Annotated in this window: 103 protein-coding genes, 2 pseudogenes and 1 other annotated feature (2 of these 106 only partly in view); of the genes and pseudogenes, 57 read left to right on the top strand and 48 right to left on the bottom strand. The window is 54.5% G+C overall.

The features are described 5' to 3' along the window. Window positions 1-1,143: the 5' portion of an NADP-dependent oxaloacetate-decarboxylating malate dehydrogenase gene (gene maeB, locus FOC35_RS14715; protein ID WP_016537579.1), read on the bottom strand. 1,137 nt of this gene lie to the left of the window's left edge; the window shows 1,143 of its 2,280 coding nt (coding positions 1-1,143); its start codon is at window positions 1,141-1,143; its stop codon lies off the left edge, out of view. 258 nt (window positions 1,144-1,401) lie between these two features. Between maeB and tal the strand changes: the two genes are divergently transcribed. Further along, on the top strand, window positions 1,402-2,352 hold the full coding sequence (gene tal, locus FOC35_RS14710) for a transaldolase (protein ID WP_016537580.1): 951 nt from the start codon (window positions 1,402-1,404) through the stop codon (window positions 2,350-2,352). Window positions 2,353-2,370: 18 nt separating this feature from the next. Next, complete coding sequence (gene tkt, locus FOC35_RS14705) at window positions 2,371-4,371, top strand: transketolase (protein WP_172569306.1); 2,001 nt, start codon at window positions 2,371-2,373, stop codon at window positions 4,369-4,371. A gap of 40 nt (window positions 4,372-4,411) precedes the next feature. Here the strand turns inward: tkt and FOC35_RS14700 are convergent, their stop codons facing one another. From FOC35_RS14700 to napF, 7 genes are all read right to left on the bottom strand, one after another. Further along, window positions 4,412-5,455 (bottom strand): DUF1176 domain-containing protein, encoded by a 1,044-nt coding sequence (locus FOC35_RS14700; RefSeq protein ID WP_172569305.1) that lies wholly within the window; start codon window positions 5,453-5,455, stop codon window positions 4,412-4,414. 144 nt (window positions 5,456-5,599) lie between these two features. After that, a complete protein-coding gene (gene nudK / locus FOC35_RS14695) occupies window positions 5,600-6,175 on the bottom strand; it encodes a GDP-mannose pyrophosphatase NudK (RefSeq protein ID WP_016537583.1) in 576 nt (191 codons plus the stop codon). An 836-nt stretch (window positions 6,176-7,011) separates the two neighbouring features. Next, window positions 7,012-7,614 (bottom strand): cytochrome c-type protein NapC, encoded by a 603-nt coding sequence (gene napC, locus FOC35_RS14690; RefSeq protein WP_172569304.1) that lies wholly within the window; start codon window positions 7,612-7,614, stop codon window positions 7,012-7,014. 3 nt (window positions 7,615-7,617) lie between these two features. Beyond that, entirely contained in the window at window positions 7,618-8,067 is a 450-nt protein-coding gene (gene napB / locus FOC35_RS14685; protein ID WP_172569303.1) for a nitrate reductase cytochrome c-type subunit, read from the bottom strand. A 32-nt stretch (window positions 8,068-8,099) separates the two neighbouring features. Next, window positions 8,100-10,586, bottom strand: coding sequence for a nitrate reductase catalytic subunit NapA (gene napA, locus FOC35_RS14680; RefSeq protein WP_172569302.1), 2,487 nt, complete (start codon window positions 10,584-10,586; stop codon window positions 8,100-8,102). Then, entirely contained in the window at window positions 10,583-10,846 is a 264-nt protein-coding gene (gene napD, locus FOC35_RS14675) for a chaperone NapD (protein WP_172569301.1), read from the bottom strand. Before napD ends, napA begins: the two co-directional genes overlap by 4 nt. Then, the gene (gene napF / locus FOC35_RS14670; RefSeq protein WP_172569300.1) at window positions 10,836-11,327 is read right to left on the bottom strand and encodes a ferredoxin-type protein NapF; all 492 of its coding nucleotides are present in this window, start codon (window positions 11,325-11,327) and stop codon (window positions 10,836-10,838) included. Before napF ends, napD begins: the two co-directional genes overlap by 11 nt. 286 nt (window positions 11,328-11,613) lie before the next feature. Between napF and narQ the strand changes: the two genes are divergently transcribed. The 3 genes from narQ to acrD all read left to right on the top strand — a co-directional run bounded on the left by narQ (window position 11,614) and on the right by acrD (window position 17,242). Further along, entirely contained in the window at window positions 11,614-13,305 is a 1,692-nt protein-coding gene (narQ, locus tag FOC35_RS14665; protein ID WP_172569299.1) for a nitrate/nitrite two-component system sensor histidine kinase NarQ, read from the top strand. Window positions 13,306-13,334: 29 nt separating this feature from the next. Continuing rightward, window positions 13,335-13,976, top strand: a complete 642-nt coding sequence (narP, locus tag FOC35_RS14660; RefSeq protein WP_172569298.1) for a nitrate/nitrite response regulator protein NarP — start codon at window positions 13,335-13,337, stop codon at window positions 13,974-13,976. A gap of 152 nt (window positions 13,977-14,128) precedes the next feature. Then, window positions 14,129-17,242 (top strand): multidrug efflux RND transporter permease AcrD, encoded by a 3,114-nt coding sequence (gene acrD / locus FOC35_RS14655; RefSeq protein ID WP_172569297.1) that lies wholly within the window; start codon window positions 14,129-14,131, stop codon window positions 17,240-17,242. A gap of 97 nt (window positions 17,243-17,339) precedes the next feature. On the opposite strand, the gene ypfM is transcribed toward acrD, so the two are convergent. Next, window positions 17,340-17,399, bottom strand: coding sequence for a protein YpfM (gene ypfM / locus FOC35_RS14650; protein ID WP_115586383.1), 60 nt, complete (start codon window positions 17,397-17,399; stop codon window positions 17,340-17,342). Window positions 17,400-17,596: 197 nt separating this feature from the next. On the opposite strand from ypfM, the gene FOC35_RS14645 reads away from it, so the two are divergent. Genes FOC35_RS14645 through FOC35_RS14635 form a run of 3 tightly spaced genes read left to right on the top strand, consistent with a single transcriptional unit; the run spans window position 17,597 to window position 19,305 of the window. Further along, window positions 17,597-17,953 (top strand): ArsC family reductase, encoded by a 357-nt coding sequence (locus tag FOC35_RS14645; protein WP_172569296.1) that lies wholly within the window; start codon window positions 17,597-17,599, stop codon window positions 17,951-17,953. A gap of 4 nt (window positions 17,954-17,957) precedes the next feature. Next, window positions 17,958-19,085, top strand: a complete 1,128-nt coding sequence (dapE, locus tag FOC35_RS14640; RefSeq protein ID WP_016537594.1) for a succinyl-diaminopimelate desuccinylase — start codon at window positions 17,958-17,960, stop codon at window positions 19,083-19,085. A 28-nt stretch (window positions 19,086-19,113) separates the two neighbouring features. After that, on the top strand, window positions 19,114-19,305 hold the full coding sequence (locus FOC35_RS14635; RefSeq protein WP_016537595.1) for a YpfN family protein: 192 nt from the start codon (window positions 19,114-19,116) through the stop codon (window positions 19,303-19,305). A 49-nt stretch (window positions 19,306-19,354) separates the two neighbouring features. Here the strand turns inward: FOC35_RS14635 and ypfH are convergent, their stop codons facing one another. From ypfH to dapA, 6 genes are all read right to left on the bottom strand, one after another. Continuing rightward, on the bottom strand, window positions 19,355-20,053 hold the full coding sequence (ypfH, locus tag FOC35_RS14630; protein WP_172569295.1) for an esterase: 699 nt from the start codon (window positions 20,051-20,053) through the stop codon (window positions 19,355-19,357). A gap of 73 nt (window positions 20,054-20,126) precedes the next feature. Continuing rightward, window positions 20,127-22,145, bottom strand: coding sequence for a tRNA(Met) cytidine acetyltransferase TmcA (locus FOC35_RS14625; RefSeq protein WP_172569294.1), 2,019 nt, complete (start codon window positions 22,143-22,145; stop codon window positions 20,127-20,129). A gap of 15 nt (window positions 22,146-22,160) precedes the next feature. Then, a complete protein-coding gene (locus tag FOC35_RS14620; RefSeq protein ID WP_172569293.1) occupies window positions 22,161-23,039 on the bottom strand; it encodes a neutral zinc metallopeptidase in 879 nt (292 codons plus the stop codon). Between the two features lie 133 nt (window positions 23,040-23,172). Next, entirely contained in the window at window positions 23,173-23,886 is a 714-nt protein-coding gene (gene purC / locus FOC35_RS14615) for a phosphoribosylaminoimidazolesuccinocarboxamide synthase (protein ID WP_172569292.1), read from the bottom strand. Between the two features lie 218 nt (window positions 23,887-24,104). Then, window positions 24,105-25,139, bottom strand: coding sequence for an outer membrane protein assembly factor BamC (gene bamC, locus FOC35_RS14610; RefSeq protein WP_016537599.1), 1,035 nt, complete (start codon window positions 25,137-25,139; stop codon window positions 24,105-24,107). 16 nt (window positions 25,140-25,155) lie between these two features. Further along, window positions 25,156-26,034 carry a 4-hydroxy-tetrahydrodipicolinate synthase gene (dapA, locus tag FOC35_RS14605; protein ID WP_016537600.1) on the bottom strand — a complete coding sequence of 293 codons (879 nt, stop codon included), beginning with the start codon at window positions 26,032-26,034 and terminating at the stop codon, window positions 25,156-25,158. A 146-nt stretch (window positions 26,035-26,180) separates the two neighbouring features. Here dapA and FOC35_RS14600 point away from each other — a divergent pair, with 146 nt between their 5' ends. Continuing rightward, window positions 26,181-26,735 (top strand): glycine cleavage system transcriptional repressor, encoded by a 555-nt coding sequence (locus tag FOC35_RS14600; RefSeq protein ID WP_039898557.1) that lies wholly within the window; start codon window positions 26,181-26,183, stop codon window positions 26,733-26,735. A gap of 15 nt (window positions 26,736-26,750) precedes the next feature. Then, on the top strand, window positions 26,751-27,221 hold the full coding sequence (bcp, locus tag FOC35_RS14595; RefSeq protein WP_016537602.1) for a thioredoxin-dependent thiol peroxidase: 471 nt from the start codon (window positions 26,751-26,753) through the stop codon (window positions 27,219-27,221). A 50-nt stretch (window positions 27,222-27,271) separates the two neighbouring features. Here bcp and FOC35_RS14590 read toward each other — a convergent pair whose 3' ends face one another. Beyond that, window positions 27,272-28,348 carry an AI-2E family transporter gene (locus FOC35_RS14590; protein WP_172569291.1) on the bottom strand — a complete coding sequence of 359 codons (1,077 nt, stop codon included), beginning with the start codon at window positions 28,346-28,348 and terminating at the stop codon, window positions 27,272-27,274. Between the two features lie 205 nt (window positions 28,349-28,553). Here FOC35_RS14590 and bepA point away from each other — a divergent pair, with 205 nt between their 5' ends. Beyond that, window positions 28,554-30,017 carry a beta-barrel assembly-enhancing protease gene (gene bepA, locus FOC35_RS14585; protein ID WP_172569290.1) on the top strand — a complete coding sequence of 488 codons (1,464 nt, stop codon included), beginning with the start codon at window positions 28,554-28,556 and terminating at the stop codon, window positions 30,015-30,017. Window positions 30,018-30,029: 12 nt separating this feature from the next. Beyond that, window positions 30,030-30,386 (top strand): arsenate reductase (glutaredoxin), encoded by a 357-nt coding sequence (gene arsC / locus FOC35_RS14580; protein WP_172569289.1) that lies wholly within the window; start codon window positions 30,030-30,032, stop codon window positions 30,384-30,386. Between the two features lie 33 nt (window positions 30,387-30,419). On the opposite strand, the gene opgB is transcribed toward arsC, so the two are convergent. Continuing rightward, window positions 30,420-32,708, bottom strand: a complete 2,289-nt coding sequence (gene opgB / locus FOC35_RS14575; RefSeq protein WP_172569288.1) for a phosphatidylglycerol--membrane-oligosaccharide glycerophosphotransferase — start codon at window positions 32,706-32,708, stop codon at window positions 30,420-30,422. A gap of 549 nt (window positions 32,709-33,257) precedes the next feature. On the opposite strand from opgB, the gene FOC35_RS14570 reads away from it, so the two are divergent. The 3 genes from FOC35_RS14570 to ahpF all read left to right on the top strand — a co-directional run bounded on the left by FOC35_RS14570 (window position 33,258) and on the right by ahpF (window position 39,484). Further along, a complete protein-coding gene (locus FOC35_RS14570) occupies window positions 33,258-37,082 on the top strand; it encodes a dermonecrotic toxin domain-containing protein (protein ID WP_172569287.1) in 3,825 nt (1,274 codons plus the stop codon). Window positions 37,083-37,271: 189 nt separating this feature from the next. Beyond that, entirely contained in the window at window positions 37,272-37,835 is a 564-nt protein-coding gene (ahpC, locus tag FOC35_RS14565) for an alkyl hydroperoxide reductase subunit C (protein WP_008460202.1), read from the top strand. An 80-nt stretch (window positions 37,836-37,915) separates the two neighbouring features. After that, window positions 37,916-39,484: an alkyl hydroperoxide reductase subunit F gene (gene ahpF, locus FOC35_RS14560; protein WP_172569286.1), complete on the top strand. Its 1,569-nt coding sequence runs from the start codon at window positions 37,916-37,918 to the stop codon at window positions 39,482-39,484. An 82-nt stretch (window positions 39,485-39,566) separates the two neighbouring features. Here ahpF and cysS read toward each other — a convergent pair whose 3' ends face one another. Then, window positions 39,567-40,952, bottom strand: a complete 1,386-nt coding sequence (cysS, locus tag FOC35_RS14555; RefSeq protein ID WP_172569285.1) for a cysteine--tRNA ligase — start codon at window positions 40,950-40,952, stop codon at window positions 39,567-39,569. A gap of 174 nt (window positions 40,953-41,126) precedes the next feature. On the opposite strand from cysS, the gene ppiB reads away from it, so the two are divergent. The 5 genes from ppiB to mnmH all read left to right on the top strand — a co-directional run bounded on the left by ppiB (window position 41,127) and on the right by mnmH (window position 45,283). Further along, window positions 41,127-41,621: a peptidylprolyl isomerase B gene (ppiB, locus tag FOC35_RS14550; protein WP_172569284.1), complete on the top strand. Its 495-nt coding sequence runs from the start codon at window positions 41,127-41,129 to the stop codon at window positions 41,619-41,621. Next, window positions 41,621-42,343, top strand: coding sequence for a UDP-2,3-diacylglucosamine diphosphatase (gene lpxH / locus FOC35_RS14545; protein WP_172569283.1), 723 nt, complete (start codon window positions 41,621-41,623; stop codon window positions 42,341-42,343). The genes ppiB and lpxH overlap by 1 nt, the downstream gene beginning before the upstream one ends. A 138-nt stretch (window positions 42,344-42,481) precedes the next feature. Beyond that, the gene (gene purE, locus FOC35_RS14540) at window positions 42,482-42,991 is read left to right on the top strand and encodes a 5-(carboxyamino)imidazole ribonucleotide mutase (RefSeq protein ID WP_172569282.1); all 510 of its coding nucleotides are present in this window, start codon (window positions 42,482-42,484) and stop codon (window positions 42,989-42,991) included. Then, window positions 42,988-44,058, top strand: coding sequence for a 5-(carboxyamino)imidazole ribonucleotide synthase (gene purK, locus FOC35_RS14535; RefSeq protein ID WP_172569281.1), 1,071 nt, complete (start codon window positions 42,988-42,990; stop codon window positions 44,056-44,058). Before purE ends, purK begins: the two co-directional genes overlap by 4 nt. A gap of 127 nt (window positions 44,059-44,185) precedes the next feature. Continuing rightward, the gene (mnmH, locus tag FOC35_RS14530) at window positions 44,186-45,283 is read left to right on the top strand and encodes a tRNA 2-selenouridine(34) synthase MnmH (RefSeq protein ID WP_172569280.1); all 1,098 of its coding nucleotides are present in this window, start codon (window positions 44,186-44,188) and stop codon (window positions 45,281-45,283) included. Here the strand turns inward: mnmH and FOC35_RS14525 are convergent. Then, entirely contained in the window at window positions 45,273-46,478 is a 1,206-nt protein-coding gene (locus tag FOC35_RS14525) for an MFS transporter (RefSeq protein WP_172569279.1), read from the bottom strand. The genes mnmH and FOC35_RS14525 overlap by 11 nt on opposite strands. Before the next feature lie 372 nt (window positions 46,479-46,850). Between FOC35_RS14525 and FOC35_RS14520 the strand changes: the two genes are divergently transcribed. Together FOC35_RS14520 and FOC35_RS14515 are read left to right on the top strand one after the other, a co-directional pair. After that, window positions 46,851-47,330 carry a hypothetical protein gene (locus FOC35_RS14520; protein WP_172569278.1) on the top strand — a complete coding sequence of 160 codons (480 nt, stop codon included), beginning with the start codon at window positions 46,851-46,853 and terminating at the stop codon, window positions 47,328-47,330. Between the two features lie 149 nt (window positions 47,331-47,479). Continuing rightward, entirely contained in the window at window positions 47,480-47,998 is a 519-nt protein-coding gene (locus FOC35_RS14515) for a CbrC family protein (protein ID WP_172569277.1), read from the top strand. A gap of 147 nt (window positions 47,999-48,145) precedes the next feature. Here FOC35_RS14515 and FOC35_RS14510 read toward each other — a convergent pair whose 3' ends face one another. After that, the gene (locus tag FOC35_RS14510; RefSeq protein ID WP_172569276.1) at window positions 48,146-48,679 is read right to left on the bottom strand and encodes a hypothetical protein; all 534 of its coding nucleotides are present in this window, start codon (window positions 48,677-48,679) and stop codon (window positions 48,146-48,148) included. A 676-nt stretch (window positions 48,680-49,355) separates the two neighbouring features. Between FOC35_RS14510 and FOC35_RS14505 the strand changes: the two genes are divergently transcribed. From FOC35_RS14505 to FOC35_RS14475, 7 genes and pseudogenes are all read left to right on the top strand, one after another. Further along, the gene (locus tag FOC35_RS14505) at window positions 49,356-49,769 is read left to right on the top strand and encodes a hypothetical protein (protein WP_254065289.1); all 414 of its coding nucleotides are present in this window, start codon (window positions 49,356-49,358) and stop codon (window positions 49,767-49,769) included. Beyond that, a complete protein-coding gene (locus FOC35_RS14500) occupies window positions 49,769-51,331 on the top strand; it encodes an S-type pyocin domain-containing protein (RefSeq protein WP_216845764.1) in 1,563 nt (520 codons plus the stop codon). The genes FOC35_RS14505 and FOC35_RS14500 overlap by 1 nt, the downstream gene beginning before the upstream one ends. Window positions 51,332-51,335: 4 nt before the next feature. Beyond that, window positions 51,336-51,782 (top strand): hypothetical protein, encoded by a 447-nt coding sequence (locus FOC35_RS14495; RefSeq protein ID WP_172569274.1) that lies wholly within the window; start codon window positions 51,336-51,338, stop codon window positions 51,780-51,782. A 75-nt stretch (window positions 51,783-51,857) separates the two neighbouring features. Then, window positions 51,858-52,301: an S-type Pyocin family protein gene (locus FOC35_RS14490; RefSeq protein ID WP_172569273.1), complete on the top strand. Its 444-nt coding sequence runs from the start codon at window positions 51,858-51,860 to the stop codon at window positions 52,299-52,301. Continuing rightward, window positions 52,298-52,764, top strand: a pseudogene (locus FOC35_RS14485) (DUF6392 family protein). The gene FOC35_RS14490 and the pseudogene FOC35_RS14485 overlap by 4 nt, the downstream one beginning before the upstream one ends. 191 nt (window positions 52,765-52,955) lie before the next feature. Next, a complete protein-coding gene (locus FOC35_RS14480; protein WP_172569272.1) occupies window positions 52,956-53,111 on the top strand; it encodes a hypothetical protein in 156 nt (51 codons plus the stop codon). 214 nt (window positions 53,112-53,325) lie between these two features. Continuing rightward, window positions 53,326-53,793: a DUF6392 family protein gene (locus FOC35_RS14475; protein ID WP_172569271.1), complete on the top strand. Its 468-nt coding sequence runs from the start codon at window positions 53,326-53,328 to the stop codon at window positions 53,791-53,793. Window positions 53,794-53,928: 135 nt separating this feature from the next. Here FOC35_RS14475 and FOC35_RS14470 read toward each other — a convergent pair whose 3' ends face one another. From FOC35_RS14470 to ybbA, 6 genes are all read right to left on the bottom strand, one after another. Then, window positions 53,929-54,588, bottom strand: a complete 660-nt coding sequence (locus FOC35_RS14470) for a methionine ABC transporter permease (RefSeq protein ID WP_172569270.1) — start codon at window positions 54,586-54,588, stop codon at window positions 53,929-53,931. Then, window positions 54,581-55,597 carry a virulence-associated ABC transporter ATP-binding protein SfbB gene (sfbB, locus tag FOC35_RS14465; RefSeq protein ID WP_172569269.1) on the bottom strand — a complete coding sequence of 339 codons (1,017 nt, stop codon included), beginning with the start codon at window positions 55,595-55,597 and terminating at the stop codon, window positions 54,581-54,583. The genes FOC35_RS14470 and sfbB overlap by 8 nt, the downstream gene beginning before the upstream one ends. 55 nt (window positions 55,598-55,652) lie before the next feature. Next, a complete protein-coding gene (locus tag FOC35_RS14460; protein WP_172569268.1) occupies window positions 55,653-56,489 on the bottom strand; it encodes a MetQ/NlpA family ABC transporter substrate-binding protein in 837 nt (278 codons plus the stop codon). A 236-nt stretch (window positions 56,490-56,725) separates the two neighbouring features. Then, a complete protein-coding gene (locus FOC35_RS14455) occupies window positions 56,726-57,877 on the bottom strand; it encodes a porin (protein WP_016537626.1) in 1,152 nt (383 codons plus the stop codon). Window positions 57,878-58,098: 221 nt separating this feature from the next. Beyond that, window positions 58,099-60,513 carry a putative ABC transporter permease subunit YbbP gene (gene ybbP / locus FOC35_RS14450; RefSeq protein WP_172569267.1) on the bottom strand — a complete coding sequence of 805 codons (2,415 nt, stop codon included), beginning with the start codon at window positions 60,511-60,513 and terminating at the stop codon, window positions 58,099-58,101. Then, complete coding sequence (gene ybbA, locus FOC35_RS14445; protein ID WP_172569266.1) at window positions 60,510-61,196, bottom strand: putative ABC transporter ATP-binding protein YbbA; 687 nt, start codon at window positions 61,194-61,196, stop codon at window positions 60,510-60,512. The genes ybbP and ybbA overlap by 4 nt, the downstream gene beginning before the upstream one ends. On the opposite strand from ybbA, the gene tesA reads away from it, so the two are divergent. From tesA to FOC35_RS14430, 3 genes are all read left to right on the top strand, one after another. Further along, on the top strand, window positions 61,164-61,787 hold the full coding sequence (tesA, locus tag FOC35_RS14440; RefSeq protein WP_039899385.1) for a multifunctional acyl-CoA thioesterase I/protease I/lysophospholipase L1: 624 nt from the start codon (window positions 61,164-61,166) through the stop codon (window positions 61,785-61,787). The two genes, ybbA and tesA, sit on opposite strands and share 33 nt — an antisense overlap. A 77-nt stretch (window positions 61,788-61,864) precedes the next feature. Continuing rightward, window positions 61,865-62,635, top strand: coding sequence for an SDR family oxidoreductase (locus FOC35_RS14435; RefSeq protein ID WP_016537629.1), 771 nt, complete (start codon window positions 61,865-61,867; stop codon window positions 62,633-62,635). 58 nt (window positions 62,636-62,693) lie between these two features. Continuing rightward, on the top strand, window positions 62,694-63,548 hold the full coding sequence (locus FOC35_RS14430; RefSeq protein ID WP_172569265.1) for a co-chaperone YbbN: 855 nt from the start codon (window positions 62,694-62,696) through the stop codon (window positions 63,546-63,548). A 48-nt stretch (window positions 63,549-63,596) separates the two neighbouring features. Here the strand turns inward: FOC35_RS14430 and cfa are convergent, their stop codons facing one another. Next, complete coding sequence (cfa, locus tag FOC35_RS14425) at window positions 63,597-64,748, bottom strand: cyclopropane fatty acyl phospholipid synthase (protein ID WP_016537631.1); 1,152 nt, start codon at window positions 64,746-64,748, stop codon at window positions 63,597-63,599. A 255-nt stretch (window positions 64,749-65,003) separates the two neighbouring features. Here cfa and FOC35_RS14420 point away from each other — a divergent pair, with 255 nt between their 5' ends. Then, window positions 65,004-65,918: an SPFH domain-containing protein gene (locus tag FOC35_RS14420; protein ID WP_016537632.1), complete on the top strand. Its 915-nt coding sequence runs from the start codon at window positions 65,004-65,006 to the stop codon at window positions 65,916-65,918. After that, window positions 65,915-66,361, top strand: a complete 447-nt coding sequence (locus FOC35_RS14415; RefSeq protein WP_172569264.1) for an NfeD family protein — start codon at window positions 65,915-65,917, stop codon at window positions 66,359-66,361. The genes FOC35_RS14420 and FOC35_RS14415 overlap by 4 nt, the downstream gene beginning before the upstream one ends. On the opposite strand, the gene cueR is transcribed toward FOC35_RS14415, so the two are convergent. Both cueR and FOC35_RS14405 read right to left on the bottom strand, forming a co-directional pair. Continuing rightward, on the bottom strand, window positions 66,358-66,768 hold the full coding sequence (cueR, locus tag FOC35_RS14410) for a Cu(I)-responsive transcriptional regulator (RefSeq protein WP_016537634.1): 411 nt from the start codon (window positions 66,766-66,768) through the stop codon (window positions 66,358-66,360). The genes FOC35_RS14415 and cueR overlap by 4 nt on opposite strands. Window positions 66,769-66,883: 115 nt before the next feature. After that, entirely contained in the window at window positions 66,884-67,387 is a 504-nt protein-coding gene (locus FOC35_RS14405) for a DUF4760 domain-containing protein (RefSeq protein WP_172569263.1), read from the bottom strand. A gap of 496 nt (window positions 67,388-67,883) precedes the next feature. Here FOC35_RS14405 and copA point away from each other — a divergent pair, with 496 nt between their 5' ends. The 3 genes from copA (at window position 67,884) to ybaK (ending at window position 71,976) form a co-directional block, all read left to right on the top strand. Further along, entirely contained in the window at window positions 67,884-70,388 is a 2,505-nt protein-coding gene (gene copA / locus FOC35_RS14400; RefSeq protein ID WP_172569262.1) for a copper-exporting P-type ATPase CopA, read from the top strand. 98 nt (window positions 70,389-70,486) lie between these two features. Next, window positions 70,487-71,287 carry a TraB/GumN family protein gene (locus FOC35_RS14395; protein ID WP_172569261.1) on the top strand — a complete coding sequence of 267 codons (801 nt, stop codon included), beginning with the start codon at window positions 70,487-70,489 and terminating at the stop codon, window positions 71,285-71,287. Window positions 71,288-71,496: 209 nt separating this feature from the next. Beyond that, window positions 71,497-71,976 carry a Cys-tRNA(Pro)/Cys-tRNA(Cys) deacylase YbaK gene (gene ybaK / locus FOC35_RS14390; protein WP_016537637.1) on the top strand — a complete coding sequence of 160 codons (480 nt, stop codon included), beginning with the start codon at window positions 71,497-71,499 and terminating at the stop codon, window positions 71,974-71,976. A gap of 3 nt (window positions 71,977-71,979) precedes the next feature. On the opposite strand, the gene ushA is transcribed toward ybaK, so the two are convergent. After that, a complete protein-coding gene (gene ushA, locus FOC35_RS14385) occupies window positions 71,980-73,632 on the bottom strand; it encodes a bifunctional UDP-sugar hydrolase/5'-nucleotidase UshA (RefSeq protein ID WP_172569260.1) in 1,653 nt (550 codons plus the stop codon). A gap of 189 nt (window positions 73,633-73,821) precedes the next feature. On the opposite strand from ushA, the gene FOC35_RS14380 reads away from it, so the two are divergent. Both FOC35_RS14380 and ybaL read left to right on the top strand, forming a co-directional pair. Then, window positions 73,822-75,039, top strand: a complete 1,218-nt coding sequence (locus FOC35_RS14380; protein ID WP_172569259.1) for an MFS transporter — start codon at window positions 73,822-73,824, stop codon at window positions 75,037-75,039. A 218-nt stretch (window positions 75,040-75,257) separates the two neighbouring features. After that, a complete protein-coding gene (ybaL, locus tag FOC35_RS14375) occupies window positions 75,258-76,934 on the top strand; it encodes a YbaL family putative K(+) efflux transporter (RefSeq protein WP_016537641.1) in 1,677 nt (558 codons plus the stop codon). A 76-nt stretch (window positions 76,935-77,010) separates the two neighbouring features. Here ybaL and FOC35_RS14370 read toward each other — a convergent pair whose 3' ends face one another. Beyond that, complete coding sequence (locus tag FOC35_RS14370; protein WP_172569258.1) at window positions 77,011-78,315, bottom strand: inosine/guanosine kinase; 1,305 nt, start codon at window positions 78,313-78,315, stop codon at window positions 77,011-77,013. Between the two features lie 152 nt (window positions 78,316-78,467). On the opposite strand from FOC35_RS14370, the pseudogene aes reads away from it, so the two are divergent. Further along, window positions 78,468-79,427: pseudogene (aes, locus tag FOC35_RS14365) on the top strand (acetyl esterase). On the opposite strand, the gene hemH reads toward aes, so the two are convergent. Then, the gene (gene hemH / locus FOC35_RS14360) at window positions 79,424-80,386 is read right to left on the bottom strand and encodes a ferrochelatase (protein WP_172569256.1); all 963 of its coding nucleotides are present in this window, start codon (window positions 80,384-80,386) and stop codon (window positions 79,424-79,426) included. The pseudogene aes and the gene hemH sit on opposite strands and share 4 nt — an antisense overlap. A 134-nt stretch (window positions 80,387-80,520) precedes the next feature. After that, window positions 80,521-81,165: an adenylate kinase gene (adk, locus tag FOC35_RS14355; protein WP_039898575.1), complete on the bottom strand. Its 645-nt coding sequence runs from the start codon at window positions 81,163-81,165 to the stop codon at window positions 80,521-80,523. A gap of 372 nt (window positions 81,166-81,537) precedes the next feature. Here adk and FOC35_RS14350 point away from each other — a divergent pair, with 372 nt between their 5' ends. Then, window positions 81,538-81,888, top strand: coding sequence for a hypothetical protein (locus FOC35_RS14350; RefSeq protein WP_172569255.1), 351 nt, complete (start codon window positions 81,538-81,540; stop codon window positions 81,886-81,888). A gap of 156 nt (window positions 81,889-82,044) precedes the next feature. Here FOC35_RS14350 and htpG read toward each other — a convergent pair whose 3' ends face one another. From htpG to FOC35_RS14335, 3 genes are all read right to left on the bottom strand, one after another. Beyond that, window positions 82,045-83,919, bottom strand: coding sequence for a molecular chaperone HtpG (htpG, locus tag FOC35_RS14345; protein ID WP_039899387.1), 1,875 nt, complete (start codon window positions 83,917-83,919; stop codon window positions 82,045-82,047). A 110-nt stretch (window positions 83,920-84,029) separates the two neighbouring features. Then, entirely contained in the window at window positions 84,030-84,635 is a 606-nt protein-coding gene (gene recR, locus FOC35_RS14340) for a recombination mediator RecR (protein ID WP_039898577.1), read from the bottom strand. A gap of 103 nt (window positions 84,636-84,738) precedes the next feature. Then, on the bottom strand, window positions 84,739-85,608 hold the full coding sequence (locus tag FOC35_RS14335; RefSeq protein WP_172569254.1) for a pirin family protein: 870 nt from the start codon (window positions 85,606-85,608) through the stop codon (window positions 84,739-84,741). A gap of 109 nt (window positions 85,609-85,717) precedes the next feature. Between FOC35_RS14335 and FOC35_RS14330 the strand changes: the two genes are divergently transcribed. After that, window positions 85,718-86,623 carry a LysR family transcriptional regulator gene (locus FOC35_RS14330; protein WP_016537651.1) on the top strand — a complete coding sequence of 302 codons (906 nt, stop codon included), beginning with the start codon at window positions 85,718-85,720 and terminating at the stop codon, window positions 86,621-86,623. 46 nt (window positions 86,624-86,669) lie between these two features. Here FOC35_RS14330 and FOC35_RS14325 read toward each other — a convergent pair whose 3' ends face one another. From FOC35_RS14325 to FOC35_RS14310, 4 genes are all read right to left on the bottom strand, one after another. Beyond that, window positions 86,670-86,999: a YbaB/EbfC family nucleoid-associated protein gene (locus FOC35_RS14325; RefSeq protein ID WP_016537652.1), complete on the bottom strand. Its 330-nt coding sequence runs from the start codon at window positions 86,997-86,999 to the stop codon at window positions 86,670-86,672. 86 nt (window positions 87,000-87,085) lie between these two features. Further along, window positions 87,086-89,011, bottom strand: a complete 1,926-nt coding sequence (gene dnaX, locus FOC35_RS14320; RefSeq protein ID WP_172569253.1) for a DNA polymerase III subunit gamma/tau — start codon at window positions 89,009-89,011, stop codon at window positions 87,086-87,088. Next, window positions 87,686-87,750 (bottom strand) — a sequence feature (DnaX frameshifting element). (Overlaps the previous gene by 65 nt.) 95 nt (window positions 89,012-89,106) lie before the next feature. After that, on the bottom strand, window positions 89,107-89,658 hold the full coding sequence (apt, locus tag FOC35_RS14315) for an adenine phosphoribosyltransferase (RefSeq protein ID WP_016537655.1): 552 nt from the start codon (window positions 89,656-89,658) through the stop codon (window positions 89,107-89,109). A 161-nt stretch (window positions 89,659-89,819) separates the two neighbouring features. Then, a complete protein-coding gene (locus FOC35_RS14310) occupies window positions 89,820-90,188 on the bottom strand; it encodes a DUF454 family protein (protein WP_016537656.1) in 369 nt (122 codons plus the stop codon). Window positions 90,189-90,223: 35 nt separating this feature from the next. On the opposite strand from FOC35_RS14310, the gene priC reads away from it, so the two are divergent. Both priC and rsmS read left to right on the top strand, forming a co-directional pair. Then, window positions 90,224-90,760, top strand: coding sequence for a primosomal replication protein PriC (gene priC, locus FOC35_RS14305; RefSeq protein WP_172569252.1), 537 nt, complete (start codon window positions 90,224-90,226; stop codon window positions 90,758-90,760). A 24-nt stretch (window positions 90,761-90,784) separates the two neighbouring features. Then, window positions 90,785-90,943 carry a pleiotropic regulatory protein RsmS gene (gene rsmS / locus FOC35_RS14300; RefSeq protein ID WP_172569251.1) on the top strand — a complete coding sequence of 53 codons (159 nt, stop codon included), beginning with the start codon at window positions 90,785-90,787 and terminating at the stop codon, window positions 90,941-90,943. 9 nt (window positions 90,944-90,952) lie between these two features. Here the strand turns inward: rsmS and mscK are convergent, their stop codons facing one another. Beyond that, a complete protein-coding gene (mscK, locus tag FOC35_RS14295) occupies window positions 90,953-94,321 on the bottom strand; it encodes a mechanosensitive channel MscK (RefSeq protein WP_172569250.1) in 3,369 nt (1,122 codons plus the stop codon). 150 nt (window positions 94,322-94,471) lie between these two features. Further along, window positions 94,472-95,110 carry a multidrug efflux transporter transcriptional repressor AcrR gene (gene acrR, locus FOC35_RS14290; RefSeq protein WP_172569249.1) on the bottom strand — a complete coding sequence of 213 codons (639 nt, stop codon included), beginning with the start codon at window positions 95,108-95,110 and terminating at the stop codon, window positions 94,472-94,474. A 143-nt stretch (window positions 95,111-95,253) separates the two neighbouring features. Here acrR and acrA point away from each other — a divergent pair, with 143 nt between their 5' ends. From acrA to FOC35_RS14260, 6 genes are all read left to right on the top strand, one after another. Continuing rightward, complete coding sequence (gene acrA, locus FOC35_RS14285) at window positions 95,254-96,453, top strand: multidrug efflux RND transporter periplasmic adaptor subunit AcrA (RefSeq protein ID WP_016537661.1); 1,200 nt, start codon at window positions 95,254-95,256, stop codon at window positions 96,451-96,453. 22 nt (window positions 96,454-96,475) lie between these two features. After that, on the top strand, window positions 96,476-99,625 hold the full coding sequence (acrB, locus tag FOC35_RS14280) for a multidrug efflux RND transporter permease subunit AcrB (RefSeq protein WP_016537662.1): 3,150 nt from the start codon (window positions 96,476-96,478) through the stop codon (window positions 99,623-99,625). 561 nt (window positions 99,626-100,186) lie between these two features. Beyond that, the gene (tomB, locus tag FOC35_RS14275; RefSeq protein WP_016537663.1) at window positions 100,187-100,561 is read left to right on the top strand and encodes an Hha toxicity modulator TomB; all 375 of its coding nucleotides are present in this window, start codon (window positions 100,187-100,189) and stop codon (window positions 100,559-100,561) included. Between the two features lie 28 nt (window positions 100,562-100,589). Continuing rightward, window positions 100,590-100,805: an HHA domain-containing protein gene (locus FOC35_RS14270; RefSeq protein WP_008460299.1), complete on the top strand. Its 216-nt coding sequence runs from the start codon at window positions 100,590-100,592 to the stop codon at window positions 100,803-100,805. A gap of 252 nt (window positions 100,806-101,057) precedes the next feature. Beyond that, entirely contained in the window at window positions 101,058-101,609 is a 552-nt protein-coding gene (maa, locus tag FOC35_RS14265; RefSeq protein WP_039898584.1) for a maltose O-acetyltransferase, read from the top strand. 120 nt (window positions 101,610-101,729) lie between these two features. Next, window positions 101,730-102,206 carry a YlaC family protein gene (locus tag FOC35_RS14260; RefSeq protein ID WP_016537666.1) on the top strand — a complete coding sequence of 159 codons (477 nt, stop codon included), beginning with the start codon at window positions 101,730-101,732 and terminating at the stop codon, window positions 102,204-102,206. A 3-nt stretch (window positions 102,207-102,209) separates the two neighbouring features. Here the strand turns inward: FOC35_RS14260 and ykgO are convergent, their stop codons facing one another. The 3 genes from ykgO to FOC35_RS14245 form a co-directional block, all read right to left on the bottom strand. Continuing rightward, entirely contained in the window at window positions 102,210-102,350 is a 141-nt protein-coding gene (ykgO, locus tag FOC35_RS14255; RefSeq protein ID WP_016537667.1) for a type B 50S ribosomal protein L36, read from the bottom strand. A 3-nt stretch (window positions 102,351-102,353) separates the two neighbouring features. Then, window positions 102,354-102,614: a type B 50S ribosomal protein L31 gene (locus FOC35_RS14250; RefSeq protein WP_008460319.1), complete on the bottom strand. Its 261-nt coding sequence runs from the start codon at window positions 102,612-102,614 to the stop codon at window positions 102,354-102,356. Between the two features lie 123 nt (window positions 102,615-102,737). Continuing rightward, window positions 102,738-104,642 (bottom strand): methyl-accepting chemotaxis protein, encoded by a 1,905-nt coding sequence (locus FOC35_RS14245; protein ID WP_172569248.1) that lies wholly within the window; start codon window positions 104,640-104,642, stop codon window positions 102,738-102,740. A gap of 378 nt (window positions 104,643-105,020) precedes the next feature. On the opposite strand from FOC35_RS14245, the gene FOC35_RS14240 reads away from it, so the two are divergent. From FOC35_RS14240 to FOC35_RS14215, 6 genes are all read left to right on the top strand, one after another. After that, complete coding sequence (locus FOC35_RS14240) at window positions 105,021-106,058, top strand: isopenicillin N synthase family oxygenase (protein ID WP_172569247.1); 1,038 nt, start codon at window positions 105,021-105,023, stop codon at window positions 106,056-106,058. A 30-nt stretch (window positions 106,059-106,088) separates the two neighbouring features. Next, a complete protein-coding gene (locus FOC35_RS14235) occupies window positions 106,089-106,895 on the top strand; it encodes a MetQ/NlpA family ABC transporter substrate-binding protein (RefSeq protein ID WP_172570374.1) in 807 nt (268 codons plus the stop codon). Next, entirely contained in the window at window positions 106,892-107,683 is a 792-nt protein-coding gene (locus FOC35_RS14230) for a methionine ABC transporter ATP-binding protein (RefSeq protein ID WP_172569246.1), read from the top strand. Before FOC35_RS14235 ends, FOC35_RS14230 begins: the two co-directional genes overlap by 4 nt. Then, window positions 107,680-108,339, top strand: a complete 660-nt coding sequence (locus FOC35_RS14225; RefSeq protein WP_172570373.1) for a methionine ABC transporter permease — start codon at window positions 107,680-107,682, stop codon at window positions 108,337-108,339. Before FOC35_RS14230 ends, FOC35_RS14225 begins: the two co-directional genes overlap by 4 nt. A gap of 200 nt (window positions 108,340-108,539) precedes the next feature. Then, window positions 108,540-109,790 carry an MFS transporter gene (locus tag FOC35_RS14220; RefSeq protein ID WP_016537675.1) on the top strand — a complete coding sequence of 417 codons (1,251 nt, stop codon included), beginning with the start codon at window positions 108,540-108,542 and terminating at the stop codon, window positions 109,788-109,790. Window positions 109,791-109,794: 4 nt separating this feature from the next. Then, the gene (locus FOC35_RS14215) at window positions 109,795-111,237 is read left to right on the top strand and encodes a glycoside hydrolase family 32 protein (protein WP_172569245.1); all 1,443 of its coding nucleotides are present in this window, start codon (window positions 109,795-109,797) and stop codon (window positions 111,235-111,237) included. On the opposite strand, the gene FOC35_RS14210 is transcribed toward FOC35_RS14215, so the two are convergent. Then, complete coding sequence (locus tag FOC35_RS14210) at window positions 111,232-112,227, bottom strand: LacI family DNA-binding transcriptional regulator (protein ID WP_172569244.1); 996 nt, start codon at window positions 112,225-112,227, stop codon at window positions 111,232-111,234. The genes FOC35_RS14215 and FOC35_RS14210 overlap by 6 nt on opposite strands. A 43-nt stretch (window positions 112,228-112,270) precedes the next feature. Then, entirely contained in the window at window positions 112,271-113,671 is a 1,401-nt protein-coding gene (locus FOC35_RS14205; RefSeq protein WP_172569243.1) for a PTS transporter subunit EIIC, read from the bottom strand. A 291-nt stretch (window positions 113,672-113,962) separates the two neighbouring features. Here FOC35_RS14205 and FOC35_RS14200 point away from each other — a divergent pair, with 291 nt between their 5' ends. Then, on the top strand, window positions 113,963-115,162 hold the full coding sequence (locus FOC35_RS14200; RefSeq protein ID WP_172569242.1) for an enolase C-terminal domain-like protein: 1,200 nt from the start codon (window positions 113,963-113,965) through the stop codon (window positions 115,160-115,162). Here the strand turns inward: FOC35_RS14200 and FOC35_RS14195 are convergent. Then, window positions 115,150-115,343: the 3' portion of a GntR family transcriptional regulator gene (locus FOC35_RS14195; RefSeq protein WP_172569241.1), read on the bottom strand. It continues 529 nt past the right edge of the window; the window shows 194 of its 723 coding nt (coding positions 530-723); the start codon falls outside the window, past its right edge; its stop codon occupies window positions 115,150-115,152. The genes FOC35_RS14200 and FOC35_RS14195 overlap by 13 nt on opposite strands.

Here is a 115,343-nt window from a genome sequence, read left to right as displayed (position 1 = left end):
TGGAATGATATATTCCGGCCCAAACGTCAGCTCCTGGTCGCCATATGCAGAGGCCACCACGTCGCTTTGCTCGGCGTGGGCCAGTTCGGCAATAGCGTGAACCGCCGCCAGCTTCATCTCTTCGTTAATTGCCGTTGCGCCAACGTCCAGCGCGCCACGGAAGATGAACGGGAAGCACAGCACGTTGTTAACCTGGTTTGGATAGTCCGAACGGCCGGTACAGATAATAGCTTCCGGGCGCACTTCTTTCGCCAGCGGCGGCAGAATTTCCGGTTCCGGGTTAGCCAGCGCCAGAATCAGCGGCGCTTTACCCATCTTTTTCACCATATCCTGAGTCAGCACTTTCGGGCCGGAGCAGCCGAGGAAAATATCCGCCCCGTCAATCACGTCGTCGAGAGTGCGTTTACCCGTGTCTTCCACGGCGTAGGCGGCTTTGGTTTCCGCCATGTTCTCTTCACGACCTTTATAGATAACGCCCTTCGAGTCGCAGACCACGATGTTGTGCTTCTGCATCCCAAGCGCCACCAGCAGGTTCATACAGGCGATAGCCGAAGCGCCTGCCCCGGAAACCACCAGCCGCACGTCGGAGATATTTTTCTCTACAACGCGCAGGCCGTTGAGCACCGCGGCGGTACAGATAATGGCGGTACCGTGCTGGTCATCGTGGAACACCGGAATATTCATACGCTCGCGCAGCTTCTGCTCAATGTAGAAGCACTCTGGCGCTTTAATATCTTCTAAGTTAATGCCGCCGAAAGTTGGCTCCAGCGCCGCCACAACGTCGATAAGCTTGTCCGGATCCATCTCATCAATTTCGATATCGAACACGTCGATCCCGGCGAATTTTTTAAACAGCACGCCCTTGCCTTCCATAACGGGTTTACCGGCTAAAGCGCCGATGTTGCCCAGCCCCAGTACCGCAGTGCCGTTAGACACCACGCCCACCAGGTTGCCGCGCGCTGTGTATTTGTAGGCGGCGAGCGGATCTTTTTCTATTTCAAGGCAGGGGGCAGCCACGCCCGGCGAGTAGGCCAGCGCCAGATCGCGTTGAGTAGCAAGCGGTTTTGTAGGAGAAACCTGGATTTTCCCTGGAACAGGAAATTCATGGAAATCGAGGGCACTTTGCTTCAGTTGTTCATCCATTGCATCGTTCCTTTAGCGGTCTTCTTTATTGTTACATCAGCCACGTAGTATCACGCGGGCACGTTTCGCAAACTTTGAACGTAGCCATACTATTAACATTAGGCGTGATTATTGTTAGCTAACTATAGAACCAATGTTAGCGGTCACAGCCTCAATGTCCGCCCGTCTGCTATGCTTTCTGGTCAGGCAAAGCGTAATTTTTCACGGCGAGCGACACGGAGCGCTCCAGTAAGGCATTGTTTTTTCAAGGAGAGAGTAATGAACCAGCTCGACAGTATTAAACAGTACACCACCGTGGTCGCCGACAGCGGTGACATCGAATCCATTCGCCACTACCAGCCCCAGGACGCCACAACCAACCCCTCATTGCTCTTAAAGGCCGCAGGGCTCGAGCAATATCAGTCGCTTATTGACGATGCTCTGGCCTATGGCAAACGACGCGGCGGCGGTAGAGAGCAAATAGTGGCCGAAGCCAGCGACAAACTGGCGGTGAACTTTGGTGCGGAAATTCTGAAAAGTATTCCGGGGCGCGTGTCTACAGAAGTTGACGCCCGCCTGTCGTTCGACAAGCACAAAAGCATTGAGAAAGCGCGCCGTCTGGTAGAGCTGTACGCGGAGCAAGGGATCGATAAGTCGCGCATTTTGATCAAGCTCGCCTCCACCTGGGAGAGTATTCGCGCCGCTGAAGAACTACAAAAAGAGGGCATTAATTGCAACCTTACGCTGCTGTTCTCCTTCGCTCAGGCCCGCGCCTGCGCCGAAGCCGGCGTTTTCCTTATCTCCCCGTTCGTAGGCCGTATTTATGACTGGTATCAGGCCCGTAAGCCGATGGACCCGTATGTGGTAGAAGAAGATCCGGGCGTGAAATCGGTACGCAACATCTACGATTATTTTAAACAGCACAATTACGAAACCATCGTAATGGGCGCCAGTTTCCGCCGCACCGAACAGATCCTCGCCCTGGCCGGATGCGACAGGCTAACCATCGCGCCTAATCTTCTCCAGCAGTTGCAGGACAGCGAGGAAGAAGTGGTGCGCAAGCTTATTCCTCATTCTCAGGGGTTCCGTCGCCCTGCCCCGCTAAGCGAAGCAGAATTCCGCTGGGAACATAATCAGGATGCCATGGCGGTTGAGAAACTGGCCGAAGGGATCCGCCTGTTCGCCGTAGACCAACGAAAACTGGAAGACCTGATCGCCGCCAAACTTTAACAAGACCTGGAGTGAAACATGTCATCACGTAAAGAGCTTGCCAACGCCATTCGCGCCCTCAGTATGGACGCGGTTCAGAAAGCCAACTCCGGCCACCCGGGCGCGCCGATGGGCATGGCCGATATCGCCGAAGTGTTGTGGAACGATTTTCTCCACCACAACCCGTCTAACCCGCACTGGGCCAACCGCGACCGCTTTGTGCTGTCGAACGGCCATGCGTCGATGCTGCTTTACAGCCTGCTGCACCTGAGCGGTTATGACCTGCCGCTGGATGAGTTGAAAAACTTCCGCCAGCTTCACTCCAAAACGCCGGGCCACCCGGAAGTGGGCTATACGCCCGGCGTTGAGACCACCACCGGCCCGCTCGGTCAGGGGCTGGCGAACGCCGTGGGTATGGCAATAGCCGAACGCACGCTGGCCGCGCAGTTTAACCAACCCGGCCATGACATCGTTGACCACTACACCTACGTGTTTATGGGCGACGGCTGCCTGATGGAAGGGATTTCCCACGAAGTCTCTTCCCTCGCCGGAACGCTGGGGCTTGGCAAGCTGATTGGCTTTTATGACCACAACGGCATCTCCATCGACGGGGAAACGGACGGCTGGTTCACTGACGACACGGCCAAACGCTTCGAGGCCTACCACTGGCACGTCATCCATGAGATAGACGGCCATGACCCGGAAGCGTTGAAAAAGGCGATTAAAGAAGCTCAGAGCGTTAAAGACAAACCGTCCCTGATAATCTGCCGCACGGTGATTGGCTTTGGCTCACCGAACAAAGCCGGTAAAGAAGAAGCCCACGGCGCACCGCTGGGCGAAGAAGAAGTGGCCCTGGCGCGTAAGCAGCTCGGCTGGAAATATCCTCCTTTCGAAATCCCAAAAGAGATTTATCAAGCCTGGGATGCCAAAGAAGCAGGAGAGAAAGCGGAAGCCAGCTGGAAGGAAAAATTTGCCGCCTACGCCAAAGCCCATCCAACCCTCAGCGCCGAATTTAAGCGCCGCACCGAAGGCAAGTTGCCGGAAAACTGGCAGAAAACCGCTCAACATTATATCGAGCAGCTCCAGGCTAACCCGGACAAAATAGCCACCCGTAAAGCCTCACAGAATTCGCTTAACGCTTTTGGCCCGGTGCTGCCCGAGCTGCTTGGCGGTTCCGCCGACCTGGCCCCGAGCAACCTGACAATCTGGAAAGGGTCTAAGTCTATTAAGGAAGACAGCGCGGGCAACTACATTCATTACGGCGTGCGCGAGTTCGGCATGACCGCCATCGCCAACGGGATAGCCCTGCACGGCGGCTTTGTGCCTTATACGGCAACCTTCCTGATGTTTGTTGAATATGCCCGCAATGCGGCGCGTATGGCAGCGCTGATGAAAGCCCGGCAAATCATGGTTTATACCCATGACTCTATCGGCCTCGGCGAAGACGGCCCGACTCACCAGGCGGTTGAGCAGCTTGCCAGCCTGAGGCTGACGCCAAACTTCAGCACCTGGCGCCCCTGCGATCAGGTAGAAGCGGCTGTGGCGTGGAAAGCGGCGATTGAACGCCAGACCGGCCCAACGGCGTTGATCCTGTCGCGCCAGAACCTTGCGCAGATGGAGCGTAGCCCAGAACAGCTGAAGGCGGTGAGCCGGGGCGGCTACATCCTGAAAGACAGCGACGGCAAGCCGGATATCATCCTGATTGCTACCGGCTCGGAAATGGAGATTACGGTTGAGGCTGCGAAAACGCTGGGTGACGAAGGCCACAAGGTGCGAGTCGTTTCGATTCCGTCCACGGACGTATTCGACGCTCAGGACGAGGCCTATCAGGAGTCCGTACTCCCTTCAGACGTCAGCGCTCGCGTGGCGGTAGAAGCCGGTATTGCCGACTACTGGTACAAGTACGTTGGGCTTAAAGGCGCGATTGTCGGGATGACAACGTTTGGTGAGTCCGCACCCGCCGGGAAGCTGTTCCCGTTCTTTGGTTTTACGGCTGAAAACGTGGTTGCGAAGGCCAGGAAAGTCCTTGGGAAGAAATAGCCGCTGACGCTACGCCTCTCCTTTACGGGAGAGGTTTAGCCTATTTAGTTACCCAGAGCGTTGGCCAGGCTCCCGCTTTATGCCACTCATCGCAGGCGGACTCGGCGGCATACCGCACAAGGCGGAAGCGCTGCCCGTCATAACGCCAGCGCGTTGCAACCCCGCAATCCCCAATCCCTCGCCCCTTAGCCAGCGTAGTTAGCTCCCGATTATGCTCATCGAATCCGGAGTTCATCAGTTCGAGATCCGTAGAGCCGCTATCGGGCATAAACGGCAGCTTCAGGCGAACAGGCCGCGCAACAAACGGCTTTTGCCTTGACACCACCCACGCTAAATCCACGACGTTATAGGCCCCGGCCTCACAGCTGGTGAGCATCAGCGCTTTATCATCAGCAAGCGGGAAAACCCTGACTTCACGCCGCATCGGGTCGAGCGAGCACTGGCTGTTATTCATGCGCCAGGAGCCGAAATCCAGCAGGTCGTTAAGTTCATCATGGGAGAATGGCGCTGGCAGGGTCTCGGGGAGAGTCACTTCTTTTAATGCGGGAGCGGGAGGCACGCTAAGCGGCGGCCCGTCGCCTTTTTTGATCCACGCAGTTTCGCTGCCAACACGTTTTTGCTGGCTGTCGATAAACAGCAGCGCTGCTTTCAAACCACTTAGCGAAATAACCCCAGCGCCGTCGGCGAGCGTAATTTTATCGCCGTTTGCGATAGCGTTTAGCAGGGCATTAATCGCCTCCGCGTTACTGGTCATAAGGTGGTGAGGCGTGATTTTCCACTCATTTTGCTGAAGAACCAGAGGCGCACCGTCCAGCCTGAGCCGCGGCTCAACGGGCGGCACTTTGACATCGGCGCTTTCGAGGTTGCCAAAGTCGATGCGCAAATTCACATCATTGCGCGCCCCCGCGCCGCGGGACAATGCCATTACCAGCCCCTGATGCAGCCCGGTATTACGGGCGCTACAGAAGTTCTGGTTATTGCAGGTCACCTGCCAGTCGGAAAACTGCTTTTGCGCCGGAGCGGCTATTGCAGCGTTCGCCACAAGCAAAGTGAGCAAAAGCAGGAATGAGATCCGATAAGACATTAAAGGCTGACCCTAAGAAACGAAGCGTGAAAAACGTACGATAATGCCACGTATCTTCGGCTCCAGAGGCAGCCTGCTCAATCGGATTTGTCGGATAGATTTATGCCGGGATTAAAAATGTTAATTAGATGATTTTACAGAACTTTAACCCATCACATTGCGTAACTGTAACTGTTGCAACAATATCACCGTCTTACCGTCGCGAATTTCGCCCTTGCGCATCATCTCCAGCGCCTGGCTGAACGGCATCTCCAGCACCTCGATATCTTCATCCTCCACACCGCCGCCCGCGTTCTCCCGCTGGGCGTCACTGTATTCGGCCAGATAGAAGTAAACGATTTCCGTTACGCCACCCGGAGACATATACAGCTCAAAGACTTTTTCGACCTCACCGACCTGGAACCCGGTCTCTTCCATTGCTTCTTTGCGGGCGCACACTTCCGGCTCATCGGCATCCAGCAGCCCGGCGCAGGCTTCAATCAGCCGCCCGTCGGTATTGCCATTAACCCAGGTTGCAACGCGAAACTGACGCGTAAGCACCACGGTTTTCTTTTCCCGGTTATACAGCAGGATAGTGGCCCCGTTGCCGCGATCGTAGACTTCACGCTTATGGCGCACGCTTTCAGCGCCGTTACGAGACAGGTCATAGGTAATATTGCGCAGGATGAAGTAGTTATCTGACAGGACTTTATCTTTGATGACTTCAATTCGTAACGACATAGGGTCTCCACAATGCGGTAAGGGAGCGGATAATCATATGCCGTTATGTGAGCGTTGTCGCGTTACGTTAAGGATGTTTTATTCCCGGCTCTCATCGTCCCCTGCTTTGCCCCATTTCAGGTGGGGTGGAGCTGCCGGGAGCAGAGAAAGAGAGCGATCGTCGGGAACGGAACATAGCCGAGCTCACAGAAGTTATCTCTTCTGCTTACAGCCGTTTATGCAGACCCGGAGGTAATTCCGTTCAAGCAATATTCCGCTGCTTATGTAGCTCCCGGACTCGTGAACGTCTCGGGGGAGTCACCGTCACTCCCCTGAGAACCCGGACTCCCGGCGAGATAAATCGCCGCAAGCGGTAAACCTCCGTTTTATCTCCCAGCCCTGAGTCGGCTGCGATGCGTTCCCGACGCTCACAGCCTTCGGCCGCTCCCGGCGTCCGGACCCTGGTCAGTCGGAGAGAAAAAGGAGGCGATTTAAGCCGGAACAACGGCCACGCTTCAATTCCGCAGCCATTCTGATACTCCACGTCGCGTTAAATCCAAAAGCCACGCTCTTGTCCCCGGCTCTCAACGCCCCCGGCTTTGACCCAACTCAGGCGGGGTGGAGCTGCCGGGCGCCGGGGGCTGTCAGGGGGAATGGCGTAATTTCCCCTGTCACGTTCACCGTACGCGGAACGTGCAGGGAAAACAGATTTACGGGTGAACGGAACATAGCCGGGCTTGTAGAGGTTATCTCTTCGGGTTACAGCCGTTTATGCTAATCCGGAGGAGATTCCGTTCACGCAATATCCCGCTGTCTATGCAGGTCCCGAACTCGTGAACGCCCCACAGGCGTCGCCGTCAGAACCCGGTATCCACCTCTCGCATATCCGGCAGCTTGTGGGCAATCCCTTTGTGGCAGTCAATGCAGGTTTTACCGTCCTTGACCGCCTGGTCATGCATTTTGGCCGCTACCGTTTTCTGAGCGGTGAAGTCCATATAATCGAAGTTGTGGCAGTTGCGGCACTCCTGCGAATTATTGTTCTTCATACGCCGCCACTCATTTTGCGCCATCGCCAGACGATGGTCGTCAAACTTCTGCGGCGTGTCTATCAGGCCAAAAGCTTTAGCGTACAGCTCTTTGCTGGCCTGAATTTTACGCACCATTTTCGGCACCCACTCGTGGGGAACGTGGCAGTCCGGGCAGGTCGCACGCACGCCGCTGCGGTTGTTGTAATGCACGGTTCCCATGTACTCCTCGTACACGTTATTGCGCATTTCGTGGCAGCTGATGCAAAACTCCTCGCGGTTAGACATTTCCATACCGGTGTTAAAACCGCCCCAGAATATAATGCCTGCGCCAAAGCCAATAAGCAGCAGTGTCCCCAGCGCGAGGCGGCTCGGCCTACGCCACCAGTGCCAGAGACGTTTTAGTAGCCCAGGTTTACGGGTTGAGTTATCCATCGCTTATTCCCCAAACCCTTTAGACGGCGTGAAAGTATTTTCGACGATTGGCGCGGCATCGGTCTGCGGAACGTGACATTGTAGGCAGAAGTAGCGCCGGGGAGCTACGTTAGAAAGCACTTTCCCCTCAGCGTCCATAAAGTGGGTCGGGCTGATGCGCGGCGCGCCGGTGGTGCGGTAATGCTCAACGCCGTGACACTGCATGCAGCGGTTGTAGTTACTGTTAACCTGGTAGCCGTCCACGCTGTGCGGGATAAGCGGCGGCTGATTGACGTAGTTCAGCGCCATCTTTCCCTGCTGCTTCGGCATATGGACCGAACCCTTTTCCGTCGCCGACACTTCCGGGGATGAACTTAAATCCGCCCCGTTAGCCGCCCAGGTCACGCCGCTCACGGCCAGCAGCAGCCCGGCAATCCACGGCATCACGCCGTTTTTCAGCAATTGTTTTTTCATGAATTTACTCCCGGATTTGCTCAAATTATTCATCAGACCTTCGCCAGCTTGACGGCACACTTCTTGAAGTCCGCCTCTTTGGATAGCGGGTCGGTGGCATCCAGCGTCAGGTTATTTACCAGCTGCGCGGCGTCGAAGAACGGCATATAAACCAGCCCTCGCGGCGGCTTATTGCGGCCACGGGTTTCGACGATGGAAATGACTTCCCCGCGGCGAGAGATAAGCTTCACTTTGTCGCCACGGCGCAGCCCGCGCGCCTGAGCGTCCAGCGGATGAATAAACACGACCGCCTCCGGGAAGGCACGGTGCAGCTCGGGAACACGGCGCGTCATGGTGCCCGTGTGCCAATGCTCAAGCACGCGGCCGGTAGAGAGCCACAGGTCATATTCTTCATCCGGCTCCTCGGCTGCCGGTTCGAACGGCAGAGCAAAAATCACCGCCTTTCCGTCCGGCTTACCGTAAAACCGGAACGCTTCACCCGCTTTGACGTAAGGGTCGTGCTGCTCGCTGTAGCGCCACTGCGTCTCTTTCCCGTCAACCACCGGCCAGCGCAGACCGCGAGCTTTGTGGTAATCATCGAACGGGGCGAGATCGTGCCCGTGCCCGCGCCCGAAGGCCGCATACTCTTCGAACAGCCCTTTTTGCAGGTAGAACCCGAGTTCGTGGGATTCGTCATTAAGCTGCCCTTCCGCCAGCTCGCTCAGCGGGAATTTGCTGACGTTTGAGTTGGCAAACAGCACGTCGAACAACGTTTTGCCGCGATACTCCGGCTTAGCGTTGACAAGTTCAGCGGGCCAGACCTCTTCAACCTTGAAGCGTTTAGCGAACGCCACCAGTTGCCAGAGGTCAGATTTCGCTTCACCCGGAGCGCTCACCTGCTGCCGCCAGAACTGGGTACGGCGTTCGGCGTTACCGTAGGCCCCCTCTTTTTCAACCCACATGGCCGTTGGCAGGATAAGATCTGCCGAAAGCGCGCTGATGGTCGGATACGGGTCAGAAACGATGATGAAATTGCGCGGGTCACGCCAGCCGGGCATACGCTCTTCGGTGATATTCGGCCCGGCCTGCATATTGTTGTTACACATCACCCAGTAAACATTCAGCTTGCCGTCTTTCAGCGCCCTGTCCTGCGCCACCGCGTGCAAACCGACTTTGGCAGGCAGCGTACCCGCCGGGAGTTGCCACATCTTTTCGGCGATATCGCGGTGCTTATCATTCGTGACGACCATATCGGCAGGCAGGCGGTGCGAGAAGGTTCCCACTTCGCGAGCCGTACCGCAGGCGGAAGGCTGGCCGGTAAGCGAGAACGGCCCGCAGCCGGGCTTAGAAATTTTGCCCGTCAGCAAGTGCAGGTTATAAACCAGGTTATTGGCCCATACGCCACGGGTATGCTGGTTAAAGCCCATCGTCCAGTAAGAGACCACTTTTTTGTTCGGATCGGCATATAGCTGCGCCAGCGCTTCCAGCTGATCTTGCGGCACGCCGCTCATTTCTGAGGTCTTCTCAAGCGTGTACTCGGCCACGAACGCTTTGTACTCTTCAAAGCTCATCGGCTCTGAGGCATCTGACCCCGGGTTTTTAGCGGCTTTTTCCAGCGGATGAGTGGGGCGCAGCCCGTAACCAATATCCGTCGCGCCCCGCCGCAGGTTGACATGCTGCTTAAAGAAGCTCTCATTAATCGCATTATTTTCAATGATGTAGTTGGCGATGTAGTTGAGAATAGCCAGGTCACTTTGCGGCGTGAAAACCATTCCGTTATCCGCCAGCTCGAAGCTGCGGTGCTGATAGGTGGAAAGCACCGAAACGTTAACGTTTTCATCGGACAGGCGGCGATTGGTGATGCGCGTCCACAAAATCGGGTGCATCTCCGCCATGTTGGAGCCCCAAAGCACAAAAGCATCCGCCTGCTCGATATCGTCGTAGCAGCCCATCGGCTCGTCCATGCCGAAGGTACGCATAAAGCCGACAACCGCCGACGCCATGCAGTGGCGGGCATTCGGGTCGATGTTATTGGTACGGAACCCCGCTTTAAACAGCTTTGATGCGGCGTAGCCTTCCCATACCGTCCACTGCCCGGAGCCGAACATGCCGACGGACTCCGGTCCCTTCTCCCTGAGGCTGATTTTGAACTTCTCTTCCATCACGTCGAAGGCCTGCTCCCAGCTGACCGGCTGGAATTCACCTTCTTTGTGGTACTGCCCGTCCTTCATGCGAAGCAGAGGCTGAGTAAGCCTGTCTTTGCCGTACATGATTTTTGGCAGGAAGTAGCCTTTAATGCACAGCAGCCCGCGGTTAACCGCTGCTTCAGGGTCGCCCTGGCTTGCCACAACGCGGCCATTTTGCGTCCCAACCAACACGCTACAGCCGGTGCCGCAGAAGCGACACGGCGCTTTATCCCATTTAATGGCATCTGACTTGCCCACTACCGCGCGCGCAACGCCCGGCACGCTGAGGCCCGCCGCCGCGGCGGCAGCGGCTACGGCGTTCGCTTTCATAAAGCTACGACGACTGAGTTTCATGGTGCTTCCTCACCTTGTTCATTCTGCTGGTGATAAACCAGCGACACCGCCAGCACGCCGGAGATATTGCGGGCCAGCTCTATTTGTTCGAGCAGCGTTTTGCCGTCAGCTGCCTCCATCACGACCGCCAGCTTGCCGGTCCCGGCGTCATCGCCGGCCACTTCGCTTCCCGCAAGCTGATTAAGGGCGCTGCGCACAGCAGCAATATGTTCAGGTTTGGCCTGAACCACCAGGCCGCAAACGTGCCAGTCAGTGTGCATCTTGTGGCCTCAGGGTTATGGCTGACGCCGGGCAGCCCGCAACGCAGGCACCGCAGCCATTACAGACAGAAAGAGAAAGCTTTGGGCGAGAAACGCCCTGCATTGAAGGTAAAAAACGGATGGCCTGAGGCTCGCAGGCGTCTTCGCAGCTACGGCATTCCACCTGGTGCCAGGCAAGGCAAGTGTCGGCCAGCCGCAAAGAGAGTGACCAGGGCTGCGTCTCACGAGCAGCAAAAAGCTTCTGCGGGCAGGCTTCAGCGCAGGCGTAGCAAAAAGTACACTCGCCGCGCGTAAAGTCGATTTCGGGGTAGCCGCTCTTCCCGCGCCTCAGCACGCGTTCGCCGCAGGAGGTAATACAGAGATCGCAGCGGGTGCAGTCCAGCAAAAAATGAGATTCATCCCCGCTCCAGGGCGGGCGAATAGCAGGAGTGGCGTTGCGCCAGCCGCCGGTCAATAAGCCGCGGCGGGTCAGTTTAGCCATTGGGCAGATCCTTGCTCAAAGTTCCCGACAGGCACGCTACCGGGCAGTCAATTTTTTGTTTTTATCCCCGGAATATTTACGGGCTTTTACCGAACCCTAAGGTATGTGACGAGGGATTACAAAAGCATCCCCCTAAAGGGGTAAATGACGTTGTCGGATCAAAGAGCAGGCGTTAAATAAGGCCGCATTTTTCGCGCTGCGGTGAAAAAGTCGTATCCAGGCGTTTGCGAGCCGGTCAGATTCTGGTACGTTTCGCCCACCATACGCTTTCAGGGGTTATTGCGTCGTGATTGTAAAACGCCCGGTCTCGAGTAGCCTCGCGCGCGCCTTCTTTTCGATTGTTTTGCTGTCGCTGCTCTCAACGGGCATTGCGATGCTGACGCTGGCAAGCAGCCTGAAAGATGCCGAGGCGGTGAATATCGCAGGCTCCCTGAGAATGCAGAGCTACCGTCTGGGCTATGATTTACAGGGCGATCGGGCATCTCTCCCGGACCATCTGCAGCTCTACCAGCGGTCGCTCAACTCCCCCACGCTGCGGCAGCTCAATCGGTTTTGGGTGCCAGAAGAGGTGAAATCTCGCTATCTCTCTTTACAGCAGGACTGGCAGCAAATGCAGCAGCAAATACGCAGCGGCGATCTTGACTGGTATCGCCACAATATTGCGGCCTATGTCGGGCAAATAGACCTGTTTGTGCTGGCGCTCCAGCATTATGCCGAGCGAAAAATGATGCAGGTGGTTGCGGCCTCGGTGGTCGGTTTTATGGCGATTTTTACCCTGGTGTTCTTCACTCTGCGGCGTATTCGCCAGCAGGTTGTTGCCCCGTTAAACACCATGGTTGAGGCAAGCCGGGCGATTGAGCGCGGAGAATTTACCCTGCCGGATCTCAACCCTTCGCTGCCCAACGAGCTGGGACAACTGGCAAAAGCCTTTATCCGCATGACGGATGAATTGCAAAAGCTTTACCGTTCTCTGGAGCATCAGGTAGAGCAGAAAACCCTGCGCCTGCAGGAAGCCAACCGCATGCTCGAAGTGCTGTATAGCTGCTCGCAGGCGCTAAACGTCAGCACCATCGACAAACGCTGTTTTATGCAAATCCTGAAGATTATCCACCAGCATGAGTCCGTTAATGCCCTTGAAATGCGGGTGGGGGAAAACTGGTGTCTGGCAGAAGGCACGCCTCAGCCGGAAGGCGAATGGCAGTCCCTGCCGCTTGTTCAGCAGGACAGCGCCTACGGCTCGCTGCGCTGGCAGCCTGCGGGCGAAGCGCCTTCTCAGCAGTTGATGGCGAGCGTCGCCACTATGCTCGGGCGCGGGGTGTACTTTAGCCAGGCGCAAAAACATTACCAGCAGCTACTGCTTATGGAAGAACGGGCCACCATTGCCAGGGAGCTGCACGACTCGCTGGCACAGGTACTCTCCTACCTGCGTATTCAGTTAACGTTGCTAAAGCGTGCCGTACCTGATGAAAACCAGGCCGCTCAGCGGATTGTGGGCGACTTCTCTCAGGCGCTAAACGACGCTTACCGCCAGCTACGTGAATTATTAACAACTTTTCGCCTGACGCTTCAGCAGGCGGACTTACCGGCCGCTTTACAGGAAATGCTCGGGCCGCTGCGCGAGCAGACGCAGGCGGAAATCAGCCTGCAATGCAGTATGCCAAGCCAGGCGCTGGACGCCTCTCAGCAAATTCACCTGCTGCAAATCATCCGCGAGGCGGTGCTCAACGCCATTAAGCATTCGGCGGCCGGGCGTATCGAAGTTGTTTGCCGCTCGCAGGAGAACGGCGAACATTATGCATCGGTATTCGATAACGGCAGCGGGATTGCCAGCTTTGATGAGCCAGAGGGCCATTACGGACTGAATATTATGCATGAACGGGCCGGTCGCCTCGGCGGCGAGCTTACTATTTCCCGCCCTTTGGGGGGCGGAACGCGGGTCGAAGTGGTGTTTACCTCTCCGCTCCCGGCAAAACTATAATGATAAATAGCCTGATTCAGGAGTCAGCAATGTCCGAGAAAGCAGTTTGCCAGGTGTTAATCGTCGACGATCATCCGCTGATGAGGCGTGGAGTCCGCCAGCTTCTCGAGCTGGATCGCGCGTTTGAAGTCATTGGGGAAGCCAGCAGCGGTGCAGAAGCGGTTAGCCTGGCTAACCGCCTTGCGCCTGACCTTATCCTGCTCGACCTCAATATGAAGGGGCTTAGCGGGCTGGATACGTTAAACGCCCTGCGCCGGGATGGCGTGAGTGCCAGAGTAGTTATCCTTACCGTTTCCGACGCGCGCAGCGACATTTTCACGCTCATAGATGCCGGAGCCGACGGCTATCTGCTGAAAGACAGCGATCCTGAAGTGCTGTTGCAGGAGATCCATCAGTGTCTGGCGGGCGGAAAAGCCTTTAGCGAGCAGGTTCGTGAGTATTTACATAACCGGGGCAGCGAGCGGCAAAACAGCAATCCATTTGCTATTCTCACCGAGCGAGAGCTGGACGTCCTGTCGGAAGTGGCGCGCGGGCTTTCTAATAAGCAAATCGCCAGCGGGCTGCATATTTCCGAAGAGACGGTAAAGGTGCATATTCGCAATCTGCTGCGCAAGCTGCAGGTGAGATCGCGCGTGGCTGCGACGGTGCTATTTCTGGAAAGTCGGGGTTAAAACGACCCAATAAAAGGTATGGTTACAAATCCTGCCAATTACCAAGCTAATTTACACGATCTCCTAAATTTCTCCACGTTTGATTAAGCGGTTAAAGCTACAGTGGTGCGGTTATTGATAACAATTAGAAGCTTTTAAGGGGTCCTGACCGCATGGCGAATTTTTTCATTTCTCGCCCCATTTTTGCCTGGGTGCTGGCAATATTGCTTTGCCTTACCGGCGCGCTGGCTATTTTTTCGCTCCCCGTCGAGCAATATCCTGACCTCGCGCCGCCAAACGTAAGAATCACCGCTAACTATCCCGGGGCTTCGGCGCAAACGCTGGAGAACACCGTTACCCAGGTTATCGAGCAAAGCATGACCGGGCTGGACAATATGATGTACATGTCCTCCCAGAGCAGCAGCGCCGGTCAGGCCACCATTACCCTGAGTTTTAAGGCCGGAACCGATCCTGACTCCGCGGTTCAGCAGGTACAAAACCAGCTGCAGTCGGCGGTGCGCAAGCTGCCGCAGGATGTGCAAACCCAGGGCGTGACGGTCAATAAAACCGGGGATACCAATATCCTGATGGTGGCCTTCGTCTCCACCGACGGCAGCATGGATAAGCAGGACATCGCCGACTACGTTGCCAGTAATGTGCAGGACCCAATGAGCCGCGTGAACGGCGTCGGCGGCGTGGATGCCTACGGCTCGCAATACTCCATGCGTATCTGGCTCGACCCAAACAAGCTCATCAACTACCAGATGACCACCGGGGATGTGCTCACCGCCATCAAATCCCAGAATGCGCAAATTGCAGTCGGCCAGCTTGGCGGCACGCCAGCGCTCGACAAGCAGGCGCTGAACGCCACCATCAACGCCCAGTCGCTGCTGCAAACTCCCCAGCAGTTTAAGGACATCACCCTGCGGGTGAATCAGGACGGTTCGCTGGTGACGCTGGGCGACGTCGCTCAGGTGGAGATGGGCGCGGAAAAATATGATTTCCTCAGCACCTATAACGGTCAGCCCGCCTCCGGGCTTGGCATCAAGCTGGCTTCCGGCGCTAACGAGATGGAAACCGACAAGCTGGCCCGCGCCAAAATAGAAGAGCTGTCGCAGTTTTTCCCGCACGGCCTCGAAGCGAAAATCGCCTATGAAACCTCGCCTTTCGTCAAGGCCTCTATAACCGACGTCGTCAAGACGCTGCTGGAAGCGATCCTGCTGGTCTTCCTGGTCATGTACCTGTTCTTGCAAAACTTCCGCGCCACGCTGATCCCGACGATTGCGGTGCCGGTGGTTCTGCTTGGCACCTTTGCCGTGCTTTACGTCTTCGGCTACAGCATTAACACCCTGACGATGTTCGCCACCGTTCTCGCCATCGGCCTGCTGGTGGATGACGCTATCGTGGTGGTGGAAAACGTCGAACGTATTATGAGCGAGGAAGGGCTCTCCCCAAGAGAGGCCACCCGCAAATCGATGGGGCAAATTCAGGGCGCGCTGGTGGGCATCGCGATGGTGCTCTCGGCGGTATTCGTGCCAATGGCGTTCTTTGGCGGCACCACCGGGGCTATTTATCGCCAGTTCTCCATCACTATCGTTGCCGCGATGGTGCTCTCGGTGCTGGTGGCGATGATCCTGACTCCGGCGCTGTGCGCCACCATTCTTAAGCCGCTGCACAAGGGCGAGCATCACGGCCAGAAAGGCTTCTTCGGCTGGTTTAACCGCACCTTTAACCGCGGCGCTGAACGCTATGAAAACGGCGTTGCCCGGATCCTCGCCCGCAGCGCACGCTGGATGCTGATTTACGCTCTGCTGCTCGGCGGCATGGTGTTCCTGTTTATGAAGCTGCCAACCTCGTTCCTGCCGCAGGAAGACCGCGGCGTGTTTACCACCTCCGTGCAGCTCCCAAGCGGTGCCACGCAGCAGCAAACCACCAAAGTGGTTCAGCAGGTTGAGCAGTATTACCTGAGCAAAGAGAAAGACAACGTAGTCTCGGTCTTTTCAACCATCGGCGCGGGGCCCGGCGGTAACGGGCAAAACGTGGCGCGTATGTTTATCCGCCTGAAAGACTGGGAAGAGCGCAGCGCGGACGGAAGCTCGTTTGCAATCATCGAGCGGGCAACCAAAGCGTTTAACAAGATTAAAGAGGCGCGGGTTATCGCCAGCAGTCCTCCGGCGATTAACGGCCTCGGCAACGCCGCGGGCTTCGATATGGAGCTACAGGATCATGCCGGTGCCGGGCACGATGCGCTGATGCAGGCTCGTGACCAGCTTCTGGAAATGGCCGGAAGCAACCCGCAGCTGACGCGTGTACGCCACAACGGCCTCGACGACAGCCCGCAGCTGCAAATCGATATCGACCAGCGCAAGGCGCAGGCGCTTGGCGTCTCCATCGACGATATCAATAACACGCTGCAAACCGCCTGGGGCTCAAGCTATGTGAACGACTTTATGGATCGCGGGCGCGTGAAGAAGGTCTATGTTCAGGCCGCGGCTAAATACCGCATGTTGCCGGACGATATCAACAGCTGGTACGTGCGTAATAAAACCGGCAGCATGGTGCCGTTCTCCGCGTTTGCGACTTCGCGCTGGGAAACCGGCTCGCCGCGCCTTGAGCGCTATAACGGCTACTCCGCGCTGGAAATTGTTGGCGAGGCTGCACCCGGCCTAAGTACCGGTACGGCGATGGATATCATGGAGCAGCTGGTCAGCAAGCTGCCGAACGGATTCGGCCTGGAGTGGACGGGCATGTCCTACCAGGAACGCCTTTCCGGGGCGCAGGCTCCGGCGCTCTACGCTATTTCTCTGCTGGTGGTGTTCCTGTGCCTGGCGGCGCTGTATGAAAGCTGGTCTGTACCGTTCTCGGTGATGCTGGTGGTGCCGCTCGGGGTGATTGGTGCCCTGCTCGCCACCTGGATGCGTGGCCTGGAAAACGACGTGTACTTCCAGGTCGGCCTGCTGACGGTTATCGGCCTTTCGGCGAAAAACGCCATTTTGATCGTCGAGTTCGCTAACGATCTTAATGCCAAAGGCCAGGATCTGGTTTCCGCCACGCTCGAGGCCAGCCGCCAGCGCCTGCGCCCTATTCTGATGACTTCTCTGGCGTTTATCTTCGGGGTTCTGCCGATGGCGACCAGCACCGGGGCAGGCTCGGGCAGCCAGCACGCGGTAGGCACCGGCGTAATGGGCGGGATGATTTCAGCCACCGTGCTGGCTATCTTCTTTGTGCCGCTGTTCTTCGTCCTGGTGCGCAGGCGGTTCCCGCTGAAAGAGCACCCTGAACACTAAGCAACAAAAAGGCGGCCTTCACAGGTCGCCTTTTTAGTGATGTTCGCAGAGTATTCAGAACCAGAATATCGCGCCGTTGCTTTTTATGCCGGAACGCTTATTTGCGCAACATATCTTCGATGAAGTCTTTCCACTGCCCTAACTCGTGCTCAATCATAACCGCCTCTCTTGATGTTGGCGCAATTATACGCGGATATATTCTCCCGTTGAACCTTTTTTGAGCGGACAACTGTTGAGCAAACTCACAAATATATTGTTAGCAGAATAACGATTTAGCGGGCAATCGCGGCTCGATAATTGCCCTCAGCTGCGGCAAAATGACCGGCCAGACCATCTAAACAAGAGTGACCGCCCATGATTACCCTGTACGGCATTAAAAACTGCGACACCATTAAAAAGGCCCGCCGCTTTCTGGAAGCCAACGGCGTGGATTATCAGTTCCACGATTACCGTGTTGACGGGCTGGACGCGCCGCTGCTGGAGAGTTTTATTGCCGAACTGGGATGGGAGCCGCTGCTGAATTCCCGCGGTACCACCTGGCGCAAGCTGGATGAAGCCCGCCGCGCCTCCATTAACGATGCTAAAAGCGCGGCGGCATTGATGCTGGAGATGCCGGCAATCATCAAACGCCCATTGCTCTGCGCGCCGGGTAAGCCTATGCTGCTGGGTTTCACCGAAACCAATTATCAGCAGTTTATCAACGAGGTATAGTCTTATGTCCTGCCCGGTTATTGAGCTGACGCAACAGCTTATTCGTCGTCCTTCCCTGAGCCCCGATGATGCCGGTTGCCAGGCGCTGCTGATTGAGCGTCTGCGTGCGATTGGTTTTACCGTCGAACATATGGATTTTGGCGATACCCAGAACTTCTGGGCCTGGCGTGGACAGGGTGAAACGCTGGCGTTCGCCGGGCACACCGACGTAGTGCCAACGGGCGATGCTGACCGCTGGATCAACCCGCCTTTCGAACCGACCATTCGTGACGGCATGCTGTTTGGCCGCGGCGCGGCGGATATGAAAGGTTCGCTGGCGGCAATGGTGGTCGCTGCGGAGCGTTTTGTCGCTCAGCATCCCAACCATAAAGGCCGCCTGGCGTTTCTGATAACTTCCGATGAAGAAGCCAGCGCGAAAAACGGCACCGTGAAAGTCGTCGAAGCGCTGATGGAGCGCCGCGAACGCCTGGATTATTGCCTGGTGGGCGAGCCTTCAAGCACCGAAGTCGTCGGCGACGTGGTGAAAAACGGCCGCCGTGGCTCTCTGACCTGCAACCTGACCATTCACGGCGTGCAGGGCCACGTTGCCTATCCACACCTTGCGGATAACCCGGTACACCGTGCCGCGCCAATGCTGAACGAGCTGGTGGGTATTGAGTGGGACCGGGGTAACGAATTCTTCCCGGCCACCAGCATGCAGGTAGCCAACGTACAGGCGGGGACCGGCAGCAACAACGTGATCCCCGGTGATATGTTCGTGCAGTTTAACTTCCGCTTCAGCACCGAGCTGACCGACGAAGATATTAAACAGCGCGTGATAGCCCTGCTGGAGAAGCACCAGCTGCGCTACACCGTTGAATGGTGGCTCTCCGGCCAGCCGTTCCTGACCGCGCGCGGTAAGCTGGTGGATGCGGTAGTGAACGCCATTGAGCACTATAATGAGATTAAACCGCAGCTGTTAACCACAGGCGGTACATCCGATGGGCGCTTTATTGCCCGTATGGGCGCTCAGGTTGTGGAACTGGGGCCGGTGAACGCCACCATTCATAAAATCAATGAATGCGTCAACGCCGCCGACCTGCAGATGCTGGCCCGGATGTATCAACGCATTATGGAACAGCTTGTCGCCTGACGGGCAGTCAACTGAACGAGGTATCAGCATGGAATGGCTATCGCATTACTGGTGGATTATCGTCCTGGTGTTATTGCTGGGGATGTTTATTAACGTGATTAAAGACCTGAGCCGCATCGACCCCAAGAAGTATATGGCCAACAAGCCGGAGCTTCCGCCGCATCGTGATTTTAACGATAAATGGGATAAAGACGACGACTGGCCAGAGAAGAAGAAGTAATGCTGTACTCCTCCCTTCCAGCCGGAGGGAGGAGTGAAGTCCTGCCTGGTTACAGCAGCTCAATCAAATCGTCATTCTTCGGCGCTCCGCCGCCTAAAGCCTCGTCAAAATAGTGCTTCGGCACGGTATAACGCAGATGATCCAGCGCCGCCTTCATGCTGCGGTCGTCGATGGTGTGCCCCAAATCATCAATTAAATCCAATGTCACGTCGCCGCCAAGCTCCAGCAATTTTTCGGCCGCATCCACCGCGTGCGTAGCGTGGATAACCTTGTCGTTATCGCCGTGGATCAGGTGGATGGTGGTGCTGGTTGATGCCTGCTGCGGTAGACCGGCATAACGGCCGCTAAAGGCAATCACGCGCCCCACAAGACCCGGCTCGGCTTTAAGACTTTCCAGCGCCATTATCGCCCCCTGAGAAAAACCAATCAGCGCCGTCGCCGCCGCGCTCACGCCGCTTTGTTGCTGCCAGTAGCGCACGGTTTCAATAAAGCCCGGCATCGCGGTATCAACCCGCAGCTGGCGGTTTTCTTCGGTTACGCCGACAACGGAGAACCATTCACGCCCGCCGCCGAAGCCGCTCTGCGCGGGGCCGCCAATGCTGACTATCAGGGCATCCGGAAACTCAGGAGCAAACCAGCTGCCAATCTCGCCCATCGCTTTTGCGGTGTCGCCGACGCCGTGGAACAGCAGCAGCAATTGGCTTGCGGGAGCCGACGGACTCTGGACAACAAAATGGTCGTGTTTCATGGTTTTCTCCTCGGTTAATAGCGCTAACTATACGCCGCTGCCCGGGGATGACCATGCCGTTTCATTGAACGACTTAGCGAAATTTTTGCAATTGCAAAACGCCCGTTCGCAGGGAATCGCTGCGGCTGCGATTGAGATTTTCCAGCGCCAGTGCGGCCTCCTGCCGCATCGCTGCCAACAGCCCTTTTTTCCCGGAAAGACCAAGTTGCTGGCTTAGTATCGCAGCGCTTTCGTACCGCTGGAGGCGGCCTCGCAGCGCGGGCAGCGGCAAATCACAGGCCAGCAGCAGGCGATTTAGCGACCCGATGCAGGCTTCCAGCGGACGATGGGCGAAGGCAAAACCGGACAAATCCAGCCAGTCCTCGTCCAGCAATTGTGCTGGCCGCGTGGAAGCCAGCGGCAGGTTTAATTCAATCCATTCCCTGAGCCACGGCCAGTCTCTTGCCAGCCTTTGTCGCTCTTCGCGAACGAGCGTCTGCCCTTGCACCGTTAGCGGCAGCAGCGCCATCGCGCTATAACAGCCGCTGCTGGCCTCTTTGTGGCTTCCGACACGCACCAGCTCAAACCCGCAGCGCTGCCAGAAACGCCACAGTTCATCGGTGTAGCCGAAGCTGACCGAAAGATAGTCATATTGCCCCCCGGCCAGCCCACGCGCACGTTCAACCATGCTGGCGCCAATATGTTCCCGCTGCCGCCTGGGGTGTACGGCGATCCTGCTGACGCGCAGCCCTTTCAGCGTAGCGGCCAGCGGGCTGCCGCCATGAGCGGCCAGTGATTGCGCAACAAGATTCCCGCGTGGACGGCGGAGCCCGGCCCACACGCAGCGGCTTAAGGTTTCGTCCAGCCCGCCCTCTTCCACCAGCCATAAAGCTCCGACACATTTATCGCCTGCGTTTGCAGCGATAAAATGCTGGCCCGGCGCATCCAGCATGCGCCGCAAGTCGAGGGGCGATGTGCGATAATGCGCGCCCGACAGCAGGCGGTACATCTGCTTTAGCTGACCGGCATCGCGCCGCCAGTCTGCCTGCCCGACGGCCGCAAGTACCGGTTCACCCTGTACAGGCCGCTCCATTTCCGGCTCGTCAAACAGCATGATCTCGTCGATCGCCTGTTCCAGCGGATCGTTCTGTGCCCAGCGGATCGGCGCGCTAAGCGTGAACCGCCGCAAAGACGGAAGAGAGGCACAGAATTTCAGCAAAAATCCCCGCCCCGTGCCTTCATAACCCTGAACCGTGGTGGTAAGCAACACGCGGGGGAAACAAGCAATTACCTGTCGCAGCAGCGGAGCCGGAATAGCGGCAGCTTCATCAACAATCAACCAGCTAAATCCCGCAGGCATGTTTTCTGCCGCCAGCGCATCCGGGGGCATAAACTGAAAACGCTCACCCGCATAGCTTGCCAGAACGTCGGTTGCGGCTTTAGTCGGGGCGGTAACCAGGCTCATTCCAGGACTGGTGTTGACCAGCATTCCCGCCAGGGCCGACTTACCTCTGCCCCTGGCGGCGGTAACCACGGCAACGCCGGAGTCCATTTTTGAAAGCCCGGCCAGAATTTCCGCCTGCTCTTTCTCCGGCGCGCCGCTGGCGGGGAGCCAGTCTGGCCGGGGAGCAAAATCAGGCAGGATTAACCCAGGCTGCTGGCACCACAGCACCGATCCGGCATCGTGGCTCAGGCAGGTTTGCAGATGGGAGATAAAATTCGGCGTGGCAATGGGCTGCGGAGCGTCGCTCCAGCGGGCGGAGTCTTCATCCGGTTGTTCGGGCCAGCTTTCCCAATCAGGCACCAGCAGAAGCAGCCAACTTCCCGCCCTGAGCGTCCCGGAAAGGGCAGCCAGCGCCGCGGCGTCCAGCCCGTTTCGTGCGTCGAAAACCGCGTGCTGAAATTCTCGCCCCAGCAAAGTTCGCAGCGCCGCCGGGGCGCAGCTAAGCGGCAGTTCAGGCGAGCCGCCGACCCAAAGCCAGTCCCCCGGCAAATGGGCCGCCAGGGCTTGCACCTGCTGGCTGCTCCAGCCGCTCTCTCCGGCCAGCACCATCAGGCGTCGAATACCCTGGCACCGCATACTCTCCGTGACCTGGCGGAGCCGCGCTATCATCCCTGCCTTCATAGGTTAACGAAGCGAGTTGCCGAAGGTGTTGCACTGCGCCGGGTCGCCGCTGTCAAAGCCGCGCTTAAGCCAGGTGTAACGCTGCTCGGAAGTACCGTGGGTAAAGCTGTCCGGCACCACGCGACCCTGCCCTTTTTGCTGAAGCCTGTCGTCGCCGATGGCCTCGGCGGCGTTAAGCGCCTCCTGCAAATCTCCCGCATCCAGCACCTGCTGCTTCTCCATGTTGTGGCCCCAGACGCCTGCAAAACAGTCCGCCTGTAGCTCCATTTTCACCGACAGACGGTTGGCTTCTGCCGGTGAAGCATTTTGCTGTAGCTGGCGAACTTTAGGCTCAATGCCCAGCAGTTTCTGCACATGGTGGCCAACTTCATGAGCAATGACGTAGCCCTGGGCAAAATCACCGCCCGCGCCAAGCTTGCTTTGCATGTCATCGTAGAAGGAGAGATCGATATATACCGTGCTGTCAGCCGGGCAGTAGAATGGCCCCATAACAGACTGGCCGGTGCCGCACCCGGTGCGGGTCGCGCCGCGATACATCACCAGTTTTGGCTGCTGATAGGTGCGGCCCATTTTCTGGAAGATTTCACCCCAGGTATCTTCGGTGGTCGCCAGAATAACCGAGGTAAATTTTGCCGCCTCGTCATCTTTCGGGCTAATGGAACGCTGCTGAGAGGATTGCTGGGGCACCGGCTGGCCGCCGGACAGGAAGGAAGTCAAATCGACGCCGTAGTAGCTGGCAACAATCACCACTACCAGCAGCACCAGCCCGCCCTTACCGCGTGGAATACGGAACCCGCCGCCGCCCATGCTCATGCCGGGGCCGGAGGAATCACTGCGCCTGTCCTCTACATTGTCGCTTTCGCGACGTCCTTGCCAACGCATACTTTCTACCTCATTCACAACTTGTAATGGTTAGATCGTAGGTGGTTAACGGCAGGATTACCATAAGAACAGACGGCGAAAAAACAGGGTGCGCAAAAACGCACCCCATTGCGCAACGTAAACGATTGCGTGGTTAGTCTAGTTTAACGCCAAGACGGTGAGCAACTTCCTCATACGCTTCAATCAGGCCACCCAGGCTCTGGCGGAAACGATCTTTATCCATCTTATCAAGCGTCTGTTTGTCCCACAGGCGGCTGCCGTCCGGGGAGAATTCGTCACCCAGCACCACTTCGCCTTTGAACAGGCCGAACTCCAGCTTGAAGTCGACGAGGATAAGCCCGGCGTCGTCAAACAGCTTGCTCAGCACGTCGTTTGCCTTGTAGCTCAGCTCACGCATGCGGGCCAGATTCTCTTTGCTCACCCAGCCAAAGGTTTCGCAGTAAGATTCGTTGACCATAGGGTCATGCATGGCGTCGTTTTTCAGGAACAGGTCAAACAGCGGCGGGTTCAGCTTAATGCCTTCTTCAATGCCGAGGCGTTTTACCAGAGATCCTGCGGCACGGTTACGAATGACGCATTCAACCGGCACCATATCGAGCTTTTTAACCAGCACTTCGTTGTCGGACAGAAGCGCTTCCATCTGGGTCGGGATACCCGCTTCTTCCAGTTTGGCCATAATGAAATGGTTAAACTTGTTGTTTACCATCCCTTTACGGTCGAACTGCTCAATGCGCGCACCGTCACCTGCTGACGTATCATTGCGGAACTCGAGTACCAACAGGTCCGGGTTCTCCGTACTGTAGACGGTCTTCGCTTTGCCACGATACAACTCAGCTTGCTTTTGCATCTTTCTTACTCCAGGTATAGCGATCGCTTGCGCAATCGGAGGGGTTTACCCGTCATACTTCAAGCTGCATGTGCGTTGGTTGCGCCTGCTCACTCCGGCCACATAGTTCGCTATGCTCCCGGAGATTTCCAGTCTTACCGCCTTCCTGCAGCTCGAATTATTCAGGGTATCTAGATAGGCTTAAATAACAAGGGCCGGAATTATCCGGCCCCTGAGTATTACTTGCTGAATGCTGCCTGGAAGACGGCTACCAGAGCATCATTCTGAGACTGCGTTAGCGTGTGCCCTTTCGGGTCGATGAACTGCAGGCTACTGCGGTTATCGAGGTCGCCGACCTGCAGCTTATAGTCGCCGCTCACGAGGCCCGGGTCTTTTGCACCCAGCTCGCTCCACGCACTGTCGGAAAGCGGTTTGTAGGTCACCGCGATATTGCCCTGAGAACGGGTAGTATCGGTGGCTTTCATGCCCACTTTTTCCAACGCGGCCGGCAGACGGTTCCACACGACGTTAAACGGCGCACGGACCACCAGCATTGGCAGGCCGGTATCATCCGCGGCGCTCTGCACGTCGAGCTGTGCGGAGCTGCGATTGTCCTGCGTGTTCTGGCGAGCCGTTTCCGACTTGTCGAGGCCCGCGCTGATGACGTTCAGCATCTGCGCGCTGTAGCGCTGCATGGATGCGGCATCGGCAATTGGCTTATCGCCCTGCTCCAGATTCAGCAGCTTAACCACAACCGCCTGCTGGTAGTTCTGAGGCTGCACGGTAATCTGGTAGCGGCCACGATACTGCACGTCTTCGTCAGCACGGTTCCACTGTACCCAGTCGGTAGTCAGGGTCTGCCCAGCGTCGTCGCGCTTCGCAATCGTGTAGTTCTGGGACTGAATAATGCTGACAACCTGGTTCCACAGGCCGCTGGCTTTATTCCCTTCAACCAGCAGAGACGCGGTATCGCCGGTAAACTGAGTACGCGCCCCGTTGACCAAAGCCAGAGCCTGAGCCGGTGGGCGAATATCCAGCTGCTTACCTACAGCACCGCTGCCGTTAGTGACCGGAATGTTGTAGTCGCCATTCTGTATCGGCAGGATCATCCCGGCCGGAGAGTGGATTTCCGCAAGTGGGGTTGCATCCAGGTAGGACTCATCGCCGCTAACCTGACGCTTGTAACGCTGATCGGAACTGCACGCCGCTAACAACATGGCGAGCGAAACAACAGCAACTTTTGCCACCGTCGACTTCTGTACTGAGTAAGCCATCAAATCTCCCTAAGCTTTACAGCAAACCGGCATGCTTAAGCGCACTGATAATCACCGGGCGACTTTCGTCGGTCAGCGGCGTCATCGGCAGACGTAAGGTATCGGTTGCCACAAGACCCAACTCCCTGGCGGCCCATTTCACCGGGATAGGGTTGGGTTCTACAAATAATTTATGGTGCAGCGGCATCAGACGCTGGTTAATTTCGCGAGCCTGTGCAAATTGCCCTGAGGTGGCCAGTTTACACATTTCCGCCATCTCACGCGCGGCTACGTTTGCGGTAACCGAAATTACCCCGTGGCCGCCGAGCTGAATGAAGTCCAGCGCGCTGGCGTCATCGCCGCTCACCAGGATGAAGTCATCTTCAACCAGCTCTTTGATCTGGTTTACGCGACTTAAGTTCCCGGTGGCTTCTTTGATACCGATAATATTTTTAATTTTCGCCAGGCGGCCAACGGTTTCCGGCAGCATGTCGCAGCCGGTGCGCGACGGCACGTTGTACAGCATCTGCGGCAGATCGGTGCTTTCAGCAATCGCTTTGAAGTGCTGGTACAGGCCTTCCTGGGTAGGACGATTGTAATAAGGGGTGACCGTCAGGCAGCCAACAATTCCACTGTTGTGGAGGTGTTTGGTCAGGGAAATAGCTTCAGAGGTGGCGTTCGCACCGGTGCCGGCAATAATCGGGATACGCCCGTCAGCCAGTTCCACCGTGAGCTTCACTACGTCGACGTGCTCGTCGTGGCTTAAGGTAGCCGATTCACCGGTAGTCCCTACCGATACAATCGCCGACGTTCCGCTGGCGACATGGTAATCAATCAGTTTTTTCAGGCTGGACCGGCAGACACTACCTTTCTCATCCATCGGCGTAATTAGCGCGACAACACTTCCCGTAAACATTAGCCACCCTCTTTGCAAACATGTTCTCCAATGTTACGTTTGGTGCCATAGCAAAAGCAAGCCGCCAGAAGGCGCTAAGCGGTTGGCAGCATACTTTTTTTATGCTTTCCTAATGTCAATCTCACCGATTCACAGGAAGAACGCGCTTGGCACCCTCATCACGTCATTATTTGGTTATCACAGCCCTGGGGGCGGACCGCCCTGGTATCGTCAATACCATTACCCGCCACGTCAGCAGCTGCGGCTGTAATATCGAAGACAGCCGCCTCGCGATGCTGGGTGAAGAGTTCACCTTCATTATGCTGCTCTCCGGCAGCTGGAACGCGATAACCCTGATTGAGTCCACCCTGCCGCTTAAGGGCGCGGAGCTTGATCTGTTAATTGTGATGAAGCGCACAACGGCTCAGGAAAGACCGGCGATGCCCGCCACCGTCTGGGTGCAGGTTGAAGTCGCCGACTCTCCACATCTGATTGAGCGTTTTACCCACCTGTTCGATACCCATCAGATGAACATTGCAGAGCTGGTTTCCCGCACCAAACCCGCCGAAAATGACGTTGGCCCGCGGCTGTATATTCAAATAACCGCCCACAGCCCAGGCTCCCAGGATGCAACAATTATTGAGCAAGCTTTTAAAGCCCTATGTACAGAATTGAAAGCAGAAGGCACTATTAGCGTGGTTAACCCACAGCAAGACGATTAAAGACGGAGAGTAGCGATGAGCCCACTGAAAGCCGGTGATATTGCACCGAAATTTAGCTTGCCCGATCAGGACGGCGAACAAGTAAATTTAACCGACTTCCAGGGACAGCGAGTTCTGGTTTATTTCTATCCTAAAGCGATGACACCAGGCTGCACCGTGCAGGCATGTGGTTTGCGCGACAACATGGATGAGTTGAAAAAGCGCGGCGTGGAAGTGCTGGGAATCAGCACCGACAAGCCGGAAAAACTTTCCCGTTTTGCCGAGAAAGAGCTGCTTAACTTTACCCTGCTTTCTGATGAAGACCACCAGGTCTGCGACCAGTTTGGCGTGTGGGGAGAGAAATCCTTTATGGGCAAAACCTATGACGGCATTCACCGCATCAGCTTCCTGCTGGACGGCGAAGGCAAGGTTGAGAAGGTGTTTGACGATTTCAAAACCAGCAACCACCACGACATCGTGCTGGGCTGGGTGAACGAAAACGCCTGACCCGAGAATAAATAAAAAAGCCGACTTAACCGTCGGCTTTTTTGTGGCTGTTATTTATCTCCGACGCCGTCGTCGATAAGCGTCGCATCCGGCCAGGCATGTACCACAGCCTTAATCAGCGTAGCCAGCGGGATGGCGAAAAACACGCCCCAGAACCCCCACAGCCCGCCGAAGATAACCACCGAGAGAATAATCACCAGCGGGTGAAGGTTCACCGCCTCGGAGAACAGCACCGGCACCAGCAGGTTACCGTCCAGCGCCTGAATAATCAGGTACACGCCGAACAGCGTCCAAAATTCCGTACCGAGGCCAAACTGGAACAGCGCCACACAAACCACCGGGATAGTGACCACAAATGCGCCGATATACGGAATAAGTACCGAAAGGCCGACAAGCACCGCCAGCAGCAGCGAATAGTTAAGCCCGAAGACGATAAATCCGATATAGGTCGCCACGCCAACCACGATCATTTCCAGCACTTTGCCGCGAATGTAGTTGGTGATTTGCTGGTTCATTTCCAGCCAGACCTGCCCGGCGAGGCCACGATTACGCGGCAAAATGCGGCGCACGGCGTTCAGCATTTGCTCTTTGTCCTTCACCAGGAAGAACACCATCAGCGGCACCAGGATCAAATAAATGGCGAGGGTCAGCAGCCCAACCAGCGACGCCAGCGAGAATTTCACCACCTGGTCGCCCATGCCGGACAGACGCCCACGCATGTTCTCCGCCATAGCATCAATAATGCCCGCATCCACCAGCGCCGGGTAACGCTTAGGAAGCGTGGCGGCAAAGTCGGACAGCTTATTGAGCATGCCCGGCATGTCGCGAATCAGGTAGATGCCCTGCTGCCAGGCTACGGGAGCGACCACCAGCACCATCAGCAGCAGAATGCCGACAAATAGCACCAGCACGATAGTTGTTGCCCAGGTGCGAGAGCAGCCCACCCGCTCAAGGCGAACGGTCGGCCACTCCAGCAGGTAGGCCAGCACGAGGGCAACCAGCAGAGGCGCCAGCAGGCCGTGAAGGAAGAACAGGATGCAAAAACCCGCCACCAGAATAACCAGCAGGGCAATAGCCTCCGGATCGCTGAAACGACGGCGATACCACTGCAACAACATGTCGAGCATACATCCCTTCCGTGAAACTTTTGTACGAGGCCGAATTGTATCTAAATGTCACCGCAAAGACTTCGCTTTTTACGGCGCATTACAAACTGCTTATCCACTAAATAAAATGTTCGCAGCTTCAACGCCCTACAGTACACTTCTTTATGCGAACAAACTGGTATTCATCGTGTCAAAATCTGGACGACGACTAAACGGGACAGTAGTTATGGTTAGGCAGTTGAAAAAGCCCCTGATTGCAACACTTATGGCGGCGCTGCTGGCAGGCGGCTCGCTTCCGGCACGGGCGGATGTTACCGATCAACTGCCCGATATGGGGACGTCGGCAGGCAGCACGCTGTCCATCGGCCAGGAGATGCAGATGGGCGATTTCTACGTCCGTCAGCTGCGCGGCAGCGCACCGTTAATTAACGATCCCTTGCTGACCCAATATATTAATTCCCTCGGCATGCGGCTGGTTAGCCATGCCGACTCGGTAAAAACCCCGTTCCACTTCTTTTTAATCAATAACGACGAGATTAACGCCTTCGCCTTCTTCGGCGGAAACGTGGTATTGCACTCGGCGCTGTTCCGCTATGCCGATACCGAAAGCCAGCTGGCTTCGGTTATGGCGCACGAAATTTCCCACGTTACCCAGCGCCACCTCGCGCGCGCGATGGAAGACCAGAAGAAAAACGCTCCGCTGACCTGGGTTGGCGCTCTGGGCTCTATTCTGCTGGCGATGGCCAGCCCGCAGGCCGGGATGGCGGCGCTTTCCGGCACGCTGGCGGGCTCGCAGCAGGGGATGATCAGTTTCACCCAGCAAAATGAGCAGGAAGCAGACCGCATCGGGATCCAGGTGCTTCAACGTTCTGGTTTTGATCCACAGGCGATGCCCGGCTTCCTGGAAAAATTACTCGACCAGGCTCGTTATTCTTCTCGCCCGCCGGAAATTCTGCTGACCCACCCGCTGCCGGAAAGCCGCCTTGCGGACGCCCGCAACCGCGCCAACCAAATGCGCCCGGTTGTTGTGCAGTCCTCAGAAAATTTCTACATGGCAAAAGCCCGCGCGCTGGGGATGTATAACTCCGGGCGCAACCAGCTCTCCACCGATATGCTGGATACCTGGTCAAAAGGCAACGTGCGTGAGCAAAGCGCAGCCCAGTACGGTCGAGCGCTGCTGGCCCTACAGGCCAGTAAGTACGATGAGGCGAGGAAGGCTCTACAGCCGCTGCTTAGCGCCCAGCCGACTAATCCGTGGTATCTCGATCTCGCTACCGATATCGACCTCGGCCAGCACAAGGCCAACGACGCCATTAACCGCCTGAAAAACGCGCCGGATCTGAAAAATAACCCGGTGCTACAGCTCAACCTATCCAACGCTTACCTTGAAGGCGGCCAGCCTGCCGCCGCGGTAACCCTGCTCAACCGCTATACCTTCGCCCATGCCGACGATACCAACGGCTGGGATTTGCTGGCTCAGGCTCAGGGAGCGCTGGGTAATCGCGACCAGGAGCTGGCCGCCAGGGCGGAAGTTATGGCATTAAACGGGCGGCTCGATCAGGCTATTTCCCTGCTCAGCAGCGCCAGTTCGCAGGTCAAGCTGGGCAGCCTGCAACAGGCGCGTTATGACGCCCGCATCGATCAGCTGCGCCAGCTACAGCAGCGTTTTAAACCTTATATGAAGATGTAAACAGGAGTCTCTATGTCCACGAAGGTCGAAATCTACCACAACCCGCGCTGTTCCAAGAGCCGCGAAACGCTGAGCCTGCTAAAGGAAAATGGCGTTGAGCCGGAAGTGGTGCTTTACCTGGAAACCCCGCCGGATGCAGCAACCGTCAAGTCGCTGCTGGCAAAATTAGGCTTCACCAGCGCGCGTGAACTAATGCGCCGCAAAGAAGACCTCTACAAAGAACTGAAGCTTGATGACCAGAGCCTCGGGGAAGACGCGCTAATAAACGCCATGATTGAGCACCCGAAGCTTATCGAACGCCCTATCGTGCTGGCCAACGGAAAAGCTCGCATTGGCCGCCCGCCCGAGCAGGTTCTGGAAATCCTCTGACCTGCCCGCCCGTTCCCCTCCCGGGGAGCGGGATTATTCGCTTATCGGCACAATCTTCAATTCAGCCAGCCCCACCCCGAGCTTGCGCGGCTCATGCCCAAGAATATTTCCCTCGTTCGACAACTGCGGCTTCGGCGGCTCAATCGTCAGCACGTTACTGCCTTCGGGGTTTTCAAAACGCAGCGTGACGGTAGAAAGCTGATCCCCAAATGTGATCGTCTGTTCCTGCTCTCCGACTTTGATCGATACCGGCTCACCCACGTTCGGGCCAAAAGCTTTGGCGATCAGCACCAGATCAAACTTCTCTGGCAGCGGTTCAAGGTAGTCAATCTTCACCTGCGGTGCGGTATTAGCGTTCGACCAGCGCCCCCAGGCCTCCGGGCGGGAAACTCCGCTGAACTGCTTCACGCTTTGCGGCGCTCCGGCCACGTTGAAAATAAAGCTATCGGCCTGGTAACGGATGTCTTTTTCATCGGCTTTCAGCTGTGAGACGTTGCGTTTAAACCGCGCGTTATCGAGCTTTTGTTCGGCAAACTGCACGTTATATTCATCAAGCGGATTGCCCGCCAGCCGCACCGTCGGCTCGCCGCCGAGCTGCCCCTGCGCCACGCAAAGCTCATTTGAAAGCGCAAGCTCCGGCGCCCACAGGCGAGCCATTTTGTAGCAGCGGTCGGCCCAGATAAACCGGTCATCGCTTTTAAAATCAGCCAGCTGGTAGCGCAGAGGCGCAGAATATTCACTCTCCGGCAGCGGCTCGATTTTGCCCTTACCAATTTTCAGCAGCAGCGGCAGCTTAAAGTGCGCCCCGGAATAGCTGAAGATATTTTTCTGCTGATCAATACTGTAGCGGCTGATGGTTTTGGGGAAATTCCACAGGTCGATAACGTCCGGCTTCCACTCAACAACCTTCTCTTTGAGGTTGGTGAAAACCATCGACAGTGACTCACCAGACAGGCTGCTGCGGCCCAGCCCGATATAGTTTCCACCGCCGAGGATATCCAGCACGGTTGCGCCGTTATCCATGGTGTTGCGTTTCACCGCCTTAAGCCCGGCCTGCGGTTTATCGCCGCGGATCACAAAGAACAGATTCTGCCTGTCCTGCTTTGTCAGATATTTATAAGCGGTGTTGTTCATCGCAAGGTGGTCAGAAGAAACCACAATCACCGTATTGCGGAAATAAGGCGAGGCTTTGATTTTTTCAATCAGCGCGGCAATGTGCTGCTGGCTACACGCCACCGCGCCAAATGAGCGATTGTCTTTGCCTTCGTAGCTATAGCCGCGCCGGGTACAGGTTTTCGATATAAATCCGTCCGGGTGATGGGTGTCTACCGTCAGGGTAAACAGGGAGAAACGCTTGCCGGCCTTCGATAGCTCGATGAACTTTTCATAAGCCTCTTCCAGCACGGTATCATCGTAAAAGCCCCAGTTATTACGATAGTTCGGGTCGGCCACCATTCCCTTCAGTTCCTGAGCGCCATACATATGTTCAAAGCCGTGAGATTGCAGGAAGATGTCTTTACCGGCAAAGCGCAGGTCAGCCCCCTGAATAAAGTAGTTTTGGTAGCCGGAGGCTTTCAGGATATCGCCAAGACAGATGTTCTTCGGGAAGAAGCTCGACATTGAAGCCGACGAGTTACCTTCAAACGGGGCAAACAGCGGGATCCCGCACTGCGAAGCGACAATCCCGGCGATGGTGTAATCCATGCCCGGTATCTGGCCGGTATGGCTGAAATCCAGTGAATCGCTTTTCAGAGCATTTAGCTCCGGCGCAAGCCCCGGAAACTGCTGCTCGTCAAAATAAGTACGCTCAAGGCTTTCGCCGTAGATATAAACCAGGTTCAGCTTCGGATTTTTGATGTTGCCTTCCGGCACTTTGTACCACGCGGAAAAATCGGAATCCCCGCTGCGGGTCTGGGATTTAATCAGCGAAACTACCTGCTGGTAAGCCGGTGTGGTTTTAATCGAGAGCAAAGCCAGTACGAGCGCCAGCACGCTATAGCCGAGATGATGAGGCCGATTTTTACGCCGCAGAACCCACGTCAGGCCACCAAACATCGCCACCAGCGCGGCGGCAATGCCAAGCCCGGGCAGAACATATTTGCCAACGCCTGCCCCGGTCATGCTGCTGGTCAGGGTATAGAGCACCGCATCGTTAATGCCTTCGCCGGTAAAATAGTTACTCGCCAGCAGCGTAACGTTAAGCACGATAAACAGACCGAGCATCACCAGAATGGCCGTCAGCCACCAGATGTTTCGCCCGGCCTTCGCCGCGTACACGGCAATCGCCGCTATAAATAGCCCAACAGAAAGCAATTCCGACAACGCCAGTACCTCAAAAACCCCGCCGTGCGGCGCGGTTTCATGACTCAGGAAGATAAGAACCCGCCAATTTAGCGTCGTTGCAACGCCGCTGCAATTCCCCCGTAATCAAATTGTGCATCGCTTTGGGTTTCTCGCCACTTATGTGCATTTTAAGACAAAAACCCTTTAATAGTTTCCAGCTATTACAATCATCGCCACTACAACGGAGCGGGGAATTGACCTGTTTAGCCGTTAGATGCTGTAATTTCACCGCTGTTATAATTTTTTAAAGTGGAATTGTAACGCGCAACGCCGGCCCCCTTCCCGCAACGAAGGGGGCCAATAAAAAACCATCTCGCCCTATCAATTACAACATCCAGAAGTTATTGCTCAATAATCACCAAAAATAACAATTCATTGAAATCATTTTCTTCTTCAATTCTTCGCTAGTCGTCATTAAGCGTTTCCTGCAAGAAAGACTCGTCCCATACAAATAATCTGCTGACCTCTGAAATAAAAAAATAAATTTATCTTCAGGGCAACTCATTCATTATTTTCGGGAATATAGTCATGCCAAATATATCAATCCCTTATCAACAGCATCGCCGGGCTACGGGAAGCCACACCATGCAACAAGATAAATACCAGCTTACTCAACAGTCTCAGGATGAAAGAATCAAAAAACTGGCGTGCCGGCCAGGTTTACATTCGGGTAATCACAACAGACAAAATACTGCTCATGCGATGGTTAATCTTCTTGCGGTACTGAGTACGGTGCGAAATCATCATATCGGGCCAGCCGTAACACCTGCGAGGGCTGAAGATATTTCGAGAGAAAACCGTACACGCCAAGCCAATTCTCCCCAAACCCGACCAGAAGTGAACAAGGTGTTTTTGGTGCCAGAAAATAAGGTTAACCTGCCAGCATCCATAAACTACTCCCCCCCACAAAAACCACTCCCGGACATCCCTTCCCGGCCTCCGGAAATATGGAATAAAATGACCTATGGAATACAACAGATAACCAATTATATTACCCCCTACGATATTTTAAAATTCCCGATGGCTAACGCAGACTCTGTTACCCCATCAGTTGCCCAGCAAAATCTAACTGACCTATTTGACAATATAACCGAAAGCATTATCGACATTCATGACGATTTCATCAGCAGTGGAGACAAAAAAATATCTCAATACTATGAAGACACATCATCGACAAAAAGCAGAATCAAAAATCTTGTTTCAAAACACATAAAAAAAACAATTCCTAAATTTAAAAATATAAATATAGATCCAACGACAACTTACCTACTGTGCCTCAACGGAGACTATATACTGGTAGAGGATAAATTATTTCCGCGAAGGCCTTTCCTGGATAAGATAGCGGATCAACATATCGTTAAATTATCTCCAGCCAAAATAAACACAAGCCTTACCAACTGGCTGCTCAACTCAAAAGACAACCCATTTGACTGGGAAGAATCTCGTATAGATAGAGATTGTGGAATTTATAATATTAGTAAAATAAACCAGAAGTATTTCATTAAGAAAGACGAGTTAAATATCCTGGCATCCGATGTCGTCACTATTTTCTCTGACTTTGATATCTCATCTTTTGCCCAGAATCAGCTGCTCCCTTCATTAGAAAACAAAGAAGCATTTATCAAAAGACGTTTCATTGACTTTGTTATTGGTCTGGAAAATAGCATGATCGATAACAATTTTGTTAAAGATGCATTACAGGGAATAGGCAAGCTACCGGGAAAAGATGTTACCCTATCACCATTCGCCATCAACAGTTATGAAGCTTCAAATGCTTTTATATTCAAGAATCATAAAAATGGTCGTATAACACTTTACTTCCCTAACAATATCGTTAAATTTATCGGTCTACCGAACGACTCAGCAATGGAGCGCTGGGTAATGCATTTTTGTAAAACAAGAAACGGAAGGGAGCAATTAGCATCACACTTCAGCTTACTCATCCGCCAGGATGGTAAATTTTATTATGGCATTGACAGCTGGCTGATATATTTTGGACAAAACAATGACTACGGCAATGCAATTGCAAGAGGAGCACCAATCAATAAAAATAGATTCTTCTATGAATATCATGACAGAATATTAAAGAAAATAAATTCAGACCTTCATATAATAGATTTAGCACCAGGCGTGTATAAGACAGGATTATGGGAAAATTTACTCTATGATTTAAATTTGATCCCCAACCCTATCACACCATTTATTTCATTTGCTTTTAACCTTGTACGCGCTCTGAATGCCGACAGTTACCAGGAAAAAATATCCGAATACAAAAAACTGCGTGATAATGCTATTAACATATTATGCATGAGTTTGCTCAGTGAAATGCTGGAGGCAGAAGAACTCCTGGGCTACGCATTCATTAACAGGGTACGAGTTTTACTGACTGATGACAATGAACTCTTAACAATGGTAAATCTTAAAGAATCAGAAAAAATTCTACTCAAGGAAACGAACGCTCTCTCTTCTCCTCTTTCCGATCCATTGACCAGTAAAAATATTAACTTCTATAGTTTTCATAAAACCAGAATACCTAAATTTAATGAGAATTATTTTATTGAGGATGAAGCATATCAATATCTGATGAAAAATGGAAAACCCAGCCAATCCCACCCCAAAATTAATGTAGGGCAAGGAGTTTTCATTGATAATAACTTTAATATGATATTCTCTATAGGTGATAATAATTTCAACATCCTACACATTGATAGTGAGGGAACGGTTGAAATAGAGAATCTTAAAAAGAGTGAAAAGTCCGTAACAAAACTCTACCCTCACAATGACAAATATCTGCTAATTAGAGAAAAGAATAACGATGAATTCCTCACCACTATTCCGCTAACTGTATGTGCCGAGAAAAAATCACCAACACAAAAATCAAGATGTAGTCAATTAAAAATGACGTCATCTCTTGACCAACTATTAAAAAAAGAAATCAAAAACAGAAATACCAGCAGCAAAACTATATTAACTAAAGACATGCATCCTCTTCCTGATGAGAAGTACCCAAACATCTATCGCAACCAGAAAAATGGAAAATATTACTTCCTTCATGAAGGGCATTTCTTTAATGCTGAATGGATAGCTGCCGCAAATAAAAAAAACCCAACAAATAAAGAAGCCCTTAAGCTTTATAAAAGTCCATTACTGTCTGGAAAAAAAGATAAACTAGCCATCGTGACATTGATAGAGAAAAAAAATGACAAAGATACCGAGGTCATTCTTAGCCTTCCTGAGGAGTATCTGGCAAGCACCGTAAATGTTCCTCGGGCATCGATAGATAACTACTTCGAAAATGAAGATCTTGTTTCACTCGGCCATGCAAATAAAATTCATACTGCTGTCGCAGCTATTTTAAAATCTGGCGTATATAACATCCCCGATATAGAGCTCCGTATTACACCCAAGATAACTCTTTCACCGGATATTATCAGAGCAGAGCTATATCCCAAAAGATATTCACAAGCAACGGAGAACATTATCCAATCAATTTCTCTCTCAGAAATAAATGAGGGTTCTTTCTCATATCTTTACGCTGCAAAATGGAAAGTATCAAGCATCATTAATCATATTAAAAACAACGTGTTTGAACTCGTTATGAACAGGCTTGAGGTATCTGACAAAAAAGTAACCGATTATATCTCCAGCACATTCAAAACAGACAGCACATTGTTTATTCATAGCTTCTCCGCAGCCCTCGCTCAGCGCATTGAATTTATCAGAGAGAATTTAAAATCAGACAAAATAATATTATCTTACATCAATAAAACCCCATCAAAAACCTTTAAACAACTCTTGCCCAAAGAGGATCCATATGGGCCGCCGATCTTAAATTATGCAGATTGTTTAACCGGTACGATTGCATTCACGCCTACCGATGGCAGCAGAAACTTTGTCATAAACTCCGACAAACTGTATTACATGAACGGGGACCATGAAACTTATCATTATGTTGAGGAGGGCAAACACGCTCCTGATTTGGTTAACATCCTTGTGCATGAAGCTTCGCACTTTGGCGGCATGGCACTGGATATAACCTACAACCCGTTGCATCAAGGACAGTATTTAGAAGCATCGAAATCAATCAGCCACATGATAGATAAAATAAAAAATGGAGAGATAAAGAGAGACGAAAGGCTTAATTTTGAGAAATTAAATCTTAACTACTTTAAAAGTATCGCAGTTTATAAGCCTTTAATGCAGGAACTGGCCGACAACCAGGCTCTGGATTATCTTCTCAGAAACGACCCGGGTTATTTAGCTACAGTTATGCTCAATAACGCCGATAGCATTGCTCTTTTAGTACGTGACATTTACGCTCTGTTCACCAAAAAAACCTCCGCCGCGGGCTAATACCGCAGACTTGATATCACACTCTCCTGTATCAGCCGGTAAAGGAGAGTGGTTCGGGAATTCCTCGTCAATTCACCTGCACAATATCATCTTGTTAGGTAATGCCTCTTGATTCGATAAAACCTACCCATTAGAGCCTGAACCAAAACTTCGTTACCTTAGCCCCATCGCAAAACGGAGGAAGTTCAGATGTCTTTAATCAATACTAAAATTAAACCTTTCAAAAACCAGGCTTTTAAAAACGGCGAATTCGTAGAAGTCACGGAAAAAGACACCGAAGGACGCTGGAGCGTATTCTTCTTCTACCCGGCTGATTTTACCTTTGTATGCCCTACCGAACTGGGCGACGTGGCTGACCATTACGAAGAACTGCAGAAACTGGGCGTGGACGTTTATTCCGTCTCTACCGACACCCATTTCACCCACAAAGCGTGGCACGGCAGCTCTGAAACCATCGCTAAAATCAAATACGCGATGATCGGCGACCCAACCGGCGCGCTGACCCGTAACTTCGAAAACATGCGTGAAGACGAAGGTCTGGCAGACCGCGCAACCTTCGTTGTTGACCCACAGGGCATCATCCAGGCTATCGAAGTGACCGCAGAAGGCATCGGCCGTGACGCTTCTGACCTGCTGCGTAAAGTGAAAGCCGCTCAGTATGTTGCTTCTCACCCAGGTGAAGTTTGCCCGGCTAAATGGAAAGAAGGCGAAGCGACTCTGGCTCCATCTCTGGACCTGGTCGGCAAAATCTAAGTTTTACCCGCGTTACCCTCTTTTATTTTACGGCTACTCCTTTTGGTAGCCGTTTTTTCTCGCCACCAGGGAGACTTATCATGCTCGACACAAATATGAAAACCCAACTCAAAGCCTACCTTGAGAAACTAACTAAGCCTGTTGAGTTGATTGCCACGCTGGACGACGGCGCAAAATCTTCAGAAATAAAAGAACTGCTGGCAGAGATAGCTGACTTATCTGACAAAGTTACTTTCACCATTAATAACGCCCTGCCGGTGCGCAAACCGTCATTTTTGATTACCAACCCAGGCTCGAATCAGGGTCCGCGCTTTGCCGGTTCCCCACTGGGTCACGAATTTACCTCTCTGGTGCTGGCGCTGCTCCAGACCGGCGGCCACCCGTCCAAAGAGTCTCAGGATCTGCTGGCGCAAATCCGCGAGATAGACGGTGACTTCCATTTTGAAACTTATTATTCGCTCTCCTGCCACAACTGCCCGGACGTTGTGCAGGCGCTGAACCTGATGAGCGTGCTCAACCCGCGCATCAGCCATACTGCGATTGACGGCGGCGTTTACCAGAATGAGATTCAGGAACGCAACGTGATGGGCGTTCCGGCGGTATTCCTTAACGGCAAAGAGTTCGGCCAGGGCCGCATGACGCTCGCCGAAATCGTCGGCAAAATTGATACCGGCGCGGAAAAACGTGCGGCAGAAGCACTGAACAAGCGTGATGCGTACGACGTGCTGATTGTCGGCAGCGGCCCTGCAGGTGCGGCGGCGGCGGTGTATGCGGCACGTAAAGGCATTCGTACCGGCCTGATGGGCGAACGTTTCGGCGGCCAGGTACTGGATACCGTTGATATCGAAAACTACATTTCGGTGCCAAAAACCGAAGGCCAGAAGCTGGCCGGGGCGCTCAAAGCCCACGTCGATGATTACGACGTGGACGTTATTGATACCCAAAGCGCCAGCAAGCTCATCCCGGCAAAAGCGGAAGGCGGCCTGCACCAGATTGAAACGGCTTCCGGCGCAACCCTGAAAGCCCGCAGCATTATCATCGCGACCGGCGCGAAGTGGCGCAATATGAACGTGCCTGGCGAAGATCAGTACCGCACCAAGGGCGTGACCTACTGCCCGCACTGCGACGGCCCGCTGTTTAAAGGCAAGCGCGTAGCGGTTATCGGCGGCGGTAACTCCGGCGTGGAAGCGGCTATCGACCTGGCAGGCATCGTCGAACACGTCACCCTGCTGGAATTTGCCCCGGAAATGAAAGCTGACCAGGTTCTGCAAAATAAAGTTCGCAGCCTGAAGAACGTAGACATCATCCTGAATGCGCAAACCCTGGAAGTGAAAGGCGACGGCAGCAAAGTGACAGGTCTGCAATATAAAGACCGCGTAACCGAAAGCGTCCACGACGTTGCCCTGTCCGGCATCTTTGTGCAAATCGGCCTGCTGCCGAACACCACCTGGCTGGAAGGCAGCGTGGAGCGCAACCGCATGGGTGAAATTATCATCGACGCGAAATGCGAAACCACCGTGAAGGGCGTATTCGCCGCGGGCGACTGCACCACCGTGCCTTACAAGCAGATAATCATCGCGACCGGCGAAGGCGCTAAAGCCTCCCTGAGCGCGTTTGATTACCTGATTCGCACCTCAGCGCCAGAATAAAGCACCTGCAAATAAGGCCGCGCCACAGCGGCCAGGCATAAAAAAAAGCGGCTCATTGAGCCGCTTTTTCACATTTGAAAACTTACTTACGACGCCACGTTGTCCCACCCGCGCCGTCTTCCAGCACGATGCCCATCTCATTCAGACGGTCACGCGCCTGGTCCGCCAGCGCCCAGTCCTTAGACTTACGTGCATCATTACGCTGTTTGATAAGCGCTTCGATTTCCGCCACTTCGCCATCGTCCGCCTGAGCGCCACCTTGCAGGAACTGCTCCGGATCCTGCTCCAGCAGTCCCAGAATGGCAGACAGCTTGCGCAGCGCCGAAGCCAGGCCGTTAGCCGCATGAATGTCTTCGGTTTTCAGGCGGTTCACTTCACGCGCCATATCAAACAGCACGGAATAGGCTTCCGGGGTGTTGAAGTCATCATTCATCGCCTCGCGGAAGCGGGCTTCAAAGGCTTCCCCCCCTGCCGGAGCAACGCTGCTGTCGGTGCCGCGCAGCGAGGTATACAGGCGCTCCAGGGCGCTGCGAGCCTGTTTCAGGTTCTCTTCGCTGTAGTTAAGCTGGCTGCGGTAGTGGCCGGACATCAGGAAATAACGCACGGTTTCGGCGTCATAATATTTCAGCACGTCGCGCACGGTGAAGAAGTTGCCCAACGATTTGGACATTTTCTCGCGGTCGACCATCACCATCCCGGAGTGCATCCAGGTGTTGACGTACTCGCCGTCATGGGCACAGGTAGACTGCGCGATTTCGTTTTCGTGATGCGGGAACATCAGGTCGGAACCGCCGCCGTGGATATCAAAATGGTTGCCCAGCTCTTTGCAGTTCATCGCCGAACATTCGATATGCCAGCCCGGGCGACCTTCGCCCCACGGAGAAGCCCAGCTCGGCTCGCCCGGCTTGGACATTTTCCACAGCACGAAGTCCATCGGGTTACGCTTCACGTCAACCACGTCAACACGCGCGCCGGCCTGAAGCTGATCCAGATCCTGGCGAGACAGCAAACCGTAATTCGGATCAGTGACCACCGAGAACATCACGTCACCGTTCTCAGCTACATAGGCGTGATCGCGCGCCAGAAGCTGTTCAACAATTTCGATGATTTCCGGAATATGCTGGGTGGCTCGCGGCTCGCTGTTCGGGCGGGAAATGTTCAAGGCATCAAAGTCTTTGTGCATTTCAACCACCATGCGGTCAACCAGGGCGACAAAATCTTCGCCGTTTTCCTGCGCGCGCTTGATGATTTTATCGTCGATGTCGGTGATGTTACGCACGTAGTTCAGCTCATAGCCGAGAGAACGCAGGTAGCGGGCAACCACGTCAAACGCGACAAAAGTACGGCCATGGCCGATATGACACAAATCGTAAACGGTGATACCACACACGTACATGCCTACCTTTCCGGCATGAATAGGTTTGAATTCCTCTTTTTGGCGAGTCAGGGTATTAAATATTTTTAACATCAGGGGATTCCATGTAAGCGTGTGGAAGAATACTCCGGTTATCTTACCCGATAATTTTCCCCGGCGGCAGTCTGCTTTGCATTACTGACTATGATGTAGCGTTATGCTATAACAGCGTGCTGGTACGGCAGCACCGTTTGCCGTCGTACTCTCTGACACTCATAGGATGCAAGCATGGTTACTTTTCACACTAATCACGGCGATATCGTCATCAAAACTTTTGATGATAAAGCGCCGATTACCGTTAAAAACTTCCTGGATTACTGCCGCGAAGGCTTCTATAACAACACCATTTTCCACCGTGTGATCAACGGCTTTATGATCCAGGGCGGCGGTTTCGAACCGGGTATGAAGCAGAAAGCGACCAAAGACACTATTCAGAACGAAGCGAATAACGGCCTGAAAAACACCCGCGGTACGCTGGCTATGGCTCGTACCCAGGCTCCGCACTCTGCAACCGCACAGTTCTTTATTAACGTTGCCGACAACGACTTCCTGAACTTCAGCAGCGAAAGCATGCAGGGTTGGGGCTACTGCGTATTCGCAGAAGTGGTTGAAGGAATGGACGTAGTTGAGAAAATCAAAGGCGTTTCCACCGGCCGCAGCGGTATGCACCAGGATGTACCGAAAGAAGACGTTATTATCGAAAGCGTAACCGTAGCCGAATAATGTCGACCCTGTTTATTGCAGATTTACACCTCTGCTCAGAAGAACCGGCGATTACCGCCGGTTTTCTGCGTTTTTTAGCCGGTGAAGCGCGTAAAGCCGACTCGCTCTACATCCTGGGCGACCTGTTCGAAGCCTGGATTGGCGATGACGACCCGGAACCGCTGCACGGGCAAATTGCCGCCGCCATTAAAGCGCTGGTTGATTCAGGCGTGCCCTGCTACTTCATTCACGGCAATCGTGACTTCCTGGTCGGCAAGCGTTTTGCCAAAGCCAGCGCCATGACCCTGCTGCCGGAAGAAAAGCTGCTCGAGCTCTATGGCCGCAAAGTGCTAATCATGCACGGCGACACGCTCTGTACCGACGATGAAGGCTACCAGGCATTTCGTCGTAAAGTGCATCAACCCTGGCTGCAAACGCTGTTTCTGGCGCTGCCGTTGTTTATCCGCAAACGCATTGCCTCACGCATGCGCGCGGGCAGCAAAGCGGCTAACAGCAGCAAGTCGATGGATATCATGGACGTTAACCCGCAGGCGGTTATCGATACCCTCACCCGGCAACAGGTGCAGTGGCTGATTCACGGCCATACCCACCGCCCCGCCATTCACGAGCTGAGCGCCAACGGGAAACCCGCGTTTCGCTGCGTATTAGGCGCGTGGCACGAGGAAGGTTCGATGGTGAAAGTCACGCCGGAAAACGTCGAGCTGATTCGCTTCCCGTTCTGATCCTGAAACTGTTTTTTTGCCGCATTGTTAACCACGCAACCGTTTTCCTTGCCTCAGGATCGTGCTATTCTCTCAGCCCTTCTGACCGAGCGCACGACGCTCGACGATGTCTGCACACCCACAGGAGTTTTGAGACGCATGTCTTCTGAGCACACCCCGGCGCGTATCGCCATTGTTATGGGTTCCAAAAGTGACTGGGCCACCATGCAGTTCGCCGCTGAAATCCTTACCGCCCTGAATGTCCCTCACCATGTCGAAGTCGTCTCCGCCCACCGCACGCCGGATAAACTTTTCAGCTTTGCCGAGCAGGCCGAGGCTAATGGCTACCAGGTGATCATCGCCGGGGCCGGCGGTGCAGCGCATCTGCCGGGTATGCTGGCCGCGAAGACTCTGGTGCCAGTGCTGGGTGTGCCGGTACAAAGCGCCGCATTGAGCGGTGTGGATAGTCTTTACTCTATCGTCCAGATGCCGCGCGGTATTCCGGTTGGCACCCTGGCAATTGGCAAAGCGGGCGCCGCTAACGCTGCCCTGCTGGCCGCCCAGATCCTTGCCTTACACGATGTCGAACTGAGCCAGCGCCTGGCCTTATGGCGCCAAAGCCAGACCGACGAAGTGCTGGACAACCCGGACCCACGGGGTGAGGCATGAAGCAGGTTTGCGTATTAGGCAACGGCCAGCTGGGCCGTATGCTACGCCAGGCAGGTGAACCGCTGGGCATCGCCGTTTACCCCGTTGGGCTGGACGCCGAACCGGAAGCTGTTCCCTTTGCGCAGAGCGTTATCACCGCAGAAATTGAACGCTGGCCGGAGACCGCGCTAACCCGCGAACTCGCTCGCCATAATGCCTTCGTGAACCGCGATGTCTTCCCGATAATCGCCGACCGCCTGACGCAGAAACAGCTGTTCGACAAGCTCGGGCTGCCAACAGCGCCGTGGCAGCTGCTTTCAGGTAGCGACGAGTGGAACGACGTATTCGGTAAGCTTGGTTCACTCGCCATCGTAAAACGCCGCGTCGGCGGTTATGACGGCCGCGGCCAGTGGCGCTTACGTGCCGATGAAACCGACCAACTGCCGGAAGAGTGCTACGGGGAATGCATCGTCGAGCAGGGCATCAACTTCTCCGGCGAAGTTTCTCTGGTTGGCGCGCGCGGGCACGACGGCAACACGGTGTTCTATCCGCTGACCCATAACCTGCACCAGGACGGCATTCTGCGCACCAGCGTTGCTTTCCCTCATGCTAACGCGGAGCAGCAGCGCCAGGCAGAAACCATGCTTAGCGCCATCATGCACGAGCTGAAATACGTGGGCGTGATGGCGATGGAGTGCTTTATTACTCCGTCCGGCCTGCTGATTAACGAGCTGGCCCCGCGCGTACATAACAGCGGCCACTGGACGCAAAACGGTGCATCCATCAGCCAGTTTGAGCTGCATCTGCGCGCCATTGTTGATTTGCCGCTGCCGCAGCCGGTGGTCAATGCGCCTTCGGTGATGGTTAACCTGATTGGCACCGACCTGAATTATGACTGGCTGAAGCTGCCGCTGGTGCACCTGCACTGGTACGACAAAGAAGTGCGCCCCGGCCGTAAAGTGGGCCACCTCAACCTGAACGACAGCGACACCGACCGCCTGAGCGCCTCGCTCGAAGCGATAGTGCCGCTGCTGCCGCCTGAGTACGCCAGCGGAATTGCCTGGGCTCAGAGCAAGCTGGTGAAGTAAAACCGCACCTCTTCTGACCCTCTAATTTCTTTGGAGGGTCAGACCAATTTCCCACCCTGCCCTTTCCTTTGCCCAACCAGAAGCGCACAATCCCCAACGTTTCGCCGCTTCAGACTAAGGTTATGCCATGGAAAAACGCCCAAACGCGCAGGACTACGACCGCCTGCTGCTCAACGACATCCCGCTTATCGACGTGCGCGCCCCGGTAGAATTCGCTCAGGGAGCCATGCCCGCTGCGCATAACTTACCGCTGATGCTGGACGATGAACGTGCCCAGGTCGGGACATGCTATAAGCAGCAGGGCCAGCAGGCCGCTGTCGAACTGGGGCACCGGCTGGTCAGCGGGGAGTTAAAAGCCAGCCGAATCGCACGCTGGCTGGAAAGCTGCCGCAGACAACCTGAAGGCTATTTGTGCTGCGCCCGCGGCGGAATGCGCAGCCATATCGTGCAGCAGTGGCTGCGGGAAAAAGGCCTGGAGTATCCGCTGGTCACCGGCGGCTACAAAGCCCTGCGCCAGCATGCTATGCAAGTAACAGAAACCCGTTCTCAATGGCCGATGATTATCGTCAGCGGCAATACCGGCTGCGGCAAAACCATCCTTATTCGCTCGCTGCCGACGGGCGTCGACCTTGAAGGCCTGGCGCACCATCGCGGCTCGTCATTTGGCCGCACGATTGTGGAGCAACCTTCTCAGGCAAGCTTCGAAAACGACCTCGCCGTCACCCTGCTCAAAATCAGCCCTGTCGAGCCCACAACGCTGGTTGCGGAAGATGAAGGCCGGATGATTGGTTCCCGCCATATCCCCGAAGCCTTCAGAGAACAGATGCTGCGCTCGCCGATTGTGGCCATCGACGATCCGTTTGAACTGCGGCTGGAGCGCCTCAAAAACGAATACTTCCGGCAGATGATCGAGGCGTTTTTATCCGTCAGCGATGAAGAAAGCGCGTGGCGCAATTACGCCGAGTACCTGCACCACGGCTTGTTTGCCATCCGCCGCCGTCTGGGCATGGAGCGCTTCCAGCAGTTCACCGCCAGGCTAGACGAAGCGCTGCTCACCCAGCGGAAAACGGGTTCCTGCGAAGGCCACCTCGCCTGGCTGTCGCCGCTGCTGAAAGAGTATTACGACCCGATGTACCGCTATCAGCTCAGCCAGAAAGCCGACCAAATCGTCTTCCGTGGAGATTACCAGCAGGTTGAATCCTGGCTGCGCAGCATTAACGATTAGCCGGTTTATCCCCTGCCGTGAGCGCAAGCCCTAACCCGGTCACCGCCAGCCCGACCAGAGGAATGCCAACCGCCCACGGCAGCGTAAACGAAAGCGCGAACAGTGCCGTGCCGGTAGCTGGCCCCACCGATCCCTGTAGATCGCTGACTACCGAAAGCGCCGCCATGTAGGTCGCTCGTAACCGCGCCGGGGCTAATTTATTCACCGCCGTCGGGATCAGCGGGCCAGTCATCATTTGGGATAATGAATACAGGCAGACCGCCATCACCAACGAAACAACGTGCGGGTACGCCAGCAGCAGACCAAATGCGGTGATAAGCGCCGAACCTGCGCTGAGGGTGATAAACAACGGCGAACGCCGGGAAAACAGCTTCGTTAAGGCGAGCTGACCAACCGTGTTAATTACCGCACCAAACGCGAACAGATAGCCGATGCTGGCGGCGCTCATTCCCATTTGATTGCTCGCATACAGCGGCATAATGGCCTCCACCCAGCTCCCGGCCACGCCCAGCAGCAGCACCCACATCAGCAGGACGGCAAGGCGACTATCCCGGAACGCAGGCAGCAGCGCGCTAAACCCTTCTTCGGCATCCTCATCTTCCGCACCAGCGGCTAATGAGCGCGTTTCCGGCAGGCAAATCGTCAGCATCAGGCCACCAGCAACCATCACCGATCCTCCGGCCAGAAAGACATAGCCCAGTCCCTCTTGCACCAGCACCGTACCCAGAAGCGGACCGGCGATTGCACCCGTGCCGGAGAACACTCGCATAACGCTGAACTGACGGCGGTGCTCTGCGGCTGGCGTCGCGTCGGCCACAATGGTGTAGATAGTCGGGTGCAGCACCGATTCAAACAGGCCAATAACGATCAGCACTGCGGCTGCGGCAAAGACGCCGTGCGCAAAAAACAGCGCAATAAAACCTGCCCCGACGCCGGTAGCCGAAATAATCAAAACGGGCCTTCTGCCCACGCGATCGGCAATGCCGCCGATAAACGGCGCGGCCAGCAACTCTCCCCCGGCATAACAGCCGAAAAGCAGGCCAATAAACTCCACCGGAATAGCGGCAGACTGCTGCGCCCACAGCGGGAAAAAGGGAACAATCGCGCCGTCGACCAGGCCGACAATGAAATAGAGGATAAAGCCCAGAACGTGGGGCTTGCGGTACGCAATAAGGGGGGATGTAAACAGTGCCATGATATTACCCAAGTACAATTACCCCGAATGCCGGGGAGAATATGTACGTTGGATAACGTTAACGTTTACGACTTACTGGAAGCTGAAAGGATACTAGCTAATCGTTGGGGAAAGGGCAACTGCGGGTAGAATGATTGAAAAGTAGAAAAGTGGAATAGCCTCGCCTACGAATTTCTTTGCTTAAGACCTTACGTTTACTTCTGTATAGTTTTTCCTGCCAGCTGCCAGCTGCCAGTTCAGGCCATTTGATAGTTGTCCGTGGGAAAGTATTTCAGCAGAATGAGAGCGCTTTAAACGTGACTATTGTTTATTTAGTCCTGGCTCCGGTAGGAGTTATCGACTCACAAAAGAAAGGATGCAGGAGCTCAAGTTATGCGAACTCATCAACTAAATAAGTCCCGCAAACTGTATCGCAGTGTCAACACGACTACACGACATCATTCTAATAATCCAGGTGCTGAGTATCGCTGGGAACGCAATCGTAAAAAAGTTGGAGACGAGCTACAGGCAAAGCGCGAGACAATGCATGGCAGGCAAAAACGTGGCCGGGACTATACGCCATTATTTCACTTTCTGATCAAACAGATTGGAAAACCATGGGATGAAATATTCAGCGAAGTATGTGGGCGCCTTGATACCACTGAGCCTGTATTCTGGTTAGTTGCACTGCATGAGCATCAGAGAAGGGATTTGATCTGCATTGGCGAAAGTAGCTTTTATCCGGGACTGTTTGTTGATGGGAATAGAATTCTGCAACAGGTAAATCTTTCGATTACGGGAAAGGATGTTAAGGTGGCCTGCCGCTGCTGCACACATACTTATATTGGTGAACCTGTGCCCTGGAAAGATTGAGTCACAACACCCCTGTACTGATACGCGTACACCTGCCAGCACAGATGTATTTCGAAGATACTTTCGCGTTCGAAGGTCACAAATCTTTATTTGTGTTATTTTTTCGAGAAAAGAGGTTAATAAGTGCATTGGTAACATAAGGGTTATATATGTCCAGATTTAACTATATGAGCGACAATTACTTAACGACAATATTTACTGAGGATTCATTTACTTGTGACTGCTGTAGGAAAGTTAGCGATTTAAAATATATTGGCCCCCAATATTCCTCGGTTACTAATGATGCCATGCTATGTACTCAATGCATTCAAACTGGCGAGGCTGTTGAATCCGGCTTAGTCAGTTTTTTTAATGAAATAGATCATGAATGTGTTGATGGTAATGTATCAAGTGAGATTTGTTACCGCACGCCAGGTTTCTTTACCTGGCAAGACCAGGAGTGGGCAACGCATTGTAATGATGCTTGTGAATTTCATGGAGATGCTTCCGCTCAAGATATAATCGATGCAGATGAGAAAACCATCCACACCTGGATGGAGAGATATGACCAGAGCAGGAAAGACTGGGAAAGCTTTATGACTGGGTATGCACCCGGAGGTGATCAGGGTGTTTATAAATTCATTTGTAAACACTGTAACGCCATCGTTATTAACTGGGATTTCTCATAGCTTCGACTAAAGAAACAGTCAGTTGAATTGCTACAACTTCAGTCGTGATTTTTTGAGTTCGCGGAAAATTATCAACTTCCACTTCTCGCTTATAGCAATCGCCTTCCCCCACCAGGGGGAAGGCGATTTTCACAATACAACCTAAAATCAATGAACCAAATTCAAAGCCCCGCCCTCGATCATCTTTAACTCACCTTCAGGGGTGCGAACAAACCTCGGCGCTTTTAAATCCTCCACCAGAACAACGAGCAACTCGTACAGCAGCCCGGTCATCTGCTCTTTTTGCTCCGGAGATTCCTGGTGGTTCAGCAGAACGATGGTTAACGCCGCGCAGTATTCGCATAGTGTTTCGGAGTCCGTTGCTATCGGGTTACCGTAGCTGCCGGTTTCGCTCTCTTTTATCGTCAGCTTTTCTATCAGATAGTCCGGCATCGGGGCTTTTAAAACGCTTTTTAATACTTCCAGCCCGGCGAGCAGACGGCCGCATAGCGCCATACTTTCCGTGTGATTTTCGTTTTCAATCAAACTTCCTGCGTACTGCTCGCAAATATCGAGCACCTGGAAGAGATCCATCGCTGCCCCCTGCGGTTTTTCTAGCAGGGTTGCGATATTGCCCGCAAATGCGGGGTCTTGCGGGGTGATTTCAGGGCGAGCCTGTGTGTTACTATCGGCGTTAGCCATAGCGTTACTCCGTGAAGTTACGTTGTGGTTAGCCCCCGTCTGGTGTTCCACCACCATTCGGGGGCGCTTCTTTTTCCGGCCTCGACCGGATTCATCTACTGCTCTTCCCTCCAAGCATACTGGATAGCCACACAGTGGCACAGCTTAAATTTCAGGCAAAAATGCAAACTTCGAGGCGGCTCGCAGGAATAAGGAAACGCTTTGGGGAATGACAAAGAGGAGCTCGTCAAATCGCTGCCACCAATGCTGCCGGCCAAATAAATCCGCTCACGGATGCGTGATTCTTCTCTTTACCAATGGTGTTTTAAAATATCTCAATACACCTTAATACAGAATTAACACTTCTGAATACAGCTCATCTGAAAGATGGCATTCAATCCTTTATCTTTTGAATTTAAAAGCAATAAAAACAACCATGGCATATCTATAATGGTGCTAAAAAAATAAAACTCACATTGTTAATACAACCCAAACTTATAAATAACGACAGATAGTTACCTGAACAGGTAATAATAAAATTCTTTTATTTAAAAATAAGGATCGGCTAATATTACGCCTTCGTAACCACATAAATGACAAGGGAAATGGAATGAACTGTCAATACACCAATGAAATAACCCCGGAACTGCTGGCAAACATGGATCAACCCCCGTTTACTGCGGAACACCTGACCGGGATGGACGAGGGAACGCGTGTTCTGATTGAAGAGCAAAAAGTCTCTTGTCTTAAACATCCGGTCAATTCTATTTATCGCTTAGCGGTAGCGGGTTGCAAAACGCGCCAGAGCGGTACAGGAAAAGAGCATAATGCGGCTTCAAATGAAGGTTTTAAAATTTGTCTGGAAAATGGTCAGTGGGCCAGCGTGCTGACTGAGGGTTGCAGCGTAACTTATCCGGACGGCAGTACGGCAAAAATAATCACCAGTGCCGGAAGTGAGTACAGCATTGAGGGTCTGGGCATTGCGCTGGTTGGCAGCTTGCTGGATAACGGGGATGAGATAATCAGCACACCTCAAAATGTCTCTTTTTTGAAAGGCCGGGAAGGCGTTGCAATGCCATTGGATTTCCTGAACAGTGTTGAGGGGAAATAATGGGCTATCGTCCCGATATAGACGGGTTGGGGCAGGCATTAAGCTGCGATAAGACAACCACAGGCGCCCGCCTTATCACATCGCTTCCCCTTAATCAGGTCAGTATTTTTGGATTTGGTGTTATCAGGCTTGGGGATAAAACAACCCCCTGCCCGAAGTGCGGGAAGGTTGGAAAAGTTGTTGAAAGCGCCAAACAATACCAACGCTCCTTTATGGGGATTCAGGTTGCAGTAGATCGCTGTGAAGTGACGTGTGATTGTCCGCGGGGTAGCAACCGGATAATAGCCCCTTTGGGGCAATGGCTGGGATCTGAGTCCTCTCCTGTGCAAATAGCACAGGAAAAACATGCTGCAATGCTGTTGGTTCGTAAAGCGGAAAAAGAAGCCGAACAAAAACGTCTGGCGGAAGAAAGAGATAGTAACCGTGTCTTTGCCAAATCCTGCCTGCGTGGTGAGGGTTGTAATGATGCCGGAGAAGAGCGGGAACCCCATACCAATTTTGCTTCAATGGCATTTTATCAAGCCATTCCTCCTGCCGATCCTGCCTCTGATAATGATGCCCCGCAGCATGCGCAAACGGCCAGGAAAAAGAAACCTGTAGACGATATTCCCGAGCCCAGAAAGCGAAGCGCTCTGTACAAGTGGTGGTTTGGTAACCATGAGGAAATGGATTATCAGGCTGCAAAAGCTGCGGCCGCGAGTGCCGCCAACGTACAAATGGCAGTGGAAGGCGCCAGCGTCCTTGGCCTGATTGGCGGAAGCGCGATTACGTCGGGGACGTGGGCGGTAAAACTGGGGGAAATGGCGACCGGGCTTGGGAGGGTCGCCACCAGCGGCCCCGGAGCCCCTGTCGCAGCAGTACTGGTGGGAATGATGCCCGGCAGGCTGAATGACGGTGAGCAGGATTTCATCGACCGTATGAGAGCGGAGCAAATGCGCGAAGCACCAAGCCGGGTGCGTTATACATGGGAGCAGGATGATAAAGGCCATCCTGTTCCTCACGGCTGGCATACCCCACCGGGAAAGGACATGGTTCGGGTGCGTAAAATGGAGTGGGATAGCGCCCGAAAGGCGTATACCTTCACCACAGAAGAAGAGCCGGGTATAACGATTATCTGGACACCAGATAACACGGGTGAAAATAAACCGTGGAATACAGGCAACCAGAACCCGGTAAGGATACCGAACCCGGTAGTGGTTGATCCGCTGCCGGAAGTTACTCGTATTGAGGCAACGACCACCCCGGCCCCGGAAGAAAAGAGTTTTGCGGATTATATTCTTATCCTGCCGTTGCCGAATATTCCGCCGATTTATGTTTATCTTAGTACTTCTCTCAAAGGAAAAAATGCGGAAAAAGCAGCGAAAAGACTTGGGTATAACCAGCGTTTAGGGCCTAATAAAGCACCATTCAACTCGCATGGACAACCAGCATTTTTCAATGGGAAAGATTATATAACTCCCGATGTTGACGGGCATAATGTCTCAGATGGGTGGAAGAAGTTTAGTAACAAAGGGGTACGCTTGGGTACATATGATAAAGATTTAAACAGAATTAAAGGATGATAACATGTTCGGAATCTTTACAGAAGATAAAATTATTAAGTCTGAGTTTAATGAAGCTGTATTGCCAGCCTCAATTGTTATAGGGGATTTTAAAGAAGGAATGCAGATTCCCGTAGACTATTGGGATATTAGTCAATACCGTGCTAGTTGGCTTTCCTCTTTAAAAAAGGGAGTTAATGAAAATAATAATTCAATTTTATTTGTTTCTATGTATTATCCTAAAGAGGTAAGTTTTTTATTTTCGTGGATTCTCTATTTTAGAAAAGACAACGTTATTATTCAGAATAAAATGATTTTTTTGGATGAAATAAAAAACTTCTCTTTAGATGAGATAAATACATATTGTGGTGAGTACGAATCGTTTTCAGAGGGTGAAAAAATATCAGAGTGGTATACTACTATAGATGAAGTAAAGAAATTCATTACCTATCTTGAGAGAGTGTTGTCATAGCATGAAAGTAATTAGGTATTTTATATTAAATAGTACAATTTTATTTTCCATAACTCTATTCTGAGTATTTTGTCGTTGCCGAATATTCCGCTGATTTATGTTTATCTGAGTAAGCCACCGGTGGAGTTTTTAGAGGTTGAGCTGTACAGCGATTTTGTTCGGCGCTCTCGCCAGGGAATGTATGAGGCGGATCATATACCCTCGGCAGCAGCTGTTCGGTCATACTATCGACGGCTTTATCCTGATGCTGATGAGAAGGAATTAGAAATGTTGGCAAACGAAGTCGCAGCTATTGTGATTCCAAAAGATGTTCATAGAAAAGTTAGTGAAACATATGGTGGTCGTCATAAACCTGATAAGGTTGAGAGTGATTCTCATAATCTTCGCGCTGCAGCTGATCGAAACTTCGACGTTATAAAACCTGCATTAAAAGGAAACCGTATCACTGAGGAAAAGCTTGAAACAGTTAGAGGTAAAATGCATGAACTGAACGAGAGTATGGGGTTATATAAAAAATGACAGTCAATGTAGAAGCATTAATTCATAGTCTTGGAAAAACCTATAAGGAATTAGTCGATACTGATTTGATTCCATACAAATCAAAACCAACGGGATTTTCTGGATCCGATGTTGTCACGTTAGATATGGTTAAAGAGGGTGTGTTTTTAGCCTTCCATCGTGATACAAAACAGTTCAAAGAATTTACGTTAACATTGCAGGATCAAGAAAAGAAAAATTGGGTATTTCCAAATATATTACCCCCCCTCTCCATTCTCAGATGACTCGCCACTGGATTCATATTGAATTTGGAGAACCAGATAAGGCACTCTCACCAAGAAAAAGAGGGAGAAGAGAAATTGGCTGGACGGAAAGATATTCGTTAGTTGACTTTCATATCCCAGTTTCATTACAAATTGACTATGACCTGAGTGAATATGCAAGGAAGTTAACTTTTCTACCAACCTCAGAACTTCGTTGGTAACCCCCAGTAAGCGACCTTTATTAAGGTCGCTACATTTATATTTCGACACTCCCACGCTTTAAGACAACTGATCCGACAAGAAGGGTTGAGAAATGACAATTATTTATACTGTTGATGCTTTTTAACGTGTAGATGAATTACTCGTCTTTGAAGTTAACATACCTAAAGAAAAACTCCCAGAAATAGCAAAAATGATGTCCTGGACAGATGAATACTATAATGATTTCACTACTGGGATTGGAGGATGGAATCTTACCGGCCAGCAGGTCAAAGCAATTGAGATAATTATAGGAAAATACTTTTTTCAAGATAATTTGGATTTTCAAATTTCAAGTGGAGAAATGTAATCCCGAAAGAGATTCACCAAAAAATTAGCCAAACTTACGGTGGGCGCAATAATTCAGATCAAATATCAATGGACGCCAAGAACTTAAGGAGTGCGTTAGATATGAACTTTGACACAATAAAACCAGCACTCAAAGAATATGGTATTACTGAGGAACAGCTTGAAACTGCAAGATCAAGGATGCACAAACTGAACTCTGAGCAAGGATTGTACAAATGACTGTGAATGTTGAAGCACTAATTCGTAGTTTGGGTAAAAGCTACAATGAGATATACGACGCTGGGTTGCTACCATACAAAACCCAACCGTCAGCATCCTCAGGAGATCCCGACCTCGGCTTAGAAATGGCAAAAGAAGGTATCTATCTATCCTTCAAACGTGATGGGCGCATATTTCAGGAGATGACGTTACGAATTCAATATGACAAAGTAAAAAACTGGTCATTCCCGAACATATTACCTGCACCACTCCAGAAAAGAATGTCTCGAAAGTGGATACATGAAAACTTTGGCCCTCCAGAAAAAAGCATCTCGCCAAGAGTCATCATGAAACACGAGATCGGCTGGATTGAACGATTCACAGTCGTAGACTTTCATATGCCGATTACAATGCAAATACGATACGACATGCCAGAGATGGTTGAAGCAGTAACATTCCTCCCAACTTCAGAACTCCGCTGGTAACTACCGTATTTCCGGCCTTCCCACAAGGCCGGAGCACTAATCCTTAGTGTGATTGATCCGCCGATGCCATTAAACAAAACATCTCCGGCAACTCAATCTAAAGCTGGCCGAACAAATATCCGGCCAGTAAAAGAGTTAATGCCTGTCGCGCTTATCGGCGCGTTTTGCCAGATAATCGCCAATCATCTGTACAACCTGCACCAGCACAATCAGCGCCACAACCGTGACCACCATGACCTGGGTTTCGTAGCGGTAATAGCCGAAGCGGATAGCCAGGTCGCCCACGCCGCCGCCGCCCACAATCCCCGCCATTGCCGAGTAGCCAATCAGGCTGACGAGGGTGATGGTTAACCCACGCAGCAGTCCGGCGCTGGCTTCCGGCAGCAGCACGGTGCAGATGATGCGCATCGGGCTTGCCCCGAACGCCTCTGCGGCCTCAATAATGCCCTTATCCACCTCCCGCAGCGCGCCGTCCACCAGGCGGGCATAAAACGCAATTGCCGCGACGGATAAAGGCACGGAAGCCGCAATCGGCCCGATGGTGTTGCCGAGCAGGAACTGCGTGAGCGGGAGCAAAAGCACCAGCAGGATCACGAACGGCACCGAACGCACGATGTTTACCACCACCGAGCTGATGATATTGAGGCCGCGGTTTTGCCAGAACAGATTGCGGTCGGTCACAAAGATCAGGAAGCCCAGCGGCAGGCCGCCGATAATTGCCAGCAGCGTGGAAATACCCAGCATCTGGAAGGTTTCGCCGAAGGCGAGCGTCAGATCCGCGACTAAATCATCCATTCAGTACCTCCACGTAGGCCGTATTTTTACGGATATGGTCGATAGCATCGCCTACCGCCGCAGGATTGCCGGGTGCGGTGATCGCCACCACCAGAATGCCCAGAGCGCGATCGCTAATGTATTCAATTTTGCCGTGCAGGATATTCACCGCCACGCCGTATTTTACCGCCGCGAAGGAGAGCACGGGCTGCTCCGCCGAGTCGCCAATAAACATGATTTTCAGCAGCGCGCCGCGCATATTGTCCAGCAGACGCACCGGCAGCGTTAAATTCAACGTATGGGAAACCAGCTGCTGCGTGAACTCGTGTTGCGGATGAGCAAAGATGTCGAACACCTCGCCGGACTCCACCACTTCCCCACCGGACATCACCGCCACGCGATCGCAGATAGATTTGATCACGTTCATTTCGTGGGTGATAAGCACGATGGTTATCCCCAGTTGCTGGTTGATCTTTTTCAGCAACGCCAGGATGGTGGCTGAGGTTTCGAGATCCAGCGCCGAAGTCGGCTCATCGCACAGCAAAACGTCCGGGTGGTTGGCAATGGCGCGAGCAATGCCGACGCGCTGCCTCTGCCCGCCGCTCAGCTGCACCGGGTAACGATTGGCTTTATCCCCCAGCCCCACCAGCTCAAGAATTTCCGCCACGCGAGGTCCAATTTTACTGCGTTCCCAGCCCGCAGCCTTAAGGCTGAAAGCGACGTTTTGCCTGACGGTGCGGGTGTGCATCAGGTTGAAGTGCTGGAAGATCATGCCTATGCGCTGGCGAGCTTTACGCAGCGCTGTGCCTTGCAATGCGGTGATTTCCGTCCCGGCGATTTTTACGCTGCCCTCGCTCGGGCGCTGGAGCGCGTTCAGGGTTCTCAGCAATGTGCTTTTCCCCGCGCCGCTGGTGCCGACGATGCCAAAAACTTCGCCCGCCCCTATATGGAGCGTGACGTTATTCACCGCGCGGCTTGTCTGGCTGCGCCCGGTGGCAAAGTCCACGCAGACTTTTTCTATCTCAATCATGAAAACCTCAAATCAGCGACAAAGAGCAGGCATCCCGCCTGCCCTGCTCAGACAGTTACTTTTTCTCTGCGGCAACCATCCAGTCCGGCTTCTGGAAGGCATTAAAGACATTTTGCGGGTCGTCGATGGCTTTTTCATAGGCCGGGGATTTCACCGTTTCGACGATATCCTTCGCAAAAGGCTTATCGGCATCTTCGGCGCGTACCGCAATGATGTTTTTGAGGTTTTCATCAAGGTGTTCTTGCTTAAGCGCGGTAGAGAGCTTCAACCCGGCGGCAATAGCAAAATTGCCGTTCACCAGCGCTGCGCTGGCACTGTCGAGCGTGCGCGGCAGCTGGGCGGCTTCCAGCGCTTTAAATACCAGCCCTTTCGGGTTGGTGGCGATGTCGCGCTCGGAGGCCTTAGTCGGGTCGATATTCTCTTTGATGGTAATCAACTCCATCGACTGCAAGAAGCGCAGGCCGCGAGCGAGGTTGGTCGGGTCGTTAGAGAGCGTGACGATATCACCCTTTTTCAGTTCGTCCAGGCTCTTCACTTTATGGGAATAGATGCCCATTCCGGCGGTCGGGACGGTGATTAGCTTCGCCAGCTTGAGGTTTTTGTCGGCGGTGAATTTATCGAAGTAAAGCGAGTGCTGGAACAGGTTGGCGTCGATGCTGCCGTTCGCCAGCGCCATGTTCGGCTGCACGTAGTCGCTAAACTCGCGCACCACGACTTTATAGCCTTTCTCTTTCAGCGACGGCGCAATGGCCTGTTTTACCATGTCGCCGTACGGCCCCGGCGCTACGCCGAAGACGATAGTGTGCGGGTCGCTGTTTGCCTGGGCAGCGTTCAGGCCGCAGGCCAGAAGTAAAGCGCCGGTCGCAACACGCCAGCTAAGACGATTTCCCATGAGTATTCTCCCTAACAGAATGATGTGTGATGCCTGGCGGCGAGCCTCTTTGACGGGCCGCTCACTAAGTAATTGATCCAACAGGACAGAGTAAGATTGCACATTCTGTTAACAGAGGTAATTGAAAATATTTCATCTTGCGCACGGGAGAAGGCGCGGAGGGCGAAAACGGGGCTTTTGCGAATAACAAAAAAGCAAAGCGGATTTTCCGCTTTGCTTATTAAAAGAACGCTGACTTAGAAGTCGTAGCGCAGACGAACCAGGTTCATGTCGCCCAGGTTGTCGGTGCTGGAGGTGAATACGTGCTCGTAGTCCACCTGGAAGCCGTAATCCAGCTTGAAGCTTACGCCCACGCCGTTGTCGATGCGCTGGTAGCTACGGCCGGTAACGTACTGCAAACGGTCGCCCATGAAGTATGGCTGCACGGATTTAAGCGCATACTGACCAACCGGGATGGTGTAACCGGCAAAGTACTCGATGCCCCACGCGTCGCCGGAGAAGTAGTTGTTTACGTCTTTCAGTTTGGTGGTCAGGAAGTTCTGATACCAGCCGCCGCCGAAGCTGAAGGTCCAGTTGTCCGGTTTCCAGCTCAGCGCGGTACCGTAGATGTTCTGGTTGTAAGACTTGCTATCGCCGTCGTTCGGGTTACGCATATCGGCACGGGTGTAGTTCCATGCGGTACCCCAGGTCAGGTCTTTGGTGATGTGGTAATCCACGCCCAGAGAGCCGCCGCCTTTACGCTTGTAACGCATGCCGGTGGTCGCACGGATGTCGTTATCTTCAAACAGGTAGGAAGCGTAAACGTCCGCATCGCCGAAGGTGTTTTTGTACTTCAGCATGTTACGGGAACGGTAAGATCCGTCGTAGTCGCCGTTGATGCCGTTACCCGGAGCCTGGCCGATCATGTCGTAGTCCCAGATATCGGTTTTCGCGCCAACCACATCATAGTAAACGCTGTTCTGCTGGCCGTAGGTCAACTGACCCCAGGTTTTGCTTTTCAGGCCGGTATACAACATGCGGCGGGTGGTGTTATTTGCGCCTTCGGCATAGTGGTTATCCCACTCGAATACCGCAGGGATATTCACGCCCAGCTCGTAATAGCTTACCCAGCTGATATCATCGAACAGATAATAATCAGCCGCAAAGCGGAAACGGGTGCCGCCATCAAAGCCATTACGTTTGTAAGAGCCTTTGTCGCCATCGCCGGACATCATGTTGAACTGCGGACGAATACTGCCGCCCACGGTGAAGTTAAGGCGGCTAAGAGGGTTACCGGCCTGCGGATCTTGCTTCAGGACGGTGATTTCTGCGTTAGCAGCGAAAGACGCCATACCTGCAAGCAGGCCAGCCCCAATCAGTAATGGTAAAGCGCGCAATTTTGCTGTCATTTTGAATCCTTAGTAACCGTATTTATTATAAGCGCGGGCATACTAACGCTTATTAATTTCGATTTCTTAGGAATTTTTAATGATTCGTGCGGTTAACGGGGGCCATTTGTTTAATAGATATTAAATAAACAAATAAATTTGCCTTAAATATGTTCTGACGCAAAAAACATCGAAATATAAATCATTTTATAACGATACCGGGCGTCCCTGCCCGGCACTTATCAGGCGACAAACTGGCGGAACAGCGCTTTCCCTTTCAGCAGGCGAACGCCCAGCCAGCCGCCGCAAAGCGACAGCAATACCGCCCCGGTAAGCGGCAGCACGACCCACAGCCGCCAGTCAGGCTGCCACGGGAAGTCGAATACCCGGGTTTGCAGCATGCCAAGCGCCGTTTCCGCGCCGATGGCCGCAACCAGACCGGAAACCAGCCCCAGCACAGCAAACTCACACCACAAAGTGGTTCGCAGCAGCTTTTTACCGGCGCCAAGCGTGCGGTAAACCACCAGTTCCTGGTGGCGCTGGCGCATACCAACCTGAACCTGAGCCAGCAACAGCAGCAGGCCGCAGGCGGTCACCAGCACCACCATCACCTCCAGCGCCCGGCTTACCTGCTCCAGCACCTGGCCGACCTGCTTCAGAATAGCGCCTATGTCCAGCAGGCTGATGGTCGGAAATTCTCGGTTCAACTGGGTAAGCAGGCCGTTATTGCCTTCCCAGCGGAAGCTGGTGAGCCAGCTTTGCGGCTGGGCATCCAGCGCGCCCGGCGGGAAGATGAAATAGAAGTTCGGCCGCAGGCTTTCCCAGTCCACTTTGCGCAGGCTGGTGACTTTAGCACTGAAGTCCTGGGTATCCCCCATAAAGGTGACGCTGTCCCCCAGTTGAATGTTCAACCGCTTCGCCACGCCTTCATCCATCGATACTTCGCCCGCTTTCGGCGGCCAGGCACCTGCCAGAATCGGGTTATGATCCGGCTTCTGGCTTTGCCAGGTAAGGTTCAGCTCGCGGTTAAGGGCTTCGTCCGGGTTACCCTCGGTGGCCTTGCCGTTAATCGCCGTCATGCGCGCCCGCACGATGGGGTAAAACGACTCGGGGATCACCTGATGATCGGCGAGGAAGGTTTTCACCGGCTGAACCTGTTCGGGAGCGATATTAACCAGGAAATAGTTCGGACTTTCCGGCGGCAGCTGTTGCTGCCATCTTTCCAGCAGGTCGCCGCGCAGCACCAGCAGCAGGGCGAGCAGCATAAAGGAAAGCGAGAAGGCGGCCAGCTGGCTGAGCGTCGCCCAGGGCTGGCGCAGCAGGCGGTTGACCGCGAGGCGCAGGGCAAGATTTTTCAGCGTGAGCTTTTTCAGCAGCTTCAGTACGCCCCATCCCACAATGCCGCACAGCGCGGCCAGCACCAGCGTACCGGCCAGCACCGCCCACAGCAGCGAGCTTCCGCCCATCAATAGCGCGAGAAGCGCAACCACCACGCAGCTAATCACCGGCAGGTAAATTTTCAGCGGCCAGACATTCGCCACCGCATCGCGCCGCAGTACCCGCAAAGGCTGAGTTGCCAGCAGCAGACGATAAGGCCGCAACCCCACCAGCAGCGAAATAGTTACCATCGAGCCTATTGCCCACAGCCACGGCCAGAGGCTGGCAGGCGGCAGCGCGGCAGGCAGCACCGGTTTCAACAGTTGCAGCAGCGCGGCTTCAAACACCAGCCCCGCAGCGCCTCCGGCTATGGCCGCCAGCAGCAGCACCATCAGCCACTGGCCGATAATTAACTTGCGCAGCGCCGCCCTGCCCGCGCCCAGCGTTTTCAGGATAGCCACCAGGTCATAGCGGCTGCGGCAGTAGTGACTCATCGCCACGGCGACGGCAGCAACCGCCAGCAGGAGCGTCAGCAGGGCGGAAAGCAGAAGGAACTGCTGAGAACGTTCCAGAGATTTGCCAAGCGCCCCTTCATCCTGCTCCATGCCAATCCAGCGCTGTTCCGGCTTCAGCTTCGGTAGCAGGTAGTTCTCATAACTCTGTAGCTGCTGAGCGTCGCCGCCAAACTTGTAGCGCCAGCTAATGCGGCTTCCGGGCTGAACCGCTCCGGTTTTCTCAACGTCGGCAAGGTTCATCATCAGGCGGGGCGCAATCTGGAATGGGTTAAACCCGGCGTCCGGCTCCTGAATAACCTGCCCGGCAATACGCAGCGTGGCGTCGCCAACGTCAATATTTTCGCCCACCTTCAGGTTGAGCAGGGCCAGCAGGCGCGGCGCAAGTAAAGCCGTCCCGGGTTCTGGCTTCAGGCCCGGCGGGTCCGTTTCCAGCTCGCCGTAAATCGGGTAAACGCCGTCTACCGCTTTCACATCCGCCAGTTGCGGCGTGTCACCGGCAAAGGTCATGGTGGCAAAACTGAGCTGTTCGCCCACCTTGAGGCCGTCGGCCTTAGCCTGCTCCAGCCACTCAGCCGGTACGGCGCGGGCGGCCCGCAGCGTACGGTCACCGGCCATATATTCGCGGCTCTGCTGGCTTAGCCCTTTTTCCATTCTGTCGCTGATGCTGCCGAGCGCCAGCACGCACGCCACCGCGAGGCTAAGCGCCAGCCAGACAATCAGCAGCGAGGGAGAGCGCCACTCGCGCCAGAACCAGCGGGCTATCATGCTTCCTCCCACAGCTTGCCTTCGCGCAGCCGCAGGCGGCGGTCACAGCGAGCCGCAAGCTGCTCATCGTGAGTGACGAGGATCAACGTGGTGGAAAAATCGCGGTTGAGGGAAAACAGCAGATCGGCAATGCGGTCGCCGGTTTGCCTGTCGAGATTGCCGGTTGGCTCATCGGCAAACAGCACGCCGGGCCGCCCGTTGAAGGCGCGAGCCAGGGCTACACGCTGTTGCTCGCCGCCGGAAAGCTGGGCGGGAAGATGGTCGAGACGCTTGCCCAGCCCAAGCTGCTCCAGCAGCGCTTTGGCCTGGGTTCGGCTGGCCAAGCTATTTTCACCACGCAGCAGCGAGGGAAGTTCAACGTTTTCGAGAGCATTAAGGGTGGGCACCAGCATAAAGGACTGGAACACAAAGCCGACGTTTTTTGCCCGCAGCGCCGCCCTGGCTTCCTCATCCATGCTGTGCAGCGGCTGGCCGCAAAGGTGGACCTCACCGCTCGAGCCATCGTCCAACCCGGCGAGAATAGCCAGCAAAGTAGACTTCCCCGAGCCGGACTCGCCAATCAGGGCGATGGTTTCGGCCGGTTTGACAACCAGCTCAACTCCGGTAAGGATGGAAAGCTCGTGTTCACCCTGACCCACGGACTTACTAAGATGATGAACTTCAACAATGTTTTCCGCTGGCATTTGCCCTTCCTGTTTCTGGCTTTGATGACCTTCCGCGCCGCGGCGGCGGACACGTTATTGATATTAGGCGATAGCCTGAGCGCCGGTTATCGCATGGCGGCCAACGGTGCCTGGCCCGCCCTGCTGGATGCGAAATGGCAGCAGCAGGGAACAAAAGTGGTTAATGCGAGCATCAGCGGCGATACTGCGGCTCAGGGCCTGGCTCGCCTGCCCGCTCTGCTAAAACAGCATCAGCCGCGCTGGGTGCTGGTCGAACTCGGCGGCAATGACGGCCTGCGCGGGTTCCAGCCTCAGGCGGTAGAAAAAACGCTGCGCCAGGCCATCACCGACGTTAAGGCGGCGAACGCTGAGCCCATGCTGATGCAAATTCGCCTGCCCGCCAACTACGGACGCCGTTATAATGAGGCGTTTAGCGCTATTTATCCGCAGCTTGCCAAAGAGTTTGATATTCCTCTGCTGCCATTTTTTATGGAGGAGGTGTATCTGAAACCGCAATGGATGCAGGATGACGGCATTCACCCAAACCGTGATGCTCAGCCGTTTATCGCCGACTGGATGGCGACCCGGCTGGCTCCATTACTCTCTAAATAACTGGCGCAGCAGCGCCAGGCATGACGAGATAGTTAAACACGACTGATAAATAATCGGGGCACCCTTCGGGTAAAGTTATGCAAAAATCCGTTTTAATTACAGGCTGCTCCAGCGGGATTGGCTTAGCCAGCGCGCAGGAGTTACAGAAGCTTGGCTACAACATTCTCGCCGCCTGCCGTAAACCGGAAGACGTAGAGCGCATGAATCAGCTCGGTTTTACCGGCATTCAGCTCGATCTTGATGACCCGGAAAGCGTCAAACGTGCCGCCGCCGAAGTGATTGAAATCACCGGTAATCGCCTTTACGGCCTGTTTAATAACGGCGGTTATGGCGTGTATGGCCCGCTGAACGCCATTTCCCGCGAACAGCTTGAACAGCAGTTTTCAACCAACTTCTTCGGCACGCACCAGCTAACCATGCTGCTGCTGCCCGCCATGCAGCCTCACCATGAAGGCCGCATCGTGATGACCAGCTCGGTAATGGGGCTGATCTCCACCCCGGGGCGCGGGGCTTATGCCGCCAGTAAATACGCGCTTGAGGCCTGGTCAGACGCGCTGCGTATGGAGCTTCGCCACAGCGGAATTAAGGTTAGCCTGATAGAGCCGGGCCCAATCCGCACCCGCTTTACCGATAACGTTAACCAGACCCAGTCCGACAAGCCGGTTGAAAATCCGGGAATTGCCGCGCGCTTTACCCTCGGCCCGGAAGCCGTAGTGGCAAAAGTGCGCCATGCGTTTGAAAGCCCAAGGCCAAAATTACGCTACCCGGTGACCGTGGTAACGCACGTTGTTTCCGTACTGCGCCGCCTGCTTCCGGCCTGCGCGATGGACAAAATTTTACGCAGCTGAGTTGAAGTCCCGGCCTCAGCCCCCATGTAAAAAACAAATGCTTAACTGAGAATCGCCCATGTCCGCAGAAAATATTATTAACATTACCGAAGCGAACCTGCACCAGACGCTGGAACAGTCCATGGCTAAGCCGGTGCTGTTCTATTTCTGGTCTGCCCGCAGCCAGCATTGTGAACAGTTAACGCCGGTTCTGGACAGGCTTGCAGCCCAATACAACGGTCAGTTTATTCTCGCTAAAGTTGACTGCGACGCCGAGCAGATGGTGGCTTCGCAGTTTGGTCTGCGCTCCATCCCGACGGTTTATCTGTTCCAGAACGGCCAGCCGGTTGACGGCTTCCAGGGGCCGCAGCCGGAAGAAGCGATTCGCGCCCTGCTCGACAAAGTGCTGCCTCGTGAAGAAGAGCTGAAGGCTCAGCAGGCGGCTGAGCTAATGCAGGAAGGGAAACACGCCGAAGCGCTGCCGCTGCTGAAAGACGCGTGGCAGCTTTCCGGCCAGAACAGCGAAATTGGCCTGCTGCTGGCGGAAGTGCAAATTGCCCTGCACCGCAGCGAAGATGCCGAAGCGGTGCTGAAAACCATCCCGATGCAGGATCAGGATACTCGCTACCAGGCGCTGGTGTCGCAAATCGAACTGCTGAAGCAGGCGGCCGATACCCCGGAAATTCAGCAGCTACAGCAGCAGGTGCAAAACGAGCCGGAAAATGCCCAGCTTGCCGGGCAACTGGCATTGCAGCTGCATCAGGTCGGGCGTAACGAAGAAGCGCTTGAGCTGCTTTATACCCATCTGAAAAAAGACCTTGGCGCCGCCGACGGTCAGGCTCGTAAAATGATGATGGAAATTCTGGCCGCGCTGGGAACGGGCGATGCTCTGGCATCCAAATATCGCCGCCAGATTTATGCCCTGATGTATTAATCCGTTCAAAACGAAAAAGGCCGGTTTCCCGGCCTTTTCTTTCTCTGTTTATCTGTAAACGCGGATCCCGCCGTCTACGCCGCTCGGGCTTAACAGCACCTGCCAAAGCTGAATATTACGCGCACGGAATGCACCGGCGCAGGCATTCAAATAATAGCTGAACATACGTTTGAAACGCCTATCGTAATTGCGTTCGATATTCGGCCAGCAGCGTAAAAAGTTATCGTACCAGGCCATTAAGGTTTTATCGTAGTCCGAGCCGATATTGTGCCAGTCTTCCATTACAAAATGCTTTTCACTGGCGGCGGCAATGTGGCTAACCGAAGGCAGGCAGCCGTTGGGGAAAATATATTTATTGATCCAGGGATCAACGTTTAAATCAGTTTCGTTAGAACCAATGGTGTGTAGCAGAAACAGACCGTCATCTTTTATATTGCGGGCCGCAACTTCAAAATATGTGTTGTAGTTTTTTGGGCCGACGTGCTCAAACATGCCGACCGAAACAATGCGGTCAAATTTACTGTTCAGGTCACGGTAATCCTGTAGCAGAATATCGACATCCAGGCCCCGACAGCGATCCTGAGCCATTTTTTGCTGCTCTGCGGAAATCGTCACGCCAACCACGCTGACGCCATACTCCTGGGCCGCGTACTGCGCCAGGCCGCCCCATCCGCAGCCGATATCCAGCAGCTTCATACCCGGTTTAAGCTGGAGTTTCTCGCAGATCATATGCAGTTTGTTGCGCTGCGCGGAAGCAAGATCCGTAGCCTCTTTCCAGTAGCCGCAGGAGTATTGCATATACGGATCCAGCATCGCCGCAAACAGATCGTTGCCGATATCGTAATGCTCTTTGCCGACTATCCATGCGCGCTTGCGGGACTGCAAATTAAACAGCCGTGCACCTGCAATACGCATTAAGTCAGAAAAATGTTTTGGTATCTGGCTATCAAGGCCGTGACGCAAAATGCGGGTAAAAAGAATATCCAGCCGGTCGCACTCCCACCAGCCATCCATGTAACTTTCGCCCAGCCCCAGGGAGCCTTCCTGCAATATTCGTTTAAAGAACTCTGGGTTATTAACCCGAATATCCGCCGGACCGCTACCGTTAATATCAATAGCCAGCGGGGAAATTAACTCTTCAACTATTTTTTGCCAGCGGCTGTTATTCGTCTGTTGCTGTTCAGCTATTATCGTTCCCATTGCTTCCTCTACCGAATAAAACTCCCTCGTCTAAGGCGTCCCATACAGCGCAGCTGGTCTGCCGAATGATTCGATATTACGCCTACACATCACATGTAAAAAATGAACTTAACTCATCAACTTCATTCCAATTTGGCATAGTTACGGTCAGAGACCGGGATTGCCTACACTTAATTGGCGGCCGTTGCCAGGATGTTGCTGAATGTTTCAACTTAAGCGGGTAGACTGGCGGCAAAACAAACAGGAGGTTTTTAAATGCTTATCGTGATCCCCGTATTAATCCTTGTTGCGCTGGTGATTGTCGCTGCCGGGGTAAAAATTGTGCCTCAGGGCTTCCAATGGACCGTAGAGCGCTTTGGCCGCTATACCAAAACTCTGATGCCGGGGCTCAACCTTGTGGTGCCGTTTATGGACCGCGTAGGCCGCAAAATCAATATGATGGAGCAAGTGCTCGACATCCCTTCCCAGGAAGTTATCTCCAAGGATAACGCCAACGTTTCCATCGATGCTGTATGCTTTATTCAGGTGGTCGACGCGCCGCGTGCCGCCTATGAAGTCAGCAACCTTGAGCTGGCCATCATCAACCTGACGATGACCAACATTCGTACCGTGCTTGGCTCAATGGAGCTGGACGAAATGCTCTCCCAGCGCGACAACATCAATACCCGCCTGCTGCACATCGTCGATGAAGCCACCAACCCGTGGGGTATTAAAATTACCCGTATTGAAATTCGCGACGTCCGCCCGCCGGCGGAGCTTATCGACGCGATGAACGCCCAGATGAAAGCCGAGCGTACCAAACGAGCGTACATTCTTGAGGCGGAAGGTATTCGCCAGGCCGAAATCGTAAAAGCCGAAGGTGAGAAACAGTCGAAGATCCTGAAAGCCGAAGGCGAGCGCCAGTCGGCCTTCCTTGAAGCAGAAGCCCGCGAACGTAGCGCCGAAGCGGAAGCCCGCGCCACGCAGATGGTTTCTGAAGCGATTGCCAAAGGTGATATCCAGGCGGTGAACTACTTCGTCGCCCAGAAATACACTGACGCGCTACAGACAATCGGTTCGGCCAATAACAGCAAAGTAGTGCTGATGCCGCTGGATGCCACAAGCCTGATGGGCTCCATCGCCGGGATTAGCGAACTTATCGCCCAGAGCGGCAGCGAGCGTAAAAAATGATAGACAGTATTCTCGCGCATCCGCACGTCTTCTGGCTTGCGCTGGGTGGACTGCTGCTGGCGGCGGAGATGCTGGGCGCCAGCGGCTATCTGCTGTGGAGCGGCGTGGCGGCGGTGATAACCGGCCTGCTGGTCTGGGCTCTGCCGCTGGGCTGGGAGCTACAGGGCGTTTGCTTTGCGCTACTGACGCTGGTTGCCGCCTTCCTCTGGTGGCGCTGGCTTTCCGGGCGCAAACAGCAGGTGCCGGGTGAAGTGCTGAATCAGCGTGGCCAGCAGCTGGTTGGCCGCCGGTTCCGACTGGACACGCCGCTGGTCAATGGCCGGGGGCATGTTCGTGTGGCGGACAGCAGCTGGCCGGTTACCGCAGACGAAGAGCTCCCGGCAGGCTGTGAAGTGGTCGTGCTTGCCGTAGAAGGCATCACGCTGAAAATCAGAGCCGCTTAACTCACCCCGTGGCGATGGCAACAGCCGGAAAGGTTGTCGATAATCGGACAATCGGCGCCGTCATCGCCCGGGCAGGCTTCCGCCAGCGTCAGCAGATGCTGGCGCATATTCTGCAATTCGATAATGTGCCGTTCGATATCCGCCACTTTCTGCAAAGTGCGCGCTTTTACGTCCGCGCTGTGCCTTGCCGGATCGTTAAACAGGCTCACCAGCTCTTTGCACTCTTCAAGATTAAACCCCACCTGGCGGGCCTGACGCAGTAGCGTTAGCTCATCGAGATGTTTCTGGGTATAGCTGCGGTAGCCGTTGTCGGCGCGAAAAGGCGCCGTAACCAGCCCTTTCTGTTCATAAAAACGGATTGCCTTGCTGGTTAACCCGGTTTTTTTCGCCACATCGCTAATATTCATTTTTCCTCCTTGACCTCCACTGGATGATGGGACTCAGGCGGACACAAAGCCACAATATACTCTATGGTGAAAAAGAAAAAGCCGCCAGAAACTGGCGGCTTTTTCATAGTGATTGTTACTTGTTTTTCTTAAGAGGTCTGGCCTTCCAGCGCTTAACCAACCATTCGAATTCTTGATAGGTCGTTTCCGATTTGATGTGTTCCCTGATGGCTTTGATCAGAGGTTCAGCGATATCGTGAGTTTCTATTACCGTGGTGAAAGACGTTCTCTTAATCATCTGCTCGTCATAGATCCCTTCACGGATACTCACTGCAACCCTTTCATAAAAATTCAGGATGTACTGAAATTTGCGGCGTTCGGCCATCTCTTCTTCAGTGATCGCGGTACCTTCGCATGGGAAAACATAAGAGCGAAAGGACTTTCCTGAGCGGTGTACTTGCTTAAGGGTGTGCAAAGATTCTATGTACTGCGTATCCTGCCGGCTCTCAAATAAAAAATTGGCAGTCTGGGTTTTCTTTGCTGTACGGACGTTATAGACAATCGCACCGATAGCAACCAACACACCGATCAGAACGATAACATTGCTGATGATTTGTAGCGTTGTAGCGTCTGGTGTCATGTTCCTTCATCCATAAAAAAGGCGGGGTTAGTATCCCCGCCTCATAGAGGTTAGTGCGGCTTAGAAGCCGTCAAACTCGTCAGATATTATATTCATATAACCCCCTTATAAGGTGCGCTGATGTGACTACGCTTTGTAGTCATGCGTCGATGAAAATTACCTCAAAGATAATACGGAGTCAAATATATGGGCATTTTTATGTGCGTTAAGAGCAAGATCCTGACGGGGATCGACAAATGCGCAAAACGAAATGAAAGTTGCGTGTAGATGCAAAAATTACAGCTGGGATGCCGCCGCACTGTGCACGCACGGTCTTCCCAATCCCGCCCGGAAATCCGTTGTCTCCTGACTTAATGCCTCATGGCAATACACAACTTAGCCTTCAGAAATTTAAAGCCTTGACCTTCCCCTTGATGGAAGGTTTAACCTTCATCATAGTTAACCGAATCTTCCTTTCGGTCAATATTTCACCTCGTAATCGTACAGGAGTCTGACGATGTCACACATTGTAGAGTTGAATCTGGACGGCCTCACCTGCGGCCACTGTGTAAAACGCGTTAAAGAAAGCCTCGAACAGCGTTCGGACGTTGAGCAGGCGGAAGTGACGCAAACCCACGCCCGCGTCACCGGCAGCGCTACGCCGGAAGCTCTGGTAGAAACCGTTAAAGAAGCGGGATACGGCGCAGAAGTCGCCAGCCACCCAAAGGCTGAACCGCTGGCAGAGTCATCAACTCCGTCGGAAGCACTGACAGCGGTCGCCCCTTCGCTTCCGGCAGCCTCAACCGAAGATGACAGCCGACAGCTGCTTATCGACGGAATGAGCTGCGCCAGCTGCGTCTCACGGGTGCAGAACGCTCTGCAGAAAGTACCGGGCGTCAGCCAGGCACGGGTCAACCTTGCGGAGCGCAGCGCGCTGGTGATGGGCACCGCCTCCGCAGAATCCCTGATTAAAGCCGTAGAAAGTGCCGGATACGGCGCAGAAGCCATTGAAGACGACCAGAAACGCCGTGAACGCCAGCAGGAGACGGCTAATGCCGCCATGAAGCGCTTCCGCTGGCAGGCCGTTGTCGCCCTCGCCGTCGGCATTCCGGTGATGGTCTGGGGGATGATCGGCGACAATATGATGGTCACCGAAAGTAACCGTTCCCTGTGGCTGGCAATCGGCGTCGTGACGCTGGCGGTGATGATTTTTGCCGGCGGCCATTTCTACCGCAGCGCATGGCGCAGCCTGATGAACCGCGCGGCCACCATGGATACGCTGGTCGCCCTCGGCACAGGCGCGGCATGGCTCTACTCGATTACCGTGAATATCTGGCCGCAACACTTCCCGATGGAAGCTCGCCACCTCTACTACGAGGCCAGCGCGATGATCATCGGCCTGATAAATCTCGGCCATATGCTTGAGCAGCGCGCTCGCCAGCGCTCCTCGAAAGCACTCGAACGCCTGCTGGATCTGACGCCGCCAACCGCACGAGTGGTCACGGAAGAAGGTGAAAAAACGCTGCCGCTGGCCGAAGTTACCGCCGGGATGACGCTGCGCCTTGCAACGGGCGACCGCGTGCCGGTTGACGGCGAGATTACCCGGGGTGAAGCCTGGTTCGACGAAGCAATGCTGACCGGCGAGCCGATACCGATGCAAAAATCAAGCGGCGACGGCATTCACGCGGGCACCGTTGTGCAGGACGGCAGCGTGCTGTTCCGCGCCACGGCAACCGGCAGCCACACCACGCTGTCGCGCATTATCCGCATGGTTCGCCAGGCACAGAGCAGCAAGCCGGAAATCGGCCAGCTGGCGGATAAAATCTCTGCGGTATTTGTGCCGATTGTGGTGCTGATTGCCCTGTTTAGCGCCGCAGTTTGGTACTTCGTCGGCCCTGCGCCGCAAATTGTTTATACCCTGGTTATCGCCACCACGGTTCTGATTATCGCCTGCCCTTGCGCCCTTGGGCTTGCCACGCCGATGTCGATTATTTCCGGCGTAGGCCGCGCCGCCGAATTTGGGGTTCTGGTGCGGGATGCCGACGCATTGCAGCGCGCCAGCACGCTCGATACCGTAGTATTCGATAAAACCGGCACGCTGACCGAAGGCAAACCGCAGGTTGTTGCCGTTGAAACCCTGCCGGGCGTGGATGCGGACCAGGTTCTGCGCCTGGCTGCCGCGCTTGAACAAGGCTCCAGCCACCCGCTGGCACGGGCTATTATCGAAAAAGCGGGTGACGCAACGCTGACGGAGGTTAGTTCATTCCGCACCTTGCGCGGGCTGGGCGTTAGCGGCGAGGCGGAAGGACACAAGCTTCTGCTGGGTAACAAAGCGCTGCTCGACGAGCAGGGCGTAGAAACGGAGGCGCTTGCCGCAAGTATTGATGCCCAGGCACGGCTTGGCTCAACGCCGGTTCTGCTGGCGGTGGATGGGAAACTGATGGCGCTGCTGGCCGTCCGCGACCCGCTTCGTAAAGACAGCATCAGCGCCCTGCAACGTTTGCACCGCAACGGCTACCGTCTGGTGATGCTCACCGGCGATAACCCGGTTACCGCCAATGCGATTGCCAAAGAGGCCGGTATTGATGAGGTGATAGCGGGCGTGCTGCCGGACGGCAAGGCCGAAGCTATTAAGCAACTTCAGCAGCAGGGTCGCCAGGTTGCTATGGTCGGGGACGGCATCAACGATGCTCCGGCGCTGGCCCAGGCCGACGTGGGGATAGCAATGGGCGGCGGCAGCGATGTGGCTATTGAAACCGCGGCGATTACGCTGATGCGCCACAGCCTGGTAGGCGTTGCCGACGCGTTGGCTATTTCAAAAGCCACGCTGCGAAATATGAAGCAAAACCTGCTGGGCGCCTTCGTCTACAACTCGTTTGGCATCCCGATTGCCGCAGGCGTGCTTTATCCCCTGACCGGCACGCTGCTCAACCCGGTGGTTGCCGGGGCGGCAATGGCGCTCTCTTCCATTACCGTGGTAAGCAACGCTAACCGCCTGCTGCGCTTTAAACCAAAAGATTGACCTCCCGCTCATCCGGGCCTTCACCGGCCCGGATGACTTTTTACTTCCCCCTTCCGGCCCGCGGCGTTAGCATGGCTTTTTTGCCAGGGAATCGCGATATGGGTTTGTTTCAACGTATTAGCTCACTGTTTTCCGGCCTGACGGTTTCTACTTATCCCTGGCCCGCTCTAGATGTCACCCTCCCCGGTAAACGCCATTTGCATCTGGTGGGCAGTATCCATATGGGGACTCGTGATATGGCCCCGCTGTCCGAGCGCTTAATCGGTAAGCTGCGCGCGGCGGATGCGCTGATTGTCGAAGCGGATGTCAGTTCCGGCGGCTCGCCGTTTAGCAATATCGAGCCAGAAATCAGCCTTGAACAGCGCCTTGAACCTGAGACTTATCAGCAGGTCGTGACCCTGTGCGACGAGCTTGGCCTCTCGCTCAGCAGCATTGAAAACCAGCCAGCCTGGCAGGTCGCCTTAATTATGCAGGCACATCAGGCGCAGCGGCTTGGGCTGCGGCCAGATTACGGCATCGACTATCAGCTGCTTGAAGCCGCGCAGCGCTTTGGGGTGCCCGTTACCGAGCTGGAGGGGGCACAAAGCCAAATTGACCTGCTGACGGCGCTGCCGAACGGCGGTATGTCGCTGTTAAACGATACGCTTACCCACTGGCACACCAACGCGCGCTTATTACAAATTATGATTGGCTGGTGGCTGGAAACGCCGCCCCAACAGGGAAATATTGCGCTGCCGAACACCTTCGGCGATGAGCTGTACGATGTGTTGATGCATCAGCGAAACCATCAGTGGCGGGATTTTCTTCAGCAACTGCCGGCCGGGCGCTATGTGGTTGCGGTGGGGGCGCTGCATCTTTACGGTGAAGGTAACTTGCCGGAATTACTGAAAAAAGGGTAAAAAAATGGCCAATATTTCTATTGGCCCGTCAAAGAGGAATTTCATTTATTATTCTGTTTATCCTCGGCTGCCGAAGCAACCGAAGCTGAATTGTCGCTCAATGTGATGATTTGCGCCATCACTATTATGTAGCGCTATATTACTCTCCAAGTATATCACTACGATTACTATTTTGTGCGTTTTCAAAACAACTAAGAAAGAAGGAAACCATGACTCCCGCGGTAAAACTCCTCGAAAAAAACAAAATCAGCTTTCAAATCCATGCCTATGAGCACGATCCGCTGGAAACCAACTTCGGCGACGAAGTGGTTCGCAAGCTGGGGCTGAACGCCGACCAGGTTTATAAAACGCTGCTGGTGGCGCTAAATGGCGATATGAAACACCTGGCGGTGGCGGTGACGCCGGTCGCCGGACAGCTTGACCTGAAAAAGGTGGCGAAGGCGCTTGGCGTGAAGAAGGTTGAGATGGCTGACCCGATGGTCGCCCAGCGCATCACCGGTTATCTGGTCGGCGGCATTAGCCCGCTGGGGCAGAAAAAACGCCTGCCAACGGTGATTGACGCACCGGCGCAGACGTTTGCCACCATCTATATTTCCGGCGGCAAACGCGGGCTGGATATCGAGCTGGCGGCGAGCGACCTGGCAAAACTGCTGGATGCCCGTTTCGCCGATATCGCCCGCCTGGATTAACGCTTAGTTCCAGCTCACCTCGCCTTTAGGTTGGTAAGCATTCACGTCCAGCGGTGAGTTCTGTTCGATGTACTGCTTCAGCACTTCCGCATCCACAAAGCCGGTGTTGACATAGCCCGGCTTTTTATCGATTTCCGGATAACCGTCGCCGCCAGTGCCGTTAAAGCTCAGGGTTGCCATGCGGTAGGTTTTGGCCGGGTCGACAGGCTGGTCTTTGATTTTCAGGCCGCTAAGCTTGCCGCCGGTAGAAACAAAGCTCACGTTGGCGAACTGAGGATAAGCGCCGGAGTCAGGGGTTTTCTGCGCCACGGCCGTCAGGTACTCCTCAACTTCTTTGCCGTTCATATCGATATACACCACGGTGTTGCCAAACGGCTGCACCTTAAGCACATCTTTATAGCTGATGTTACCGGCCTCGATGGAGTCACGAACCCCGCCGCCGCTCATCACCGCGAAATCGGCACTGGTACGCGCCATTTGCGCCGCCAGCAGCACGCGGGCCAGGTTGGTCTGCACGAAACGAACTTTGCTGCGGTCGCCCTCCAGATGCCCGTTAACGCTGCCCACTTTCACCTTCAGCGCCGCCTGGCCTTTGTTCTGGAACGGCGTCAGCAGGGAGAGCATTTGCTGATTCTCAGGGATTTCCGGGGTGTAAAGTACGCGCTCACTTTGCCCGTTGTCGTAGGTGATTTTCTTCTTCAGGTTGATAGGGATCAGCTGGTAATGCACCAGTTTCATTTCGCCATTACGGAACTCAAAGTCCGCGCGCCCGACGTATTTGCCCCACTCGTGGGCCTGGACAATCCAGGTGCCGTTTTGCTTGTCCGGCGCGCAAGGCGTCCCCGGAACATAATCCTTCTGTTTCTGATTCTCGCCCGCCATACAAACCGGATCTTGTGAGTGACCACCCACAATCATCGTCAAAGCGCCTTCCGGCAGGCTTCTCGCCATTTCCACATCGCCCGGTGCGTTTGAGCCGTGATTGCCGTTATCGTAGTGGCCCATGTGGGTGGCGGCGATAATCACATCCGGCTTCTCGGTGCTTTGCAGCTCCTGAATCACCAGTTTGGCTTCATCGGCCGGTTTACGGAATTCTATGTTGGTGAAGTATTCAGGGTTGCCGATTTTCGCCGTGTCGTCAGTCGTCAGGCCGATAACCGCCACCTTAATACCCTGAGGCTTAAACAGCGCATAAGGCTTGAACAGGCGTTCGCCGGTGCTTTTTTGGTAAATGTTGGCCGACAGTAGCGGGAACTTCGCCCATTTTTCCTGCTGGCGCAGAACGGAGAGCGGGTTATCAAATTCATGGTTGCCTACCGCCATCGCGTCATAACCAATCAGGCTCATGCCGCGGAAGTCCGGCTCGGCATCCTGCAAGTCAGACTCCGGCACGCCGGTATTGATGTCCCCGCCGGAGAGCAGCAGCACGCTTCCACCTTCGGCCGCAACCTCTTTACGCACGCTGTCTACCAGCGTCTTTTGCGCCGCCAGACCATACTCGGCATATTCATTGCGCCAGAAATGGCCGTGATGATCGTTGGTATGCAGAATGGTGATTTTGTAAGTTTTGTCTTTTTCCCAGGCCAGCGCCGACGCGCTGGTTAAGCTCAATGCCACCAGCAGCGCCGTGGTTATTGTTTTTGTAGCAAACCGCATTGCAAATCTCCATGTCAAAATGTAACTGCGCAGAAATACCAGATAGCCTTCAGGATAGACAACTAACTTTTCCGAAATGCGACTTCCTTCAAATCCGCGGCGCAGGTATGTTAGCAGGGTAACGATTTATCCCGGGCTATCTCCTGCGTAGCCCGCTCTAAAAACAATAAACGTTTTCTACAGGTAATTATGGCAAGTTCTCAAACCCTCACCCAGCCGGGCACGCCCCCGGAGCAAAAAAAAGCGCGCACCGCATTTGGGATCCTCGGAGCCATCAGCCTTTCCCACCTGCTTAACGACATGATTCAATCGCTGATTCTGGCTATCTATCCCCTGCTGCAGGCCGAGTTCTCCCTGAGCTTTATGCAGATTGGGATGATAACCCTGACCTTCCAGCTCTCTTCCTCGCTGCTACAGCCGCTGGTGGGCTACTACACCGACAAATACCCGATGCCGTGGTCGCTGCCGATTGGTATGTGCTTCACCCTTTGCGGCCTGGTTCTACTGGCGCTGGCCGGGAGCTTCCCTGCCGTATTGGTCGCCGCGGCGCTGGTCGGCACCGGTTCGTCGGTGTTCCACCCCGAATCGTCCCGCGTTGCCCGCATGGCTTCCGGCGGCCGTCACGGCCTGGCGCAGTCGCTGTTCCAGGTGGGCGGTAACTTCGGCAGCTCGCTGGGGCCATTACTGGCGGCAGTTATTATTGCGCCATACGGCAAGGGCAATGTCGCCTGGTTCGTGCTGGCCGCGCTGCTGGCCATTATTGTGCTGCTGCAAATCAGCCGCTGGTACGCCGCTCAGCATCGAATCGCGAAGGGCCGCCCGCCTGTGCAGGTGGTTAACCCGCTGCCGCGCAATAAGGTCATTCTGGCGGTCTCCATTCTGCTGCTGCTGATATTTTCCAAATATTTCTATATGGCAAGCATCAGCAGTTACTTCACTTTCTACCTGATGCAAAAATTCGGACTCTCGGTACAAAACGCCCAGTTCCACCTGTTTGCTTTCCTGTTTGCGGTTGCGGCAGGGACGGTTATCGGTGGCCCTCTGGGGGACAAAATCGGTAGAAAATACGTGATTTGGGGGTCAATCCTCGGTGTCGCGCCGTTTACCCTTGTTTTACCCTATGCTTCGCTCTACTGGACCGGCGTGCTGACGGTCATCATTGGCTTTATTCTGGCCTCCGCCTTCTCGGCTATTCTGGTGTATGCCCAGGAGCTACTGCCGGGACGTATCGGTATGGTTTCCGGGCTGTTTTTCGGATTTGCCTTTGGGATGGGTGGACTCGGTGCCGCGGTGCTTGGGGTGATTGCCGACCACTCCAGCATTGAATTGGTCTACAAAATATGTGCCTTCCTGCCGTTACTCGGCATTATGACAATATTCCTACCCGATAACCGCCATAAATCCTGACCTTTAGCGGCCAAAGTGTTGCTTTGGCCGCTCGCCGCCCCCATACAGTTCCAGTCACTCCCCCAGATAACTGAGTTAAATGCTACTCAGGGCCTTTTTTTTACCGAAATGCGCTTTTTATCCAAAATTCAACAATTATTCATAAACGCTGAGAGCGAAATTGTCATAAACTGTGTAACAGAAAGTTTTTGGAACATCGGCTAACCAAAGGAGACGGAATGCATCACGCCACACCGCTTATCACCACCATTGTTGGTGGTCTCGTACTCGCTTTTTTACTCGGTATGCTGGCTAATAAGCTGCGCATATCTCCGCTGGTGGGCTATTTATTAGCTGGCGTGCTGGCAGGTCCCTTTACCCCTGGTTTTGTCGCTGATACCAAACTGGCCCCCGAGTTAGCAGAATTAGGCGTGATTCTGCTGATGTTCGGCGTCGGGCTGCATTTTTCATTGAAGGATTTGATGGCGGTAAAGGCCATCGCCATCCCCGGCGCAATCGCGCAAATAGGCGTTGCGACGCTGCTGGGCATGGCGCTTTCCTGGCTGATGGGCTGGTCGATAATGACCGGCATCGTGTTTGGTCTCTGTTTGTCGACCGCCAGCACCGTGGTGCTGCTGCGCGCCCTTGAGGAGCGGCAGCTAATCGACACCCAGCGAGGGCAGATAGCCATCGGCTGGCTGATTGTTGAAGACCTGGTGATGGTGCTGACGCTGGTGCTGCTGCCTGCGGTTGCCGGCATGCTGGAAAAAGGCGACGTTGGCCTGGCCTCGCTTAGCCTTGATATGGCTATTACCATAGGTAAAGTGGCCGCCTTTATTGCCCTGATGATGCTGGTCGGCCGCCGTCTGGTGCCGTGGATCCTGGCGCGCAGCGCGGCAACCGGCTCCCGCGAGCTGTTTACCCTCTCCGTGCTGGCGCTGGCGCTCGGCATCGCTTTCGGCGCGGTTGAGCTGTTTGATGTCTCCTTCGCCCTCGGCGCTTTCTTTGCCGGGATGGTGCTGAACGAGTCCGAGCTTAGCCACCGCGCGGCGCACGACACGCTGCCGCTGCGCGACGCTTTTGCGGTGCTGTTCTTTGTCTCGGTAGGTATGCTCTTTGACCCGCTGATCCTTATCCAGGAGCCGCTGGCCGTGCTGGGCACGCTGGCGATTATCATCTTCGGTAAGTCGCTGGCCGCTTTCCTGCTGGTGCGCATGTTTGGCCACTCCCAGCGTACCGCACTGACAATTGCCACCAGCCTCGCGCAAATCGGCGAGTTCGCGTTTATTCTCGCGGGCCTCGGCATGGCGCTGAACCTGCTGCCGCAGACCGGGCAAAATCTGGTGCTGGCGGGGGCAATTCTGTCGATTATGCTCAACCCGATTCTGTTCGCTATCCTCGAGCGTTATCTGGAAAAAACTGAGACGCTGGACGAGCAAACGCTGGAAGAAGCTATCGAAGAAGAAAAACAGATCCCGGTGGATATCTGCAACCACGCGCTGCTGGTCGGTTACGGCCGCGTTGGCAGCCTGCTCGGTGAAAAGCTGATTGCCGAAGGCGTGCCGCTGGTGGTGATTGAAACCTCCCGCAGCCGCGTCGATGAGCTGCGCGAGCGCGGTATTCGCGCCGTGCTGGGTAATGCCGCCAATGAAGAAATAATGAATCTGGCGCACCTCGACTGCGCCCGCTGGCTGCTGCTGACTATCCCGAACGGCTATGAGGCCGGAGAGATAGTCGCCGCAGCCAGAGAGAAATGCCCGGATATCGAAATCATTGCCCGCGCCCATTACGACGATGAAGTGGACTACATCACCGAACGCGGCGCAAATCAGGTTGTGATGGGGGAAAGAGAGATAGCCAATACTATGCTTGGGCTGCTGGTTCCGCCGGTTGCTCAGGAAGCGGTGACGGGATAAATCACTTTTTGGGGTGGGCTGCCCGGCTCACCCCTTATTCATTCAGGCTGGCGCTAAACACGTCAGCCTTTTTTGCTTAGCGCTCCCAGTATGACTCTTCCAGGCTATCTTCGCGCTCCGGCAGCCCTCGGGTCAGGCGCGGAGAATGCTGGTTCAGCACCTGATAGCTTACGCGGTTGGCATATTTGCAAACCTGAGCCAGCGACGAATAGGTCAGCCAGGTAAACTTATGCTTGCTGGAGTTGGGCACATTGCTGCGGTGGTAATTGTTGGCGGTAATATCGTGCAGCAGCGCGGCCAGCGCCCCGTCACCCGCGCCGTTGGTGTTCATTATCTTCTCCGGGCCGCCCATGTATGGGGCGATATGGGAGTAGATACGCAGCGGCTCGCTGCAATCCTTCAGGCGCATCGCGCGGCTGAATTCATACTGGTTAAACTCGGCAATCGCCCCCGGCAGCAGCGGGTGCTGAGTTTTGCGTTTCGAGCTTTCTTCGGTGTAGCCCGCCATATAGAGGCCAACCGGCCCGGCGGTGCAAAGCACTAAATCAACCCAGTCGAGCGCCTTATCGGCCGCCAGCAGCGGATCGCTTTCGCCCGTCAGCGCTTCGCCCTCTTCTTCATTCATCGCCAGAATCGACACGTTATCGCGCAGAAATGCCTGCCACCAGGCCGGATCTTCGGCAATCACATATTTGGTTCCCAGCGTCAGGACGACCGGCACGTTATGTTTTTTCGCCCAGTTAATCGCCTGCATCGTGGCGTCCGGCATCGGCTCGCCCGGCTTGCAGCGCACAAGATAGGAGGTCAGCACCAGTGCGGAAGCTCCGGCAATCACTTCTTCCGGAATGCTCTCGGGACGCAGCTGATTCATATGCCCCGGGCTGATAGCAAAAGTACGCTCGCCCTGCTCGCCAACCAGCGTAAAGCAGCGACCAATCGCGCCGTCAACACCCTGCAAATAGTTGAGATCGGTCCGGCTGGAGGTGTTGCAGAGGTAGCGGTAGGCATAGCTGCCTATTTCGATATTGCGGCACATCACCCCGAGTAAAACCGAACGGTCGTCGGCCAGCACCGAGTAATTGTGCATCGTATTGCCGATGGTGCCGCCAGCGAACTGGTGGGTAATCAGGTTGTTATCAGTCAGCTCACGATAAAGCGCCTCGGCAACGTCATCCTCGATGACCAGCGAGTGGCCGAAACTCAGCCCGTAGCGGCGCACAAACTCGTCATCCACTTTGGCTTCAATATCCACCAATGTTTGATCGATACCGACGATCCATGAAGATCCGCTTTCGGACTCAGGCAAAGTTTGCTGAAGCAGCGGATCGCGGGCGCTAACGGGGAAGTAGTGTTTGGACTTGCGTTTACCGGGAAATTTCATGAATGTGTTTAAGAGTGGCCAACTGGGCCGCGCATGGTAGCACATTCCTCCCGGCGAGCGCGACGTGGCGCAAAGTTTCAATATCAGAAGGCAGCGTCCCGGTTTACCGGCTCTCAGTTTCTAAAATGGTGCAATTTCACCAGGAGCATCTTATGAAGCCGGAAAACAAAATCCACGTTCTCGACCTTATTTCGGACGAGATGAAAGCGGCCATCAACGTACGGCAGAATGACCTCCCGCCGTGGCCCTCGACTAACGATTACCCGGCGATGCGCCAGCATTATGCCCTCGAGCGCCGCTACTGGAATGAAGGCGCACCGCAAATGGAGACGAGGGAATGTGAGGTTCCCACGGCTTACGGGGCGGTTAACGCGCGCCTCTATCACCCGCAACCGGGCAGCAAAGCCACGCTGTTTTACCTGCACGGCGGCGGCTTTATTCTGGGCAACCTGGACACGCACGACCGTATTATGCGCCTGCTGGCCAGCTACTCCCGGTGTACGGTGATAGGTATTGATTATTCTCTGTCGCCGGAGGCTCGCTTCCCACAGGCAATTGAAGAAACCATTGCCGCCTGCCGGTACTTTTCTCATCAGGCCGGTGAATATCAACTGAATATGGACACTATCGGCTTCGCCGGGGATTCGGCAGGCGCAATGCTGGCGCTCGCCAGCGCGCTTTGGCTGCGCGACAGGGATATTCATTGCGGCAGAGTGGCAGGCGTGCTGCTGTGGTACGGCCTTTATGGGCTACAGGATTCCGTCAGCCGCCGGCTGCTGGGCGGCGAGTGGGATGGGTTAACACGGCAGGATCTGGAGATGTACGAAAATGCCTTGCTGCGCGATGCGGCAGATCGCGAGTCGCCGTATTACTGCCTGTTCAATAACGATCTCACACGCGATGTACCGCCCTGCTTTATCGCTGGTGCAGAGTTCGATCCTTTGCTCGACGACAGCCGCCTGCTGTATCAGACGTTATAGGCGCATCATCAGCCTTGCGAATACAAACAGTATTCCGGCACGCTGCACGCCTTCCTGCACTATTCACGCGTGATGAAAGCCGCCGATGCGGCTCTGCGTGACGGGGCGCGTTTCTTCAACGCGCAGATTTAGCGGTAGCGGGCGACCAGGTTTTCCATCATCGCGATATGGGCCGGATCGTCGTTCAGCGCCGGGATGTATTCATACTTCGTGCCGCCAGCCTCGATAAACACTTCGCGGTTCTGGACCGCCATTTCTTCGAGGGTTTCCAGGCAGTCGGCGGAGAAGCCCGGGCACATCACCTGAATATGCTTCACGCCCTTTTCGGCCAGCATCTTCAGCGTTTCGTCGGTATAAGGCATCAGCCACGGTTCGCGGCCAAAGCGTGACTGGTAGGTCATCATCACTTTTTCCGGCGGCAACTCAAGCACGCTCAGCAACTCCCGGGTGGTATCGCGGCAGCGCTGCGGGTAGTCGTCACCTTCGTTCGCGTAGCGCTGCGGAATGCCGTGATAGGAGAGCAGCAGCACGTCCGGCTCGCCGTGTTCGGCAAAGGAACGTTTAACCGATGCCGCGAGCGCGTTGATATATCCGGCGTCGGTGGCGTAATCGCGGATCAGGGAAATTGACGGCAGGCTGCGGTAGTCAGCAAAAATTCGGCCCAGCTCGTCCCATACCGCAGCCACGGTTGAACAGGAAAACTGAGGGTAAAGCGGGAGCACAACAATATGCGTCACGTTCTGCGCCAGCAAATCGTCTACCGCGCTTTTCAGCGAAGGCTCGCCGTAACTCATGCCGAGCGCTACCGGCGTATCGGGCAACTGCCGCGCCAGAGCCTGCTGCTGCCGACGGCTATAAACCATCAGCGGGGAACCTTCTTCCATCCAGATAGACTGGTAGAGTTTCGCCACGCGCGGCGAACGCAGCGGCAAAATCACCCCGCGCAGAAGCGGCCACCATAACAGGCGCGGCGTATCCACCACGCGTCGGTCGCTCAGGAACTGACGCAGATAGCGGTTAACCGCCGCGGGCGTTGGGGCGCTCGGTGTGCCAAGGTTAGCCAGTAAGATGCCAATTTTTTCCTGATTCATTCCCACCCCTTATCTTTAAATTGCCGTCAATTGTAACGTAAAAGAGCGAAACGAGAACCGATTACAGCAAGAGGAGAAATTTCAGGCAAAAAAATACCAGGGACAGGCCCTGGTATTGATTTTAGAAGCCGAAATTATCCGAGGATTTTTTCCAGTTCAGCGCGGACAGCAGCAACTGCCTGAGTCCCGTCAACTTTGGCGTATTGGGTATTACCCGCCTGAGCTTCTTTAGAGTAATAACCGATCAGCGGAGCGGTCATCTGATGGTATTCCACCAGGCGCTTACGCACGGTCTCTTCCTGATCGTCTTTACGAGTGGTCAGCTCTTCGCCGGTCACGTCGTCTTTACCTTCAACCTTCGGTGGGTTGAATTTGATGTGGTAAACGCGGCCGGAAGCGGCGTGTACGCGGCGGCCCACGATGCGGTCAACGATCAGCTCGTCCGGCACGTCGAATTCCAGCACGAAATCAACATTGATGCCTGCTTCTTTCATGGCGTCAGCCTGCGGGATAGTACGCGGGAAGCCGTCCAGCAGGAAACCGTTACGGCAGTCTTCCTGCGCAATGCGCTCTTTTACCAGGGCGATAACCAGTTCATCGGTCACCAGTTTGCCAGCATCCATGATGTCTTTGGCCTGTTTACCCAGTTCTGAACCAGATTTGACTGCGGCGCGTAACATGTCACCGGTGGAGATTTGCGGAATGCCGTATTTCTCCATGATGAACTGAGCCTGAGTCCCTTTACCTGCGCCCGGAGCGCCGAGCAGAATGATACGCATTGCGTAATTCCCCATACGTTTAAATATTCAATCGAATTTGAGGCGAAAACCATACCACTAAAGGCGGTATCATCACAAGAAAGCGAGGGGGTCAGGCTACAGCCTGAAGCCTCGATCCCGCCTGGATTACGGGCATTTTCCCGCTCCGGCTTAAGCCAGAATCGGTTCAGCCAGACATCGTTTTTTTCTCTACAGGCATCGACCTGCTCCAGGATTATTCGTAGATCCTGCCGGATTGATAAAAAGGGTGGGCTATATATATAAGGTTTATGTGCGGCAATTATAATCACGCTCAATACGGCCGGGCGTCTGCATAAGACACCGGGCTGCCAACAAGGACGCACTATTTTGCTACGAGGAAGAGCACCTGCCATGAATAAAACCTTAATCGCCCTCACCTGTTGTTTTCTGTTAAGCGGCTGCGCGTCGCAGTGGGTAAAAACACGCAGCAATGCGCAGGAGTACACAACCTCACGCGCAGCCTGTGAAACCCAGTCTCAGCAGGCTTTCCCGGTGAGAAACGAGGTTGCACAGCGTACTAAGTACACGACTTACTATGAAGCCTGCACCAAGAAAGATGATTGTGACGGAGAGAAAACTCGGGCGGTAAAAAAGCCGGAGATTGAAAGCTATGTGATGGACGTAAATAGCGAAAGCCGCGACAAGTTATTTTATCAGTGCATGGAACTCAAAGGCTGGGAAAGCAAGATCCAGTGGCTGTAATGCCTGAAATTCAACGTCAAATATCGGCATTGCGGACTGAGAAATAACCTTACTTTTTTAATTAATTTATTTTCAGGCGTTTGCTGCGCCCAATAATTTAAGTAAAAAAAACCACCTGACGATGCAGGTGGTTTTTTATCAGCTTATCAACGCAGCTCAGGAAACCAGCAGCTGGTTCATGCGGCGAATAAACTGGTTCGGATCTTCCAGCTGCCCGCGCTCGGCCAGCAGAGCCTGGTCAAGCAGCAGCTCAACCCACTCGCCGAACTGCGCGTCATCCTGGGTATCGGCAACGCGTTTCACCAGCGCGTGCTCAGGGTTCAGCTCGAAGATGTATTTCACTTCTGGCACTTCCTGGCCCGCCGCGGCGAACAGCTTCGCCATCTGGGTGCTCATATCGTTGCTGTCGGTGGTGACAATCGCCGGCGTGTCCGTCAGGCGGTGAGTTAAACGCACCTCTTTCACACGCTCGCCCAGCAGGGACTTCACGCGATCAACGAACGGCTCAAGCGCCTTTTCGGCTTCTTTCGCTTCTTCAGTTTCTTCGTCCGCCAGTTTCTCCAGCGACTCGTCCGTTTTGCTCACGGACTGGAAAGCTTTGCCGTCAAATTCGGTCAGGTAGCTCATCATCCATTCATCGATGCGGTCGGAAAGCAGGAGTACCTCGATGCCTTTCTTACGCAGCAGTTCCAGATGCGGGCTGCTCTTCGCCGCCGCGTAGCTGTCTGCGGTGATGTAATAGATTTTCTCCTGCCCTTCTTTCATGCGGGAGACGTACTCTTCCAGCGACACGGTCTGCGCGGCAGAGTCGGTATGCGTGGTAGCAAAGCGCAGCAGTTTAGCAATGGCTTCCTGGTTAGCGCTGTCTTCCGCCGGGCCTTCTTTCAGCACCAGGCCGAAGCTTTTCCAGAAGGTCTGGTATTTCTCGGCGTCGTCTTTAGCCAGCTTGTCCAGCATTTGCAGTACACGCTTGCTCAACGCGCTACGCAGGTTTTGCGTCACGCGGCTGTCCTGCAGGATTTCACGAGAGACGTTCAGCGGCAGGTCGTTGGAATCTATCAGGCCGCGAACAAAGCGCAGGTAGTTCGGCATGAACTGCTCGGCATCGTCCATGATAAACACGCGCTGCACGTACAGCTTCAGACCGTGTTTATGGTCACGGTTCCACATATCCCACGGCGCCTGGGATGGGATATACAGCAGGCTGGTGTATTCCTGCTTACCTTCCACGCGGTTGTGGCTCCACGTCAGCGGGTCGGTGAAGTCGTGGGCGATGTGCTTGTAGAACTCTTTGTATTCGTCTTCGCTAACTTCAGATTTGCTGCGGGTCCACAGCGCCTGAGCTTTGTTGATTTTTTCCCAGCTGACGATGGTTTCACCGTCTTTCTCTTCGTGCTGTTCAATCTCAACCGGCAGAGCGATATGGTCGGAATATTTGCTGATGATAGAGCGCACGCGCCAGTCATCGAGGAACTCGTCTTCGCCTTCGCGCAGATGCAGGGTGATTTCGGTGCCGCGATCGGCTTTTTCGATGTCGGCAACGGTGTACTCGCCCGCACCTTCAGACTCCCAGAACACACCCTGATCCGCGCTGGCGCCAGCGGCGCGGGTACGGACGGTAACTTTGTCCGCCACGATAAACGCGGAGTAGAAGCCGACGCCGAACTGGCCAATCAGCTGGCTGTCTTTAGCCTGATCGGAACCCATAGATTCGAGGAAAGCTTTGGTGCCTGATTTGGCAATAGTGCCCAGGTGGTCAATCACTTCATCGCGGGTCATGCCGATGCCGTTATCGGCGATGGTCAGCGTGCGTTTATCTTTGTCGAAGGAAACACGAACGCGCAGTTCGCCGTCGCCTTCATACAGATTAGCGTCCGACAGCGCGCGGAAACGCAGCTTGTCTGCCGCATCGGAGGCGTTGGAGATCAGTTCACGCAGGAAGATTTCTTTATTTGAATAAAGAGAGTGGATCATCAGGTGCAGAAGCTGTTTTACCTCTGACTGAAAACCGCGGGTCTCTTGTCCTTTCATGGTCATTGATACCTCAACAAAATCAAACGGGATGAAGAAAACGTTGAGGTGGATATGGTAGCGATTTGTGCCTTTTCAAGCAGGAGGAGGGAAAAACCTCCCCCGACCGATTAAAAATTAATCTTGTGGCGGCCCACCAGCGAGTGCGAGAGCGTGGTGCCGTCCACCATTTCAAGTTCGCCGCCGACCGGCACGCCGTGGGCGATACGGCTGGCTTCCACGCCGTACTGGGCACAAAGTTCGCCGATATAGTTTGCGGTAGCTTCACCTTCCACCGTTGGGTTGGTGGCGAGGATAACCTCTTTCATCTGCTCGCTGGCCAGGCGCTGCTCAAGACGATCGAGGCCGATATCGTTCGGGCCGATGCCGTCCAGCGGCGACAGATGCCCCATCAGCACAAAGTAGCGGCCTGAGAACTGGCCGGTCTGCTCGATGGCGTGAATATCCGCCGGGCTTTCAACCACGCAAATCTGGCCGTTTTCCTGGCGACGCGGGTTAGAGCAAATGGAGCAAACTTCCTGCTCGGTAAAAGTGCGGCAGTCCGCGCAGTGGCCGATTTCCGACATCGCTCGGGTCAGCGCCTGGGCAAGACGCATACCGCCGCTGCGGTCACGCTGCAACAGGGCAAAAGCCATGCGCTGGGCTGATTTTGGGCCGACGCCGGGCAGGCAGCGCAGGGATTCCATAAGGGCTGAAAGTAAAGGGCTGGTTTGCATCGCTCAGACTTGTGTGGAAAAAGTGGGGTATAGCCTAACATTAGCCCCGCGAGCGGGTATAGGAAAAGATATCCCCCGCACGATTGCTCGCCGGGGGATAATTTTACGCGATGTCTTTGCCGAAACGTCCCTGATTGAAATCATCGATAGCCTGATGAATTTCCTCTTTGCTGTTCATCACAAACGGGCCGTAACCGACAACAGGCTCATTCAGCGGCTCGCCGGTAAGCACCAGGACAACCGCATCATTGTTGGCTTCAAGGGTTACGCTATCGCCTCTGGAGTCCAGCACCACCAGTTGCGCTTCGCGAACCACTTCTTCGCCGTTAACCAGCACCGTGCCTTTCAGCACCACCAGCGCGGTATTCCAGCCATCCTGCAATTCAAGCCGGGTTACGCCCCGTGCGTTTAGGCGCAGATCCCAGATGCCCAGCTGCGAAAAGGTTCTGGCCGGGCCTTTGCTGCCCGCAAACTCACCGGCAATAACCCGGGCGCTACCCGCATTGTCCGGCAGGGCAACGACCGGAATATCGGCGTCGGTAATCGGCTGGTAATGCGGTGCCGTCATTTTGTCTTTCGCCGGGAGGTTCACCCACAGCTGCACCATTTCCAGAGTGCCGCCCGCTTCGCTAAAAGCAGGAGAGTGATACTCTTCGTGCAGAATACCGCTCCCGGCGGTCATCCACTGCACGTCGCCCTCGCCAATTACGCCGCCATTACCGGCATTATCCCGGTGGGCCACCTCACCTTTATAAACAATAGTGACGGTCTCAAAGCCGCGATGCGGATGCTGATCCACGCCGCGCTGGCCTTTATTGCTCGGCTTAAACTCGGCCGGGCCAGCGTAGTCCAGCAGCAAAAACGGGCTAAGCTGCTGGGCAAATTTCGAGTAAGAGAACAAAGAGCGCACCGGGAAACCATCGCCCACCCAGTGAGAAGCCGGAGCCGTGTATACGCCAAGAATTGATTTCATGATCCTTCTCCACATGCATTGTTTCTGATGTCATAAAGCTTACCCGTAAGACGCCAGGCCCGGTAGAGTGCTAAAGTAGACTCAGTGTTCCATATTCAGGACAATTGAGATGCAGGATTTAAACGACCTCTGGTACTTCGTGCAGGTGGTGGAACACGGAGGCTTTTCGCCCGCCAGCCGGGTTATTGGCATCCCCAAGTCGCGCCTTAGCCGCCGCATAGCGCTGCTTGAAGAGAGGCTGGAAACTCGCCTGCTCCAGCGCTCAACGCGCAGCTTTACCGTGACCGAAGCCGGGCAAATTTTCTACCGCCACTGCAAAGCGATGATGATTGAAGCCGAAGCGGCGCAGGAAGCTATCGACACCCTGAAAGCCGAGCCGCGCGGCCTTATTCGCCTCACCTGCCCGATTGCGCTGCTGCATATCCATGTGGGCGCTATGCTGGCAGGCTTTATGAATAAATACCCGCAGATAACCCTCCAGCTGGAGGAGACCAACCGCAGGGTAGACGTGCTGAATGAAAACGTGGATTTAGCCATTCGCGTGCGCCCGCTGCCGCTGGACGATAGCGATTTAGTGATGCGCAAGCTGGCGGTGCGCAGCCTGTGCCTGGTCGCCAGCCCGAAGCTGGTTGAGCAGTTCGGCATGCCCGCCTCCCCCGCGGATTTACAGAGTTGGCCCAGCCTCGCCCTTGACAGACCGCAGCAAACCTACCGCTGGTGCCTGCTTGGGCCAGAGGGCCAGGAAGCGACGATCCATCACCAGCCGCGTTTTATTACTACCGATATGATTGCGCTGCGCACCGCGGCGCAGGAAGGCGTGGGCGTGATACAGCTGCCAAAGCTGATGCTGCGAGAACAGCTAGCCAACGGAAGCCTGGTTCATGTGCTGCCTGAATGGCGGGCGCGGGCGGAGATAATTCATCTGGTCTTCCCCTCCAGGCGCGGGCAATTACCGGCCGTGCGGGCGCTAATAGATTATCTGGCGGAGCGTTACGAGGAGCTGGGGGAGGAATAACTGTGGGCTCCCTTCTCCGGGAAGGAGAAGGGAATTTACGGCAAAATCAGAATGGCATTTTGAAGCCAGGCGGCAGCTGCATGCCGCTGGAAACGCCGGCCATTTTCTCTTTCTGCGCTTCGCCAATACGACGAGCCGCATCGTTGAACGCCGCGGCAACGAGGTCTTCGACCATCTCTTTGTCGTCTTCCAACAGGCTTGGGTCGATTTCAACGCGGCGGCAGTTATGCGCCCCGTTGATGGTCACTTTCACCAGGCCCGCGCCGGACTCGCCGGTGACTTCCATGTTGGCGATTTCTTCCTGAGCTTCAGCCATTTTTTCCTGCATCTGCTGGGCCTGCTTCATCAGGTTACCCAGACCGCCTTTTCCAAACATAATATTCTCTCTTTCGTCGGGCCAGCCCTCGCGGAATGCGGGAGTGGCTATCGGGGTTTTACACTATGCCGCCCAAAAACGGCATATCAAATTGGGCGAATACTATCTTCATCCAGCTCGGCATCAAAGAATCTTTGCAAAGTCTGAATATTGCTGTCGCTGCCCATTGACTCGCGAGCCTGCGCCAGCTTCTCTTCATAGATAGCCTGGCGCCACTCCAGAGGAGTACGGCGAGCCTGGTTCTCATCTTCAATAATAGTCAGTTCTACGGCCTCGCCATGGAGCGAACTCATGGCATCTGCCAGCGTTTTTTGCGCCGATGGCGAGTTTAAATGGCGCTGGCCGGGACGTAAATGCAGACAAACCCGATTTCCGTCCTGCTCTTTCCAGGCGTTCAGCGCCAGCTGCTGCACCAGCTTTGGCAGTACCAGCTTATCTATCTCGGCCGCCCATTCATCTCGCTCAAGAGACTCTGCCGCCAGCTTTTGCGCCAGCTCAGGGGTCTTCTCATGCTCCAGCGCCTTTTTCAACGCTTTGGGCGTGGCAACAGGCTCCGGCACCACTTCAACTGGATTCTGCGACTTCCAGCGGTAGGCTTCCGGCTTAGCCGGTTTTTCCGGCACGGACGGCGCGGGGCGCGACTGAACGCGCTCGGTCACCGAGGCCAGACGTTCCAGCGCGGAACTCTTTGCCGGCCGCGCTAGTCTTTGCGCCGCCGGCTCATTCTTTTTTGCTTTGTCAGCCTCCTGCTGGCGCATCAGTTGGCTGCGCGCCTGGAGGATTTGGCTGGTTGAGTCCGGTAACGCTGCGGCTTCCCGGTTCGGCGGTGGAGCCGCCTGAGGCCTGGCAGCAGGCTGAACCGCAGCCTGGTTAACCACCGGAATGGCCGCCGCCTGGCGCGGGACTTCCGGCTCCGGCAGCGGTTTACGCGGGTGGAACGCCAGGGCACGCAGCAGCGTCATTTCAACGCCCATGCGCCTGTCCGGCGCCCAGGGTAATTCTTTGCGGCCAATCAGCAGCGTCTGGTAATAAAGCTGTACGTCGGCAGGAGGCACAACGCGGGCCAGCTCGCGCATACGCTGCTCAATCGCCGCCATGTCGCTGCCCAAAGCGGACGGCGAAAGCTGAACCATGGCAACGCGGTGCAGCAGGGCGGACATCTCTACCAGCAGCGCTTCCCACTCGATACCGCGTGCGGCGGCGTCGTTTAGCAGAGCCATCACACGTTGCCCGTCGGCATGTACCATCGCCTCAATCAGCGACAGCGCCTGGTCATCGTCAAGGGTGCCGAGCATCGCGCTGACGGCGGCGGTTGTTACCTGCCCGTCCCCGCTGGCAATCGCCTGATCCGTCAGGCTCAGAGCGTCACGCAGGCTGCCGTCGGCGGCGCGGGCAAGCAGTTGCAAAGCCCGTGGCTCGCTGGCTACTTTCTCTTCGCCAAGAATGTGCTCCAGCTGATGGCGGATCTGTTCGACATCCAGCGCTTTCAGGTGGAATTGCAGGCAGCGGGAAAGAATGGTCACCGGCAGCTTTTGCGGATCGGTGGTTGCCAGCAGGAATTTTACGTGCGGAGGCGGCTCTTCCAGCGTCTTCAACAAGGCGTTGAAGCTGTGGCGGGAAAGCATATGAACTTCGTCAATCAGGTAGACTTTAAAGCGGCCACGCGCCGGAGCGTACTGGACGTTATCCAGCAGGTCACGGGTGTCTTCAACCTTGGTGCGCGAAGCGGCGTCTATCTCAATCAGGTCAACAAAGCGACCCTGTTCGATTTCCCGGCAGTTATCGCACACGCCGCACGGCGTGGCGGTAATCCCGGTTTCACAATTCAGCCCTTTCGCCAGCAGGCGGGCGATAGAGGTTTTCCCCACCCCGCGGGTGCCGGAAAAGAGATACGCATGATGAATGCGGCCCAGCGACAAACCATTAGCCAGCGCGGTCAGTACGTGTTGCTGGCCGACAACATCAGCAAAAGTTTGTGGGCGCCATTTGCGGGCTAAGACCTGGTAGCTCATCTGGAGTTAGGCTCTGGTTCGCGGGAAAGGTGAATCGAGGGAGTAATGCTACCACATGCCCCGCCCGATCGGCGAGGCTTGCAGGTCGGGGAAGCTTAGTGGCCCGGGAACGGCACCAGGCAGAAGCTTTTCACGCCCATTTTCTCAAGGCGCTGCTCGCCGCCGAGGTCAAACAGGTTGATAACGAAGGCCGCATCGGTCACTTCGCCACCCAGGCGACGGATAAGTTTTACCGTTGCTTCGATAGTGCCGCCGGTCGCCAGCAGATCGTCCACCACCAGCACTTTATCGCCCGGTTGGATGGCATCAACGTGGATTTCCAGGCTGTCGGTGCCGTATTCTAGCTCGTAGCTTTCGGCAATGGTTTCACGCGGCAGTTTACGCGGCTTGCGTACAGGGATGAAACCCACGCCAAGCTCCAGCGCAACCGGAGCACCGAACAGGAAGCCACGCGCTTCGGTGCCGACAACTTTAGTGATGCCCGCATCTTTAAAGCGCGAAACTAACAGAGCAATACTGGTGGCGTATGCTTTCGGATCTTCCAGCAAGCTGGTAACGTCACGGAACAGGATCCCTGGTTTTGGATAATCAGGAACGCTTTTAATGCTGTTTTTGAGATATTCAAGCTGCTGCGCAGTCGCGGTCATTGGTTTGTGCCTGCTAAAAACATGATACTAAACAGGGTACGCTTTTGGCTGGTAGATGCACTACTGGTTAACGCTTAACCGCCCGTACCCGTGCTCGAAAACGCTCGAATTTACTGGCAGCCAGCGACAAATGCAACAGCTTCGGCTGCGGTTTGCTGCTTTTATTGCTTTTCGTCAACCACCGGGATGCGCCAGATAAATATTAGCAGCGCGCAGAGGATAACCAACAGCAAAACTCTCACCCACGGTATCTCCACCAGCCACAGCGAAACGGCGAAGGTGATGAGAATAAAAATAATCGCTCGCGGCTTTGCGCCCGGAGGCATCGCCCGGTGCTGCTGCCAGTAGCGCAAATAGCTGCCGAACCACGAGCGGTAAAGCAGCCAGTGATGAAAACGCGGCGATGAGTTAGCAAAACACCATGCGGCCAGCAGCAGGAAAGGCGTAGTCGGCAGCAAAGGCAGCACCACGCCAAGCGTTGCCAGCACTACCGCCAGCCAGCCGATGATGATTAAAATAATACGCTTCATGCCTTTACCTCTGACAATCCCTGGAGAGCCATTTTGTGAAAACCGCGTCGCTGTTACAAGCCCTGGAAGCTCGCGTTAGCGAGCTGGCGACGGCCGTTGAGCCGGTTGCATTGCAGCGAGCCTCTCAGGCCCGCTTCGACCGCAAGCTCTTCCAGACCCACAGCACCCAGCTTAAAGATTATTTGCACGAGGCTCAGGCTAACCTCGCCCAGCTCCAGCTTAGCGTCAGCCACGGCAAAACCGACCAGGTGGCGTTTATCGCCGAAAAGCTGGTCGCGCAAATTGCCGCTTTACAGAGGGAGCTTGCCACCGCGCACCTGCGTAAAACCGAGCCGCAGCAAAAAGCGCAGGAAAACCTCTACGAAAAGCTGGCCACGCACCAGGATTATGAGCGCAGGCTGCTGGCGATGGTCAACGACCGCGAGAGCCAGCACGCCGCGCAAACCACGCTTGCCGGGCAGCAAAAACTCCAGCGCGAAATCGCCGCAATGGAAGGTCGCCTGCAACGTTGCCGCCAGGCTCTGGCTCGTATAGAGCGGGCGATTGAACGGCGCGAACGCGGTTTAAGTTAACTCAAAATACGGTAAGGAAAGCGGATGTCTTTAGAGAACGCCCCGGACGAGGTCAAACTGGCCGTCGACTTGATTATGCTGCTTGAGCAGCACCAAATCCCCAACCATACCGTCCTCGCGGCGCTGGAAATAGTGCGGGATGATTTTCTGCGTAAACAGCGGGAAGAAGCCTCTTCCCGCTAGTTTTACCCCTTAGTCAGAAGGCGGCAGCAGCCTGCCGCTTTTGCCCAAGTCACGCTTCACTTCGGTCAGCTCTTCGCCCTTCTCATTGTGCAGATGCACCTCGAGCTGGTTGAAGGCGATATTAATGTTGTTTTCGCGGCACAGCCTGTCGATTGCGCGGTTCAGCTCGTCAACGGTGATGCTGCGGTCGCGCAGTTCACGCACGTATAAACGCAGCTCGTGGTCGAGCGTGCTGGCCCCAAAGGTGGTGAAGTACACCGACGGCTCTGGGTCATGCATCACGCGCGGGTGTTCCATTGCCGCCTTCAGCAGCACCTCTTTCACCTTGTCGAGGTCAGACCCGTAGGCCACGCCGAGCTTGATAACCACGCGGGTAATGGTGTCGGTCAACGACCAGTTGATCAGCCGCTCGGTCACAAACGCCTTGTTCGGGATAATCACCTCTTTGCGGTCAAAGTCGGTAATCGTCGTGGCGCGAATACGAATTTTGCTGACGCTGCCGGAGAAGGTGCCGATGGTCACGGTATCGCCGATGCGCACCGGGCGTTCGAACAGAATAATCAGGCCGGAAACGAAGTTACCGAAGATTTCCTGTAGCCCGAAGCCCAGACCAACGGACAGCGCCGCCGCCAGCCATTGCAGCTTATCCCAGGATACGCCGAGCGAACCAAACACCGTCATTGCCCCGATAACGATAATCGCATAGTTGAGAATGGTGGTGATGGCGTAAGAAGCCCCCTGGCGCATTTTCAGGCGCGAGAGCACCAGCACTTCCAGCAGGCCCGGTAAGTTGCGGATCAGCGCCCAGGCCACCATCGCGGCGACCAGCGCAAACAGCAGGCTGCCCATGGTGACGTTTCTCATCACCGTCGTTCCGGCTTCGCTGCCGGTGTAGTGCCACAGCACGATGCTGTCGAGGTAGGCAAAGACCGTGATTAAATCAGACCAGATGGCGTAAAACACCAGGCCAAACAGCGCGAACATCAGCAGCATAGTGAGGCGCATGGTCTGCTGGTTAATCTGATCGAGCGCTAACGGCGGCTCTTCTACCGGCTCGGCACCTTCCGCGCCCTCCTTCACCATGTTCTGGCGGCGGGCCAGCGCACGGCGATAGGCAATACGCCGCGCCGCCACGCTCAGGCCGCGGATCACGGTCTGGTGGATCAGGTTCCAGATAATCACCAGGTAAACGGTGTCTATCCAGCGGTTAGCCAGGCGCAGCGTAGTGTAGAAATAGCCGGTAGCCGTCAGCACCAGCAGCGCGACCGGCACCACGGAGAGCACGGTAATTGTCACCAGCCGCAGCGGATGTGACTCTTTGTCGCGCCAGTTATCGCGACACATCGGGATAACCAGGCCGGTGATCAGCAGCAGGTTAAGGAAAATCATAAACTGCCCGAGCACGTCGTCCATCAGGTGCAACGGCGACAGCTCGCCCACCACCGACCAGAACAGCAGCGGCAGTAGCGCAAAGCTAATGCGCACAATCTGGCGACGATAGTGGCGGGTCAGATCCTGCGGCATATTGAACCAGGTCACCGCCAAGCCACGGCTGCCAAGGATGCGCCACGCCATGCCGAACACCAGCCAGAACAGCGCAAGCTCTTTAGCAAATGCCCACAGCAGCTCGCTGATATTGGTTTGCATAAACAGCACCACCAGCCCCACGGCAAGGATAGCCATGGTCAGCGGCAGCACTTTCAGGAAGTTAAGCAGAATCGCTTTCGGGGTATTCAGCTGGCTGTCGGTGCGTAATTGCCCGACCTCGGAGGCGAGTTTTGCCAGCCGCTTGTCGATCCATTTATAGCGCCAGCGCAGCAGCCCTGCGAGCAGCAATAAAGGCAAAGCGGTAAACAGCGACATGAACAGCCCATCCAGCACTTTGTGCCAGGTGATATCCAGCTTCATTGCTTTGATTTGGCCGTGCAGCGCACCCGGGAAGGATTTGATCCACTCCCAGTTCATCGGTTTGTTACTGTTTACCCAGAAGATTTGCTGGGTCAGCATTTTTTGCAGACTGGTGCTGACGCTCATCAGCTGCTGCTGGTTGATTTGCAGGTTTATCGCCATCATCAGCTGGTTGCCGAGCTGCTTATTCAGCTGGTCCAGCAGTTCACGGCGCATATCCACCACCTGCATCAGGGCGTCATGAACTTCGTCATTAACCTCGTTCTTATGCCCTTCTTCTATTTTCCCAACGTAGCTATCGCTCTGGAACATCGCATCGCGCTGCTGGTTGATATCAAACTGCTCGAGGCGCAGGTCGGCGATGCGGTTGGTCAAATCCTCAAGCTCGTCGGCGGACGGCAGAGTTTGCTGCTGCTGGTAGAGAATACGCGACAACAGCAGGCTGCCTTTCAGGACCGAAATTTGTTCTTTTAGATTGCGTTCGGACTGGAGCGCCCGGTCGAGCCAGTTCTTCACCCGAATATTACGCTGAACCAGCTCGTTACCGCTCTGCGTGGCGTTGATCAGGCGCTGGCTAAGCTGATGGTTAACGTCTAACTCCTGGCGCACCAGCGGGTTGTTTTGGATAGCGCTGGCGTCGTCCGGGGTGACCGCTTCCTGCGCGGTCTTCTCGGTGAGGGTCAAACGTTTATTGTTGACCGACTCCTGCAGCAGTTGCAGGGAATGCTCCAGCTGGTTGATATTCGCCGTGGTGTAGTCACGCTGTTTCTGGAGCGCATCCTGCAACACGGTATTGCCCTCAAGGCTTTTACGCTGCTGCTCTATCTGAGCGTTGAGCAGCGCCTGCTGCACCAGCAGCATATTCTGCTGGCTTGGCCGCAGCGTGGCCTCGCCCGGCGTGGTGCCGTTCAGCCGGTTACGAACCTGCAACAGCTGCTGGGAAGCGCTATACATCGCGTTCTGCACGCGTTCGGGCTGAGTCTGCAACGAGACAAGCTGGCTGTTGTAAGTCGAGAGATCGTTATTCGCCGCCTGGAGCTGGTCCAGCACCGTGGTTAAGCGGGCCTCCAGCTGGCGTAAAGACAGAGTGCTCAGCGTTTTGCGCGTGGCCTCATCATCGTTCGGCTCGCTCAGAGAATTAAGCGCGTCCGTCGCCTGCTTCAGCTTGTCCGGCGCCTGGGCCACGGTAGTTTTCAGCTGAGCGGTCTCCTGCTTCACGCGGTCGAGCTTGTCCAGCATCTCGAGCGTTTCGGAGAGATCTTTCTGCGTCAGCTTGTCGTCGGCAGTGAGGTTTTTTTGCTTGTTCAGCGAGTCCAGCTGCGACTGTACTTCCGCCCGAGCGGGAAGATCGCCGTTGTTCTGCGCCGCCTGTGCCGCGTGGAAAGGCAGCAGGATGGAAGCAAAAAGAAACAGGAACAGAATAAACGCGGAACGGGAAGTCCGCGACGGAGCGTTGTGCTGCTTTGTCATGATTGAGTCGTTACGGTGCTGCGCATGTGATTGCCAGCTAAAAGTAAGAGGTCACGGGAGAGGCGCAGAATAGCACGGCTTTTGAACGCAGAATAGCGAACGCCTTCGGAGGAGTCTCAATTCAGGGAACCGCTAATGTGGAGAGAGGAATTACGCCGGTTTATGCAGTGTCGGACAGTGCTGGAACATCTCCAGCAATATGGCCACATAGTCCGGAGCTTTAGCATGTAAATCAAAGCTTTCCGGGGAAACGAGCCAGTTTTCAATCAGCCCGGTTATGTAGCTACGCAATATTATCACGGCGTGAGGGATGCGCAGGCTGGACGGCAGTTTTCCGGCATCAATGCAGCGCTGAAGGCTGGCTTCGATGCGCTCATTTCCTTCCATATAAAGCGTGCGCCTCGCCTGCTGCAATACTTCAAGTTCGCCAACAAACTCGCACTTGTGGAAGATGATTTCGGTCATCAATCGACGGCGCTCTTCTGAAACCGTCGCCTGTAGGATATAAATCAGTAATTCTCTTACAACAGACAGTGGATCGTCTGGATATTTTGCCCGATACTCAATCTCTAAGTCACCGATACTTGATTCGGTCAGCTCCCAGATTTCACTAAACAATTCCGACTTATTTTTGAAATGCCAGTAGATAGCACCACGCGTTACCCCAGCAGCCTGAGCGATATCCGCAAGCGAAGTCGCTGAAACGCCCTGCTGTGAAAACAGGCGGATCGCTACATCGAGGATGTGCTGGCGGGTTTCAAGCGCCTGAGCTTTGGTTTTTCGTGCCATATGTCGGTGAATTTACTTTAGTCAGATTTACATACATTTGTGAACGTATGTACCATAGCACGACGATAATATAAACGCAGCAATGGGTTTGTGGACATTTGATCCATTGAACAACTTTGAAATCGGACACTCGAGGTTTACATATGAACAAAAACAGAGGGTTTACGCCTCTGGCGGCCGTTCTGATGCTCTCAGGCAGCTTAGCGCTTACAGGATGTAACGACAAAGAGACTCAACAGAGTGCGCCGCACGCCCCTGAAGTGGGTGTAGTGACTCTGAAAAGCGCGCCATTGCAGATAACTACAGAACTTCCTGGACGCACCAGCGCTTATCGCATTGCTGAAGTTCGCCCTCAGGTTAGCGGCATCATCCTGAAGCGTAACTTTACCGAAGGCAGTGATATTCAGGCCGGTGTTTCGCTTTATCAGATTGACCCTGCGACCTATCAAGCTGCGTACGATAGCGCCAAAGGCGATCTGGCTAAGGCTCAGTCCAGCGCCAACATCGCGCAGTTAACCGTTAAGCGTTATCAAAAACTGCTGGGCACTCAGTACATCAGCCAGTCCGACTACGACCAGGCCGTGGCAACCGCTCAGCAGGCTAATGCTGATGTGGTAGCCGCCAAAGCTGCGGTAGAAACCGCTCGTATCAACCTGGCCTACACCAAAGTGACCTCGCCTATCAGCGGCCGCATTGGTAAGTCTTCGGTGACCGAAGGCGCGCTGGTGACCAGCGGGCAGACTAACGCCCTGGCAACCGTACAGCAGCTTGACCCAATCTATGTGGATGTTACCCAGTCCAGCGACGACTTCCTGCGCCTTAAGCAGGAGCTGGCGGACGGCAAGCTGAAACAGGAAAACGGCAAAGCTAAAGTTCAGCTGATGACCAACAACGGTACGGCCTATCCGCAGGAAGGAACACTGGAATTCTCCGAAGTGACCGTAGACCAAACCACCGGTTCTATTACCCTGCGTGCCATCTTCCCTAACCCGGACAAATCGCTGCTGCCCGGCATGTTTGTTCGCGCCAAGCTGGAAGAAGGGGTTAACCCGAACGCCATTCTGGTTCCGCAGCAGGGGGTCACTCGTACTCCACGCGGCGATGCCTCTGCAATGGTTGTGGGCAAAGATGACAAAGTTGAAGTCCGCCAGCTGACGACCAGCCAGGCGATCGGCGACAAGTGGCTGGTGACCGATGGGTTACAAAATGGCGACCGCGTTATCGTTACCGGTCTGCAGAAAGTAAAACCGGGTGTTCAGGTAAAAGCGCAGGAAGTTGCGGAAGACAATAAAGGCCAACAGCAACAAGCCGCAGGCGCGCAGTCAGAACAACCGAAGTCTTAACTTAAACAGGAGCCGTTAAGACATGTCTAAGTTTTTTATCGATCGCCCCATCTTTGCCTGGGTAATCGCCATCATCATTATGTTGGCGGGTGCGCTCGCGATAATGAAATTGCCCATCGCGCAATATCCAACGATTGCGCCACCGGCAATTCAGATCTCGGCAAACTACCCGGGTGCAGATGCTAAGACGGTACAGGATACCGTAACGCAGGTTATCGAACAGAACATGAACGGTATCGATGGCCTGCTTTATATGTCCTCTACCAGTGATTCCTCTGGTACTGTTCAGATAACCATTACCTTCGACTCCGGCACCGACGCGGATATCGCGCAGGTACAGGTTCAGAACAAATTACAGCTGGCTATGCCGCTGCTGCCGCAGGAAGTGCAGCAGCAGGGTGTTAGCGTCGAGAAGTCCTCGAGCAGCTTCCTGATGGTTCTCGGTATGATTAATACCGACGGCACCATGAACCAGGAAGATATCGCGGACTACGTTGGCGCGACCATCAAAGACCCGGTAAGCCGTACTCCCGGCGTAGGTGACGTGCAGCTGTTTGGTGCTCAGTACGCAATGCGTATCTGGATGGACCCGAACAAACTGAACAACTACCAGCTAACGCCTGTTGACGTGATTAACGCTATTAAAGCGCAAAACGCCCAGGTAGCGGCCGGTCAGCTCGGCGGGACTCCGCCGGTGAAAGGCCAGCAGTTAAACGCCTCCATCATCGCGCAAACCCGCCTCAAGTCTGCCGATGAGTTCAGCAAAATCCTGATGAAGGTGAACCCGGATGGTTCCCGCGTCCTGCTGAAAGACGTAGCAAAAGTTGAGCTTGGCGGCGAAAACTACGACGTTATCGCCCGCTACAACGGCCAGCCGGCTTCCGGCCTGGGGATTAAGCTGGCCACCGGTGCTAACGCCCTGGATACCGCCGAGGCGGTACGTGCCACCGTTGAAAAACTGGAGCCGTTCTTCCCGGCCGGTCTGAAAGTGGTTTACCCGTACGACACCACACCGTTCGTTAAGATTTCCATTAACGAAGTGGTGAAAACGCTGGTGGAAGCCATCGTGCTGGTGTTCCTGGTTATGTATCTGTTCCTGCAGAACTTCCGGGCAACGCTGATTCCAACCATTGCCGTACCGGTGGTTCTGCTCGGGACATTCGCCATCCTTGCCGCCTTTGGCTATTCGATAAACACCCTGACGATGTTCGGCATGGTGTTGGCGATAGGCCTGCTGGTGGATGACGCCATCGTTGTAGTAGAAAACGTTGAGCGTGTCATGGTGGAAGATGGACTCCCGCCGAAGGAAGCAACGCGTAAATCAATGGGCCAGATTCAGGGCGCACTGGTGGGTATCGCGATGGTGCTGTCCGCGGTATTTATCCCGATGGCGTTCTTTGGCGGTTCTACCGGCGCAATCTACCGTCAGTTCTCGATTACTATCGTCTCCGCGATGGTGCTGTCGGTGCTGGTGGCGATGATCCTGACGCCGGCACTCTGTGCGACCATGCTTAAGCCAATCCCGAAAGGTCATCACGATGACAAGAAAGGGTTCTTCGGCTGGTTCAACAGAATGTTCGAGAAGAGCACGCATCACTATACCGACAGCGTCGGTAACATCCTGCGTAGCACCGGCCGTTATCTGGTTCTGTACCTGATTATCGTCGTGGGCATGGCCTTCCTGTTTGTTCGTCTGCCAAGCTCGTTCCTGCCGGACGAAGACCAGGGCGTACTGCTGGCGATGGCTCAGTTGCCTGCCGGTGCGACCCAGGAACGTACGCAGAAAGTGCTGGATGAGGTGAACGACTACTTCCTGACCAAAGAGAAAGCGAACGTTAATTCGGTATTTACCGTTAACGGCTTCGGCTTCTCCGGTCGCGGCCAGAACACCGGCCTGGCGTTCGTTTCTCTGAAAGACTGGAGCGAGCGTTCGGGTGAAGAGAACAAAGTTCCGGCCATTGCAGGCCGTGCTATGGGAACCTTCTCGCAGATTAAAGATGCGATGGTATTTGCCTTCAACCTGCCTGCGATTGTTGAACTGGGTACCGCAACCGGCTTTGACTTCCAGCTGATTGACCAGGCAAACCTTGGCCACGAAAAACTCACTCAGGCTCGTAACCAGCTGTTTGGGATGATTGCCCAGCACCCTGACCTGCTGGTTGGCGTGCGCCCGAACGGCCTGGAAGATACACCGCAGTTTAAAATCGATATCGACCAGGAAAAAGCGCAGGCGCTGGGGGTATCCATCACCGATATCAACACCACGCTGGGCTCGGCCTGGGGCGGTAGCTACGTCAATGACTTTATTGACCGCGGCCGCGTGAAGAAAGTGTATGTGATGGCTGAAGCGCCATACCGTATGCTGCCGAGCGATATTGGCAACTGGTACGTTCGTGGTTCCTCTGGCCAGATGGTGCCGTTCTCCGCGTTTTCTACTTCGCGCTGGGAATACGGTTCACCTCGTCTGGAACGTTACAACGGTCTGCCATCGATGGAGATTCTTGGCCAGGCAGCACCGGGTAAAAGTACCGGTGAAGCAATGGACATGATGGAGCAACTGGCGGCGAAACTGCCAACCGGCATCGGCTTTGACTGGACGGGCATGTCCTACCAGGAACGCCTGTCCGGCAACCAGGCCCCTGCCCTGTATGCCATTTCGCTTATCGTTGTCTTCCTGTGTCTGGCGGCATTGTACGAGAGCTGGTCTATTCCATTCTCCGTCATGCTGGTTGTTCCGCTTGGGGTATTCGGTGCGCTGCTGGCCGCCACCCTGCGCGGCCTGACCAACGACGTGTACTTCCAGGTAGGCCTGCTGACAACCATTGGCTTGTCGGCGAAGAACGCGATACTTATCGTGGAATTCGCCAAAGATCTGATGGAGAAAGAAGGCAAAGGCCTGATAGAAGCGACTCTGGATGCGGTTCGTATGCGTCTGCGTCCGATTCTGATGACATCTCTGGCATTTATCCTCGGGGTAATGCCGCTGGTTATCAGCACCGGGGCAGGTAGTGGCGCACAGAACGCAGTAGGAACCGGCGTAATGGGCGGGATGGTTACCGCAACCGTGCTGGCTATCTTCTTCGTACCGGTGTTCTTCGTGGTGGTTCGCCGCCGCTTCAGCCGCAAGAATGAAGATATTGAACATGCGCATCCGGTAGAACACCACCAGTAAGCCGTTCAATCACATAACAAAAGGCCGCTTATAGCGGCCTTTTTATTTATAAAGAAACCGATTTCAGCCGGCATTTAATGATTTTATTATCACCGCCGATTATTCCTATACCGAACAATTTGTTCGCTAGATAAGACTTTGTGGGCAATTAAATAAATCTTAACTGCTCGTTAATTCGTGGGCTATAGAACAATAAAAACCGAATCATGCGTTTATTTAAGAATATTCTTACGAATTCACACCGCTATATGCAGATATATATAGCGATTTTAACATTGTATTAACCGGCTGAAAGTTATAAATATTGTTAAGTTTTTCTTAATTTATTTCCGATGATTTAAGTTAAAATTCATACTATCTTCTTAATTCACATTTAGTAACGTATTACGGGTTTTTAATTTAATTGTAATTTTTCGTTAGAGCAGCATGAAATCCAGCCAATATTGATTTATAGTTACAGCACATGTAATAATAGTGGCAACAGTTCTTCACCTCTTCAGGTGTGTCCACCGCAACCCGTTATGTTTATCATTCGTTGTATCGATAAAGGGGGCAAGCATTATGGACGAATACTCACCAAAGCGGCACGACATTGCGCAGCTTAAGTTCCTCTGTGAGAGTCTGTATCACGACTGCCTTACCAATCTTGGTGAGAGCAATCATGGATGGGTTAATGATCCGACTTCGGCCATTAACCTTCAGCTGAATGAATTGATTGAACACATTGCTGCCTCGGCGCTTAATTACAAGATTAAGTATCCGGATGAAAGCAAGCTGATAGAACAGATTGATGAATACCTGGACGACACTTTCATGTTATTTAGCAATTACGGCATTAATGCTCAGGATCTGCAAAGATGGCGTAAATCGGGGAATCGCTTGTTCCGCTGCTTCGTCACTGAAAGCCGTGCTAATCCAGTAAGCCACTCGTTCTAAAAATATTAAAAACACTTAAGGCTAATTTATGACTACAAAACTGACCAAGACTGATTATTTGATGCGCCTGCGGCGTTGTCAGACTATTGATACGCTGGAACGCGTTATTGAAAAGAATAAATACGAATTATCGGATAATGAGCTGGCGGTATTTTATTCAGCAGCCGATCACCGCCTGGCCGAACTCACGATGAATAAACTGTATGATAAAATCCCACCGTCTGTATGGAAATTCATTCGTTAATTACAGTGTGTTTTTAAATAATAATTAATATTAAAGTTTATCTATTGTTATTGCCTGGCTTATATCTGCTGCTTTTTTGTGCAAACGCCATACTCCACGCTCAATCGGTTAAACATCGCCAAAGCGCAACTCTCTTCCTGCATTACCGTGCGGCTATCCCGCTACGTGACAAGGATCACGCGCAGGAAAGGCTCCCGCTCTTTCTTCTCTAAATTTCGCTAGTCTTGCTGACCACGGAACATGGAGGATGAAATGAGCGAAGAGAAGCTTAAGATGATTGCCGGTGAACTTTACCGCCCCGGCGATGAAACCCTACAGCGCGAAAGCCACAAAGCCCGCCAGCTGCTGCATCGCTACAACCAAAGCTCACCCGACGAGCAGGCCTGGCGCGATGAAATACTTGCCGAGCTGCTGGGCCAGAGCGAAGGCGCCTATATTGAGCCGACCTTTCGCTGCGACTACGGCTACAATATTTTCCTCGGTAAAAACTTCTACGCTAACTTTGAATGCGTCATGCTGGACGTTTGCCCGATCCGCTTCGGCGACAACTGCATGCTGGCGCCGGGCGTACACATTTATACCGCAACTCACCCGCTCGACGCTCAGACGCGCAACAGCGGCGTTGAATTCGGTAAACCTGTGACTATCGGCCATAATGTGTGGATTGGCGGCCGGGCGGTTATCAACCCGGGCGTGACCATCGGGGATAATGTGGTCGTCGGCTCCGGCTCGGTGGTCACGAAGGACATTCCGGCAAACTGCGTTGTTGCGGGCAACCCGGCGCGCATTATCAAAAAGCTGTAGCGCAGCGGTTAACTGTTATGGTTATTTTTGCCTTATCTGTTACTTTTTTGCCCGGCCCGCGCTTCTTAAAATAGTCTGGTCACGCGTACAACCCGAAACAGAGAACTTAGAAGGCACACCATGACAGAAATTCAGCGCCTGCTCACCGATACTATCGAACATCTGAACGTGACTGAAAAGCGCGATAACCGCCCGCGCTTCAGTATCAGTTTTATCCGTAAGCATCCTGGATTATTTATCGGTATGTATATCGGGTGGTTTGCCACCCTCTGGGTAATGCTTGAATCAGAAACCCTGGCGGGCTCAGTATGGCTTTTGGTGGTGCTGTTTGCGCTGTGTAACGCGTTCTTCTTCTTTGACGTCAATCCTCGCTACCGCTATAGCGACATCGACGTGCTCGACTTACGCGTGTGCTACAACGGCGAGTGGTACAACACCCGCAATGTGCCAACAACGCTGATAGATCAAATCCTCAGCTCCCCGAGCGTGGATGAAGAGCAAAAATCGCTGCTGCATAAAATGCTCAGCCGCAAAGGGGAGCTGTCGTTTTACGACGTCTTCTCGCTGACTCGCCAGCAGCCTGCTGGCGGTCATTAACGGCTAGCGGCGTTTCTTACGCCCCTGCACCGCTTTAAAACGCGGGTTAGTCTTGCAAATCACATACAGCCGCCCCTTGCGCCGAACAATCTGGCAATCGGGGTGGCGCTGTTTTGCACTGCGTAACGAATTTAATACCTGCATTTATTAAGACTCCTTACCGCCAAAAAACTTGCCAAAACGCTGCTGGAAGCGAGCCGGGCCACCTTCATTAACGAAGACTTTCTGCTTGCCGGTGTAATGCGGGTGCGAAGCCGAAGAGACTTCGATAGTCACATAAGGGTAAGTCACCCCGTCCAGCTCAATCTCACGGTCGGTTTTAATCGTCGACCCAACTTTAAAATACTCATTTACGCTGGTGTCATGAAACACCACGGTCCGGTAAAACGGATGGATATCGCGCTGCATAAAAATCATTCCGATATGTTATAACGTAACAATAAAATAAGAGATGAACGGACGAAATGCAAGCGGGGTTTGAAAGTACGGGGAGCAAAAAGGAGGCGGGCACCCGGTAAGTGCCCGTCAGAATTACAGTTTAAAACCGGCGACAACGCGCTCAAGTTGCAGCGATTGCTCGGCCATCGAGTGGGAAGCGGAAGAGACCTGCTGAACCAGCGCGGCATTTTGCTGAGTGGTGCTATCCAGCTGATTAATTGCCAGATTAACCTGCTCAATACCGGTACTCTGCTCGCGGCTGGACGACATAATTTCGGCCATCAGCGTGGTGACGTTACGCACGCCCTGGGTCAGTTCTTCCATCGTGCTCCCGGCCTGATGTACCAGCTCGGTGCCCAGATTAACGTTGCTCACCGAATTTTCGATAAGCGCCTTAATCTCCCTTGCCGACTGGGCCGAACGCTGTGCCAGGCTGCGCACTTCTGAAGCGACGACGGCAAAACCACGCCCCTGCTCTCCGGCACGCGCTGCTTCTACCGCCGCATTCAGAGCCAGAATATTCGTCTGGAACGCAATGCTGTCGATGACGCTGATAATATCCACCACTTTGCCCGATGAAGTCTGGATAGCGTTCATGGTGCTGACGACCTGCTTGACCACATCGCCCCCTTTAACGGCTACGTTTGAGGCTTCGCGTGCCAGTTCATTGGCGTGGGCGGCGTTATCGGCATTTTGACGTACGGTGCTGGTCAGCTCTTCCATTGAAGCTGCCGTCTGCTCAATCGAACTCGCCTGATCCTCGGTACGGGCGGAAAGATCCTGGTTACCGGTCGCTATCTGGTGCGACGCGGAAGAGATGGCTCTGGCGCTGTCGCCAACCTGGCGCAGCATGGTTTGCAGATAAGTAATCACGCCGTTAAAACTGTCGATAATGGCGTTGAACTCCGGGCTGCTGGTCGGCTCCAGGCGCTGGGTCAGGTCGGTCCCACCGGCAGAAAGTCGGCTGATGTTATGGTTAAGATCGCTCAGGCGGCGCATCATATTGCGGATAAACAGCACCAGAATGCCCAGCAGAATAATTGCCATTGGGATCTGCACCATACCGAGGCGCAGCAGAATAGCGTCCGTTTGCTTAGTCAGCAGAGAAGTGGGCAAATCGACGGCGAGGATCCACGGGCTGCCTTTCACCGTCTGCAAAATCACGGTATGCGAAGTGCCCTCGTTGTCGTATTCATTTTCGCTATTCTGGCTGGCGCTAAAACCGGGCAGCATCTCCTGTACCGCTTTTGCCATTGGCAGCGTACTACTCAGCTCGGAAAGATTTTTCAGCCCTGCCGTTTTGCCAATCTGGTCGGCATTTCCCACCACTTTACCGTCGGCTTCAATGATCAGAACCTGGCCTTTAACCGCCTCGCTCATCTGTTTCGCCAGCTGGTTAAAGAAACCAAGGGTCACATCAATGGTGGCCACGCCCCACGGCTGCCCCTCTTTGCTTATCGCCATTGCGCAGTTGGTACGCGGCTGCGGGCTGGCGTCATCCTGGTAGGCATTTGCCCAGGCGCACTGCCCGGCCGGAGAAGCCAGACCGGCTTTGTACCACACCTGCTCGTAATAATTTGGCGCGGCGTCTGAGTTCCAGTAGGTGTTTTCCTCAAGCTTATTGCTGCCGTTACGGGCGAAGAAGGTGCTGAACTTATTGCGCCCCGCTTCACGTTTTTCCGGCAGCGGCCATATTCCACCGCCGAAGACGTTCACATCCTGATACTGGTCTACCAGCATCGGCAGCAGCCGGTTGATGTCATCGCTTTGCATCGCGGAAACTGACTGGGTGATGCTGCGCATTTGTGCCTGCACGCGGTTCATCTGTTCGGTGATATTCACCGCAACGTTATCCACCGCAAAGCGGATCAGCTGGGTTTCATTGCGCTTGATTTGCGGCGTCACGAAGAAATGGATAACCAGCGACGTTATCGCGACTAACAGCAGGAAAAACAAACTTAGAGAGGTAATGAACCGGGATTGTGTCGTTTTTAGCATGATGAGGATACCTGGTGGTAGAAAGCGAAACGCTTAGCATCCTCTTCGGCATAAAGCCGACAAACTTAAATGCCTCCTGAATTTAAGCGGTCGTTAATTATTTCCAAATGTAATTAAGTTCCAGTTAAATCCATAAGTTAACCCTTATGGTTGAAACATTTTGCAATACTTAGACTTTTCTCGTTTCCGCAAAAGCTTAGAACCCCTCCCCGTCATAGCTTAGAAGATAACAATATTGGGCGCGCCTTTTCGATTCCGGCAAGGTGAGCCTGAAGCTATCCGACATCATCCAGAAGGAAATCGCCATGCTGCTGCGCCGCTGTTGTGCCGAACCCAACGCCACCTCTTTCTCGACTACCCTGATTACCGGAGCAAAACATGAGCAACAATCCAGGACTGGCACTGCCGATTCTTGATCTCTCCCAGCTTAGCGGCAGCGAAACAGACCGCTCGGCCTTCCTTAGCCAGCTGCGCTACGCCGCGCGGGAAATTGGCTTTTTCTACCTGATAAACCACGGCATCAGCCCCGAACTGCAACAGGCAGTACAGGATGAGGCCCGCAGCTTTTTTGCCCTCCCCGACGAAGACAAACAGCAGGTGGCGATGATCCACTCGCCGCATTTCCGTGGCTATAACCGCGCCGCCAGCGAACTTACCCGCGGCCAGCCGGACTGGCGTGAACAGTTCGATCTTGGCGCTGAACGCCAGGCTTTCCCGCCAGATGAATACGCTCCGGCATGGCGACGCTTACAGGGACCAAACCTTTGGCCAGCGGCACAACCTGAGCTGAAGCCCACGCTTTTGCAATGGCAGCGCGAAATGACCGCCGTGGCGTTAAAGCTGCTGCGCACTTTTGCCGAGGCGCTTAGCCTCCCGGCCGACGCCTTCGACGCTCTTTACGGCAGCCTGCCTAACGAACATATCAAACTGATTCGCTACCCCGGCCAGTCTGCGACGCAAAGCAGCCAGGGCGTGGGGGCGCACAAAGATTCAGGCTTCCTGAGCTTCCTGCTTCAGGACGATAAAAAAGGGCTCCAGGTCGAAGTCTCACCGGATAACTGGGTTGACGCCCAGCCTCTGCCGGGCAGTTTCGTGGTGAATATTGGTGAACTGCTGGAGCTGGCGACCAACGGCTATCTTCGCGCTACGGTTCACCGCGTGGTTTCCCCGCCGCAGCATGAAGAGCGCCTGTCCATCGCCTTCTTCCTCGGCGCGCAGCTCAACGCCGTAGTGCCCGTTTATCAGCTGCCGGAAGCGCTGGCCAAAGAAGCCCGGGGACCGGAAAGCGATCCGCTTAACCCGCTACTGCGCGACGTTGGCTGGAACTACCTGAAAGGCCGCCTGCGCTCTCACCCGGACGTAGCCGAGCGCTACTACGCCGACGTTCTTCGTAACAGCAGTGAACTGATAGCTTAACTAACGACATAAATAATAAGGAAAACCATGATGAAACATGCTGCTTTTAAACTGGCCGGTGTTGCTCTGTCGCTTTCTCTGGCTTTCGCGGCACAGGCCGCAGACGCGCTGCGCGTTGCCGCCGACCCGGTTCCGCACGCGGAGATCCTCGCCTTCGTGCAGAAGCTGGACCCTAATCTGAAACTCAAAGTCGTTGAGCTGACCAGCGGTGCCAACGCCAACGAACTTTTGGCCAGCGGCGACGTGGACGCTAACTACTTCCAGCATGTTCCTTACTTACGCGATCAGGAAAAAGCGCTCGGCAAGAAATTTGTTGTTGCCGCCACGGTACATATCGAGCCGCTGGGAATTTACTCGCATAAATACAAAGATCTGAAATCCGTACCTGAAGGCGCAACTGTGGCGGTGCCCAACAACGTCACCAACCTGAGCCGCGCCCTGTATCTGTTGCAGGACAAAGGGCTGATTACCCTGAAGCCTGAATTTAAAGACGCCTCCACTAACCAGGCCACGCCGAAGGACATCGTCGGCAACCCGAAAAAGCTGAAGATTGTGGAAGTGGAATCGCCGCAAATCCCGCGCTCGCTGGATGACGTCGGCCTGGGCGTGATTAACGGTAACTACGCGCTGGAAGCGGGCCTCAGCCCGGCTAAAGACTCGCTTGGCCTGGAAAGCGCTACCCATAACCCGTATGCCAATATTCTGGTGACTAACCCGAATCTGGAAAACGATCCGCGCATCAAACAGTTGGCTAAGGATCTGGAATCGCCTCAGGTGGCCGAGTTTATCCGCAAGCAGTACAACGGCTCCGTTATCCCGGTAGAGAATAAGTCATGATTACCCTTGAGCGGCTGAGCAAAGTGTACGCCGGAGAAGGCCGACCGGCGCTGGATGATATCAACCTGGTCGTCCCGGACGGCGCAATCTACGGCATTCTGGGCCGCAGCGGTGCCGGGAAAAGTACGCTGATCCGCTGTCTCAATTTACTGGAGCGGCCCACCTCGGGCCGCATCATCATGAACGACAGAGACATCACTACTTATAACCAGCGTGAGCTGCGCCTGCACCGTCAGCGTACCGGCATGGTGTTCCAGCATTTCAACCTGATCCACGCCCGCAGCGTTGAAGACAATGTTGCGGTGCCGCTGGAAATCGCAGGCCTGGCGCGAGAGGAGCGGCGTAAAAGGGTAGCTGAACTGCTTGAGCTGGTGGGCCTGAGCGATAAAGCCCGGGCGTTTCCGTCCCAGCTTTCCGGCGGGCAAAAGCAGCGCGTTGGCATTGCACGGGCGCTGGCCGCTCGCCCTGATATTCTGCTGTGCGACGAAGCCACCAGCGCGCTTGACCCGGAAACAACCGGCTCGGTACTGGCGCTGCTTGCGGATATCAACCGCCAGCTGGGTTTGACCATCGTGCTAATCACCCACCAGCTCGAGGTGGTGAAAGCAATTTGCGACCACGCCGCGTTGCTGGAGAACGGCAGGCTAATCGAAAACGGGCCGCTGCCCGAAAGGCTGGTGGATCCCTTTTCACGGCTCAGGACTTCCCTGCTCCATGACGAGGAAGCCGAGCGAGAATTTTTACGCCGCCACGGCGTTGAGGGGAATGTGTTATGCGAAGTAGCATGAGCTGGGAAGATTTATGGCCGTTGCTGCTGGAAGGCACCCTCGACACGCTTTACATGGTCGGGCTGGCCGCGCTGTTTACCGTCCTGATTGGCCTGCCGCTGGGCGTGCTGCTGTTCCTCAGCAGGCGAGACGGCATATTGCCTTCTCCTCGCTTCAACAAGATCCTTGGCGCAGTAATTAACATTGGCCGTTCGCTGCCGTTTATCGTGCTGCTGATAGCCCTGATCCCGTTCACGCGCATCATTATCGGCACCACGCTCGGCAGCACCGCGGCGGTTGTGCCGATAACCATCGGAGCCTTTCCGTTCTTTGCCCGCGTGGTGGAAAACGCCCTCGACGAGGTAGACAAAGGCCGAATTGAAGCCATTCTCTCGATGGGCGGCAACGCCTGGCATGTGGTCAGCAAAGTGCTGCTCCCGGAGGCGCTGCCTGCTGTGCTGGCGGGTATTACGCTCACGGTGGTAATGCTGATTGGCTTCTCTTCGATGGCAGGCGTCATCGGCGGCGGCGGGCTGGGCGACCTGGCGATACGCTACGGCTACCAGCGCTTTAATAATCAGGTGATGGTTGGCACGGTCATCATTCTTATCGTCATGGTGCAACTGGTGCAAAGTCTTGGCGACAGGCTGGTTCGCAGCCTCGCCCACCGCCGCTAATCTTTCTTCTAAGCCCTGTATCCTCTACCGGGCTTTTAACCCATTTCCATACACGCGTTTATTATCCGCCCTGGATCACAAAACCAAATTGTTAACGTTAACTATTGCGATTAACATCACATTTATGACGGTCACTCTCTTCTCACACCAAAAAGTTAACGTTAACAATATCGCCATTCAAGCTCTCAGAGGCTGCACACATGGCACTGACAAAACGCAATAAACATCACTATCTGATCCTGAGCGGGCTGCTATTTACCTTTTTCTGGACCTGGTCATCGGCCTTTTCGCTGATCTCACTTTGGCTAAATCAGAAAATCGGCCTGAAAGGCGCGGAAACCGGGCTTATCTTCTCGATAATAGCCTTCACCGCGCTCTGCGCTCAGCCGCTGTACGGCTTCATCCAGGACAAGCTCGGTCTGCGCAAATCGCTGCTGTGGGTTATTGGCGGGCTGCTGCTAGTCAGCGGCCCCTGGTTTATCTTCGTTTGCACCCCGCTGCTTCAGGTGCATATTCTCGCAGGGGCAATCAGCGTCGGGCTTTACGTTGGCGCCACCTTCTTTGCCGGTATTGGCGCACTGGAGTCCTATACCGAACGCGTGAGCCGTATCGTCGGCTTTGAATACGGAAAATCACGCATGTGGGGGTCTTTAGGCTGGGCCGGTGCCACGTTTTTTGCCGGACTGCTGTTTAACCTCAATCCGCAGCTGAATTTCTGGATGGGTAGCGTCTCTGCCTGCCTGTTTCTGCTGCTCCTGTGGCGCATGCGTGACATGCAGCCTAACGCCCTCAGCGAACTGGAATACGGTAAAACCAGCGCGCTGACGCTTGCCGATGCCTTCGGTCTGCTGAAACTACCTCGCTTCTGGGCGCTGGTACTTTTTGTTTGCGGCGTCAGCGTTTACAACGTTTACGATCAGCAATTCCCCGTTTACTTCGCCTCGCTGTTTAACAACGTGCAGCGCGGCAACGAAATGTTTGGCTTTCTCAACTCCTTCCAGGTATTTCTCGAAGCAGGCGGGATGTTCCTCGCCCCGATGCTGGTAAACCGCATTGGCGCAAAGCGCGGGCTGCTGCTCAGTGGCCTGATCATGGCTATGCGTATCTTTGGTTCAGGCATGGCAAGCGATCCGCTGACCATCTCCTTCATGAAGCTTCTGCACGCGGTCGAACTACCTATTCTTTTGATTTCAATGTTTAAGTACATCACCACGCAGTTCGATCAGCGCCTCTCCGCCACGCTCTATCTGGTCGGCTTCCAGTTTATTACGTCTATATGTGCCACCGTACTTTCTCCTCTTGTTGGGCGCGGATACGACCAGCTCGGCTTTGCCGACACCTATATGATTCTGGCCGGACTGGTGCTGGCACTGACGTTGGTTTCCGCTTTACTGCTCAGCGACTCGGCCCCCGATAACTCACACCCTTCTTTAAATCTGACGACCAGGTAATGTTATGAATACCCCACTGCTCAAGGCACAGGCTGCCTTAGAAACGCTTCAGGCAACGCGCGGTAACGCCTTTTATCCTCTTTATCATCTGGCGCCGCCCGCAGGCTGGATGAACGACCCTAACGGCCTGATTTATCACAACGGGCTGTACCATGCCTTCTATCAGCACCATCCGTTTGATGAAAACTGGGGGCCGATGCACTGGGGGCATGCCACCAGCCGGGATATGGTGCGATGGGAACACCAGCCCATCGCACTGGCTCCGGGTGAAGAATGGGACCGGGACGGCTGCTTCTCCGGCAGCGCGGTAGATGATAATGGCGTGCTCGCACTTATCTACACCGGGCATATCTGGCTGGAAGGCGCGGGAAATGACAGCGCTATACGTCAGGTACAATGTCTCGCGACCAGTGAAGACGGCGTCCATTTTAAGAAACAGGGCGTCATTCTCACCCCACCGCCGGGTATCATGCATTTCCGCGATCCAAAGGTCTGGCAACAGGATGGCAGCTGGTGGATGGTAATAGGTGCGCGCGATGAGCACGATCGGGGAAAAGTGCTGCTTTATCGCGGCAGTTCACTGCGGGAGTGGCGGCTGGATGGTGTCCTCACTGAAGCCGACTCGGACATGGGCTATATGTGGGAATGCCCGGATTTCTTCCCGCTCGGTAACAGCCAAATCCTGATGTTTTCCCCGCAGGGCATCCCGTCACAAGGCTTCAAGTATCAAAATCTGTTCCAGAGCGGCTATCTGCGCGGGAGATGGCAGCCGGGGGAAGAGTTCAGGCTCTGCCAGCCGTTTGAAGAGATGGACCACGGCCACGACTTTTATGCGCCGCAGTCCTTTGTCGCTGAAGATGGTCGCCGTATCGTAATGGGCTGGATGGACATGTGGGAATCACCAATGCCTTCTAAATGCGAAGGCTGGGCGGGCTGCCTTACCCTCCCCCGGGAAGTGTGCATGATGCCAAATGGAAAACTCTATCAGAATCCGGTTCATGAACTGGCAACGCTGCGCGCCCATGAGCAGATGGTTCTGCCCTGCGTGCTGGATAAAGATAACCAGAGGCTGTTTCCTGATGCGCAGGCGGTGGAGCTGGAGATAACCTGGGAATGCGGGCAAAGCACGGCCAAACGCTACGGTATTCGTCTGGGGCAAGGCTGCGAACTGTTTGTGGATGTTCAGGCTCGGCGTCTGGTGCTGTCACGAAGCTATCAGGATGGGCAGCTTAACGGGGAGCGCAGCGTGCCCTTATCGGAAAGCAGCGATCTTCACCTGCGTATTTTTATCGATCGCTCGTCCATTGAAGTTTTTGTTAACCAGGGAGAATACTGCCTCAGCAGCCGTCTCTACCCGCAAGAGGGGGAACGTCAGCTTGAGCTGTTCGCCAGCCAGGGAAAAGCCTTATGCCGTGGCGGCACCCTGTGGCAGTTGAACGCGCTATAGCGAAACACGCTTAACCAGCGGGCAAGGCAGCCGCTTCACGCCGCCGCTGGTCAGGCCGTCAATCAAGTGCAGTGCCGCCTGTCGACCAATTTCTTCATGCGGCAACTGGACTGTTGTCAGCGGCGGCAGGAACAAATCGCCGACCCCGACCAGGTTATCAAATCCGAGTACCGCCACCTGCTCTGGAAGAGCAATCCCCTGCGCAAGCAGCTTCTGATAGGCGACAAAAGCGATACGGTCGTTACCACAAACCAGCACATCGAAATCCGCCTTCCCGTCCTTACTATGCCCTGCAATACACTCAGCCAGTTCAGGATAATGGGCATCGCCCCATTGCATGTGATACTGCTTCACCGCCTCAACGTCGAGCCCGGCTTCACGCCAGGCCTGCTCGAATCCGTCCCGGCGAGGGCGACTGGCAAGCGCTTCACTGGGCAGCCACAGACACAGCGGGCGACGGTATCCTTGTTCAATCAGATAGCGGGTGGCCTGATACTGGCCGTTGAAATCATCGGGGATATAGCTCGGTAAACCCGCATCGCCGCTCGTACAGTTAGCCAGCACCACACGATGGTTTTTTAATACTGCGGGTAGTTCAACGTGCCTCAGGCCCATCGTAGTAAAAATAATGCCATCAGGCCGCTGGGCCAATAACTGATTGACCGCTCGCTCGGCGTCGTCGGCAGAAAGAATGTTAATCAGGAAACTGTTCCAGCCCCGCTCACGCGCGGTTTGCTCGATAGCCAGCAGCATTTCTACAGAATAGGGTGTGGTCGCCGTATCCAGCGCCAGAATGCCTATTGTCGAAGCTTTAACGCCTTTGCTGCGTATCTTTCGGGCAGAATAGTCCGGCACATAATTAAGCTCGTCAATGGCCCGCTGCACCCGCTCCCGGGTTACCGGGCTAACGTGTTCAGCCTGATTAATAACCCTGGAGACGGTCATCAATGACACGCCCGCCAGGGTTGCTACATCTTTCAGAGAAGCCATATCCAGTCATTCAGCGTAGAAGAAAAACCGATAGTAGCCGTTTTTACGCGTTTTTTCTCGACGAGAATGAGTCTGCGCCTTTCTCGCGCACCAGCAGAGTTGTCAGCGTAAACGACAGGATCAGCGCCAGCGCCACGCCCAGCAGGGCTGGGATAAAGTACGGGCCAATATATGCGGGCAGGCTAAAGATGCTCGACAGGATATAGCCATATAGCCGCACGCCAAAGAAGGCAATAAACGCAGAGGCGAGCGAGCTGGCAATTGTCGCGGCAATAAACGCTTTCTTATAACGGGTCAGCACGCCAAACAGCGCGGGTTCGGTGATCCCCAGCAGCGCGGAAATCCCCGCCGAAAGCACCACCGAGCGATCCGCCTTCGACTTGCTCTGCCGCCAGATAGCGAAGGTCGCACCGGCAATTGCCATGTTCGCCATAAACATCATCGGCATCAGCATGTCATAGCCGCGGTCGGTGAAGTTTTGCAGTGCGATGGGCGTCATGGCGTGGTGCATCCCGGTGAGAATCGCAATTGGGCGGATAGCTCCCACCACCAGCCCGGCAAAGCTCGCGGAGACGCCAAACAGCCCTTCGATAAACCAGGCCAGCGCTTTCCCGAGGTAAATTCCCAGCGGGCCAATCACCACCAGCGCCACCAGCGCGGCGAGGAATAGCGTCAGCGTTGGCGTGAAGACCGTTTTCAGCACTTCCGGCATAATGCGGTCAACCCAGCGGTAGATATAACTCAGCGCCAGCACCGAGAAAATGACCGGAATGACGCTTGAGGCGTAGTTAAACACCGAAACCGGGATCAGATTAAGAAAGTAGAAAGCGTCCACCGCCCCGGCCTGATGCGCGGCCAGCGCTTTTGCCGCCTCAATGAGCGACGGATACATCAGGCAGGCGGCAACGGCCGCGGCCAGATATTCATTGGTTTTAAAAATCCTTGCGGCGGAAATCGCCAGGAAGAACGGCAGGAAGTAAAACACCCCGCTGGCAATCAGGTCGATAACCACCACGGTATCGCTTTTAGCCGAAATAACTTTGAGCGCAATCAGCCCCGCCAGCAGCCCTTTTATCATCCCTGCCCCGGCAATCGCCGGCACTATTGGACCAAAAACGCCGGAAACCGTGTCCATAAACAGCGACACCAAACCCTTGCGCTCCTTCTTCTGCGCCGTTGCTGCGGGCTGTTCCTGCGCCCCGCCGAGCAAAGTGGTCAGTTGCTGATACCAGCTATTAACCTGCGGGCCGATGATTATCTGAAACTGGTCGCTTTGGATCTGCGCGCCGAGCACGCCGGGCAGTTTTTTAATCTCCTGCTGATTCACTTTATTATCATCAATTAAATCGAAACGCAGGCGCGTCATGCAGTGCCAGACGTTATTAATATTATCCGTTCCGCCGACCAAACGGATAATAGAAACGATGACCTCGCGACTCCCCATAAAGCACTCCCCGGTGTTGGCTTATTGTTCTGTTTTGTTGTTGCCGATGGTAGAGAATCAAAAAATAAAAAACAAACCAATGAAACATGAACCACGTCACAATTAGCCATATAAAAGACAAAAAAACCCAACACCGGCCTAAATTGGTACGTTTTTATCCAGCCTTACAATCAAATAACTGACCAATAAAAAAGAGTAAAAAAACCGTTTACCGGCGGGGAAAAATAGGGTGATAGTAATAGCAGAACTTACATTTTTCCGTTTAATTTAGCCTGACGGTGGAGCTTGCTCGTGCTACCAACGATTATCGAAAATATTGAATGTTTTATTACTAAACCGGACCGCCATAATCTTGTCACGGTGCGCGTCACTACCGACAAAGGCGTTACCGGCCTCGGCTGCGCCACCTTCCAGCAGCGCCCGCTGGCGGTGAAAACGATGGTCGATGAATACCTCAAACCGCTGCTGATTGGCCGCGATGCCAACCATATCGAAGACCTGTGGCAGATGATGACGGTCAACGCCTACTGGCGTAACGGCCCGGTGATGAACAACGCCATTGCGGGCGTGGATATGGCGCTATGGGACATTAAAGGCCAGCTTGCCGGGATGCCGCTCTATCAGCTGCTGGGCGGTAAGTCGAAAGACGCTATTGCGGTTTACAGCCACGCCGCCAGCGAAACGCTGGAGGGGTTGTATCAGGAGGTCGATAAGCTGCTGGGCGAAGGCTATCGCTATATTCGTTGCCAGCTCGGGTTCTACGGCGGCACGCCGCAGGGCATGCACCAGACCCGAACCCCAACGCCCGGCGCCTATTACGACCAGGACGAATACATGGCTAATACGGTGGAAATGTTCCGCGCCCTGCGTGAGAAATACGGCCATCGCTTCCATATCCTGCACGACGTACACGAGCGCCTGTTCCCGCAGCAGGCCGTCCAGCTTGCCAAAGCGCTGGAGCCTTACCAGCCCTGGTTTATCGAGGATATTCTGCCGCCGCAGCAAAGCGCCTGGCTCGAACAGGTTCGCAACCACTCCTCCGTGCCGCTGGCAATGGGCGAGCTGTTTAACAACCCGGCGGAATGGCATGACCTTATCGTTAACCGCCGCATCGACTTTATTCGCTGCCACGTTTCGCAGATAGGCGGAATTACCCCGGCGCTAAAACTGGCGGTACTTTGCCAGGCCTTTGGAGTACGTCTTGCCTGGCACGGGCCGCCTGATATGACGCCGATTGCGGTCGCGGTGAACACCCATCTCAATATCCACCTGCATAATGCGGCGATTCAGGAATTTATTCCGAACAAGCCGAATACCAAAGCGGTGTTCCCCGGCGCACCTGAGGCAGAACAGGGCTATATGTATCCGCTGGAGAAACCGGGAATCGGGGTAGGTTTTGACGAGCGACAAGCGGAGCACTTCCCGGTGGAATACCGCCCGCACGAGTGGACCCAAAGCCGCCTGCCAAACGGGGCGATTCACACCCCCTGAGGCACTCTGCGGCGGGCAAGATTATCGTGGTTGAAGGGGATGACGTAGGTGCAAGAGTAGTCGATATCAACGATGTCGCTGATTTCAAATACCCGTCCCCCTTCCAGAATACCGCGGTTGCGTATTTGCATCGCCGGAAGCCCCTTCTTGCACTCCAGCAGTTGAGCCTGTTCCTTGTTAA

It is taken from the genome of Cedecea sp. FDAARGOS_727 (assembly GCF_012273235.1).
Lineage (GTDB): Bacteria > Pseudomonadota > Gammaproteobacteria > Enterobacterales > Enterobacteriaceae > Cedecea > Cedecea davisae.
This window is presented reverse-complemented; position numbering and strand designations above follow the sequence as displayed.

Coding starts and splice junctions, on each gene's coding strand:
- tal (WP_016537580.1), top strand. CDS start 1,402: ATGAACCAGCTCGACAGTATTAAACAGTACACCACCGTGGTCGCCGAC.
- tkt (WP_172569306.1), top strand. CDS start 2,371: ATGTCATCACGTAAAGAGCTTGCCAACGCCATTCGCGCCCTCAGTATG.
- FOC35_RS14700 (WP_172569305.1), bottom strand. CDS start 5,455: ATGTCTTATCGGATCTCATTCCTGCTTTTGCTCACTTTGCTTGTGGCG.
- nudK (WP_016537583.1), bottom strand. CDS start 6,175: ATGTCGTTACGAATTGAAGTCATCAAAGATAAAGTCCTGTCAGATAAC.
- napC (WP_172569304.1), bottom strand. CDS start 7,614: ATGGATAACTCAACCCGTAAACCTGGGCTACTAAAACGTCTCTGGCAC.
- napB (WP_172569303.1), bottom strand. CDS start 8,067: ATGAAAAAACAATTGCTGAAAAACGGCGTGATGCCGTGGATTGCCGGG.
- napA (WP_172569302.1), bottom strand. CDS start 10,586: ATGAAACTCAGTCGTCGTAGCTTTATGAAAGCGAACGCCGTAGCCGCT.
- napD (WP_172569301.1), bottom strand. CDS start 10,846: ATGCACACTGACTGGCACGTTTGCGGCCTGGTGGTTCAGGCCAAACCT.
- napF (WP_172569300.1), bottom strand. CDS start 11,327: ATGGCTAAACTGACCCGCCGCGGCTTATTGACCGGCGGCTGGCGCAAC.
- narP (WP_172569298.1), top strand. CDS start 13,335: ATGTCCGAGAAAGCAGTTTGCCAGGTGTTAATCGTCGACGATCATCCG.
- acrD (WP_172569297.1), top strand. CDS start 14,129: ATGGCGAATTTTTTCATTTCTCGCCCCATTTTTGCCTGGGTGCTGGCA.
- FOC35_RS14645 (WP_172569296.1), top strand. CDS start 17,597: ATGATTACCCTGTACGGCATTAAAAACTGCGACACCATTAAAAAGGCC.
- dapE (WP_016537594.1), top strand. CDS start 17,958: ATGTCCTGCCCGGTTATTGAGCTGACGCAACAGCTTATTCGTCGTCCT.
- FOC35_RS14635 (WP_016537595.1), top strand. CDS start 19,114: ATGGAATGGCTATCGCATTACTGGTGGATTATCGTCCTGGTGTTATTG.
- ypfH (WP_172569295.1), bottom strand. CDS start 20,053: ATGAAACACGACCATTTTGTTGTCCAGAGTCCGTCGGCTCCCGCAAGC.
- FOC35_RS14625 (WP_172569294.1), bottom strand. CDS start 22,145: ATGATAGCGCGGCTCCGCCAGGTCACGGAGAGTATGCGGTGCCAGGGT.
- FOC35_RS14620 (WP_172569293.1), bottom strand. CDS start 23,039: ATGCGTTGGCAAGGACGTCGCGAAAGCGACAATGTAGAGGACAGGCGC.
- purC (WP_172569292.1), bottom strand. CDS start 23,886: ATGCAAAAGCAAGCTGAGTTGTATCGTGGCAAAGCGAAGACCGTCTAC.
- bamC (WP_016537599.1), bottom strand. CDS start 25,139: ATGGCTTACTCAGTACAGAAGTCGACGGTGGCAAAAGTTGCTGTTGTT.
- dapA (WP_016537600.1), bottom strand. CDS start 26,034: ATGTTTACGGGAAGTGTTGTCGCGCTAATTACGCCGATGGATGAGAAA.
- bcp (WP_016537602.1), top strand. CDS start 26,751: ATGAGCCCACTGAAAGCCGGTGATATTGCACCGAAATTTAGCTTGCCC.
- FOC35_RS14590 (WP_172569291.1), bottom strand. CDS start 28,348: ATGCTCGACATGTTGTTGCAGTGGTATCGCCGTCGTTTCAGCGATCCG.
- bepA (WP_172569290.1), top strand. CDS start 28,554: ATGGTTAGGCAGTTGAAAAAGCCCCTGATTGCAACACTTATGGCGGCG.
- arsC (WP_172569289.1), top strand. CDS start 30,030: ATGTCCACGAAGGTCGAAATCTACCACAACCCGCGCTGTTCCAAGAGC.
- FOC35_RS14570 (WP_172569287.1), top strand. CDS start 33,258: ATGCCAAATATATCAATCCCTTATCAACAGCATCGCCGGGCTACGGGA.
- ahpC (WP_008460202.1), top strand. CDS start 37,272: ATGTCTTTAATCAATACTAAAATTAAACCTTTCAAAAACCAGGCTTTT.
- ahpF (WP_172569286.1), top strand. CDS start 37,916: ATGCTCGACACAAATATGAAAACCCAACTCAAAGCCTACCTTGAGAAA.
- cysS (WP_172569285.1), bottom strand. CDS start 40,952: ATGTTAAAAATATTTAATACCCTGACTCGCCAAAAAGAGGAATTCAAA.
- ppiB (WP_172569284.1), top strand. CDS start 41,127: ATGGTTACTTTTCACACTAATCACGGCGATATCGTCATCAAAACTTTT.
- lpxH (WP_172569283.1), top strand. CDS start 41,621: ATGTCGACCCTGTTTATTGCAGATTTACACCTCTGCTCAGAAGAACCG.
- purE (WP_172569282.1), top strand. CDS start 42,482: ATGTCTTCTGAGCACACCCCGGCGCGTATCGCCATTGTTATGGGTTCC.
- purK (WP_172569281.1), top strand. CDS start 42,988: ATGAAGCAGGTTTGCGTATTAGGCAACGGCCAGCTGGGCCGTATGCTA.
- mnmH (WP_172569280.1), top strand. CDS start 44,186: ATGGAAAAACGCCCAAACGCGCAGGACTACGACCGCCTGCTGCTCAAC.
- FOC35_RS14525 (WP_172569279.1), bottom strand. CDS start 46,478: ATGGCACTGTTTACATCCCCCCTTATTGCGTACCGCAAGCCCCACGTT.
- FOC35_RS14520 (WP_172569278.1), top strand. CDS start 46,851: ATGCGAACTCATCAACTAAATAAGTCCCGCAAACTGTATCGCAGTGTC.
- FOC35_RS14515 (WP_172569277.1), top strand. CDS start 47,480: ATGTCCAGATTTAACTATATGAGCGACAATTACTTAACGACAATATTT.
- FOC35_RS14510 (WP_172569276.1), bottom strand. CDS start 48,679: ATGGCTAACGCCGATAGTAACACACAGGCTCGCCCTGAAATCACCCCG.
- FOC35_RS14505 (WP_254065289.1), top strand. CDS start 49,356: ATGGACGAGGGAACGCGTGTTCTGATTGAAGAGCAAAAAGTCTCTTGT.
- FOC35_RS14500 (WP_216845764.1), top strand. CDS start 49,769: ATGGGCTATCGTCCCGATATAGACGGGTTGGGGCAGGCATTAAGCTGC.
- FOC35_RS14495 (WP_172569274.1), top strand. CDS start 51,336: ATGTTCGGAATCTTTACAGAAGATAAAATTATTAAGTCTGAGTTTAAT.
- FOC35_RS14480 (WP_172569272.1), top strand. CDS start 52,956: ATGATGTCCTGGACAGATGAATACTATAATGATTTCACTACTGGGATT.
- FOC35_RS14475 (WP_172569271.1), top strand. CDS start 53,326: ATGACTGTGAATGTTGAAGCACTAATTCGTAGTTTGGGTAAAAGCTAC.
- FOC35_RS14470 (WP_172569270.1), bottom strand. CDS start 54,588: ATGGATGATTTAGTCGCGGATCTGACGCTCGCCTTCGGCGAAACCTTC.
- sfbB (WP_172569269.1), bottom strand. CDS start 55,597: ATGATTGAGATAGAAAAAGTCTGCGTGGACTTTGCCACCGGGCGCAGC.
- FOC35_RS14460 (WP_172569268.1), bottom strand. CDS start 56,489: ATGGGAAATCGTCTTAGCTGGCGTGTTGCGACCGGCGCTTTACTTCTG.
- FOC35_RS14455 (WP_016537626.1), bottom strand. CDS start 57,877: ATGACAGCAAAATTGCGCGCTTTACCATTACTGATTGGGGCTGGCCTG.
- ybbP (WP_172569267.1), bottom strand. CDS start 60,513: ATGATAGCCCGCTGGTTCTGGCGCGAGTGGCGCTCTCCCTCGCTGCTG.
- tesA (WP_039899385.1), top strand. CDS start 61,164: ATGATGAACTTCAACAATGTTTTCCGCTGGCATTTGCCCTTCCTGTTT.
- ybbA (WP_172569266.1), bottom strand. CDS start 61,196: ATGCCAGCGGAAAACATTGTTGAAGTTCATCATCTTAGTAAGTCCGTG.
- FOC35_RS14435 (WP_016537629.1), top strand. CDS start 61,865: ATGCAAAAATCCGTTTTAATTACAGGCTGCTCCAGCGGGATTGGCTTA.
- FOC35_RS14430 (WP_172569265.1), top strand. CDS start 62,694: ATGTCCGCAGAAAATATTATTAACATTACCGAAGCGAACCTGCACCAG.
- cfa (WP_016537631.1), bottom strand. CDS start 64,748: ATGGGAACGATAATAGCTGAACAGCAACAGACGAATAACAGCCGCTGG.
- FOC35_RS14420 (WP_016537632.1), top strand. CDS start 65,004: ATGCTTATCGTGATCCCCGTATTAATCCTTGTTGCGCTGGTGATTGTC.
- FOC35_RS14415 (WP_172569264.1), top strand. CDS start 65,915: ATGATAGACAGTATTCTCGCGCATCCGCACGTCTTCTGGCTTGCGCTG.
- cueR (WP_016537634.1), bottom strand. CDS start 66,768: ATGAATATTAGCGATGTGGCGAAAAAAACCGGGTTAACCAGCAAGGCA.
- FOC35_RS14405 (WP_172569263.1), bottom strand. CDS start 67,387: ATGACACCAGACGCTACAACGCTACAAATCATCAGCAATGTTATCGTT.
- copA (WP_172569262.1), top strand. CDS start 67,884: ATGTCACACATTGTAGAGTTGAATCTGGACGGCCTCACCTGCGGCCAC.
- FOC35_RS14395 (WP_172569261.1), top strand. CDS start 70,487: ATGGGTTTGTTTCAACGTATTAGCTCACTGTTTTCCGGCCTGACGGTT.
- ybaK (WP_016537637.1), top strand. CDS start 71,497: ATGACTCCCGCGGTAAAACTCCTCGAAAAAAACAAAATCAGCTTTCAA.
- ushA (WP_172569260.1), bottom strand. CDS start 73,632: ATGCGGTTTGCTACAAAAACAATAACCACGGCGCTGCTGGTGGCATTG.
- FOC35_RS14380 (WP_172569259.1), top strand. CDS start 73,822: ATGGCAAGTTCTCAAACCCTCACCCAGCCGGGCACGCCCCCGGAGCAA.
- ybaL (WP_016537641.1), top strand. CDS start 75,258: ATGCATCACGCCACACCGCTTATCACCACCATTGTTGGTGGTCTCGTA.
- FOC35_RS14370 (WP_172569258.1), bottom strand. CDS start 78,315: ATGAAATTTCCCGGTAAACGCAAGTCCAAACACTACTTCCCCGTTAGC.
- hemH (WP_172569256.1), bottom strand. CDS start 80,386: ATGAATCAGGAAAAAATTGGCATCTTACTGGCTAACCTTGGCACACCG.
- adk (WP_039898575.1), bottom strand. CDS start 81,165: ATGCGTATCATTCTGCTCGGCGCTCCGGGCGCAGGTAAAGGGACTCAG.
- FOC35_RS14350 (WP_172569255.1), top strand. CDS start 81,538: ATGAATAAAACCTTAATCGCCCTCACCTGTTGTTTTCTGTTAAGCGGC.
- htpG (WP_039899387.1), bottom strand. CDS start 83,919: ATGAAAGGACAAGAGACCCGCGGTTTTCAGTCAGAGGTAAAACAGCTT.
- recR (WP_039898577.1), bottom strand. CDS start 84,635: ATGCAAACCAGCCCTTTACTTTCAGCCCTTATGGAATCCCTGCGCTGC.
- FOC35_RS14335 (WP_172569254.1), bottom strand. CDS start 85,608: ATGAAATCAATTCTTGGCGTATACACGGCTCCGGCTTCTCACTGGGTG.
- FOC35_RS14330 (WP_016537651.1), top strand. CDS start 85,718: ATGCAGGATTTAAACGACCTCTGGTACTTCGTGCAGGTGGTGGAACAC.
- FOC35_RS14325 (WP_016537652.1), bottom strand. CDS start 86,999: ATGTTTGGAAAAGGCGGTCTGGGTAACCTGATGAAGCAGGCCCAGCAG.
- dnaX (WP_172569253.1), bottom strand. CDS start 89,011: ATGAGCTACCAGGTCTTAGCCCGCAAATGGCGCCCACAAACTTTTGCT.
- apt (WP_016537655.1), bottom strand. CDS start 89,658: ATGACCGCGACTGCGCAGCAGCTTGAATATCTCAAAAACAGCATTAAA.
- FOC35_RS14310 (WP_016537656.1), bottom strand. CDS start 90,188: ATGAAGCGTATTATTTTAATCATCATCGGCTGGCTGGCGGTAGTGCTG.
- rsmS (WP_172569251.1), top strand. CDS start 90,785: ATGTCTTTAGAGAACGCCCCGGACGAGGTCAAACTGGCCGTCGACTTG.
- mscK (WP_172569250.1), bottom strand. CDS start 94,321: ATGACAAAGCAGCACAACGCTCCGTCGCGGACTTCCCGTTCCGCGTTT.
- acrR (WP_172569249.1), bottom strand. CDS start 95,110: ATGGCACGAAAAACCAAAGCTCAGGCGCTTGAAACCCGCCAGCACATC.
- acrA (WP_016537661.1), top strand. CDS start 95,254: ATGAACAAAAACAGAGGGTTTACGCCTCTGGCGGCCGTTCTGATGCTC.
- acrB (WP_016537662.1), top strand. CDS start 96,476: ATGTCTAAGTTTTTTATCGATCGCCCCATCTTTGCCTGGGTAATCGCC.
- tomB (WP_016537663.1), top strand. CDS start 100,187: ATGGACGAATACTCACCAAAGCGGCACGACATTGCGCAGCTTAAGTTC.
- FOC35_RS14270 (WP_008460299.1), top strand. CDS start 100,590: ATGACTACAAAACTGACCAAGACTGATTATTTGATGCGCCTGCGGCGT.
- maa (WP_039898584.1), top strand. CDS start 101,058: ATGAGCGAAGAGAAGCTTAAGATGATTGCCGGTGAACTTTACCGCCCC.
- FOC35_RS14260 (WP_016537666.1), top strand. CDS start 101,730: ATGACAGAAATTCAGCGCCTGCTCACCGATACTATCGAACATCTGAAC.
- ykgO (WP_016537667.1), bottom strand. CDS start 102,350: ATGCAGGTATTAAATTCGTTACGCAGTGCAAAACAGCGCCACCCCGAT.
- FOC35_RS14250 (WP_008460319.1), bottom strand. CDS start 102,614: ATGCAGCGCGATATCCATCCGTTTTACCGGACCGTGGTGTTTCATGAC.
- FOC35_RS14245 (WP_172569248.1), bottom strand. CDS start 104,642: ATGCTAAAAACGACACAATCCCGGTTCATTACCTCTCTAAGTTTGTTT.
- FOC35_RS14240 (WP_172569247.1), top strand. CDS start 105,021: ATGAGCAACAATCCAGGACTGGCACTGCCGATTCTTGATCTCTCCCAG.
- FOC35_RS14235 (WP_172570374.1), top strand. CDS start 106,089: ATGAAACATGCTGCTTTTAAACTGGCCGGTGTTGCTCTGTCGCTTTCT.
- FOC35_RS14230 (WP_172569246.1), top strand. CDS start 106,892: ATGATTACCCTTGAGCGGCTGAGCAAAGTGTACGCCGGAGAAGGCCGA.
- FOC35_RS14225 (WP_172570373.1), top strand. CDS start 107,680: ATGAGCTGGGAAGATTTATGGCCGTTGCTGCTGGAAGGCACCCTCGAC.
- FOC35_RS14220 (WP_016537675.1), top strand. CDS start 108,540: ATGGCACTGACAAAACGCAATAAACATCACTATCTGATCCTGAGCGGG.
- FOC35_RS14215 (WP_172569245.1), top strand. CDS start 109,795: ATGAATACCCCACTGCTCAAGGCACAGGCTGCCTTAGAAACGCTTCAG.
- FOC35_RS14210 (WP_172569244.1), bottom strand. CDS start 112,227: ATGGCTTCTCTGAAAGATGTAGCAACCCTGGCGGGCGTGTCATTGATG.
- FOC35_RS14205 (WP_172569243.1), bottom strand. CDS start 113,671: ATGGGGAGTCGCGAGGTCATCGTTTCTATTATCCGTTTGGTCGGCGGA.